General features: G+C 53.6%; 112 protein-coding genes (1 of these 112 cut by a window edge). 34 read left to right on the top strand and 78 right to left on the bottom strand.

Annotated features, from left to right (window positions below):
- The 6 genes from rpsA to ansB form a co-directional block, all read right to left on the bottom strand.
- Window positions 1-112, bottom strand: partial view of a 30S ribosomal protein S1 gene (gene rpsA, locus IMQ33_RS02155; RefSeq protein WP_021804919.1) — the 5' end (the start) only. The gene continues 1,565 nt to the left of window position 1, outside the view; only the first 112 of its 1,677 coding nucleotides appear in the window; its start codon is at window positions 110-112; the stop codon falls past the left edge of the window.
- 191 nt (window positions 113-303) lie between these two features.
- Window positions 304-993: a (d)CMP kinase gene (gene cmk, locus IMQ33_RS02150; RefSeq protein WP_021804920.1), complete on the bottom strand. Its 690-nt coding sequence runs from the start codon at window positions 991-993 to the stop codon at window positions 304-306.
- Window positions 994-1,185: 192 nt separating this feature from the next.
- Entirely contained in the window at window positions 1,186-2,472 is a 1,287-nt protein-coding gene (gene aroA / locus IMQ33_RS02145) for a 3-phosphoshikimate 1-carboxyvinyltransferase (protein WP_065685426.1), read from the bottom strand.
- Between the two features lie 116 nt (window positions 2,473-2,588).
- Complete coding sequence (gene serC / locus IMQ33_RS02140) at window positions 2,589-3,674, bottom strand: 3-phosphoserine/phosphohydroxythreonine transaminase (RefSeq protein WP_024529855.1); 1,086 nt, start codon at window positions 3,672-3,674, stop codon at window positions 2,589-2,591.
- Window positions 3,675-3,922: 248 nt separating this feature from the next.
- Window positions 3,923-4,615, bottom strand: coding sequence for a DUF421 domain-containing protein (locus IMQ33_RS02135; protein ID WP_196061438.1), 693 nt, complete (start codon window positions 4,613-4,615; stop codon window positions 3,923-3,925).
- A gap of 85 nt (window positions 4,616-4,700) precedes the next feature.
- On the bottom strand, window positions 4,701-5,747 hold the full coding sequence (ansB, locus tag IMQ33_RS02130; RefSeq protein ID WP_024529856.1) for an L-asparaginase 2: 1,047 nt from the start codon (window positions 5,745-5,747) through the stop codon (window positions 4,701-4,703).
- 148 nt (window positions 5,748-5,895) lie between these two features.
- Here ansB and ycaO point away from each other — a divergent pair, with 148 nt between their 5' ends.
- The 4 genes from ycaO to pflA all read left to right on the top strand — a co-directional run bounded on the left by ycaO (window position 5,896) and on the right by pflA (window position 12,363).
- Window positions 5,896-7,659 (top strand): 30S ribosomal protein S12 methylthiotransferase accessory factor YcaO, encoded by a 1,764-nt coding sequence (ycaO, locus tag IMQ33_RS02125; RefSeq protein ID WP_161712277.1) that lies wholly within the window; start codon window positions 5,896-5,898, stop codon window positions 7,657-7,659.
- A 449-nt stretch (window positions 7,660-8,108) separates the two neighbouring features.
- On the top strand, window positions 8,109-8,969 hold the full coding sequence (focA, locus tag IMQ33_RS02120; protein WP_024484609.1) for a formate transporter FocA: 861 nt from the start codon (window positions 8,109-8,111) through the stop codon (window positions 8,967-8,969).
- Window positions 8,970-9,029: 60 nt separating this feature from the next.
- The gene (gene pflB / locus IMQ33_RS02115) at window positions 9,030-11,312 is read left to right on the top strand and encodes a formate C-acetyltransferase (RefSeq protein WP_065685327.1); all 2,283 of its coding nucleotides are present in this window, start codon (window positions 9,030-9,032) and stop codon (window positions 11,310-11,312) included.
- A 310-nt stretch (window positions 11,313-11,622) separates the two neighbouring features.
- Complete coding sequence (gene pflA, locus IMQ33_RS02110; protein ID WP_024484611.1) at window positions 11,623-12,363, top strand: pyruvate formate lyase 1-activating protein; 741 nt, start codon at window positions 11,623-11,625, stop codon at window positions 12,361-12,363.
- A 52-nt stretch (window positions 12,364-12,415) separates the two neighbouring features.
- Here pflA and IMQ33_RS02105 read toward each other — a convergent pair whose 3' ends face one another.
- The 12 genes from IMQ33_RS02105 to lrp form a co-directional block, all read right to left on the bottom strand.
- Window positions 12,416-13,561: an MFS transporter gene (locus IMQ33_RS02105; protein ID WP_065685328.1), complete on the bottom strand. Its 1,146-nt coding sequence runs from the start codon at window positions 13,559-13,561 to the stop codon at window positions 12,416-12,418.
- 121 nt (window positions 13,562-13,682) lie between these two features.
- On the bottom strand, window positions 13,683-14,249 hold the full coding sequence (gene napF, locus IMQ33_RS02100; protein ID WP_071680747.1) for a ferredoxin-type protein NapF: 567 nt from the start codon (window positions 14,247-14,249) through the stop codon (window positions 13,683-13,685).
- The gene (gene dmsD / locus IMQ33_RS02095; protein ID WP_037412102.1) at window positions 14,249-14,857 is read right to left on the bottom strand and encodes a Tat proofreading chaperone DmsD; all 609 of its coding nucleotides are present in this window, start codon (window positions 14,855-14,857) and stop codon (window positions 14,249-14,251) included. The genes napF and dmsD overlap by 1 nt, the downstream gene beginning before the upstream one ends.
- Before the next feature lie 48 nt (window positions 14,858-14,905).
- Window positions 14,906-15,766: a dimethyl sulfoxide reductase anchor subunit family protein gene (locus tag IMQ33_RS02090; RefSeq protein ID WP_024529861.1), complete on the bottom strand. Its 861-nt coding sequence runs from the start codon at window positions 15,764-15,766 to the stop codon at window positions 14,906-14,908.
- Window position 15,767: 1 nt separating this feature from the next.
- Complete coding sequence (locus IMQ33_RS02085) at window positions 15,768-16,385, bottom strand: DMSO/selenate family reductase complex B subunit (RefSeq protein WP_024529862.1); 618 nt, start codon at window positions 16,383-16,385, stop codon at window positions 15,768-15,770.
- A gap of 10 nt (window positions 16,386-16,395) precedes the next feature.
- Window positions 16,396-18,846 (bottom strand): dimethylsulfoxide reductase subunit A, encoded by a 2,451-nt coding sequence (gene dmsA, locus IMQ33_RS02080; protein WP_161712279.1) that lies wholly within the window; start codon window positions 18,844-18,846, stop codon window positions 16,396-16,398.
- A gap of 226 nt (window positions 18,847-19,072) precedes the next feature.
- A complete protein-coding gene (ynfE, locus tag IMQ33_RS02075) occupies window positions 19,073-21,526 on the bottom strand; it encodes a selenate/tellurate reductase subunit YnfE (RefSeq protein WP_196062895.1) in 2,454 nt (817 codons plus the stop codon).
- Window positions 21,527-21,788: 262 nt separating this feature from the next.
- Window positions 21,789-23,081: a serine--tRNA ligase gene (gene serS, locus IMQ33_RS02070; protein ID WP_196062894.1), complete on the bottom strand. Its 1,293-nt coding sequence runs from the start codon at window positions 23,079-23,081 to the stop codon at window positions 21,789-21,791.
- Window positions 23,082-23,189: 108 nt separating this feature from the next.
- Complete coding sequence (locus tag IMQ33_RS02065) at window positions 23,190-24,533, bottom strand: replication-associated recombination protein A (protein WP_196062893.1); 1,344 nt, start codon at window positions 24,531-24,533, stop codon at window positions 23,190-23,192.
- A gap of 7 nt (window positions 24,534-24,540) precedes the next feature.
- A complete protein-coding gene (lolA, locus tag IMQ33_RS02060) occupies window positions 24,541-25,152 on the bottom strand; it encodes an outer membrane lipoprotein chaperone LolA (protein ID WP_024529867.1) in 612 nt (203 codons plus the stop codon).
- A gap of 185 nt (window positions 25,153-25,337) precedes the next feature.
- The gene (locus IMQ33_RS02055; protein ID WP_196062892.1) at window positions 25,338-28,811 is read right to left on the bottom strand and encodes a DNA translocase FtsK 4TM domain-containing protein; all 3,474 of its coding nucleotides are present in this window, start codon (window positions 28,809-28,811) and stop codon (window positions 25,338-25,340) included.
- Window positions 28,812-28,931: 120 nt separating this feature from the next.
- Entirely contained in the window at window positions 28,932-29,426 is a 495-nt protein-coding gene (lrp, locus tag IMQ33_RS02050) for a leucine-responsive transcriptional regulator Lrp (protein WP_021804943.1), read from the bottom strand.
- 224 nt (window positions 29,427-29,650) lie between these two features.
- On the opposite strand from lrp, the gene IMQ33_RS26260 reads away from it, so the two are divergent.
- The 6 genes from IMQ33_RS26260 (at window position 29,651) to infA (ending at window position 35,941) form a co-directional block, all read left to right on the top strand.
- Entirely contained in the window at window positions 29,651-29,773 is a 123-nt protein-coding gene (locus IMQ33_RS26260) for a hypothetical protein (protein ID WP_255518594.1), read from the top strand.
- A 351-nt stretch (window positions 29,774-30,124) separates the two neighbouring features.
- Entirely contained in the window at window positions 30,125-31,096 is a 972-nt protein-coding gene (gene trxB, locus IMQ33_RS02045; protein ID WP_196062891.1) for a thioredoxin-disulfide reductase, read from the top strand.
- A gap of 258 nt (window positions 31,097-31,354) precedes the next feature.
- The gene (cydD, locus tag IMQ33_RS02040) at window positions 31,355-33,121 is read left to right on the top strand and encodes a cysteine/glutathione ABC transporter permease/ATP-binding protein CydD (RefSeq protein ID WP_065685334.1); all 1,767 of its coding nucleotides are present in this window, start codon (window positions 31,355-31,357) and stop codon (window positions 33,119-33,121) included.
- Between the two features lie 2 nt (window positions 33,122-33,123).
- Window positions 33,124-34,860: a cysteine/glutathione ABC transporter ATP-binding protein/permease CydC gene (gene cydC / locus IMQ33_RS02035; protein WP_098927847.1), complete on the top strand. Its 1,737-nt coding sequence runs from the start codon at window positions 33,124-33,126 to the stop codon at window positions 34,858-34,860.
- A gap of 30 nt (window positions 34,861-34,890) precedes the next feature.
- The gene (gene aat, locus IMQ33_RS02030) at window positions 34,891-35,616 is read left to right on the top strand and encodes a leucyl/phenylalanyl-tRNA--protein transferase (RefSeq protein ID WP_098927849.1); all 726 of its coding nucleotides are present in this window, start codon (window positions 34,891-34,893) and stop codon (window positions 35,614-35,616) included.
- A 106-nt stretch (window positions 35,617-35,722) separates the two neighbouring features.
- Entirely contained in the window at window positions 35,723-35,941 is a 219-nt protein-coding gene (gene infA / locus IMQ33_RS02025; RefSeq protein WP_002211347.1) for a translation initiation factor IF-1, read from the top strand.
- A gap of 244 nt (window positions 35,942-36,185) precedes the next feature.
- Here the strand turns inward: infA and clpA are convergent, their stop codons facing one another.
- Complete coding sequence (gene clpA / locus IMQ33_RS02020) at window positions 36,186-38,465, bottom strand: ATP-dependent Clp protease ATP-binding subunit ClpA (RefSeq protein ID WP_024529873.1); 2,280 nt, start codon at window positions 38,463-38,465, stop codon at window positions 36,186-36,188.
- A 26-nt stretch (window positions 38,466-38,491) separates the two neighbouring features.
- On the bottom strand, window positions 38,492-38,812 hold the full coding sequence (gene clpS, locus IMQ33_RS02015) for an ATP-dependent Clp protease adapter ClpS (protein WP_021804950.1): 321 nt from the start codon (window positions 38,810-38,812) through the stop codon (window positions 38,492-38,494).
- A 344-nt stretch (window positions 38,813-39,156) separates the two neighbouring features.
- On the opposite strand from clpS, the gene cspD reads away from it, so the two are divergent.
- Window positions 39,157-39,378 carry a cold shock-like protein CspD gene (gene cspD, locus IMQ33_RS02010; RefSeq protein ID WP_021804952.1) on the top strand — a complete coding sequence of 74 codons (222 nt, stop codon included), beginning with the start codon at window positions 39,157-39,159 and terminating at the stop codon, window positions 39,376-39,378.
- A 76-nt stretch (window positions 39,379-39,454) separates the two neighbouring features.
- Here the strand turns inward: cspD and macB are convergent, their stop codons facing one another.
- Together macB and macA are read right to left on the bottom strand one after the other, a co-directional pair.
- On the bottom strand, window positions 39,455-41,401 hold the full coding sequence (gene macB, locus IMQ33_RS02005; RefSeq protein ID WP_065685337.1) for a macrolide ABC transporter ATP-binding protein/permease MacB: 1,947 nt from the start codon (window positions 41,399-41,401) through the stop codon (window positions 39,455-39,457).
- A complete protein-coding gene (gene macA / locus IMQ33_RS02000; RefSeq protein ID WP_065685338.1) occupies window positions 41,401-42,516 on the bottom strand; it encodes a macrolide transporter subunit MacA in 1,116 nt (371 codons plus the stop codon). The genes macB and macA overlap by 1 nt, the downstream gene beginning before the upstream one ends.
- Window positions 42,517-42,712: 196 nt before the next feature.
- On the opposite strand from macA, the gene IMQ33_RS01995 reads away from it, so the two are divergent.
- Window positions 42,713-43,654: a VirK/YbjX family protein gene (locus tag IMQ33_RS01995; protein WP_196062890.1), complete on the top strand. Its 942-nt coding sequence runs from the start codon at window positions 42,713-42,715 to the stop codon at window positions 43,652-43,654.
- Here the strand turns inward: IMQ33_RS01995 and IMQ33_RS01990 are convergent.
- Window positions 43,651-45,309: an ATP-dependent endonuclease gene (locus tag IMQ33_RS01990; RefSeq protein WP_098927855.1), complete on the bottom strand. Its 1,659-nt coding sequence runs from the start codon at window positions 45,307-45,309 to the stop codon at window positions 43,651-43,653. The two genes, IMQ33_RS01995 and IMQ33_RS01990, sit on opposite strands and share 4 nt — an antisense overlap.
- Before the next feature lie 179 nt (window positions 45,310-45,488).
- Here IMQ33_RS01990 and IMQ33_RS01985 point away from each other — a divergent pair, with 179 nt between their 5' ends.
- The 6 genes from IMQ33_RS01985 to IMQ33_RS01960 all read left to right on the top strand — a co-directional run bounded on the left by IMQ33_RS01985 (window position 45,489) and on the right by IMQ33_RS01960 (window position 53,331).
- On the top strand, window positions 45,489-46,385 hold the full coding sequence (locus IMQ33_RS01985; RefSeq protein ID WP_059200376.1) for a lysine exporter LysO family protein: 897 nt from the start codon (window positions 45,489-45,491) through the stop codon (window positions 46,383-46,385).
- A gap of 180 nt (window positions 46,386-46,565) precedes the next feature.
- Window positions 46,566-48,215, top strand: coding sequence for a hydroxylamine reductase (gene hcp, locus IMQ33_RS01980; RefSeq protein ID WP_196062889.1), 1,650 nt, complete (start codon window positions 46,566-46,568; stop codon window positions 48,213-48,215).
- Between the two features lie 55 nt (window positions 48,216-48,270).
- The gene (hcr, locus tag IMQ33_RS01975) at window positions 48,271-49,275 is read left to right on the top strand and encodes an NADH oxidoreductase (protein ID WP_196062888.1); all 1,005 of its coding nucleotides are present in this window, start codon (window positions 48,271-48,273) and stop codon (window positions 49,273-49,275) included.
- Between the two features lie 124 nt (window positions 49,276-49,399).
- Window positions 49,400-51,121, top strand: a complete 1,722-nt coding sequence (gene poxB, locus IMQ33_RS01970; RefSeq protein ID WP_065685343.1) for a ubiquinone-dependent pyruvate dehydrogenase — start codon at window positions 49,400-49,402, stop codon at window positions 51,119-51,121.
- Window positions 51,122-51,229: 108 nt separating this feature from the next.
- Window positions 51,230-52,246 (top strand): low-specificity L-threonine aldolase, encoded by a 1,017-nt coding sequence (ltaE, locus tag IMQ33_RS01965; RefSeq protein WP_098927863.1) that lies wholly within the window; start codon window positions 51,230-51,232, stop codon window positions 52,244-52,246.
- A gap of 92 nt (window positions 52,247-52,338) precedes the next feature.
- Window positions 52,339-53,331, top strand: coding sequence for an MBL fold metallo-hydrolase (locus IMQ33_RS01960; RefSeq protein WP_196062887.1), 993 nt, complete (start codon window positions 52,339-52,341; stop codon window positions 53,329-53,331).
- Window positions 53,332-53,393: 62 nt separating this feature from the next.
- Here the strand turns inward: IMQ33_RS01960 and IMQ33_RS01955 are convergent, their stop codons facing one another.
- Complete coding sequence (locus IMQ33_RS01955; protein ID WP_065685346.1) at window positions 53,394-53,741, bottom strand: DUF1294 domain-containing protein; 348 nt, start codon at window positions 53,739-53,741, stop codon at window positions 53,394-53,396.
- Between the two features lie 194 nt (window positions 53,742-53,935).
- Between IMQ33_RS01955 and IMQ33_RS01950 the strand changes: the two genes are divergently transcribed.
- Both IMQ33_RS01950 and IMQ33_RS01945 read left to right on the top strand, forming a co-directional pair.
- Window positions 53,936-55,378 carry a DUF2867 domain-containing protein gene (locus tag IMQ33_RS01950; protein ID WP_065685347.1) on the top strand — a complete coding sequence of 481 codons (1,443 nt, stop codon included), beginning with the start codon at window positions 53,936-53,938 and terminating at the stop codon, window positions 55,376-55,378.
- Between the two features lie 151 nt (window positions 55,379-55,529).
- Entirely contained in the window at window positions 55,530-56,540 is a 1,011-nt protein-coding gene (locus IMQ33_RS01945) for an NAD(P)-dependent oxidoreductase (protein WP_196062886.1), read from the top strand.
- Between the two features lie 309 nt (window positions 56,541-56,849).
- On the opposite strand, the gene IMQ33_RS01940 is transcribed toward IMQ33_RS01945, so the two are convergent.
- The 8 genes from IMQ33_RS01940 to tssI form a co-directional block, all read right to left on the bottom strand.
- A complete protein-coding gene (locus IMQ33_RS01940; RefSeq protein WP_230326849.1) occupies window positions 56,850-57,686 on the bottom strand; it encodes an N-acetylmuramoyl-L-alanine amidase in 837 nt (278 codons plus the stop codon).
- Between the two features lie 32 nt (window positions 57,687-57,718).
- Entirely contained in the window at window positions 57,719-57,991 is a 273-nt protein-coding gene (locus tag IMQ33_RS01935) for a hypothetical protein (protein WP_161739054.1), read from the bottom strand.
- Between the two features lie 146 nt (window positions 57,992-58,137).
- Window positions 58,138-58,461, bottom strand: coding sequence for a heavy metal-binding domain-containing protein (locus tag IMQ33_RS01930; RefSeq protein ID WP_024486192.1), 324 nt, complete (start codon window positions 58,459-58,461; stop codon window positions 58,138-58,140).
- 211 nt (window positions 58,462-58,672) lie between these two features.
- Window positions 58,673-58,939: a type VI secretion system PAAR protein gene (locus IMQ33_RS01925; protein WP_065685351.1), complete on the bottom strand. Its 267-nt coding sequence runs from the start codon at window positions 58,937-58,939 to the stop codon at window positions 58,673-58,675.
- Window positions 58,940-59,016: 77 nt separating this feature from the next.
- Complete coding sequence (locus tag IMQ33_RS01920) at window positions 59,017-59,964, bottom strand: hypothetical protein (RefSeq protein WP_230326848.1); 948 nt, start codon at window positions 59,962-59,964, stop codon at window positions 59,017-59,019.
- A complete protein-coding gene (locus IMQ33_RS01915; protein WP_196062884.1) occupies window positions 59,915-61,534 on the bottom strand; it encodes a hypothetical protein in 1,620 nt (539 codons plus the stop codon). The genes IMQ33_RS01920 and IMQ33_RS01915 overlap by 50 nt, the downstream gene beginning before the upstream one ends.
- A 15-nt stretch (window positions 61,535-61,549) precedes the next feature.
- Window positions 61,550-62,362 (bottom strand): DUF4123 domain-containing protein, encoded by an 813-nt coding sequence (locus tag IMQ33_RS01910; RefSeq protein WP_196062883.1) that lies wholly within the window; start codon window positions 62,360-62,362, stop codon window positions 61,550-61,552.
- Window positions 62,359-64,335 carry a type VI secretion system tip protein VgrG gene (gene tssI / locus IMQ33_RS01905; protein WP_196062882.1) on the bottom strand — a complete coding sequence of 659 codons (1,977 nt, stop codon included), beginning with the start codon at window positions 64,333-64,335 and terminating at the stop codon, window positions 62,359-62,361. The genes IMQ33_RS01910 and tssI overlap by 4 nt, the downstream gene beginning before the upstream one ends.
- A gap of 563 nt (window positions 64,336-64,898) precedes the next feature.
- Between tssI and IMQ33_RS01900 the strand changes: the two genes are divergently transcribed.
- The 6 genes from IMQ33_RS01900 to artJ (IMQ33_RS01875) all read left to right on the top strand — a co-directional run bounded on the left by IMQ33_RS01900 (window position 64,899) and on the right by artJ (IMQ33_RS01875) (window position 69,527).
- Complete coding sequence (locus tag IMQ33_RS01900; protein ID WP_074028920.1) at window positions 64,899-65,447, top strand: lipoprotein; 549 nt, start codon at window positions 64,899-64,901, stop codon at window positions 65,445-65,447.
- Between the two features lie 264 nt (window positions 65,448-65,711).
- The gene (gene artP / locus IMQ33_RS01895) at window positions 65,712-66,440 is read left to right on the top strand and encodes an arginine ABC transporter ATP-binding protein ArtP (protein ID WP_098931676.1); all 729 of its coding nucleotides are present in this window, start codon (window positions 65,712-65,714) and stop codon (window positions 66,438-66,440) included.
- 32 nt (window positions 66,441-66,472) lie between these two features.
- Entirely contained in the window at window positions 66,473-67,204 is a 732-nt protein-coding gene (gene artJ, locus IMQ33_RS01890) for an arginine ABC transporter substrate-binding protein (RefSeq protein WP_021804969.1), read from the top strand.
- A gap of 9 nt (window positions 67,205-67,213) precedes the next feature.
- Window positions 67,214-67,930 (top strand): arginine ABC transporter permease ArtQ, encoded by a 717-nt coding sequence (gene artQ, locus IMQ33_RS01885; protein ID WP_021804970.1) that lies wholly within the window; start codon window positions 67,214-67,216, stop codon window positions 67,928-67,930.
- Complete coding sequence (gene artM / locus IMQ33_RS01880; protein ID WP_024529840.1) at window positions 67,930-68,598, top strand: arginine ABC transporter permease ArtM; 669 nt, start codon at window positions 67,930-67,932, stop codon at window positions 68,596-68,598. Before artQ ends, artM begins: the two co-directional genes overlap by 1 nt.
- Before the next feature lie 194 nt (window positions 68,599-68,792).
- A complete protein-coding gene (gene artJ / locus IMQ33_RS01875; protein WP_196062881.1) occupies window positions 68,793-69,527 on the top strand; it encodes an arginine ABC transporter substrate-binding protein in 735 nt (244 codons plus the stop codon).
- Window positions 69,528-69,791: 264 nt separating this feature from the next.
- Here artJ (IMQ33_RS01875) and rlmC read toward each other — a convergent pair whose 3' ends face one another.
- From rlmC to IMQ33_RS01835, 8 genes are all read right to left on the bottom strand, one after another.
- Entirely contained in the window at window positions 69,792-70,919 is a 1,128-nt protein-coding gene (rlmC, locus tag IMQ33_RS01870) for a 23S rRNA (uracil(747)-C(5))-methyltransferase RlmC (protein ID WP_196062880.1), read from the bottom strand.
- 144 nt (window positions 70,920-71,063) lie between these two features.
- Window positions 71,064-71,909 (bottom strand): putrescine ABC transporter permease PotI, encoded by an 846-nt coding sequence (gene potI, locus IMQ33_RS01865; protein WP_021804974.1) that lies wholly within the window; start codon window positions 71,907-71,909, stop codon window positions 71,064-71,066.
- Window positions 71,906-72,868 carry a putrescine ABC transporter permease PotH gene (gene potH, locus IMQ33_RS01860; RefSeq protein WP_021804975.1) on the bottom strand — a complete coding sequence of 321 codons (963 nt, stop codon included), beginning with the start codon at window positions 72,866-72,868 and terminating at the stop codon, window positions 71,906-71,908. The genes potI and potH overlap by 4 nt, the downstream gene beginning before the upstream one ends.
- A 24-nt stretch (window positions 72,869-72,892) precedes the next feature.
- Window positions 72,893-74,026, bottom strand: coding sequence for a putrescine ABC transporter ATP-binding subunit PotG (potG, locus tag IMQ33_RS01855; RefSeq protein ID WP_065685359.1), 1,134 nt, complete (start codon window positions 74,024-74,026; stop codon window positions 72,893-72,895).
- Between the two features lie 188 nt (window positions 74,027-74,214).
- Complete coding sequence (gene potF, locus IMQ33_RS01850; protein ID WP_098927872.1) at window positions 74,215-75,324, bottom strand: spermidine/putrescine ABC transporter substrate-binding protein PotF; 1,110 nt, start codon at window positions 75,322-75,324, stop codon at window positions 74,215-74,217.
- 395 nt (window positions 75,325-75,719) lie between these two features.
- Window positions 75,720-76,199, bottom strand: coding sequence for a YbjN domain-containing protein (locus tag IMQ33_RS01845; protein WP_065685361.1), 480 nt, complete (start codon window positions 76,197-76,199; stop codon window positions 75,720-75,722).
- Between the two features lie 174 nt (window positions 76,200-76,373).
- The gene (gene rimK, locus IMQ33_RS01840) at window positions 76,374-77,276 is read right to left on the bottom strand and encodes a 30S ribosomal protein S6--L-glutamate ligase (protein WP_065685362.1); all 903 of its coding nucleotides are present in this window, start codon (window positions 77,274-77,276) and stop codon (window positions 76,374-76,376) included.
- A 57-nt stretch (window positions 77,277-77,333) separates the two neighbouring features.
- Window positions 77,334-77,633: a YbjC family protein gene (locus IMQ33_RS01835; protein WP_161713540.1), complete on the bottom strand. Its 300-nt coding sequence runs from the start codon at window positions 77,631-77,633 to the stop codon at window positions 77,334-77,336.
- A 238-nt stretch (window positions 77,634-77,871) separates the two neighbouring features.
- On the opposite strand from IMQ33_RS01835, the gene IMQ33_RS01830 reads away from it, so the two are divergent.
- Window positions 77,872-78,135, top strand: a complete 264-nt coding sequence (locus IMQ33_RS01830; RefSeq protein WP_021804981.1) for a GrxA family glutaredoxin — start codon at window positions 77,872-77,874, stop codon at window positions 78,133-78,135.
- A 52-nt stretch (window positions 78,136-78,187) separates the two neighbouring features.
- Here the strand turns inward: IMQ33_RS01830 and IMQ33_RS01825 are convergent, their stop codons facing one another.
- The gene (locus tag IMQ33_RS01825) at window positions 78,188-78,577 is read right to left on the bottom strand and encodes an inner membrane protein YbjM (protein WP_065685365.1); all 390 of its coding nucleotides are present in this window, start codon (window positions 78,575-78,577) and stop codon (window positions 78,188-78,190) included.
- Window positions 78,578-78,921: 344 nt separating this feature from the next.
- Here IMQ33_RS01825 and IMQ33_RS01820 point away from each other — a divergent pair, with 344 nt between their 5' ends.
- A complete protein-coding gene (locus IMQ33_RS01820; RefSeq protein WP_065685428.1) occupies window positions 78,922-80,613 on the top strand; it encodes an aspartate:alanine antiporter in 1,692 nt (563 codons plus the stop codon).
- 295 nt (window positions 80,614-80,908) lie between these two features.
- On the opposite strand, the gene IMQ33_RS01815 is transcribed toward IMQ33_RS01820, so the two are convergent.
- The 15 genes from IMQ33_RS01815 to IMQ33_RS01745 all read right to left on the bottom strand — a co-directional run bounded on the left by IMQ33_RS01815 (window position 80,909) and on the right by IMQ33_RS01745 (window position 94,803).
- The gene (locus tag IMQ33_RS01815; RefSeq protein ID WP_179248945.1) at window positions 80,909-81,127 is read right to left on the bottom strand and encodes a DNA-binding transcriptional regulator; all 219 of its coding nucleotides are present in this window, start codon (window positions 81,125-81,127) and stop codon (window positions 80,909-80,911) included.
- Between the two features lie 96 nt (window positions 81,128-81,223).
- Window positions 81,224-82,369 carry a phage late control D family protein gene (locus tag IMQ33_RS01810; RefSeq protein ID WP_196062879.1) on the bottom strand — a complete coding sequence of 382 codons (1,146 nt, stop codon included), beginning with the start codon at window positions 82,367-82,369 and terminating at the stop codon, window positions 81,224-81,226.
- The gene (locus IMQ33_RS01805) at window positions 82,366-82,839 is read right to left on the bottom strand and encodes a phage tail protein (protein ID WP_186578681.1); all 474 of its coding nucleotides are present in this window, start codon (window positions 82,837-82,839) and stop codon (window positions 82,366-82,368) included. The genes IMQ33_RS01810 and IMQ33_RS01805 overlap by 4 nt, the downstream gene beginning before the upstream one ends.
- A gap of 12 nt (window positions 82,840-82,851) precedes the next feature.
- Window positions 82,852-85,536 carry a phage tail tape measure protein gene (locus IMQ33_RS01800; protein WP_196062878.1) on the bottom strand — a complete coding sequence of 895 codons (2,685 nt, stop codon included), beginning with the start codon at window positions 85,534-85,536 and terminating at the stop codon, window positions 82,852-82,854.
- Window positions 85,529-85,678 carry a GpE family phage tail protein gene (locus tag IMQ33_RS01795; RefSeq protein ID WP_115159967.1) on the bottom strand — a complete coding sequence of 50 codons (150 nt, stop codon included), beginning with the start codon at window positions 85,676-85,678 and terminating at the stop codon, window positions 85,529-85,531. The genes IMQ33_RS01800 and IMQ33_RS01795 overlap by 8 nt, the downstream gene beginning before the upstream one ends.
- Window positions 85,679-85,680: 2 nt before the next feature.
- A complete protein-coding gene (locus tag IMQ33_RS01790) occupies window positions 85,681-85,965 on the bottom strand; it encodes a phage tail assembly protein (protein ID WP_115159968.1) in 285 nt (94 codons plus the stop codon).
- Window positions 85,966-86,019: 54 nt separating this feature from the next.
- Complete coding sequence (locus tag IMQ33_RS01785) at window positions 86,020-86,529, bottom strand: phage major tail tube protein (protein ID WP_166733426.1); 510 nt, start codon at window positions 86,527-86,529, stop codon at window positions 86,020-86,022.
- 14 nt (window positions 86,530-86,543) lie between these two features.
- The gene (locus tag IMQ33_RS01780; protein ID WP_024528258.1) at window positions 86,544-87,713 is read right to left on the bottom strand and encodes a phage tail sheath protein; all 1,170 of its coding nucleotides are present in this window, start codon (window positions 87,711-87,713) and stop codon (window positions 86,544-86,546) included.
- A gap of 559 nt (window positions 87,714-88,272) precedes the next feature.
- A complete protein-coding gene (locus IMQ33_RS01775; protein ID WP_179250529.1) occupies window positions 88,273-88,929 on the bottom strand; it encodes a hypothetical protein in 657 nt (218 codons plus the stop codon).
- A 318-nt stretch (window positions 88,930-89,247) separates the two neighbouring features.
- On the bottom strand, window positions 89,248-89,673 hold the full coding sequence (locus tag IMQ33_RS01770; protein WP_196062877.1) for a tail fiber assembly protein: 426 nt from the start codon (window positions 89,671-89,673) through the stop codon (window positions 89,248-89,250).
- Between the two features lies 1 nt (window position 89,674).
- Window positions 89,675-92,422 (bottom strand): phage tail protein, encoded by a 2,748-nt coding sequence (locus tag IMQ33_RS01765; RefSeq protein WP_196067749.1) that lies wholly within the window; start codon window positions 92,420-92,422, stop codon window positions 89,675-89,677.
- Window positions 92,391-92,918, bottom strand: coding sequence for a phage tail protein I (locus IMQ33_RS01760; RefSeq protein WP_115159973.1), 528 nt, complete (start codon window positions 92,916-92,918; stop codon window positions 92,391-92,393). The genes IMQ33_RS01765 and IMQ33_RS01760 overlap by 32 nt, the downstream gene beginning before the upstream one ends.
- Complete coding sequence (locus tag IMQ33_RS01755; protein ID WP_196062875.1) at window positions 92,911-93,819, bottom strand: baseplate assembly protein; 909 nt, start codon at window positions 93,817-93,819, stop codon at window positions 92,911-92,913. The genes IMQ33_RS01760 and IMQ33_RS01755 overlap by 8 nt, the downstream gene beginning before the upstream one ends.
- Window positions 93,820-93,823: 4 nt before the next feature.
- Entirely contained in the window at window positions 93,824-94,174 is a 351-nt protein-coding gene (locus IMQ33_RS01750; protein ID WP_196062874.1) for a GPW/gp25 family protein, read from the bottom strand.
- Entirely contained in the window at window positions 94,171-94,803 is a 633-nt protein-coding gene (locus IMQ33_RS01745) for a phage baseplate assembly protein V (protein ID WP_196062873.1), read from the bottom strand. Before IMQ33_RS01745 ends, IMQ33_RS01750 begins: the two co-directional genes overlap by 4 nt.
- A 137-nt stretch (window positions 94,804-94,940) precedes the next feature.
- Between IMQ33_RS01745 and IMQ33_RS01740 the strand changes: the two genes are divergently transcribed.
- Entirely contained in the window at window positions 94,941-95,723 is a 783-nt protein-coding gene (locus tag IMQ33_RS01740) for a hypothetical protein (RefSeq protein WP_196062872.1), read from the top strand.
- On the opposite strand, the gene IMQ33_RS01735 is transcribed toward IMQ33_RS01740, so the two are convergent.
- The 11 genes from IMQ33_RS01735 to IMQ33_RS01690 all read right to left on the bottom strand — a co-directional run bounded on the left by IMQ33_RS01735 (window position 95,686) and on the right by IMQ33_RS01690 (window position 101,256).
- Window positions 95,686-96,147: a phage virion morphogenesis protein gene (locus IMQ33_RS01735; RefSeq protein ID WP_196062871.1), complete on the bottom strand. Its 462-nt coding sequence runs from the start codon at window positions 96,145-96,147 to the stop codon at window positions 95,686-95,688. The two genes, IMQ33_RS01740 and IMQ33_RS01735, sit on opposite strands and share 38 nt — an antisense overlap.
- Entirely contained in the window at window positions 96,140-96,607 is a 468-nt protein-coding gene (locus IMQ33_RS01730) for a phage tail protein (RefSeq protein WP_196062870.1), read from the bottom strand. The genes IMQ33_RS01735 and IMQ33_RS01730 overlap by 8 nt, the downstream gene beginning before the upstream one ends.
- Entirely contained in the window at window positions 96,570-96,812 is a 243-nt protein-coding gene (gene lysC / locus IMQ33_RS26035; protein ID WP_230326847.1) for an Rz1-like lysis system protein LysC, read from the bottom strand. Before lysC ends, IMQ33_RS01730 begins: the two co-directional genes overlap by 38 nt.
- Complete coding sequence (gene lysB / locus IMQ33_RS01725; protein WP_196062869.1) at window positions 96,703-97,134, bottom strand: Rz-like lysis system protein LysB; 432 nt, start codon at window positions 97,132-97,134, stop codon at window positions 96,703-96,705. The genes lysC and lysB overlap by 110 nt, the downstream gene beginning before the upstream one ends.
- Entirely contained in the window at window positions 97,131-97,640 is a 510-nt protein-coding gene (locus IMQ33_RS01720) for a lysozyme (protein WP_196062868.1), read from the bottom strand. Before IMQ33_RS01720 ends, lysB begins: the two co-directional genes overlap by 4 nt.
- Complete coding sequence (locus IMQ33_RS01715; RefSeq protein ID WP_024528243.1) at window positions 97,624-97,833, bottom strand: holin; 210 nt, start codon at window positions 97,831-97,833, stop codon at window positions 97,624-97,626. Before IMQ33_RS01715 ends, IMQ33_RS01720 begins: the two co-directional genes overlap by 17 nt.
- 4 nt (window positions 97,834-97,837) lie before the next feature.
- The gene (locus IMQ33_RS01710) at window positions 97,838-98,041 is read right to left on the bottom strand and encodes a tail protein X (RefSeq protein WP_196062867.1); all 204 of its coding nucleotides are present in this window, start codon (window positions 98,039-98,041) and stop codon (window positions 97,838-97,840) included.
- A complete protein-coding gene (locus IMQ33_RS01705) occupies window positions 98,041-98,535 on the bottom strand; it encodes a head completion/stabilization protein (RefSeq protein ID WP_196062866.1) in 495 nt (164 codons plus the stop codon). The genes IMQ33_RS01710 and IMQ33_RS01705 overlap by 1 nt, the downstream gene beginning before the upstream one ends.
- A 91-nt stretch (window positions 98,536-98,626) precedes the next feature.
- On the bottom strand, window positions 98,627-99,286 hold the full coding sequence (locus tag IMQ33_RS01700) for a terminase endonuclease subunit (protein WP_196062865.1): 660 nt from the start codon (window positions 99,284-99,286) through the stop codon (window positions 98,627-98,629).
- Between the two features lie 3 nt (window positions 99,287-99,289).
- Window positions 99,290-100,378, bottom strand: coding sequence for a phage major capsid protein, P2 family (locus IMQ33_RS01695; RefSeq protein WP_196062864.1), 1,089 nt, complete (start codon window positions 100,376-100,378; stop codon window positions 99,290-99,292).
- Window positions 100,379-100,413: 35 nt separating this feature from the next.
- Window positions 100,414-101,256, bottom strand: a complete 843-nt coding sequence (locus IMQ33_RS01690; RefSeq protein WP_179248924.1) for a GPO family capsid scaffolding protein — start codon at window positions 101,254-101,256, stop codon at window positions 100,414-100,416.
- A gap of 138 nt (window positions 101,257-101,394) precedes the next feature.
- On the opposite strand from IMQ33_RS01690, the gene IMQ33_RS01685 reads away from it, so the two are divergent.
- The gene (locus IMQ33_RS01685) at window positions 101,395-103,167 is read left to right on the top strand and encodes a terminase ATPase subunit family protein (protein ID WP_196062863.1); all 1,773 of its coding nucleotides are present in this window, start codon (window positions 101,395-101,397) and stop codon (window positions 103,165-103,167) included.
- The gene (locus IMQ33_RS01680) at window positions 103,167-104,189 is read left to right on the top strand and encodes a phage portal protein (protein ID WP_196062862.1); all 1,023 of its coding nucleotides are present in this window, start codon (window positions 103,167-103,169) and stop codon (window positions 104,187-104,189) included. The genes IMQ33_RS01685 and IMQ33_RS01680 overlap by 1 nt, the downstream gene beginning before the upstream one ends.
- A 59-nt stretch (window positions 104,190-104,248) precedes the next feature.
- On the opposite strand, the gene IMQ33_RS01675 is transcribed toward IMQ33_RS01680, so the two are convergent.
- The 10 genes from IMQ33_RS01675 to IMQ33_RS01630 form a co-directional block, all read right to left on the bottom strand.
- Window positions 104,249-106,246 (bottom strand): hypothetical protein, encoded by a 1,998-nt coding sequence (locus IMQ33_RS01675; RefSeq protein WP_196067748.1) that lies wholly within the window; start codon window positions 106,244-106,246, stop codon window positions 104,249-104,251.
- 215 nt (window positions 106,247-106,461) lie between these two features.
- Window positions 106,462-106,686: a hypothetical protein gene (locus IMQ33_RS01670; protein WP_024528234.1), complete on the bottom strand. Its 225-nt coding sequence runs from the start codon at window positions 106,684-106,686 to the stop codon at window positions 106,462-106,464.
- A gap of 21 nt (window positions 106,687-106,707) precedes the next feature.
- Complete coding sequence (locus IMQ33_RS01665) at window positions 106,708-106,902, bottom strand: hypothetical protein (RefSeq protein WP_179248920.1); 195 nt, start codon at window positions 106,900-106,902, stop codon at window positions 106,708-106,710.
- A gap of 75 nt (window positions 106,903-106,977) precedes the next feature.
- Window positions 106,978-109,191: a replication endonuclease gene (locus tag IMQ33_RS01660; RefSeq protein WP_196062769.1), complete on the bottom strand. Its 2,214-nt coding sequence runs from the start codon at window positions 109,189-109,191 to the stop codon at window positions 106,978-106,980.
- Window positions 109,192-109,296: 105 nt separating this feature from the next.
- Window positions 109,297-109,521: a TraR/DksA family transcriptional regulator gene (locus IMQ33_RS01655; protein WP_024528231.1), complete on the bottom strand. Its 225-nt coding sequence runs from the start codon at window positions 109,519-109,521 to the stop codon at window positions 109,297-109,299.
- Window positions 109,521-109,757 (bottom strand): DUF2732 family protein, encoded by a 237-nt coding sequence (locus IMQ33_RS01650; RefSeq protein ID WP_196062770.1) that lies wholly within the window; start codon window positions 109,755-109,757, stop codon window positions 109,521-109,523. The genes IMQ33_RS01655 and IMQ33_RS01650 overlap by 1 nt, the downstream gene beginning before the upstream one ends.
- A 67-nt stretch (window positions 109,758-109,824) precedes the next feature.
- Window positions 109,825-110,127 (bottom strand): hypothetical protein, encoded by a 303-nt coding sequence (locus tag IMQ33_RS01645; RefSeq protein ID WP_196062771.1) that lies wholly within the window; start codon window positions 110,125-110,127, stop codon window positions 109,825-109,827.
- 11 nt (window positions 110,128-110,138) lie between these two features.
- A complete protein-coding gene (locus IMQ33_RS01640; protein ID WP_196062772.1) occupies window positions 110,139-110,318 on the bottom strand; it encodes a phage filamentation protein Fil family protein in 180 nt (59 codons plus the stop codon).
- A 10-nt stretch (window positions 110,319-110,328) separates the two neighbouring features.
- A complete protein-coding gene (locus tag IMQ33_RS01635; protein WP_196062773.1) occupies window positions 110,329-110,838 on the bottom strand; it encodes a phage regulatory CII family protein in 510 nt (169 codons plus the stop codon).
- Window positions 110,839-110,867: 29 nt separating this feature from the next.
- Window positions 110,868-111,098: a regulator gene (locus tag IMQ33_RS01630; RefSeq protein WP_196062774.1), complete on the bottom strand. Its 231-nt coding sequence runs from the start codon at window positions 111,096-111,098 to the stop codon at window positions 110,868-110,870.
- A 103-nt stretch (window positions 111,099-111,201) separates the two neighbouring features.
- On the opposite strand from IMQ33_RS01630, the gene IMQ33_RS01625 reads away from it, so the two are divergent.
- The 3 genes from IMQ33_RS01625 to IMQ33_RS01615 all read left to right on the top strand — a co-directional run bounded on the left by IMQ33_RS01625 (window position 111,202) and on the right by IMQ33_RS01615 (window position 113,969).
- On the top strand, window positions 111,202-111,801 hold the full coding sequence (locus IMQ33_RS01625) for a phage repressor protein CI (RefSeq protein ID WP_230326832.1): 600 nt from the start codon (window positions 111,202-111,204) through the stop codon (window positions 111,799-111,801).
- 54 nt (window positions 111,802-111,855) lie between these two features.
- Window positions 111,856-112,842 (top strand): hypothetical protein, encoded by a 987-nt coding sequence (locus IMQ33_RS01620; RefSeq protein WP_196062775.1) that lies wholly within the window; start codon window positions 111,856-111,858, stop codon window positions 112,840-112,842.
- A gap of 92 nt (window positions 112,843-112,934) precedes the next feature.
- On the top strand, window positions 112,935-113,969 hold the full coding sequence (locus IMQ33_RS01615; RefSeq protein ID WP_196062776.1) for a tyrosine-type recombinase/integrase: 1,035 nt from the start codon (window positions 112,935-112,937) through the stop codon (window positions 113,967-113,969).
- Between the two features lie 463 nt (window positions 113,970-114,432).
- Here the strand turns inward: IMQ33_RS01615 and IMQ33_RS01610 are convergent, their stop codons facing one another.
- A complete protein-coding gene (locus IMQ33_RS01610) occupies window positions 114,433-114,798 on the bottom strand; it encodes an SH3 domain-containing protein (RefSeq protein WP_098931678.1) in 366 nt (121 codons plus the stop codon).
- Window positions 114,799-115,343 lie beyond the last annotated feature (545 nt).

Genomic DNA, 115,343 nt, shown 5'->3' with positions numbered 1-115,343 from the left:
CCAGTACGACATCTTTATCGATAGCAACAACAACACCACGAACGATGGAACCCGGACGGGTTTCGATTGTTTTCAGGGATTCTTCAAAGAGTTGAGCGAAAGATTCAGTCATGTTTAATCTTCAGGGTTCTATAGTTTAACGTCCATTTAGCGTCCCGCCGAATGGGGTTGTTTCACATACCTTGCCATTGGCTTCCTGCCGACAAGGTTTAGGTTACAGGGGTAAAATTTTACCCGATATATTCAGTTACTGCTATGCAGTACGATGACAAATATAACAAAAAGCTAAAAACGCCGCCGCGCTTATTGCTGCGGCAACGCCAAAACTTCATGTGCATATGCCAACGCCCGCTGGATCACTTCCTCGATCGACATGCTGGTAGAATCCAACACGAGAGCATCGAGAGCCGGTACCAGTGGCGCAATAGCCCGATTACGGTCACGGTCATCCCGTTCCTTTATCTCGGCTAAAAGACGTTCAAAGTTAACATTAAAGCCCTTTTCCTGCAACTGTAGCATGCGACGATGCGCACGCTCTTCGGAACTGGCGTCAAGGAAAATTTTAACCGGCGCATCCGGGAACACTACCGTACCCATGTCACGGCCATCGGCGATCAGGCCCGGGGCCTCGCGAAATGCGCGTTGGCGGCGCAGCAGCGCCTCACGAACCCGTGGGAATGCGGCCGTTTGCGAAGCCGTATTGCCAACGGTTTCGGTGCGGATCTCATTACTGACGTCCTCACCTTCCAAAATAACCTGCAGCTTGCCGTCCTGAGCAACAAAGCGGACGTCGAGATGGGCGGCCAAGGGGACTAACGCCTCTTCAGAGGTGATATCCACCTGATGGTGCAACGCTGCCAGGGCCAGTACGCGATAAATCGCGCCGGAATCCAGCAAACGCCAACCAAGGGATTCTGCCAGCGCCTTGCACAACGTGCCTTTGCCTGCACCACTTGGTCCATCAACGGTTATCACCGGAACTGTAGCCGTCATTTCTCTCTCCTTCAGGTAGAAACCTCACAGGAACACGCCTGCTCTCTGCCCAAGTAGGAGCAGATTCGGGGGCGTATTATACGCGCCTGCGGAGTTTACTGTTACCGCGAACTGTCTGATTGCCGAAAAGATGGCCACCAATGCGTAAAAAAGGCCTCAAACGAGGCCCATCGATAACGGATATGGAGAATATTAGGCCAACTGGCTGATACGCGCCAACTGCTCAAAATAGTCTGGGAAGGTCTTGGCGGTACACTTCGGATCCAGAATGGTCACCGGTGTATCGGAGAGCGCCACCAGCGAGAAGCACATCGCCATGCGGTGATCGTTGTAGGTACCAATCTCGGCAAACTGCAGCTTGCTTGGCGGCACGACGTGAATGTAATCCTCACCTTCATCAACCTCTGCGCCAACTTTACGCAGTTCTGCAGCCATCGCAGCCAGACGGTCGGTTTCTTTTACCCGCCAGTTGTAGATATTGCGGATGGTGGTCGGCCCGGTCGCGAACAGCGCGGTGGTGGCAATGGTCATCGCCGCATCTGGAATGTGGTTCATGTCCATATCGATGCCTTTGAGCTCGCCGCGGCTACACTCGATAAAATCATCGCCCCAGGTGATGCGCGCGCCCATTTTTTCCAGCACGTCGGCAAATTTGGTATCGCCTTGAACGCTTTTCTTACCAATACCGGTAACACGCACGGTGCCGCCCTTAATCGCCGCAGCGGCCAGGAAATAGGATGCCGAAGAGGCATCGCCCTCCACCAGATAGTCGCCTGGCGAACGGTAAGTCTGCTGCCCACGGATATGGAACACGCGATAGTTGTCGTGCGTGACTTCCACGCCGAAAGTACTCATCAGGTGCAGAGTAATATCGATATAAGGCTTGGAAACCAGCTCACCCAAAATATGGATAGCGGTGTCTTGGGCCGCCAACGGTGCCATCATCAGCAAGGCGGTCAGGAACTGGCTGGATACGCTGCCGTCAACGCTGACGTCGCCGCCACGGAAACCACCACGCAGGCGCACAGGTGGATAATCGGTTTGTTCAAGGTAATCAATTTGCGCGCCGCCCTGGCGTAAAGCATCGACCAGATGGCCAATCGGGCGCTCTTTCATGCGCGGTTCACCGGTCAACACCACGTCGCCCTCACCCAGGCACAGTGCCGCCGCTAATGGACGCATTGCCGTACCGGCATTACCGAGGAACAGCTCCAACGGCTGCGCGGCAACCAACGGACCCGCGTTGCCCTCAACGGAACAGGTGGTGCGATCGTCGGAGAGTTGGTAACTCACCCCCAGCGCTTGCAAGGCATTCAGCATATGACGCACGTCGTCGCTATCCAGCAGGTTGGTCAGCCGGGTCGTTCCCCGCGCCAGCGCAGCCAGTAGCAAAGCCCGATTGGATACGCTCTTGGAGCCAGGTAAGTTGACGGTGCCATCGACCAAAGCAACCGGTTGTAACGTCAGGGAATCCACCATGTGAACAAAACTCTCCAGAATCTGATAAACGAAACGGCCCCGGGATAATGCCGGAGCCGCTTTAATGCAAAAGGACAACAGCGGTACGACCGCCCGTTCAATGCGGGCGGTGGCAATCAACCATGGCGACGTTCAAAATCGACCATAAAGTCGGTCAGGGTCTTCACGCCGGCCAGCGGCATCGCATTATAGATGGAAGCACGCATGCCGCCTACTACGCGGTGCCCCTTCAGTGCCTGCAGGCCAATGGCTTCTGCTTCACTCAGGAACACTTTATCCAGCGCAGGATCGGCCAGTTGGAACGGCACGTTCATCCAGGAGCGGTTGGCAATGGCCACGCGGCTACGGTAGAAGTCCGACTGATCGATAGTGCTATACAGCAACTCGGCCTTGGCCTGGTTGCGTTTTTGCATTTCCACCAGGCCGCCCTGCTCTTTCAGCCATTTGAAGACCAGGCCAGACAGATACCAGGCGAAGGTTGGCGGCGTGTTAAACATCGAGTCATTTTCTGCCAACACGGTGTAATCCAGGATCGACGGGACTTCACGGCGTGCTTTACCCAGCAGATCATCACGCACGATCACCAACGTCAGGCCTGCCGGACCAATGTTCTTCTGTGCGCCCGCATAGATTACGCCGAAACGGCTGACGTCCAATGGACGGGAAAGGATGGTCGAAGAGTAATCGCCAATCACCACTTTATCGCCAAAGTCTGGCGTTTCATCAATGGCCACGCCGTCGATGGTTTCGTTCGGGCAATAGTGGACGTAAGCCGCGTTATCGCTCAGTTGCCACTCTTTCATCGGCTTGATGCCGCTTAAGCCGTCAACGGTAGTTTTAACGTCGATCACCTTTGGCTGGCAGTATTTTTCCGCTTCGGTGATCGCGCTGTGCGCCCAGTAACCGCCATCGATATAGTCGGCAGTGGTGTTATCGCCCAACAGGTTCAGTGGCAACGCGGCGAATTGCGCGCGGGCACCACCGTGGCAGAACAGCACTTTATAGTTGGCGGGGACTTTCAGCAGATCGCGCAGATCCTGTTCGGACTGTTCGGCGACGGCGATGAATTCTTTACTGCGATGGCTGATTTCCATCACCGAAGTGCCAAGACCGTGCCAGTTGCACAGCTCTTGTTCCGCACGACGCAACACTTCAACCGGCAGCATCGCCGGGCCTGAGCTAAAATTATAAACCTGAGTCATTTCCCCTCACCACATTCACTGTGCGCCGTAAAAACCGGCTTTCGACATATGCCCGAAGTTAACGCTGATGTTAACCAACTCTATCGGTTTTATCACTCACGTAACCCGGCTGCAATGCTTATTGTTCCAAGGGTGGGAAACTGGCAAGACCGCAAATAACAGGCTCTGCGGCCTCAGGGTTTATTTGTGCCATAAAACGCTGTGACACTGGCGTATTCAGCGGGTTAACGCGGTTTTTTGTGCTGTATTCAGCTTACCCGGCTATGGGACAAGGCTGCGATCCATTTACGGTTGCCACAGCGTGGGCAGTCGTGTTCGAGCGATGGCGTCAAAGTGGAGATCAGGCTACACATCCCACAGGCATAATCACCCTCCACATCAATCTCAACCACGCTTTTGACGCATTGTGCCGGTAACACCGGTAACCCGGGCCGTACCTCCTCGTCCGGGTAGAAATACACCGATATGGTGCCGTTTACCTCCAGGATGGCCAGTCTCACCTGGCCGAGATGCTCGACACCGGCCTGACGGAGTTCCATAAAGAACTCATCATGGGTGATATTTTCCCGGCACAGAATGTCCCAATCGAACAGCCCCTCGCTGACCAGAATCAGCGGTTCGCCTTCCATCCACACCTGTATTTTTTGATGGCGATCCATCAACCAGGTGGAAAAGCGGTACATTACCATCATACAAACGAAAACCATCAGCACCGGCAACAGGGGAACATTATGATAAAACGCGACATCTCCGGCTGCCGATCCCAGCGTCAGGATGATCAGCACTTCAAACAGCGACATTTGGCGTACGCCACGCCGCCCGGTCATTTTTAAAAAGATAAACACCAGCAAAAAAGTGAACAGACAGCGTAGTGCCACCTCGGCCAGGAACTCTGGCGTGGTCTCGTCAAATGCCATTCTTTGGATATCAAATGCCTGCATGAAATCGTTCCTGAAAAAAGAGATTTCCTACAGCATAGTCGGGGCGGGGAAAATGGGGGCATTACGCCCCCACTTGAGTCAGGAATCAATACTGATTAAACATCGCCTGGATCTGTTTAGCATCTTTGGTTTGAGTTAATGCCAACTGCAGCAAGATTCTCGCTTTTTGCGGATTCAGCGTTCCGGCTGCCACAAAACCGAGTTTAGTATCATCCACTTCTGCATCTTCGGTGGTGGAACCGGTAGGCACGCGGGAAGAACGCACCACCGCTACGCCGTTATGGGCCGCCGTGGCCAACGTATCAAACACGGTTTTATACAGGTTACCGTTACCCACCCCGGCGCTGACAATCCCTTGATAACCTTCGGCGATCAGCGCCTTGGCAGGGGCATCGGACGCGTTGGCATAGTTATAGATAATACCGACCGTCGGCAGCGTACTCATCTGGTCGACGTTAAACGGCGTTTCGCTGGTGTGCTTGCGCTGCGGTGAACGTTGGTAGTCGATTTTGCCGTTGTGGATGTAACCCAGCGGGCCAAAGTTAGGCGACTGGAAAGTCTGTACGCCGGTGGTATTGGTTTTGGTCACGTCGCGGCCATCGAGCACCGTATCATTCATCACCACCAGCACGCCACGCTTGGCCGATTGAGGGTCAGCGGCTGTGACAACGGCGTTATACAAGTTAAATGGGCCATCGGCACTCATGGCCGTTGCCGGGCGCATCGCCCCCACGATCACGACCGGCTTATCGCACTTGACGGTGAGATCCAGGAAATAGGCGGTCTCCTCCAGCGTGTCGGTACCGTGGGTGATCACGAAGCCATCGGTTTTGGCACAGTCCGCATTAATCTTCTTGACCAGCTTGAGCCAGACTTCGTCATTCATATCCTGTGAACCGATGTTGACCACCTGCTCGCCCTGGACGTTGGCAACCTTTTTCAGCTCCGGCACGGCATCAACCAATGCTTCAACGCCCAATTTACCTGCGGTGTAGTTGGACTTGGTGGCCGAGTCGCCGCCGCCAGCGATAGTACCGCCGGTGGCCAGCAAGGTGATATTAGGTAACGCCAGTGCCGAGCCGCAAACCCCGGCCAACAGTAGTGCCAACACGCTGAGTTTCACTGATTTCATTACGTTTCTCCGTTATTGATAACCCGCTGAATTATCGTCTTTATCCACATAATTACTGTGACATCTGATTGGCTTTAGGAATACGTGGAGCTTGGGAACAAAACCCCGTATCATTGCGCGTTTTTAGTACGCCACATAAGTGAAGACAATGACGCAAACTTTTATTCCTGGCAAAGACGCTGCGCTGGAAGACTCCATCGCCCGTTTTCAGCAGAAATTAACCGATCTGGGTTTCAATATCGAAGAAGCCTCCTGGCTGAATCCGGTGCCACACGTCTGGTCAGTGCATATCCGCGATCGCGATTGCCCACTGTGCTTCACCAACGGTAAGGGTGCCAGCAAAAAGGCCGCGCTGGCTTCCGCGCTGGGCGAGTATTTCGAGCGCTTGTCGACCAACTATTTCTTCGCCGATTTCTATTTGGGCCAACAGATTGCCGAAGGCGATTTCGTTCACTATCCCAATGAGAAATGGTTCCCGATCCCGGCTGACAACTCACTGCCACAAGGTATTCTGGATGAGCGTACCCACGCCTTCTACGATCCAGAGCAGGAATTGACTGCCGGCGATCTGATCGATCTGCAGTCTGGCAATAGCGATCGTGGCATCTGCGCCCTGCCATTCACCCGCCAGTCGGATCAGCAGACCGTTTATATTCCAATGAACATCATCGGCAACCTGTATGTGTCCAACGGCATGTCCGCTGGCAATACCGCCAACGAAGCGCGGGTTCAGGGTCTCTCCGAGGTGTTCGAGCGTTATGTGAAAAACCGCATCATCGCCGAGTCCATCAGCCTGCCGGAAATCCCGAGCGAAGTGCTGAACCGCTATCCTGATGTGGTTGAGGCGATCGCCAAGCTGGAGGCCGAAGGCTTCCCGATCCTCTCTTATGATGCCTCGTTAGGTGGCAACTATCCGGTGATCTGCGTGGTGTTGTTCAACCCCGCCAACGGCACCTGCTTTGCTTCCTTTGGCGCTCACCCTGATTTCGGGGTCGCGCTGGAGCGTACCGTTACCGAACTGCTGCAAGGCCGCGGCTTGAAAGATCTGGATGTGTTTACCGCCCCAACCTTCGACGACGAAGAAGTGGCCGAGCATGCCAACCTTGAAACTCACTTCATCGATTCCAGCGGTCTGATCTCCTGGGATATGTTCAAACAGGATGCCGACTATCCGTTTGTCGACTGGAGTTTCAGCGGTAGCACGCAGGAAGAGTTCGCCACCCTGATGAGCATCTTTAATAAAGAAGATGCCGAAGTGTACATCGCCGATTACGAGCACCTGGACGTGTACGCCTGCCGCATCATCGTACCGGGGATGTCCGACATCTATCCGGCAGAGGATCTGCTACTGGCAAACAACAGCATGGGCGCGCACCTGCGTGAAACCCTGCTGCAACTGCCGGGCAGCGAATGGGAGCCAGAAGAGTACCTGGCTCTGATCCAACAGTTGGATGATGAAGGGTTGGACGATTTCACCCGCGTACGTGAATTGCTGGGCATTGCCTCTGGTAAAGACAACGCCTGGTACACCCTGCGCGTTGGCGAACTGAAATCCATGCTGGCATTGGCCGGTGGCGATCTCGAGCAGGCACTGATCTGGGCCGAGTGGACGCAGGAGTTCAACGCCTCGCTGTTTACCCCGGAGCGCAGCAACTACTATCGTTGCCTGCAGACACTGCTGCTGTTGGCGTTGGAGCCAGAACGCGACCCAGCCCAATATCACACGGCCTTCGTGAAGATGTATGGTCAGGATGCGGTTGACGCGGCCTCTGCGGCTATGAGCGGCGAAGAGCGCTTCAACGGCCTGTTTGCCATCGACAGTGAATTGAAAGCTCTGCCAGCCCATCAAGCGCTGTTGGCGGCTTACGAAAAGCTGCAAACGGCCAAACGCCGTCACTGGGCGCAGGCATAAGCCTGATTGATACGCCGGTAGAACCTTACCGGCGTTACTCCCAAAGAAGCAGCCTTGATTCGGTTGCCGATCAAAAAACAGGCAAACCTTGGCGTTGAATGTTTTTATCAAAAGCGCACTTATCAGCCAACAGGATAATTAAATCGCCAATTGTTACGTCAGCGTGAAATATTAATTAACCATCAATTAATGCTTATTCATCAAAAAGCGACAATAAGTACAAAAATTTAACTCTCCCCACCCCAAAACGGCGTTAACTTCAAAATTTTTTGCAAACATTAAAAAAAATTTTTTACATAAAAATCAATAATATAACTCAATAGACCCTACTGATTTTGCGGTTTTAAGCCGTTTTACTTCCGCGCGTTATGATCCAAGTCAATTTTTACCCTATACTGCTTTGCTAGTATCTCAGTGTGTTGTAATAACCCTTAAGAGCGAGAGTTAGTGTGAGAGCTGACAACCCCTTCGATATGCTGTTACCTGCCGCGATGGCGAAAGTTGCCGAGGATGCGGGGGTTTATAAAGCCACCAAGCATCCGCTGACGACTTTTTATTTAGCGATCACCGCAGGTGTGTTCATTTCTATCGCCTTTGTTTTTTATATCACAGCGACCACCGGCACCGCCGCCATTCCTTTCGGCCTCGCCAAGCTGGTGGGTGGTATCTGCTTCTCCATGGGGTTAATGCTGGTCGTCGTCTGCGGAGCGGACCTGTTTACCTCCACCGTACTGACCGTGATTGCCAAAGCCAGCGGGCGCATTACCTGGGGGCAACTGGCTCTTAACTGGTTAAACGTCTATATTGGCAACCTGATTGGTGCCTTGTTCTTCGTAGCGCTGATCTGGTTCTCAGGCGAGTATATGGCAGCCAATGGCCTGTGGGGTTTGAACGTATTGCAAACCGCCGACCATAAACTGCACCACACCTTTATAGAAGCCGTCTGTCTGGGTATCCTGGCTAACCTGATGGTTTGCCTGGCCGTCTGGATGAGCTACTCCGGCCGCAGCCTGATGGACAAGATGTTCGCCATGATCCTGCCGGTAGCCATGTTCGTCGCCAGCGGCTTTGAGCACAGTATCGCCAACATGTTTATGATCCCTATGGGTATAGTGGTTAAGCACTTTGCCACGCCAGAGTTTTGGCAAGCCGTGGGGGCAGCACCCGAGCAATTCGCTCATCTGACCGTAAGCAACTTTATCATCGACAACCTGATCCCCGTCACCATCGGTAACATCATTGGCGGTGGTCTTCTGGTTGGGTTGACTTACTGGGTAATTTATCTGCGTGGCGGCAAACAGAATCACTAATCTGTTGGCTGGCACGGCGCCGGGTTTACAAAGAAATCCACATTAGAAGGTAGGTGTATAATGACCGAACTTAACGAGAAGTTAGCGACCGCTTGGCAAGGTTTCAGCGAAGGTGACTGGCAGAAAGAAGTCAACGTACGTGACTTCATCCAGAAAAACTACACTCCTTACGAGGGTGATGAATCCTTCCTGGCTGGCGCAAGTCAAGCCACTACCACTCTGTGGGACAAGGTTATGGAAGGGATCAAACTGGAAAACCGCACCCATGCGCCAGTTGATTTCGATACCAACGTCGTCTCCACCGTGACTTCTCATGATGCGGGCTATATCAACAAAGATCTGGAAACCATCGTTGGTTTGCAGACCGATGCTCCTCTGAAACGCGCGCTGATCCCATTCGGCGGCATCAAGATGGTTGAAGGTTCATGCAAGGTTTATGGCCGTGAACTGGATCCACAAGTGAAGAAAGTGTTCACCGAATACCGCAAAACCCACAATCAGGGCGTATTCGATGTTTACACCAAAGACATCCTGAACTGCCGTAAGTCTGGCGTGCTGACCGGTCTGCCAGATGCGTATGGCCGTGGCCGTATCATCGGTGACTACCGTCGCGTTGCTTTGTACGGTATCGACTTCCTGATGGCCGACAAGCTGAACCAGTTCAAGTCTCTGCAGACCCGTCTGGAAAATGGCGAAGACCTGGAAATGACCATCCAGCTGCGCGAAGAAATTGCTGAACAGCACCGTGCCCTGGCTCAGATTAAAGAAATGGCCGCCAAATACGGCTACGACATTTCTGGCCCAGCCAGCACCGCTCAAGAAGCCGTACAGTGGACCTACTTCGGCTACCTGGCCGCGGTGAAATCCCAGAACGGTGCAGCCATGTCCTTCGGCCGCGTATCTACCTTCCTGGACGTGTTCATTGAGCGCGATATCAAGGCCGGTAAACTGACCGAACTGCAAGCGCAAGAACTGATCGACCACCTGGTCATGAAACTGCGTATGGTTCGCTTCCTGCGTACTCCTGAGTATGATGAGCTGTTCTCTGGTGACCCAATCTGGGCAACAGAATCCCTGGCTGGTATGGGTGTTGATGGTCGTACGCTGGTAACCAAAAACAGCTTCCGCTTCCTGAATACGCTGTACACCATGGGGCCATCTCCAGAGCCAAACATGACCATCCTGTGGTCTGAAAAACTGCCGTTGAACTTCAAAAAATACGCCGCGAAAGTGTCTATCGACACCTCCTCCGTACAGTATGAAAACGACGACCTGATGCGCCCAGACTTCAACAACGATGACTATGCCATCGCCTGTTGCGTCAGCCCGATGATTGTCGGTAAGCAAATGCAGTTCTTCGGTGCGCGTGCCAACCTGGCGAAAACCATGTTGTACGCAATCAACGGCGGCGTTGATGAAAAACTGAAAATGCAGGTTGGCCCGAAAGAAGCCCCAATGATGGACACCGTGCTGGACTATGACAAAGTCATGGAGCGTATGGACCACTTTATGGACTGGCTGGCCAAGCAGTATGTGACCTCGTTGAACATCATTCACTACATGCACGACAAGTACAGCTACGAAGCTGCGCTGATGGCTCTGCATGACCGTGATGTTTATCGCACCATGGCTTGTGGTATCGCGGGTCTGTCCGTAGCAGCCGACTCCCTGTCTGCCATCAAGTACGCCAAAGTATCCACCATCCGTGACGAAGACGGCCTGGCTGTCGACTTCAAAATCGAAGGTGAATATCCGCAGTTCGGTAACAACGATTCTCGCGTAGATGACATTGCTTGTGACCTGGTAGAACGTTTCATGAAGAAAATTCAGAAACTGCGTACCTACCGTAATGCGGTACCAACTCAGTCCGTGCTGACCATCACCTCTAACGTGGTTTATGGTAAGAAAACCGGTAACACCCCAGATGGTCGTCGTGCAGGCGCTCCATTTGGTCCAGGTGCCAACCCAATGCACGGCCGCGATCAGAAAGGTGCTGTAGCTTCTCTGACCTCCGTAGCCAAACTGCCGTTTGCCTATGCAAAAGATGGTATCTCGTACACCTTCTCCATCGTGCCTAACGCGTTGGGTAAAGATGACGACGTGCGTAAAGCCAACCTGGCGGGTCTGATGGATGGTTACTTCCACCACGAAGCGTCCATCGAAGGCGGTCAGCACCTGAACGTGAACGTGATGAACCGTGAAATGCTGCTGGACGCGATGGAAAACCCTGAGAAATATCCTCAGCTGACCATCCGTGTATCGGGTTACGCAGTGCGTTTCAACGCGTTGACCAAAGAACAGCAACAAGACGTGATTACTCGTACTTTCACCCAGTCGATCTAATCGCTGTTTCTCCGGGGCGGATCGCTCTGCCCCGCTGAACAAATCTTACCAAGGCCGGATATTCCGGCCTTTTTACTAACTACCCCCTGACTCTGGTCTTGAGTCTGTTTTGCCAGGTATCTACGCTGCTGCTTAGCCAGTGATGGGTATATACTGCATGGATATCTGGCAAAACAGTGAACCGGTACGTAACCGGCCAACAGGAATCGTTTTACCTGGCGACTTTTTTTCGCCACATCGTTGATCCCTGCCTGGCGGTTACCAGCCTATTTTAGACTGCGTTTGACAGTCAATTTTGGAGAAACCCGCAATGTCCTTGAAAGGCCGCATCCACTCTTTCGAATCCTGTGGCACCGTTGATGGCCCTGGTATCCGCTTTATCGTGTTCTTCCAGGGTTGCCTGATGCGCTGCCTGTACTGCCATAACCGCGATACCTGGGACACCCACGGTGGCAAAGAGGTCACGGTTGAAGAGCTGATGACCGATACCGTGGCCTACCGTCACTTTATGAACGCTTCCGGCGGCGGCGTAACGGCATCCGGCGGCGAAGCGATCCTGCAGGCCGAATTTGTTCGCGACTGGTTCCGCGCCTGTCACAAGGAAGGGATCAGCACCTGTCTGGACACCAACGGTTTTGTCCGCCGTTACGACCCGGTGATCGATGAGCTGCTGGATACTACCGACCTGGTGATGCTAGACCTGAAACAGATGAATGACGATATTCACCAGAACCTGGTGGGAGTTTCCAACCATCGCACGCTGGAGTTTGCCCGTTATCTGGCCAAACGTAATCAACGCACCTGGATCCGCTACGTGGTGGTGCCGGGCTGGTCTGATGATGATAAATCGACGCATCTGCTCGGTGAGTTCACCAAGGATATGACCAATATCGAGAAGATCGAGCTGTTGCCTTACCACGAGCTAGGCAAGCACAAATGGATCGCGATGGGTGAAGAGTACAAACTGGACGGCGTTCATCCGCCGAAGGCCGACACCATGGATCGCGTGAAGGGGATCCTGGAAAGCTACGGCCATAAAGTGATCTATTAAGCCTCTCCCTGCTCGAACAAAAAACCCGGCGCATCTGCCGGGTTTTTTTAATTCATGCCGCAGCTAACGGGGTGTGGTGATGGTCCGGCTTCTTCAGCAGCATCACCAGATAAACCAGCGCCACTACCGCAATCATCACAAACAGCAGCCGATCGGAGTAGCTCTGCATCAGCATCGACGTCATCGATGGGCCGAGCAAGCTGCCGACGGTATAGCTCATCAACAATGTCTGGTTCATCGCCACTAACTGATGCGGCAGCACCTTTTCGCAGGCCCAGGACATCGCCACCGGATATAAGGTAAAGCCAGCACAGCCCAGAATAAACAGCGCCGGAGCCATCGCATAGTTACCCAGCATCGCGATGCTGGCAAGGATCACCACAAACACCTGAATGCGCAGCACCAACAGGCGACCATAGCGATCGGCCAGGCGCCCTATCGGCCACTGCCCCACGATGCCGGAACTGACCAGCAGCGCCATCCAGTAACCCACGTTGGCATCACTCATCCCCTGATGGTTTAAATACAGCGGCATCAGGCCGTACAGCGAGCCCAGCACAATTCCCGAGATAATACAGCCGTTGATGCCCAACCGGGCGTCACGACGTTTAAACATCTGCCAGATAGAGGCCTGCTGCGGTTCGTCATCCTGGTTATTGACCCGCGCAAACAGCATCGGCAGCATGGCGGCCATCACAACGGCGGTCACCCACGGCACCACATCCAGCAGTTGGGTTGAAACACTGCTTAGCAGCAACTGCCCCGCAACCGTACCGAGATAGTAAACTATCATATACGCCGCCAGCAGTTGACCACGGTTACTCAGATTGCCGCTGCGCAACAGTGCGCTTTCAACGATCACCCAAATCCAGGCACACCCTACCCCGGCAAAGAAGCGCCAGCCGATCCAACTCCAGAAGTCCAGCGACAGCACCATACCCACGGTAGCGAAGGCAAAGACCAGACAGGCAAGATGATAGCTGCGGGTAAAGCCAATCCGCTTGATCAGTTTGCCCGCCACCAGCGTTCCCAGCAGGTTACCGGTAAAATAAGACGAACTCACCACCCCCACTTGCCAGGTTGGCAATTGAGCATGCGTTAACCAGAGGGGAACCAAAGTGTTCAAAACGGCGATGGAAACCGTAAGCAGCAATAGGCCGCAGAGCAACATAAGCACTGGGCGAGAATATGCGGACATAGTGAAATTGAAACCGAACAGACAGAGTAGAGTGCGCGCATCATGCCACTGGCGATAAAAAAGTCAATCGGCGGTTAACGGGCGATCGCACAATATGTTTAACAACGGGTTAAAAGTGGCTTTATAGCTGTTCCGGCAACGATTTTTCACCCGAGGCGGCCAGGGAAATATGCCCATGAAAGCAGGATAGCTTGCACAGTCCGCAACCATTACACAGCGTATCGTCACACTGCAATTGGCGGGCACCGTTTTCAGAAAGCTGGAAGGATAAAGCCTGTTGCGGGCAGTTGATGGTACACATCCGGCAGCTGTCTTGCCGCCCCAGGCAGCTATGGCTGATTTGCGGGCGCAGCAGCGTGTCGCAGGGCATTTTGTCACGCAGCGCCCCGGTTTGGCAGGCGGTGGTGCATTTGCGGCAGACATCACACTCGGTGAAATCGATGCTCAATACCGGCTTGCTTTGCTCGAGGCTCAATAATCCGTACGGGCAGCTGCTCACGCAGCCGCCACAACCGTTGCATAACGAGCTGAACAACGCCTCCGGCAAAGCCTGAGGTGGACGAGCCACCGCAGGCAATGTTACAGAGGGCGTATCCTGTTCCGGCAAGGCTTTATTACGATCCAGCCAACCAGTCAGCAACCGGCGGCGGCTATTGCCTTGCGCAGATAGCTGTTGGTTGTTGTTCATTAGAAATACAGCTCCAGGCTCGGCACCGGTGACGGGCACTCTTCCGCCCAGGCTGCCAGCGTGATTTGTGCCAACTGAGCCACACCTTGATAGAACGGATGTCCGGCATGTTGCTGCAGCAGCTCCAGATATCGCGGTGCCCACGGAAGAATGTGCAACGCAATCAGCCCGGAAATCATTTTGTGCTGCTTCTCTTCGGCCAACCAGGCCGCCATCATCAGCAAAGTGCCAATATGGTCTTCCGGCTCATTCTGGTTGCGCTGGGCTTCGATACCGTTCACCCGCAGCCATTGGCGCAGGCGCAGCGTCGAATCACCAAACAGCACGCTCTCTCTATCCAGGTAGACCGATCCCCAAGGAGGAGCAACCAGCGTATGTGGGCCAACGAACAGGCGTTGATAAGCCTCTGACAGCGTCTCTGGTTGGTTTCCAGTCAAACCTTCGGCGATCAGGGCTGCGGCCTCTTGTGCACCTTCATAAGGCCATTCGGTCAACCACTGCGGGTCGGCCAGAGAATCCAGTAAAGGCTGGCACTCTTTGCTCTCCGGTGGGGCATACAATAAAACACCTAGCACACGGCCAGTCAGGGCAATTTTTTCAAGCATCATAACTTGGGGCTTCTCCAGGGGCGCAGCCAGGCCGCGCCCAGATTAACGTTAGCCAGCCACGGCCATGCCAACGGTCATATGCAGGCCGTAGAACACGCCACGGCCAATCAACTCACCGGCAAAGACTAACACAAAGCCCAAGGTCAACCCCATCACACTGGCGTTACCACGGCGCAACTGCGGGCAAATCCAGCAACCCAGGCCGAGAACCAGCAAGACCAGCCGCCATACCATCAGTTGGCCATATTCCGGGATCAGCGCCGACGCCTGCTGTACCGAGCTGCTGATGGTAGCCAACTCACTGCCTTGCAGCAGTGCCGAGCACAGGCTAAGCAACAGCGCCAGCACGCTGATCATCATCAGTTGACCACGGCCAGCCACTTGCAGACCAGCCGCCCGCAGCAGCAACACGCCCAGCAGCGGCCCGCCGATAAACACCGACAGGAAGAAGTTCAGCGTGGTGTAACCGTTATGCCAGGTCGGTACGGTATCGATCTGGTAGACACGCGTCATGGCGTAGACAAACAGCAGCCCCAGCACCATGGTGACTACCAGCCAGGCTTTACCCAGCGCCTGCGGCATTTTTTTCAACATGGCCAGCAGCCAATAAAGGCCGCCTACCGCAAAGAATACCGAACCGCTGGCGATTTCATTACTCAACGCCGACTCACCGATGCGATTGAGCGAGTTAAAGGCCCTGATCGGCGTCCCCAGGTGCATCACGGAGGCGATAAAGGCGATCCCCATCAGCAACCACAGGAAAAACATAGAACCGTGTACCGCCTTGCTCTGGCGATCGGTCAGATTACCGGCGATCAACGCCAGCCCCATTACGATAACGCCGCCCACCACAAACTGCCCTAATACGGTGAACACCATCAGCGGCCATTCATGCCATCCCGTTCCCATTTTAAACCTCCTTCGGATTAGCCAGATGGCCGGTAGTGTCACCACTCGGGCGGCTGTTGGCGTTAGGTTTCAGTACGATGCACGGTTTGGTGAAATGCGCGGCCGGTAACGGTGCCACTTGCGCCAGGGTGCCATGTTGTTTACGCAGTTCGTCGATCGGGCCAAAGTCCAGGGCACGCAGCGGGCAGGACTCGACACAAATCGGCTTTTGGCCAACGGCAACGCGCTCATAGCAGCCATCGCACTTGGTCATGTGCCCTTTCGCTTCGTTGTACTGCGGTGCACCGTACGGGCATGCCATATGGCAGTAGCGGCAACCGATGCACACCTCTTCGTTCACCACCACAAAACCGTCTTCCCGCTTGTGCATGGCACCACTTGGGCACACTTTGGTACAGGCCGGGTCTTCGCAGTGGTTACAGGCGATCGACAGGTAATAGGCAAACACGTTTTGGTGCCAGCTATCGCCGTCTTGCTGCCAGTCGCCCCCGGCATACTCATAGATGCGGCGGAAGCTGACGTCCGGGGTCAGGTTTTTATAGTCTTTGCAGGCCAGCTCGCAGGTTTTGCAGCCGGTGCAACGACTCGAATCAATGTAGAATCCATATTGCGTAGTCATCAGCTACTCCTTAAAGTTTGGCGACCTGGACCAGATTGGTGTGAGAAGGATTGCCCTTGGCCAACGGCGACGGGCGCTGGGTGGTCAGCACGTTGATACTGCCAGCATGATCGATACGGCTACCATCTGGCGCATACCAGGCTCCTTCGCCCATAGCGACCACGCCCGGCAACATGCGTGGCGTCACCTTGGCATTAATGCGTACCTCACCCCGATCATTGTAAATACGGATCAGGTCCCCGTTGGCTATGCCGCGGGATTGCGCATCAATCGGGTTGATCCACATCTCCTGGCGGCAAGCGGCCTTCAGCACGTCGACGTTACCGTAGGTAGAGTGGGTTCTGGCCTTGTAGTGGAAACCGGTCATCTGCAATGGATACTTGCTGCTTAACGGATCGTCGAGGCTTTCGAAACCGGCCGCATACACCGGCAGCGGATCGATAACGTCGTCCTTGGATAATTCCCAAGTCGCTGCCAGCTCCGCCAGTTGGGCAGAATAGATCTCGATCTTGCCTGAAGGCGTTTTCAGTGGATTAGCCTGCGGATCGGCCCGGAATGCTTTGTAAGCCACATGGTGACCATCGGGATCGCGCTGCTTGAAGATCCCTTGCTTGAGGAACTGTTCAAAGTCCGGTAGCGCCGGAATGGCTTCACGGGACTGCTGATAAAGGTGACGCAGCCACTCTTCCTGAGTCCGCCCCTCGGTGAAGGCCTGCTCAACCCCCATACGTCGGGCGATCTCGCTGGTCATTTCATAAATGTTCTTACATTCAAACTGCGGCTTGATCGCCTGATCGGCGAAGATGACGTAACCCATATTGCCGCTTGAGGCATCCAGACAGAAATCCATCTGCTCAGAGGCGGTGCAATCTGGCAGCACCAGATCGGCATATTTCGCCGACGAGGTCATGTGGTTATCGATTACCACGATCATCTCGCACTTCTTCTCGTCTTGCAGAATGTCATGGGTACGGTTGATTTCTGAGTGCTGGTTGATCAGACAGTTACTGGCATAGTTCCAGATAAATTTGATCGGCACGTCCAGCTTGTCCTTGCCCTGCACACCGTCACGCTTGGCGGTCATTTCCGGCCCGCGCAGAATGGCATCGGTCCACATGAACATGGAGATGCTGGTTTTAACCGGATTCTCCAAGGTCGGCATCCGAACAAACGGCAGGCCGTAGGAGCCTTCGCGTGCCCCCGTGTTACCGCCATGGATCCCGACGTTACCGGTGAGGATCGGCAACATGGCGATGGCACGTGAGGTCAACTCACCGTTGGCATGGCGTTGCGGCCCCCAACCTTGGGAAATAAACGCCGGTTTGGTACTGCCAATTTCGCGCGCCAGTTTGACAATGCGGTCGGCCGGGATACCGGTAATTTTTGAGGCCCAGGCCGGCGTCTTCTCAATGCCGTCATCACCTTGGCCCAGAATATAGGCCTTATAGTGCCCATTAGCTGGAGCCCCCGCAGGTAAGGTTTTTTCGTCGTAACCCACGCAGTATTTATCCAGAAACGGCTGATCGACCAAATTCTCGCTGATTAACACATGCGCCAACCCGGCAACCAGTGCCGCATCGGTACCAGGGCGAATTGGGATCCACTCGTCTTCCCGACCGGCAGCGGTATCGGTGTAGCGCGGATCGATCACAATCATGCGCGCATTCGAACGCTCACGCGCCTGCTCCAGCAAGTAGGTTACCCCACCGCCACTCATGCGGGTTTCGCCTGGGTTGTTGCCGAACAGCACTACCAGCTTGCTGTTTTCGATGTCCGTTGGGCTGTTACCATCAGCCCAACCGCCGTAGGTGTAATTCAGCCCCATGGCGATCTGCGCGGTGCTGTAGTCACCATAGTGGTTCAGATAGCCGCCGCAGCAGTTCATCAGGCGAGCGATCAACGTAGAACCCGGTGGCCAGGAACGGGTGACTGTGCCGCCCAAGGTGCCGGTACCGTAGTTCAAATAGATGGCTTCGTTGCCATAGTCTTTGATGATGCGCTTCATGTTGTCAGCGATCAGCGTGTAGGCTTCATCCCAGCTTATCTGCTTGAATTTTCCTTCGCCCCGCTTGCCCACGCGGAGCATGGGGTACTTCAGGCGGTCTGGGTTATACACGCGGCGGCGCATTGAACGCCCACGCAGGCAGGCACGAACCTGATGCAACTCTTGGTACTCGTCGTTGCCAGTATTATCCGTTTCGACATACTTGATCATACCGTCGACCACATGCATCCGCAGCGGGCAACGGCTACCGCAGTTTACCGTACAAGCGCTCCACACCACTTTTTCTTCGGGTTTGGCAAGGGCGGATGTCGGGGAGGTCTCAGCGCTGGCACGGCGGCTGAAAGGCAGAGAAACGCCACCAACGGCAAGGGCAAGCCCGCCAATGGCACTATTTTTGACCAGCTTTCGCCTGGAGCACTGAAGGCCGGACAGAGGTTTTTTTTCGGATTCATTCATAATGATTTCGCTCTGGGTTGCATAAAATAACCAGTAAAACTGGCAATAAAACCTGCAATCAACGTGTTACGCCGCTCCCAATGCAGGTAGATTTCAAAAAAGCAGGTAAAAATGTTTTAATTGTGGCCTGCTCTAAACGGCACTATGCTCCAAAAGAGGTAGTTACACTTTGCTCACAATCAATAAAGTGTTGATATAACAGGCTTTATTGATAATGATTTTCATTTCATATTTTTTCTATCTGGATCAAATTGGTATGCTGTGGGTTACCTTTCGCCAACGGTGATGGCCGGTGGGTGGTGAGCGTATTCATGCAGGCACCGTGATCGATACGGTCACCGTTCATGTTGGCCTGATGCCAGGCTCCTTGCCCCATCGCTACCACGCCAGGCATGATGCGCGGTGTGACTTTGGCGGCCACGCGAACTTCGCCACGGCCATTGAATACCCGCACCGTTTCACCGCTGACAATGCCGCGCTGGCTGGCATCAAGCGGGTTGATCCAGACTTCCTGCGGGCAAGCCGCCTGCAGCACATCGATATTGCCGTAGCTGGAGTGGGTCCGGGCCTTATAGTGGAAACCGAACATTTGCAGCGGGTAGGTGTTACGCAACGGGTCATCCCAACCTTCAAAGGTTGACGCGTAGACCGGCAACGGGCTGATGGTTTCGTCCTTATCCAACTCCCAACTGCTGGCGATCTCTGCCAACTTGGCCGAATAGATCTCGATCTTGCCTGAAGGCGTCTTCAACGGGTTGGCTGCGGGATCGTCACGGAATTTTTTATAGGCCACAAAGTGGCCATTCGGGTCTTTACGTTTGTAAATCCCCATGCTGCGCAAAGCTTCATACGACGGCAACTGCGGGTCCTTCTCCAGCATCTTGGCGTAAAGGTATTGCAGCCATTGCTCCTGAGTGCGCCCTTCGGTGAATTTTTGGTGTACCTCAGGCCCAAGACGGCGCGCTACCTCACTCATCACTTCATAAATAGGTTTACGCTCAAACTTGGCAGAGGTGGCTGGCTGGATAAAGATCAGGTAACCCATATTGCCAGCGTAGTCGTTCGGGATAATGTCCTCCTGCTCGACCGTCATCAAGTCCGGCAGCAGAATATCGGCGTATTTCGCCGAGGAGGTCATAAAGTTTTCCAGCACCACGATCATTTCACACTGGGAGTCATCCTGAAGAATGTCGTGGGTTTTGTTGATATCGGAGTGCTGGTTGGTGATGGTGTTCCCGGCATAGTTCCAGATGAACTTGATCGGCACGTCCAACTTGTCTTTGCCGCGTACCCCATCACGTTTGGCGGTCATTTCCGGGCCGCGGGCGATGGCATCGGTCCAGCTGAAGCAGGAAATCTGCGTTTTTACCGGATTTTCCAGCACCGGCATCCGTTCAATGGTGATGGTGTAGGTTGATTCACGCGCGCCGCTGTTGCCGCCGTTGATCCCCACGTTGCCGGTCAGGATCGGCAGCATGGCAATGGCCCGTGAGGTGAGCTCACCATTTGCCTGGCGCTGTGGCCCCCAACCTTGCGAGATATAGGCCGGTTTGGCACTGCCAATCTCACGTGCCAGCTTGATGATACGGTCGGCCGGAATGCCGGTGATTTGGGATGCCCATTGTGGGGTCTTCGCAACACCGTCTTGCCCCTGCCCCAGGATATAAGCCTTATAGTGACCGTTGGCAGGCGCCCCCGCGGGTAAGGTTTTCTCATCGTAACCCACGCAGTAGTTATCCAGGAACGGTTGGTCGACCAAATCCTCGCTGATCAATACGTGCGCCAATCCGGCGACCAATGCGGCATCAGTGCCTGGCCGGATCGGGATCCACTCATCTTCCCGCCCAGCGGCCGTATCCGTATAACGCGGATCGATGACGATCATGCGCGCGTTAGAACGTTCCCGTGCCTGCTCCAGGAAATAGGTGATACCACCGCCGCTCATGCGGGTTTCCGCCGGATTGTTACCGAACAGCACTACCAGCTTGCTGTTTTCAATATCAGAGGTGCTGTTACCCTCATTGCTGCCGTAGGTATAAGGCATGGCGCAGGCGATCTGGGCGGTACTGTAGGTGCCATAGTGGCTGAGAAAACCGCCGTAGCAGTTCATCAGGCGAGCAACCAGCGAGGCATAAGGCGAAGAACGGGTGATATTGCCGCCGACAATGCCAGAGGTATAGTTGATGTAAACCGCTTCATTGCCGTATTTGGCGACGATACGCTGCAGGCTGGTGGCGATTTCGCTGTAAGCCTCTTCCCAACTGATGCGTTTGAATTTACCTTCACCACGTTGACCGACGCGTTTCATCGGGTAATTCAGACGTTCCGGATGGTTCATGCGCCGACGCATGGAGCGGCCACGCAAACAGGCGCGCACCTGATGGTTGCCATAAACATCGTCGCCCGTGTTGTCGGTTTCCACCCAGTAAACTTCGTCATCGCGTACGTGTAACCGCAAGGCGCAGCGGCTGCCACAGTTAACCGAGCAGGCTCCCCACACCACTTTATCCTGCGATGCGGATTGCACCGCCGTATCGACAGTTTCTGCCACTGCATGGCGGCTAAAAGGCAACGAAAAACCGCCAGCGGCCAGGGTCAAGCCCGCTACCGTGCCGGATTTCATTAGCGTACGGCGGCTGATACCGTTGGATGATGATGCTGCAGATTTTTGCTTCGACATAGCTCACTCCTGGTCTTGCCCGAACAACGGGAAACGTCATGCCTTGGTTGGCAGAGACAGGAGGAAGCTGAATTAGCGCTGGGTGGTTTGATGTGGAAAAACGATCCCCCCTCCATAAGTAAGGATATTACTCATTAGGGGGTAGTAAACTTTGTCTGCTATCAATAAATGTAGCTTTCATTCGTAAATAAAAACCATTCAAACGAAAAAAGCGCCCGTAGGCGCTTTCGATACACTATTTTCGCTAACACCGTGAGGTGGATTAACCGATATATTCCAGGCCGCCCATGTAAGGACGCAATGCTTCTGGCACCTGAATACGGCCATCGGCCTGCTGATAGTTTTCCAGCACGGCAACCAGAGTACGGCCTACGGCCAAACCAGAACCGTTCAGCGTGTGCACCAGGCGTGGTTTTTTCTCGGTTTTGCTGCGGCAACGAGCCTGCATACGACGCGCCTGGAAATCTCCCATGTTGGAGCAGGAAGAGATCTCACGATAGGTGTTCTGCGCAGGTAGCCACACTTCCAGATCGTAGGTTTTGCAGGAACCAAAACCGATATCACCGGTGCACAGCAGCACTTTACGATATGGCAGGTTCAGCAATTGCAGCACTTTCTCCGCATGGCCGGTCAACTCTTCCAGCGCATTCATCGAGTCTTCTGGGCGCACGATCTGAACCATTTCGACCTTGTCGAACTGGTGCATACGGATCAGGCCACGGGTGTCACGCCCGTAAGAACCGGCTTCTGAACGGAAGCATGGCGTATGCGCGGTCATCTTCAGCGGCAGATCTTCTTCATCGAGGATCTCGTCACGCACCAGGTTGGTAACTGGCACTTCCGCAGTTGGGATAAGCGCATAGTTGCTGCTTTCCGATTCTTCTTCCAGCGGTTTGGTATGGAACAGATCTTCACCAAACTTCGGCAACTGACCAGTACCGTACAGCGTGGCATGGTTCACCAGATACGGCACGTAGGTTTCCATATAGCCGTGCTGTTCCGTGTGCAGGTCCAGCATGAACTGGGCCAACGCACGGTGCATACGAGCCATTTGGCCTTTCATCACCACAAAACGTGCACCGGTCAGTTTCACCGCAGCGGCAAAGTCCAGCCCACCGGCCATTTCGCCCAGTTCAACGTGATCGCGTATCGGGAAATCGTACTGACGCGGTTCGCCCCAGCGGCAGATTTCCAGGTTTTCGCTATCGTCTTTGCCATCCGGCACCGCGTCGTCCGGCACGTTCGGCATCACCAGCGCGTAATCACGGATCTCGTTCTGCAGCTTATCCAGTGCGGCCTTGGCAGCATCCAGCTTGTCACCCAGTTCGTTCACTTCGCGACGCAGTGGCTCGATATCTTCACCGCGCGCTTTGGCCGCGCCGATGGATTTCGATCGGGAGTTACGTTCTGCCTGCAGTGTTTCAGTTTCTACCTGCAGAACCTTACGGCGCTCTTCTTGCGAACGCAGCAGATCCAGATCGAGTTTAAAGCCTCTGCGAGCCAGTTTTACGGCGACTGCGTCTAGCTCATTACGCAGCAGATTGGGATCGAGCATGCTAATCCTGTGCTTGTTGTTATTGAAAGAGAAATTGTGTTTTATGCCGCAACGGTATAGCCGCATAAAAGAAGTGTGATACCCGCTAACCTTACCGCAACGGCAACGCTAGCGGTAGCGTTTTGTCTGGCTATTTTGATCCTGCTCAGCCAGCCATGCCAACTTTTCACCGATTTTACCTTCCAGCCCGCGCGAGGTTGGATGATAGTAGCGTGTGGTGGCCATTTCCGCCGGGAAATAGCTCTCTCCGGCCGCGTAGGCGTTGGGTTCGTCATGGGCATAGCGGTATTCTGCGCCCAGCCCCATTTCTTTCATCAGCTTGGTCGGTGCGTTACGCAGATGCTCCGGCACGTCATAGTCCGCCATCTCTTTGGCATCACGCATGGCGGCTTTAAAAGCGGTATACACGGCGTTGCTTTTGGGTGCACAGGCCAGATAAACGATCGCCTGTGCGATAGCGCGTTCCCCCTCTGCAGGGCCAACGCGGGTGAAGCAATCCCAGGCGGCAATAGCCACCTGCATTCCGCGCGGATCGGCGTTGCCAACGTCTTCAGAGGCAATGGCCAGCAGGCGGCGCGCCACATACAGCGGATCGCCACCGGCGGTAATAATTCGCGCATACCAGTACAAGGCGGCATCCGGTGCGGAACCACGCACGGATTTATGCAGTGCAGAAATCAGATCGTAATAGCGATCGCCTTTGTTATCGAAGCGCGCGCTGCGTTCACCAGAGACCTCTTTGAGCAGCTCCGGGGTTAATACCCGCATGCCTTTGCCGTCGATTTCCGCCATATCGGCCATCATCTCCAGGCTGTTCAAGGCGCGGCGGGCATCGCCACCCACCAGTTCAGACAGCATGCGCTTGGTTTCCGGCAGCAGCTCGATATTCTGATCGCCAAAACCACGCGCCTTGTCTTCCATGGCCTGATCCAGCACCTGGCCGATGTCGTCCGCTGTCAGCGCTTTGAGCAGATACACCCGCGCACGGGACAGCAACGCCGAGTTCAGTTCAAAGGAGGGGTTTTCCGTAGTAGCACCGATAAAGGTAATGGTGCCGTCTTCGATATGTGGCAGGAAGGCATCCTGCTGGCTTTTATTGAAGCGGTGGACCTCGTCAACAAATAGGATGGTGCGGCGGCCTGCATCCCGGTTTTGCCGGGCGCGCTCGATGGCTTCGCGGATCTCTTTGATGCCGGAGGTCACCGCTGAGATGCGCTCAACATCGGCCCGACCATAGCGGCCAATCAACTCTGCCAGCGTCGTTTTCCCGGTTCCCGGCGGCCCCCACAGGATCATCGAGTGCAACTGCCCAGCTTCGATGGCGCGTGGCAACGGCTTGCCCGGAGCCAGCAAATGCTGCTGGCCAATGTATTGCGTCAGCGTGGTTGGCCGCATACGCGCGGCCAGTGGCTGGAACTCATTGTGGGAAAAATCGAGTGACATGTTGCTCACGTAGACCTCACTGGCGCTGGTCGTCCAGCGTCACCCCCTTCGGTGGGGTAAATTTGAATTTGGCAGCATCAACGCTGCTGCTCTGCTGGCTCTTCAACTGATAAGCGCTGCGTTGACCATCTTGCTCAACCGCTGCAAAGCTTTTGATGGTGCCGCTATTGGTCACGGTGATGGCAAACTGCTTCAGATTACCGCTGCTGGCCTTTGGCGTCAGTTCGAAATCATCGCCTTTCTGCTTCACGTTGTACTTTTTCCAGTCGTTAGCATCGTTACGGGTGATCAGCATAAAGGGCGTATTACCGGTGGCGTTTTTCAGCCAGGTGGCCGTCACCTGCTCGACGAACGGGTTGTAGAACCACAGGGTCTCACCGTCCGAAACCAGCACGCTCTCATCCGGCGAGGTCATGTGCCAGTTAAACAGATTGGGGCGTTTTACCCATAATTCACCTTCCCCTTGCTGCACCGCAGCGCCGTCACTACTGGTGACCGATTGGGAGAAGCTGGCATGGAAACTGTTTACTTTCGCCAGACGACTTTGCAAATCTTGCGCAGCATCCGCTAACACGGAAGTAGACGCGAATCCCGAAAGCAGACAACAGGCCATCAACAGTTTTTTCATTATTCCAGATACCTTATGAAATGCGTTTACCGCAAACTGGGTCAATATAACCCTGAACACCTCCACTCTACCCGAAGCGCTTGACTGACAGCCAGAGCACTATTCCGATAAAGCGGGGGTTTACGCTTCTTTGCACAAGGGCCGCAAAGCGGCCCTTTTATTATGGTTACAGCGCCTGATGGCAATCAGTCATGCCGTGGCGGGGCCAGCACCTCACGGTTACCGTTATGCCCCTGCTCGCTGACAATGCCCTGCGCTTCCATCTGTTCGATGATACGCGCGGCGCGGTTGTAGCCGATGCGGAACTGACGCTGTACACCGGAAATCGAGGCACGGCGTTTATCCACCACAAACTCAACCGCCTGATCGAACAGCGGATCCAGCTCTTCGTCACCGTCCAGACCACCGCCTGCGCCACCCTCACCGTCTTCACCGGCGCTGAGAATGCCCTCTTTATACTGCGGCCGCTCACGCGCTTTCCAGTCTTTAACCACGGCATGAACTTCCTGATCGCGGACAAACGCCCCGTGCACACGCACCGGTATCGAAGAGTTCGGTGCCAGATACAGCATATCGCCCATCCCCAGCAAGGATTCCGCTCCTCCCTGATCGAGAATGGTGCGGGAGTCGATCTTGCTCGATACGGTAAAGGCGATACGCGTCGGGATGTTGGCCTTGATCAAACCGGTGATCACGTCCACCGAAGGACGCTGGGTTGCCAGCACCAGGTGGATCCCCGCAGCACGCGCTTTCTGTGCCAGGCGAGCGATCAACTCTTCCACCTTTTTGCCCACCGTCATGATCAGATCGGCAAATTCATCCACCATCACCACGATGTACGGCTCTTTTTCCAACACCGGCGGCGTGATATCCATGCTGTCGCTTGGCTTCCAGAACGGATCCGGGATTGGCCGCCCCATCGCCTCGGCCTGATCGACGCGCTCGTTATAGCCCGCCAGGTTACGAACCCCCAGGGCAGACATCAACTTATAGCGGCGCTCCATCTCGGCTACGCACCAACGCAACGCATTGGCGGCGTCTTTCATATCGGTAACCACATCGGTCAGCAGGTGTGGAATGCCTTCGTAGACCGACAGTTCCAGCATTTTCGGGTCGATCATGATAAAGCGCACTTCTTTCGGCGTGGCTTTATACAAGATGCTGAGGATCATGGCGTTGACCCCGACCGACTTACCAGAACCGGTGGTGCCGGCTACCAGCAGATGCGGCATTTTAGCCAGATCGGCAACCACTGGCTGACCCGCGATATCTTTACCCAATACGATCGCCAGAGGCGATGGATTATCGCGGAAGGCTGGGCAATCCAGCACTTCGCGCAGATACACGGTTTGCCGTTTGACGTTCGGCAACTCTAGGCCGACGTAAGGCTTACCTGGGATCACCTCCACCACACGCACGGCGGAAGTTGACAATGAACGGGCCAGATCGCGCGACAGGTTGGAGATACGCGCGGCCTTGACGCCGGGAGCCAAATCCAGTTCGAAGCGGGTAATGACCGGGCCAGGCAGAATATCGACCACGTCGGCCTTGACGCGGTAATCCGCCAGGCTGGCTTCCACCAGCCGCGCTTTCTGTTCCAGCGCGAAGGTATCGACCGGCTCGACCTCTTTCGGGGCCTCGGTCAACAGATCCAGCGTTGGCAGTGGCGTAGTCGGTTTCTGCAGCGGCATATCATTACGCATCAGGAATGGATGGATCAGGCTGTCCATCGCTGGTGCTGGCGGTTGCTGCTGAACGGGTGGCTGATAAGTCTGCTGCGGCTGGTAACCAGGCGCAGGGTTAGTTTGTGGACGCGGTGCCTGATAAGCGGGCACCTCAGGCTCAAACTGCCCGAACGGCACATCGTCTTCCAACTCGCTTTCCTGCTCGATGCTATCCTCAAGCTGTGGCGACAGAGTAAACAGCGGCTCGGTTGGGCCGTCATCCACCAGATCTGCCATCGGTGAGAAACTGTAGGCCTGGCGAGTATCCACCGGACGAGTCACCGGAGCCGTTTCTCGATCAGGCTGCGGCTCTTCTACGCCATAGCGTGCCTGTTGCTGCGCGGCAAATGCCTGACCGAGTTCGGCCTCACGCTGCGCATCTTCGTCATCTTGTTGATACTCTTCTTGCTGATACTCTTCGCCATAGCGCTGGCTTTGCTGTTCGGCAAAGGCCTGACGCAATGCGGCCTCTTGCAAGGCTTCATCTTCTTCCTGCGGATTGCTGACCGGTTCTGGCTGAAGTTCATCCCCACGGTTGCGCTGCTCCTGCTCCGCGATCCGCTGCGAAGGCAGCTTGATGCCGTAGGAGGCCAGCTCACGCCGGGTTGGAATACGCACCGGATTTGGCCGTGGCAGTTCCGGGCCGATGCCCTGTTTGATCTGCGAGCTCGCATCGCTGGTGGCAGTAAACGCAGGCATAAAGGTGTTGTTCACCACGCCGGCGGTTGCTGCGGCTGCGGCAGTCGCCGCTGGCCTCACTACCTCTCTGGCGCTGAAACCCGTCGAGCCAATGACATCGTCGCTATCCCGCTGGGCCGCAGAGAAATCAAACGGTGACGGCTCTGGTTTTGGCGTAACGGGGGTCTGCCAGTCACCCAGGCGCGGCTCATGTTCCTCACGATAAGGCTCCGTTACGCGCGTCGTTCTCGGTGCCGGAGTCTCTTCTGGCAGTTCAAACGAATACAGCGGCGGCGTGTCTTGTGGCGGCGCAGGGGTTAATGGATGCTGATTGATGGAGGCAGGCGCTGTCGGGGCCACGGTGACCGGAGCCTGAACGGCCGCTTTCGGCATTACCGGGATATCGGTAACGACCGGCGCTGGCTCGGCAAGCGGGAAGTCATCATCGCTGGCACGCAACCCACTCAATAAAGGATCGGCGGCATCTTGCGCTTCTTCTTCGGCGGTTTCGGTCACGGAAGAGGCAGAGAACAACGCGTCGTCCTCATCAACTTCCATAGTAGCAGGTGCCACAGGTTGGCCGCTTTCCTCGTGCTCATCGAACACGACATCGTCATCGTCGTGATAGCGGTCTTCACGGCGTGAACGGTTAGTCATAAAGGTAGCGGCGCCCAGCACTACACCACCAATTTTTTCCGCAATCACCAGCCATGACCAGCCGGTGAACAGAGTCAGCCCCACAGCCCAAATGCCGAGCAGCGCCAAGGTGGCGCCAATGCCGTTAAACCACGGCAACATGGCATTGCTTAGCAGGCTGCCAATCACCCCGCCGGAAGCGAAGTAATAGAGATCGTCGACGTTCAACGCCGCCAGGCCACACGAAGTAAGCACCAGCGCCAATGTGCCGATCAAACGTAACGAGAGCCCAAAGAAATCGACATAATCGCCGTCATCGCGCCGACGGTAACCGGACAGGCACAACACCAGCATAATCGGTGGGATCGCGTAGGCAAGGACCCCAAAGGTGAAGAACAACGTGTCGGCCAACCATGCGCCTACTCCGCCGCCCAGATTGTGGATAGGCTCATGCCAGGCAGTTTGCGACCAACTAGGATCGGAAGGATTGAAACTGACCAACGCAGCCATAAGGTAAACGGCAAATATTGCCACCACGATCAACACAGCCTCGAGCAAACGCCGCCCACTGCTGAGTTTTTTCAGGGTAACTTCTTTATCTTCTGTGTATTCCTGGCTCAAGAAAGGCACTCCAGGTTCCTGTTGACGGATAGAGTAACGGCGCCGGGAAGTTTCCCCGGCGCCAAAACTGTATGAATAAACAGGAGTGTAACGAATTTAATCAGGTTTTGCACCTGCACCTTACCGTGTTTTGATAACCAGACGGTTACTCTGTTTGACTTCTTCCATCACGACGTAAGTACGGGTGTCATTAACCCCCGGTAAACGCAACAGAGTTTCGCCCAACAGCTTACGGTAAGCTGACATATCTGGCACACGGGTTTTCAACAGATAGTCGAAATCACCGGAAACCAGATGACACTCCTGAATTTCTTCAAGTTTTTGCACCGCAGAGTTGAATTGCTCAAACACATCCGGCGCGCCGCGGTTCAACGTGATTTCCACGAAGACCAGCAGGGAAGCATCCAGATAATGCGGGTTAAGCAATGCGGTATACCCATGAATAAAGCCTTGACGCTCAAGACGGCGCACACGCTCCAAACAAGGGGTTGGGGATAACCCCACGCGCTTTGAAAGTTCGACGTTCGAAATGCGCCCATCCTTCTGCAACTCATTGAGGATGTTGCGATCGATACGGTCGAGATCTTTCCCCGGGCGTTTTTTAGTATCTACCATTATTATTGTCTCTCTTATGTTCTTCCCTGCACTTGCCACACCCTAGCCAACGTCAATGTGCAAGGATTTGTTCCAAGCGAAGACCCGATGCCAGTGTTAAGCGGTTCATCCCCCTGAGGGAACAGGATACGTAATACCAACCGCCCTTGTGCTTCGTCACTATTCGTCACTACCATCTTCCGCCGTTGCCCAGCCTGTCTGTCACCTCTGGGCAACGAATTCAAATGATTTACGTTCAGAAATCCATCAACTCCCGCCAGGGCAAACCCTCCCTCACCCATCGCAACCCGGCAATGTTCTGCCTGGGTGGCGAAAATGCCTACGATTTGCTGCTGGCACGGGGTTAATTTCTTCTTCCTATGATGTTTTCGCAAATGCGCAGCGGATTGTCAAAGTAAAAGAAGTAAAATCAGTAGAACGTACCGCCAGCAAAACTGAGCACCTGATTTTTTGTTAAGAATTTCCCTCATTCAAAACCCGGCAGTTACCGCCATAAACCCGGCAATAACCGCGTTTTTAGCCTATTGCTGTACAAAATTATCGCGTTCAGTTCCCCGCCCTGCCGAGGGATAAAAACTCGGCTAATAGACGCTGGTTATCAAACAAATCGGTAACAACATCCCCTGGCGCTTTTTTTACTGCCGCATTTTCCCTACAATCGGTTCCATTGTCCGCCATTGTGGGAAACGAGGTTATTCATGGGCACGGCTAAACATAGCAAATTATTGATCCTGGGCTCTGGCCCAGCTGGCTACACCGCAGCGGTTTATGCTGCGCGCGCGAACCTGAACCCGGTATTGATCACCGGTATGGAGCAAGGCGGTCAGTTGACCACCACTACCGAAGTGGAGAACTGGCCAGGCGATGCCGAAGGTTTGACCGGCCCGGCGCTGATGGAGCGGATGCGTGAGCACGCAGAAAAGTTCGACACCCAGATCGTGTTTGATCATATCAACAGTGTCGATCTGCAGAACCGTCCTTTCCGCCTGTTGGGTGATAGCGGTGAATATACCTGCGATGCCTTGATTATCGCTACTGGCGCATCGGCCCGTTATTTAGGCCTGCCATCGGAAGAAGCTTTCAAGGGCAAAGGGGTCTCCGCCTGCGCTACCTGCGATGGTTTCTTCTATCGCAACCAGAAGGTCGCCGTAGTCGGTGGTGGCAACACCGCCGTGGAAGAAGCGCTGTATCTGTCGAACATCGCCTCTGAAGTTCACCTGGTGCACCGCCGTGACACTTTCCGCAGCGAAAAGATCCTGATCAATCGCCTGATGGAAAAAGTGAAGAACGGCAACATCATCCTGCATACGGACAGCACGCTAGACGAAGTGTTGGGCGATCAGATGGGCGTCACCGGAATGCGCTTACGCAGCACCAAAGACACTGAGCAGACCAAAGACTTAGAGCTTGCTGGCGTATTTATCGCGATCGGTCACAGCCCGAACACCTCGATTTTTGGCGGGCAGCTTGAGCTGGAAAACGGCTATATCAAGGTGCAGTCCGGCATTCACGGTAACGCGACCCAGACTTCCATCCCAGGCGTATTTGCCGCAGGTGACGTCATGGATCACATTTACCGCCAGGCAATCACTTCAGCCGGAACGGGCTGTATGGCCGCACTGGATGCCGAACGCTATCTCGACGGTATCGCGCAGGCCGAAGTTAAGTAAGCCCTCATCAGCAATGATACCGAGGCGGCCTGTGGGCCGCCTTATTTTTATCCACCACCCCTGAAAGTTCAAAACAACCCCATCCGCGCTAAAAACGTGACTGTTGCCCAAGTTATGAAAGGGATATTTATTTCACGTCTACCGAGTGACGAGGTAACATTAGCGTTCACTTGTCTTATTTCCCGCTGAGACAAACACTTTTTTAACAGTACGTTAACCAAGCCTGCTACAACAGGCATCGGCGACGCAGACTACCTGATGAAAAAAACCAGACAGCACCAGTTAACCCGTTGGCTCAAAACACAGAGTACGTTGGCGCAGCGTTGGCTGCGTTTATCCATGCTGTTAGGCCTGGCAAGCGGCATTTTGATCGTCGCCCAGGCCTGGCTGTTGGCCTCACTGCTCCATGCACTGATTATTGAGCATCAGCCCCGTGGCGAACTGGTTTCGTCATTTATCTGGTTGGCCGCCACCTTTGCCTTGCGCGCCTTCTTGAGCTGGCTACGCGAACGGGTCGGCTTCATCTGCGGGCAGGTCATTCGCCAGCGTATGCGTGCGCAGGTGCTGGATAAGTTGCAACAGCTTGGCCCCGCCTGGATCCAGGGCAAGCCCGCCGGGAGCTGGGCCAGCATCATCGTTGAGCAAATTGAGGATATGCAGGATTACTATTCCCGCTATCTGCCGCAAATGTATCTGGCCGTGTTTATCCCGGTGCTGATCCTGATCACCGTCTTCCCGATCAACTGGGCGGCCGGGTTTATCCTGCTGGCTACCGCCCCGCTGATCCCGCTGTTTATGGCGCTGGTCGGTATGGGGGCAGCCGATGCCAACCGCCGTAACTTTGTCGCGCTGGCAAGGCTCAGCGGCAATTTCCTCGATCGCCTGCGCGGCCTGGATACTCTGCGTCTGTTTAATCGCGGCCAGGCTGAAACCGATCACATTGCCAAATCCTCAGAAGATTTCCGCCAGCGCACTATGGAAGTGCTGCGTCTGGCCTTCCTCTCCTCCGCCGTGCTTGAGTTCTTCGCCTCGATTTCCATCGCCGTGGTGGCGGTCTATTTTGGCTTCTCCTACCTCGGTGAACTGAACTTTGGCAGCTATGGCATGGGCGTAACGCTATTTGCCGGTTTTCTGGTGCTGATCCTGGCACCGGAGTTTTTCCAACCGCTGCGCGATCTGGGCGCCTTTTACCATGCCAAAGCTCAGGCTGTGGGCGCTGCTGAAGCGCTGGAAACCTTCCTGGCCGCCGAGGGTGAGCAGGTTGGCAATGGCTCTCAAACGCTAAATAGCGAAGAAGCACTGACCATACGGGCACAGCAGTTGGAAATCCTCTCGCCAAATGGGGTAGTGCTTGCAGGGCCGCTTGATTTTACCTTGCCAGCCAACCAGCGCATTGCTTTGGTCGGGCTTAGCGGTGCCGGGAAGAGTTCGTTGTTGAATCTGCTACTGGGCTTCCTGCCCTATCGTGGCTCGTTGCTGATCAACGGCATCGAACTGCGCGAGCTGGCTGCGGTTAACTGGCGTCAGCAACTGGGTTGGGTGGGGCAAAACCCCCATCTGCCAGCCCAAACGTTACGGGACAATATTCTGCTCGGCTACCCGCAGGCCAGCGAGGCCCAATTGCAGCAGGCCGTCGAACAGGCTTACGTCAGCGAATTCCTGCCCCACCTGCCAAAAGGGTTGGCAACCGATCTGGGCGACGGTGCTGCCCGCCTTTCCGTTGGGCAAGCTCAGCGTGTGGCCGTAGCGCGAGCGCTGCTCAGCCCGCGCCGCTTGCTGTTACTGGATGAGCCTGCGGCCAGCCTGGACGCCCACAGCGAACGTTTGGTGATGCAGGCGCTGAATGCAGCCTCTCATCAGCAGACCACGCTGTTGGTCACGCACCAGTTGGAAGATACCGAAGATTATGACCAGATTTGGGTGATGGACAGCGGCAAAATCGTGCAGCAGGGCAACTACGCCACGCTCAGCACCCAGCCCGGTCTGTTTGCCAAACTGATTGCACACCGCAGCGGGGAGCTATAATCATGCGCGTTTTGCTGCCATTCCTGGCGTTGTATCGTCGTCACACGTTTCTGATTTTACTGGGTATCGTGCTGGCTATCGTCACCCTGCTGGCCAGTATCGGCCTGCTAGCGCTGTCCGGCTGGTTCCTGGCCGCCTCTTCTCTGGCCGGGCTGGCGGGATTGTATACCTTCAACTACATGCTACCGGCCGCTGGCGTACGGGGTGCGGCAATCTTCCGTACCGCCGGACGTTATGCAGAACGGGTCGTCAGCCATGACGCCACTTTCCGTGTGTTGTCCCATCTGCGGGTCTTTACCTTCCGCAAGATCCTGCCGCTGTCACCGGGTGGTATTGCCCGCTTCCGTCAGGCTGAGCTTCTCAACCGCCTGGTTGCCGACGTCGATACGCTCGATCACCTCTACCTACGCGTTATTTCGCCGATGGTCAGCGCTGCGGTGGTGATTGTGGTGGTTACCTTCGGCCTCAGTTGGCTGGATGTTCCACTAGCCCTGACGCTGGGCGGAATTTTGTTATTGCTGTTGCTGGCCGTTCCGCCGATCTTCTATCGCGCAGGTAAGCCTATTGGGGAAGAGTTGACCCTGTTACGCAGCCAGTACCGCACCGACCTGACCGCATGGCTCCAGGGGCAGGCCGAACTGGTGGTGTTTGGCGCGCTGGACGGTTTCCGGCATAAGCTCAACGCGACCGAACAGCGTTGGCAAAGCCGTCAGTGGCAACAGGCTTCGCTAGGGGGGATTGCTCAGGCGCTGATGATCCTGGCAAGTGGCCTCACCGTGACGCTATTGATGTGGCTTGCCGCTGCGGGGATCGGTGGCGATACCCAACCCGGGGCCCTGATTGCCTTGTTTGCCTTTGCCGCCCTGGCCTCTTTTGAAGCCATGATGCCCGTCGCCGCCGCGTTCCAACATCTGGGCCAAGTGATCGCTTCGGCGACCCGGGTCAAGCAGATCATCGATCAGCAACCGGAAGTCACCTTCCCTGCCAGCGGTCCAGCCTCACAGCCAGGCGCAGAGCTGCAACTGAGCAAGGTGTCCTTCACCTATCCCGACCAGCCGCTGCCGGTGTTGAACAACGTGACGCTGAACATCGCCGCTGGTGAGCACATCGCGCTGTTGGGCCGTACCGGCTGTGGTAAATCGACCCTATTGCAATTACTGACCCGCGCCTGGAATGCTGACAGCGGCCAAATCCTGCTCAACGACCAACCATTGGCTAGCTATGATGAAGCTACGCTGCGCGCCATGACTACGGTAGTGAGCCAACGGGTACATATCTTCAGCAGTACCCTGCGTGAAAACTTGCGTATCGCCGCACCTGCGGCCAGCGATGAGGACTTAAACCTCGCACTGCAACAAGTCGGTCTGGATAAGCTGCTGGAAAATGAGGGGTTGAACGCCTGGCTGGGTGAAGGTGGCCGCCAGCTTTCCGGTGGTGAGCAACGCCGTCTGGGCATTGCCCGCGCCCTGCTGCATCAAGCCCCGCTATTACTGCTGGATGAACCAACTGAAGGGCTGGATGCAGAAACCGAACAGCAGATCCTGGCCCTGTTGCGCCAGCATTGCCGCGGCAAGACGTTAATTCTGGTGACTCACAGACTCTATGGGCTGGAGCATTTCGATCGCATCTGCGTGATGGACGGTGGCAGTATTGTGGAACAAGGTAGCCACGCAGCGCTGATGCGCCAGCCTGGCCGTTACGCCCAATTCCGCCAACGTATCAGTAATGTATCGCTGTAAAACCGCCTGTGGGCGACGCTAAGAGGTTTTATGCGCATTGTTAAGCTGTCATCGCAGTCTGTAGCGTTTCCCTCACCAGAGGCCGCCCTGCACGATCCTAACGGACTGCTGGCCATCGGTGGCGATTTGGCACCTGCGCGGCTGCTGGCAGCCTATGAGCGCGGGATCTTCCCCTGGTATTCGCCTGGGGAAGCCATCCTCTGGTGGTCACCGGACCCTCGGGCGGTGCTGTTCCCAGCGCAATTCCATGTCAGCCGCAGCTTCAAGCGATTCCTGCGCAACCCGCCGTTCCGCATTACTCTCAATCATGATTTTGCCGCCGTGATCGCCGCATGCTCATACCGGCCCGATGAAGGCACCTGGATCGGCGAGGAGGTACAGCAAGCCTATTTACAATTGCATCACCTCGGGCACGCCCATTCCATTGAGGTGTGGCAGGGGGAAGAGCTGGTCGGCGGCCTGTACGGTGTCGCTCAGGGAGCGCTGTTCTGCGGTGAATCAATGTTTAGCCGCACCACCAACGCATCAAAGTGTGCTTTATGGGCGTTTTGCCGCCATTTTGCCGGTTATGGAGGAGAATTGGTTGACTGTCAGGTGCTTAACGCTCACACTGCCCGGCTTGGAGCGAGAGAAATTCCCCGCCGCCAATTTTTGCAGCAGTTGAGCAACCTTCAGCGCAGGGTGTTAGCGCCGGAATGCTGGACAGCGCAAGTCATACCCCCACAGCTGGTTGAACTGCCCTCCCAAACTGACTAATTTTGTGGAATCGGTGCATTGTTCACCGACACTCCTTTACATAATGTGGGTTTTTCGGCATTATCTTGCCGGTTAAAAACTAAGGTAGTTACACCTAGAGGATTCGATGGCCAAAGAAGACAATATTGAAATGCAGGGCACCGTTCTTGATACGCTGCCGAACACCATGTTCCGTGTTGAATTGGAAAACGGGCACGTGGTTACCGCTCATATCTCCGGTAAAATGCGCAAAAACTATATCCGCATCCTGACGGGTGACAAAGTCACTGTAGAGCTGACCCCGTACGACCTGAGCAAAGGCCGCATTGTCTTCCGTAGCCGTTAATCGGCTCACCCGTCGCCAGCCACTGGCGACACCGAGGATGTGATCCCTCAAAAGAGCCCTTTCCGTTTACCCCCGCAGCAACGTTCTCCACCGAGTTGTGTTGGCGCAGGTAAACTGAGAGGGCTCACTCATTTTGTTGGAGGCGAACATGTTCGCCCCGACCTGGTCCAATTTCGTAGTCCGTGAAATTCACGTATAAAAAAAGCGATGCCAAGGCATCGCTTTTTCGTTACCTGCCTACCGCTTAGTGCACCGCACCTTCATCCGCTTTACGCTTCTGGGCACTGAGGAAGTGGTAAGTCAGCTGTTTCTTGTCTGCGTCCAGCTCGACTTTCACCGAGCCGCCGTCAACCAGAGAACCAAACAGCAGTTCGTTGGCCAGCGGTTTTTTCAGGCTTTCCTGCATCACACGCGCCATTGGACGAGCGCCCATCGCACGGTCATAGCCTTTCACCGACAGCCAGTCACGCGCTTCGTCGCTCACTTCCATCGACACGCCCTTCGCATCCAGCTGTGCCTGCAGTTCGACGATAAACTTGTCGACCACCTGCTGGATCACCGCAGGAGACAGATGGTTGAACCAGATGACGTTGTCCAGACGGTTACGGAATTCTGGCGTAAACACCTTCTTGATCTCGTCCATCGCATCGATGCTGTTGTCCTGTTCGATCAGGCCAATCGATTTGCGTTCGGTTTCACGTACCCCGGCGTTGGTGGTCATCACCAGGATCACGTTACGGAAGTCTGCTTTACGGCCGTTGTTATCGGTCAGCGTCCCGTTGTCCATCACCTGCAACAGCAGGTTGAACACGTCCGGGTGCGCTTTCTCGATTTCATCCAGCAGTACCACCGCGTGCGGATGTTTGATCACCGCATCGGTCAGCAGGCCGCCCTGATCGTAACCGACGTAGCCCGGAGGAGCACCAATCAGACGGCTGACGGTATGACGTTCCATATATTCGGACATATCAAACCGCAGCAATTCGATATCCAGCGCCTTCGCCAGCTGCACGGTAACCTCGGTTTTCCCTACCCCGGTCGGCCCGGCGAACAGGAAGGAACCCACCGGCTTGCGATCCTGGCCCAGACCGGCACGGCTCATCTTGATCGCTTCGGTCAGCGCCTCAATGGCCGGATCCTGGCCAAACACCAGCATTTTCAGGCGGTCGCTCAGGCTTCTCAGCACGTCGCGATCGCTGGCGGAGACGGTTTTTTCCGGGATACGCGCAATACGTGCAACCACGGATTCGATATCCGCCACGTTGACCGTTTTCTTACGCTTGTTCACCGGCAGCAACCGGCTACGCGCACCAGCCTCATCGATCACATCGATCGCCTTGTCCGGCAGATGACGGTCGTTGATGTATTTCACCGACAGTTCTACCGCAGCACGTACCGCTTTAGCGGTGTAACGCACGTCATGGTGCGCTTCGTACTTGGTTTTCAGACCGTTGATGATCTGAATGGTCTCTTCCGGCGTCGGCTCGGTAATGTCTATTTTCTGGAAGCGACGCGCCAGCGCACGGTCCTTTTCGAAAATATTGCTGAACTCCTGATAGGTGGTGGAGCCAATCACCCGGATCTTGCCGCTCGACAGCAGCGGTTTGATCAGGTTGGCGGCATCCACTTGCCCACCGGAAGCCGCACCGGCACCGATGATGGTGTGAATTTCGTCGATAAACAGAATGCTGTTCTTATCCTGCTCCAGCTGTTTGAGCAGCGCCTTGAAGCGCTTCTCAAAGTCGCCACGGTATTTGGTGCCTGCCAGCAATGAGCCGATGTCCAGCGAGTAGAGCGTGCAGTCTGCCATCACCTCTGGCACGTCGCCCTGCACGATCCTCCACGCCAGCCCTTCGGCAATGGCGGTTTTACCTACGCCGGATTCCCCCACCAGCAGCGGGTTGTTTTTACGGCGGCGGCACAGCACCTGAATGGCGCGCTCCAGTTCACGGTCACGGCCAATCAGCGGATCGATACCGCCGACGCGGGCCAGTTGGTTGAGGTTGGTGGTGAAGTTTTCCATACGGTCTTCCCCTCCAGGCTGCTCTTCGTTTACCGGGTTTTCCGCATTAGGTGCCTGGCCCGGCTCATCTTTACGTGTACCATGTGAAATGAAGTTCACCACGTCCAGACGGCTGACGTCGTGTTTACGCAGCAGGTATGCCGCCTGGGACTCCTGTTCGCTGAAGATCGCCACCAACACGTTGGCACCGCTCACTTCGCTCCGGCCGGAGGACTGCACGTGGAATACCGCACGCTGCAGTACACGCTGGAAGCTGAGCGTCGGCTGGGTGTCGCGCTCCTCTTCGCTGGTGGGCAGCGTTGGTGTGGTTTGTTCGATAAAGGCTTCCAGCTCCTGGCGTAACGCGGCCAGATCCACCGTACAAGCCTCGAGCGCTTCGCGCGCGGCAGGGTTGCTGAGTAACGCCAGCAACAGGTGCTCCACGGTCATAAACTCATGTCTGTGCTCGCGCGCTCTGGCGAAAGCCATGTTGAGACTGAGTTCCAATTCTTGATTGAGCATAGGCACCTCCCCAATAGATTGCCTTTTCAGGCTTTTTCCAGCGTACAGAGCAACGGATGCTCATTCTCCCTTGCGTAACGGTTCACATGGACCACCTTGGTTTCCGCAACCTCAGCGGTGAAAACACCGCAGATCGCCTTGCCTTGATAGTGGACCGTGAGCATCAGTTGCGTTGCACGTTCAATATCATAAGAAAAGAACTTTTGCAGAACGTCAATCACAAATTCCATCGGTGTGTAATCGTCGTTGTTAAGTATAACTTTATACATTGACGGCGGTTTTACCGCATCGATTTGTTTTTCTTCGGCCAAGTGTTCAATATTTAGCCAATCGTTGCTATTGCCCATTGCTGCTCATCTTCTCTGCCATGCCTCAGTATATGGGGCCATGTTCGGGTTATTCAAACGGGAGTATCAAGACTATTTTACCATCTTCGCGGTTAACGTGCCGCAGCACAACGCGATTAATCGCCCCTATCGCAGCCACAATTTGTTACCAAACCATATCAATAGCGTTAACTACTTCAAACTTTAGTGAACTGCCCGGCACGGGCATTGGCCGATCCCTTGACGTGTTGATCATTTGCTCTAGAGTGTAATTTTGTGAGTTGTTGGTCTTTTGACCAGTTGGAACTCACCTGGATCAGTTATTCATCTCATTTTAAAAATAGCATTGCGAGGGATGTAGCAGCATGGAGACGGGTACTGTTAAATGGTTCAATAACGCCAAAGGGTTCGGCTTTATCTGCCCGGAAGGCGGCGGTGAAGATATCTTCGCGCATTATTCAACAATTAAAATGGATGGCTACCGAACGTTGAAAGCGGGCCAGCAGGTCAGGTTCGACGTACATCAAGGGCCGAAAGGGAACCACGCGAGCCTGATTATGCCGCTGGAAAGCGAGGCAATGGCCTAAACGCGCCCCTTCAGCCACTTCTGCACTACCAACTCAAAATGCCAGCCGCCGTACGACTGGCATTTTATTTTTGCTGTTACTCACGCGCCAAGGCGTCAATCGGATTCAACCGCGCAGCGCTACGTGCTGGCAGATAGCCGAACACCACGCCAATACCGGTGGAACACAAGAACGCACTCAGCAAGGCCACCGGCGGGAAGCTGATCTGCCAGCCCGGCATCGCCAATTGCACCAACAGGCCAATCGCGAACGACAGCGCTATCCCCAACGCGCCCCCCACCAGGCAGACCAGCACCGCCTCGATCAGGAACTGTTGCAGGACATCGCCAGAGCGCGCCCCCACCGCCATGCGAATGCCGATTTCACGCGTTCTTTCCGTTACCGAGACCAGCATGATATTCATCACCCCAATCCCGCCAACCACCAGCGAAATCACCGCCACCAGGGTCAGGAACAGTTGCAGCGTACGGGTGGTTTTCTCCGCGGTTTGCACCAGGCTGTCCATGTTGTAGGTGAAGAAGTCTTTCTTGCCGTGGCGCAACGTCAGCAACCGCGTCAACTGCTGTTCCGCTTCCTGGCTGTTATAGCCTTCACGGATACGCACGGTGATCGAGTCAAAATAGTCGTTGCCCATCAGGCGATTGGCCATCGTGCTATAGGGCACCCACACGCTCAGCGCCTTGCTGCTGCCGAACATCGACTGCTTTTCCTTGGCCACACCGACCACCGTGGCTGGCATATTGCCAATCAGGATCACCTCTCCCACCACGTTTTTTTTATGCGGGAACAGCCGCCGCTGGGTATTGGCGTCGATCACCACCACCTGCGCCTGGGATTGCACCTGTAGGGCATCGATACCTACCCCCTGAGAAAGCGCCATGCCGTAAACTCGAAAATATTGTTCACCGACGCCCGCGACGTTGGCGGCCACATCAATATTACCAAACCGCAGCCGCATGCTGCTGCTGATATTCGGCGAAAGCGCACTGACATAAGGCTGCTCACGCAACGCGCTTAGATCGCCATACTTCAACGCCTGGCGGAAGTTGGGATCGTCATCACCAAAGTCTTTGCCGGGATAGATGTCCACGGTGTTGGTGCCGATGGATTTGATGTCTGCCAGGATCATCTGCTTGGCCGCGTCGCCGATCACCAGAATCGAGACCACCGAGGCAATGCCGATGATGATCCCCAACATGGTTAACGCCGTGCGCATCTTGTTGGCTGCCATAGCACGCCAAGCCATCACCAACGCCTCACGGAAACGACCCGCTACCTGCTGCCAGGAAGGCGCTGGCGTAGCCATATCCAGCATTTTGGCCTGCGGGTTACCCTGCGCCTGTGGCCGAGAGTCGGCGATGATTTCACCGTCCCGGATTTCGATAATCCGCTCTGCCTGTTGTGCTACCGCCGGATCGTGCGTGACGATAATCACGGTGTGCCCCTGCTCGCGCAGTTGCTTGAGGATCGTCATCACCTCTTCACCGGAATGGCTGTCGAGCGCACCGGTCGGTTCATCCGCCAGGATCACCTGGCCACCGTTCATCAAAGCCCGCGCAATACTGACACGCTGCTGCTGCCCCCCCGAAAGCTGGCTTGGCCGGTAGGTGATACGTTCCCCCAGCCCCAGACGTTGCAACAAAGCCGCCGCCCTCTCGCGCCGTGCTGCCTTGCCCAGCCCGGCATAAACCGCAGGCACCTCCACGTTATGCGCCGCACTCAGATGGGGTAGCAGATGATAGCGCTGGAAGATAAAGCCAAAATGCTCGCGCCGCAGTTGGGCCAGCGCATCACCATCAAGCGTTGCCACATCCTGCCCGGCCACGCGGTAAGTCCCGGCGCTGGGCTTGTCCAGGCAGCCGAGAATGTTCATCAGCGTCGATTTACCGGAGCCGGAAGCCCCCATAATCGCCACCATCTCACCGGCATCAATGCGCAGACTGACATTTTTCAGCACGTCTATGGTCTGATCGCCGGAGAGGTAGCTGCGCCGGATATCACTCAGTTCTAACAGTGCCGTCATCAGCTGGCCTCCGCGCCGCCGCGGCTGACAATCACTTCTTCACCGGCCTGCAACCCGCTGACAATCTGCACATCCACATTGTTGCGAATGCCGATCGTGACTTCACGCTTCTCTTCCTTGCCCTGTTTCAGCACCGAAATGTGGTAACGGTTATCGGCGATCTGATCCCCCAATGCCGCCAGCGGGACCACCAGCGCATCGCTGACGCCAGCCAGCTGAATATGCACCTGCGCGGTCATTTGCAGACGCAGCAAGCCCTGTGGGTTTGGCACTTCGAAACGCGCATAATAGAAAATGGCGTTGTTAACCTTCTCTGGCGTGGGCTGAATGTCTTTCAGCGCGCCGTCAAAACGTTTGCTCGGATCCCCCAGCACGGTAAACCAGGCTTTCAACCCCGGCTTGAGGTGGATCACGTCCGCCTCGGAAACCTGGGCCTTCACCAGCATGGTACTCATGTCTGCCAACGTCAGAATGTTGGGCGCTTGCTGCGCGGCGATCACCGTCTGGCCCTGCAAGGTGGTGATCTGTACCACATCGCCGTCCATCGGCGCTTCGATACGGGTGTAGGCAAGGTTGATCTTGGCGGTATCCAGGCTGGCCTGATTTTTGGCGATCTCCGCCCGAGTGGTCGCAACCTGCGCCTTTTTCACCGCCAGATTGGTGGCGAATTGGTCCAGATCCTGGCGCGATACTGCCTGCACCTTGGCCAGTTCGCGGTTACGCTGCAAGGTGACCTCCGCCAGTTGCTGCTCCGCCAAAGCCTGTTGCAGCTGGGCTTGCAGTTGCTGCAGCGTGGCTTCGCCTTCCCGAATGCTGTTTTGTGCCTGCTGAGGATCGATAATGCCGAGCAGTTGGCCTTTTTGCACTTTATCGCCAATCTCGACCTTCAGGCTCTCCAACTGTCCGCTGACCTGAGCCCCCACATCAACCTTACGCACCGCGTCCAGTTGGCCGGTTGCCAATACGCTTTGCTCAAGATCGCGTTTAACGACCTTGACGGTTTTAAACTCCACCGGGGCCGGATGGCTAAAGTGCCAATAAGCCACAGCGGCAAGCACCACCAGAACGGCGCACACCAGCAACCCGCGTTTCTTACTTTTGAATAACCACGTCAATGTTTGTTCCTACCTATTTCCTGTCATTCTCAGGCTGCCAACCATGGCAACCCAAGTAAATTAGCATGTTGCGTTTCCGATAACTAAACCCAGGCTCAACGTATTTCGAGCAATGCAATTTTGCCATGCCGTATTGAACTCCTGTTTAGTGAAGCCTTGATGAAATAGTCATTTAGACACAAACCAGGATTTCATCATGTCTCAGCTCAGCTATCCACTCATATCGGCCGAACCGGCCAGCCAACTGATGACGGCACTGATCAACGGCGAGAAAGTGCCCAGCAATGCCTGGAAAAAAACGTCATTCCGCCTTAAGTTTCTTGGCCGTTCGCTACTCTGCTGGCCCACGACTCGTAGCCTGCTCAATACGCTGGCCGCCAACCCGCTGCTGGATGAGATTTTAAGCGCGCAGCCCAATCTGCCCTGCAAGCTGCATCGCCCCTATCTGGCGAATAACATGAGCCGCATCGACCGTCTGTTTGCCCTGCGCGATCACTACGATCTGCTCGCCCAACGCATGCCGCTGAAGATGCACCTCGGCCAACTGGGGAGCCATCCCTTTACCTTGAGCTGCGCACAGGACAAAAATGGTGAGCACATCTGCCTGCAACTGGCCTCTCTGGACCATTTGAATAAAGAGGGTGAAACGACCCTACTGTTGCGTAATAGCCAAGGGATCATGCTGGCTGAAATGACCTTCACCTTGATGATTTACCAGCAACAACCCACGTTATTTATCGGCGGTATGCAAGGCGCCAATTCCACGGTGCCGCACGCTGAGATCCAGAATACGACCAAAGCCTGCCACGGCCTGTTTCCAAAACGCCTGGTGTTGGAAGGCATTTGCCACCTGGCCCAACAGTTGGGTATCCGGCAGTTGATCGCGGTAGGCAACACCACCCATATTTACCAAAACTGGCGCTACCACCACAAAAAGAAAAGTCAGCTGCATGCTGATTACGATCAGTTCTGGCTTTCCATGGGCGGCAAGCAACTCGATAACGGCTATTTCCTGTTACCCGAGCACATTGGCCGCAAGCCGATGGAAACCATCGCCAGCAAAAAACGCGCGGAATATCGCCGCCGTTACCAGTTACTGGATGAGCTCCAACAGGGGATCAGCAAACACTTTTCTTAATCCGCCCGGCCCCGCGCCAGCCATATCACGCGGGAGAACATTTTCTTCAACAACGGTGGCACCGAGTCGGTGCCCCACGCCCCGGCCTGCATGGCCACCTCAATCGCCAGATCGGGTTTTGAAGTGTGATGCACCGCTTTGATGATCACCTTACGCACCGGCATCTGTACCTTTAGCGGTACCGAAGCCACCCGGTGATAGACCGAGCTGAATCCCTCCCGATACATGAAATGCTCCATATCCGGCGCAGGAAGCACGGTCAAACGATCGCGCTCGTTATCTTCGTGATTATCCAGCATGCTGCGTACGGCATTGGCATATTTCTTCCCCGCTTCGTCACCATCTACCAGGGCGTGCCATTGAATGCCCATGCGCCGGGCAAACTTCAGCAAGGGTTTCAGCCCACATTGGGCAAACTCGATCACCCTCACGCCTTCGGACTCGAAACGATAGCCACACTGGCGCGCCAGTTCGTTAAGCAGCCAGACCTCGGTTTCCCCCTCCACCAGCAGCCAGCAACGGGCAAACAGCGAGGCGGGCCGGTTAAAGCGGATATGGAACGCAATGCGCCGCCCATCCTCCGCACTTAGCCCCTTTGGCCCAAGGCGATAGGTGGCAACCCGGGCCGATTCGCGCACCAGGCGGCAAATATGCTCCACTGGCACCAGCGACACCAGTTCGCTGGAGTTGGTGGTGGTAATACGCTGCAACGGCATCTGGTTGAGCAACCCCCAGGCTACCGACAGCATGATGGGATGCAGGCGCGTTTCCGGGTCTTCTACCAGCAATAATGGCCGGGCATGGGGATCGAGTTTTACGTTGCCCTTGGCCTGCAGCAGCGTAGAGAACATCCCCAGCAGGATCAGTCGCATGCTGCGGCTGTTAGGCTCGGCAATCATGCGGTTGATGCTGTCCAACGAACGCCACGCCTGTTGTTCCGGCGGCTGACGATGGCGGCGTGGCCCGGCAATCTGCGAACCTTGCTCGGCAAAATAGTGTTCCAGCAACTGCTGCATCGCCGCCAGCCCCTGCCGTAGTTCGGCATTGGTCAGCTTTTGCGGGTTGCGCACCAGTTCACGCGTCAGTTGATCCAACTGCTGTGCCAAGGCTTCGTTATCGGCAGGGAGGCGATCGCTGAGTGAACTGGGCCGCAGGCGGCGGATAAAGCGCGCATCACGCAGCCGCAGCACCGGATGAATACGGATCAGGGCGTGTACCAGTTGATCGATATGGTGCAGGTGCAAGGCGTTGCCATCGGCATCAAGAAAACGCCGCCAGGTGCATACCGTGCCATCATCGTCTAATTCCCCTTCGCAGCAGTAGTGAATGCGGCTCAGGCTATCTTCCCCCTTCGACCACAGAGGTGAAAGATGGCGATAGCGCGGCAGATGCGCATGGCCGGTATCCTTTTCACAAAAGGTAAAGATAATCTGCAAATGACGATCTTTGGCCGCTTCGTCGCCAGGTGGGAAGTAGAAATCTTTGGCTTCAAAGCGGTACAGCGTCTGTTCGGGGGCCAGCAAAAAGGTCATGGCGTCCAGCAGGCTGGACTTGCCCCAGGCATTTTCCCCCAGTAGCACGGTATTATCATCCAGCGTCAATGAAAGCCGGTTGATACCGCGAAATCCTACAATCTCAACACGCTCCAGGTACATCTGCTGACTCCTTTATTCGCCTGATACCTTGAGGATGAGCAATAAAGCCATTACAGGTCAAGCAGACATTGCCACAGCGTGCTGCAAACCACGTAAATACGCCACTTTACTCCTTAGGCCATTTTGGTTAGCGTGTTAGGTTTGCCGTATTATTCCAACTTAAAGGACGCTAGTTTCACATGTATTCAGGACTGCTGATTATACTGATACCGCTGATCGTCGGTTATCTTGTCCCCTTGCGTAGCGTCACCCTGATCCGGGCCATTAACCGCCTGCTGAGCTGGATGGTGTATGTGATCCTGTTCATTATGGGGATCAGCCTGGCATTCCTGGAAAACCTCAGCAGCAACCTGATGCTGATCTTTCAGTACACCCTGGTATTTTTTCTGTGCATTTTCTGCGCCAATCTCCTGTGGTTATCTTTGTTTGAACGCCGCCGCCCCTGGCACAGTACTCACAAGCAAGAAACGTTGCCCTCGCGCCTGCATATGGCATTGGAGTCCCTGAAGCTCTGTGGAGTGGTTGTGGGTGGTTTTGCCTTGGGCCTCACCCAGTGGCACTGGCTGCAATTTGCTGGCCAAGGCAGTGAATACGCCCTGCTGTTTCTGCTGCTTCTGGTAGGCGCACAGCTACGCAACAGTGGGATGACGCTGCGCCAGATTGCCCTCAATCGCCGTGGCATGATGGTCGCCGTGGTGGTGGCACTCAGTTCGCTGGCGGGTGGTGCAGTGGCAGCGCTGCTACTGGGGTTGCCGCTGAAAGCCGGTTTGGCGATGGCTTCGGGGTTTGGCTGGTACTCCCTTTCCGGCATCCTGATCACCGACGCCTATGGCCCAGTGATGGGCAGCGCCGCCTTCTTCAACGATCTGGCTCGCGAGCTGGTGGCAATAATGCTGCTCCCTACGCTGGTGCGTCGTAGCCGCTCCTCTGCATTGGGTTTATGTGGTGCCACTTCGATGGATTTCACACTACCGGTTTTGCAACGCAGCGGCGGGATAGAAATGGTGCCTCCCGCCATCGTGCACGGATTCTTGCTGAGCCTGTTGGCTCCGGTATTAATCGCCCTGTTCTCCTGACGCCCACGGGCGCGGCTCGCCGCGCCTGCTGATCAAAGCGTAATAATTCCCATCCGCACGCCAACTTGTTCTAAATCAAACTTTGTTAAAGTTCTATCACAAAAGCCTTTTTAAGGTTGCGTCATCGATCTATGCTTCAAAACAAGCATTATAAATGCAACTTTAAAAAAGGAAGCGATTATGTTCTGTGTGCAATGTGAACAAACCATCCGGACACCGGCAGGTAACGGCTGCTCTTACGCTCAAGGGATGTGCGGCAAAACGGCAGAAACCTCCGACCTGCAGGATCTGTTGATAGCGGCGCTGCAAGGGCTCTCTGCCTGGGCCTTGCAGGCGCGCGCGTTGGGCATTATCGATCATGATGTCGACAGTTTCTCCCCACGCGCCTTCTTCTCTACGCTGACCAACGTTAACTTCGATTCCGAACGCATTATCGGCTATGCACGTGACACCATTGCCCTGCGTGACTCGCTGGCGGTTCGCTGCCGCCTGCTCGACGCCAGTGTGCGGGTCGATCACCCACTGGCCCAGCTGCAACTGGCTGGCAACGATATGCCTGCGCTGTTGCAACAGGCTGCGCAGTTTGCCCTCAATAAAGATAAAGCCGAGGTAGGCGACGATATCCACGGCCTGCGGATGCTGTGCCTGTATGGCCTGAAAGGGGCCGCCGCCTATATGGAACATGCCCATGTGCTGGGCCAGTTCGACAACCAGATCTATGCTGATTACCACGCCTTTATGGCCTGGCTGGGCACCCAACCGAGCGATTTGGAGACCCTGCTGAACAACTCGATGGCCATCGGTAAAATGAACTTCAGCGTGATGGCTATTCTGGATCGCGGCGAAACCAGTGCCTTTGGCGACCCACAGCCGACCACGGTCAACGTGCGCCCGGTGGCGGGCAAGGCGATCCTGATCTCCGGACACGACCTGAAAGATCTGCGCTTGCTGCTGGAACAAACAGCAGGCACCGGCATCAACGTGTATACCCACGGCGAAATGTTACCGGCCCATGGCTATCCAGAGCTGAAAAAATTCCCACACCTGGTGGGTAACTACGGTAGCGGCTGGCAAAATCAGCAGACCGAATTTGCCAAATTCCCGGGTTCGATCGTCATGACCTCCAACTGCATTATCGATCCGAACGTCGGCAACTATGGCGATCGCATCTGGACGCGCAGCATCGTTGGCTGGCCTGGTGTCAACCATCTGGAAGGGGATGATTTCAGCACCGTGATCGCTCAAGCCCAGCAGTTGGCTGGCTTCCCTTACAGCGAAATCGAACAACTGATCACCGTCGGTTTTGGCCGCCAGGTACTGCTCAGCGCTGCCGATACCGTGGTTGATCTGGTAGTACAGAAAAAACTGCGCCACGTATTTCTGGTAGGTGGTTGTGACGGCAGCCGTGACGAACGCAGCTACTTCACCGATTTTGCCCGCAGCGTGCCGCAAGATTGCCTGATCATGACGCTGGGGTGCGGTAAATACCGCTTCAACAAGCTGGACTTCGGCACGCTGGAAGGGCTACCGCGCCTGCTGGACGTCGGCCAATGTAACGATGCCTATTCCGCCGTAATGCTGGCAGTCAAACTCGCCGAGAAAGTCGGTGGCACGGTCAACGATCTGCCGCTCAGCCTGGTGCTGTCTTGGTTCGAGCAGAAAGCGATCGTCATTCTGCTGACGCTGCTGTCGCTAGGGGTGAAAAATATCGTCACCGGCCCAAGCGCCCCGGCGTTCCTGACCGACAATCTGTTGGCGGTGCTGAATGAAAAATTCGGCCTGCGTTCGGTCACCACCGTAGAGCAGGATATGCAAACCCTTCTCGGCTAAGGCCGTTGTTCCGGGGCTGCCCATCGCGGCGGCCCCGTTTGTTTTGAGGTGCCCTATGAGCCAACCCAGCCCACTTTGCCCCAACCCGATGCAGGTGCACTCCCTGCAACAGGAAACCGCCGACGTCTGGACGCTGAACCTGATCAATAACGACTTTTATCCTTATCAGCCCGGTCAGTTTGCATTGGTCAGCATTCGCGACAGTGAAGATACGCTGCGCGCCTATACCCTCTCCTCTTCACCCGGCCTGAGTCCTTTTATCAGCATCAGCGTGCGTTGCCTGGCGGATGGCCTCGGCTCACGCTGGCTGACGCAAGAGGTCAAACCTGGCCAAACACTTTGGTTATCAGACGCCCAGGGAGAATTCAGCTGCGTGCAACACCCCAGCGATAGCTACCTGATGCTGGCTGCCGGCTGTGGCGTCACACCGATCATGTCTATGTGCCGCTGGTTGGTGGTGAACAAACCGCAATGCGATATCCGAGTGATCTTTAACGTCCGCACCCCTGCCGATGTCATTTTTGCCGAACAGTGGCAACGGTTATGCTCCGGCCATCCACAATTGCAACTGACCTTGATGGCAGAGCAGGATGCGCAGCCCGGTTTCCTGTCTGGCCGCATCAATGAGCAAGTGTTGCAACAGGCCGCGCCGGATATCGCCTCACGTACCGTGATGACCTGCGGCCCGGCCCCTTACATGCAACAGGTTGAGCAGCTTTGCCTGGGGCTCGGCGTACCCGCTGCCAAATTCCATCAGGAACAGTTCCACACCTCGGCAGAGTTGGATGATGGGAAAAGCGAACAGTTAACATTGCGCATCGGTCAGCCACTGCGTGAATTCCGCGTGCCGGTCGGCAGCACCTTGCTCGCCGCTTTAGAAGCCCATAAGTTACCGGTCAATGCCGCCTGCCGTGCTGGCGTTTGCGGCTCGTGTAAAACCCGTATTATCGATGGCCAATACACCACCACCAGCACCATGACGTTAACCCCTGCGGAAATCGAACAGGGTTACGTGCTGGCCTGTAGTTGCCAGCTACAAAGTGACGTCACCCTCGCCTGAAGCTTTGCCCCATCTTCCCGATGGGGCACATATCGATAAGCGTATCCCCTAATGCCCTTCTACACTTTCTGTTTGCCTCTAACCGGGCGAGTACCCCTCATTTTGGATAATGACTGGAGGAACGATGAAGCAAACAGTAGCCACGCTGATCGCCAAAACGCTGGAACAGGCAGGTGTAAAACGGATCTGGGGCGTTACCGGCGATTCGCTCAACGGCCTGAGTGACAGCCTGCATCGGATGGGAACCATCGCCTGGATGGGCACCCGCCACGAGGAAGTCGCCGCCTTTGCTGCCGGTGCCGAAGCGCAGCTCACCGGCCAATTGGCGGTCTGCGCAGGCTCCTGCGGCCCCGGCAACCTGCACCTGATCAACGGCCTGTTCGATTGCCACCGCAATCACGTCCCAGTGCTGGCTATCGCCGCCCATATTCCTTCCAGCGAGATCGGCAGCGGCTACTTCCAGGAGACGCACCCGCAAGAGCTGTTCCGCGAATGCAGCCATTACTGCGAGCTGGTGTCCAATCCTGAGCAGTTGCCGCGAGTACTCGAGATTGCCATGCGTAAAGCGATCCTCAACCGTGGCGTCTCGGTGATTGTGCTGCCAGGGGATGTCGCACTGCAAATGGCCCCAGAAGATGCCAGCATGGTGTGGCATACGCCTGCGCACCCATTGATGCAGCCACCGATGAGCGAGCTGCAGAAACTGGCAGAAACGCTGAACAGCGCCAAAAACATCACCCTGATGTGCGGCAGCGGCTGCGCCGGATCGCATGACGAAGTCGTCAAACTGGCCGAACTGCTGCAAGCCCCGATTGTGCACGCCCTACGCGGTAAAGAGCATATCGAATGGGATAACCCTTACAGCGTCGGCATGACCGGGCTGATCGGTTTCTCCTCCGGCTACCACGCCATGATGAACGCGGATACCCTGGTGCTGCTAGGCACTCAGTTCCCTTATCGGGCGTTTTATCCTACCCATGCCAATATCATTCAGATCGATATCAACCCCGGCAGCATCGGTGCCCATTGCCCGGTCAATATGGCGCTAATGGGCGATATCAAAACGACGCTCAGCGCCTTGCTGCCACAGCTGCAAGCCAAGAGCGACCGCAAGTTCCTGGATAAGGCGCTGGAGCATTACCGGGAAGCGCGTAAAGATCTCGACGGGTTGGCTACTGCGAACGATGACCAGCCGATCCACCCACAATATCTGGCACAGCAAATCAGCAACTCAGCCACGGATGACGCCATCTTCACCTGCGATGTCGGCACGCCGACGGTGTGGGCAGCTCGGTATTTGAAAATGAACGGCAAACGCCGCCTGCTCGGTTCGTTCAACCATGGCTCAATGGCCAACGCCATGCCGCAGGCGATTGGTGCCCAGGCCACCGAACCGGATAAACAGGTGATCGCCATGTGCGGTGACGGTGGCTTTACCATGCTGATGGGGGATTTTCTGTCACTGGCCCAGTTGAAGCTGCCGGTCAAGGTGGTGGTTTTCAATAACAGCGTGCTGGGCTTTGTGGCGATGGAGATGAAGGCCGGTGGCTACCTTACCGATGGCACCGATCTGCACAACCCAGACTTTGCCGCCATCGCCAATGCGGCAGGTATCAAAGGCATTCGGGTAGAAAAGGCCTCCGAGCTGGACGCGGCATTACAGGAAATGCTTGCTCATCCCGGCCCGGCCCTGCTCGACGTGGTCACGGCCAAACAAGAGTTGGCGATGCCGCCGCAGATCAAATTCGAACAGGCTAAAGGGTTCAGCCTGTATATGCTGCGCGCCATCATCAATGGCCGGGGTGATGAGGTTGTCGAACTGGCCAAAACCAACTGGCTACGTTAATCGCTTCTGGGGACAATGAAGTTGGTTGTCCCCTGCATTTTCCGCTTTTGCCCCGCGCTAATCCGGTTATGATGAAAGCCACTTCCTCATCGGCTACCAAGGACCCGTATGCTTATCGATTTACGCAGTGACACCGTTACCCAACCTAGCGCAGAGATGCGCACCGCCATGGCGCAGGCTGACGTCGGCGACGACGTGTATGGCGACGATCCCACCGTCAACGCCCTCCAGGCCGAAGCGGTCAGGCTCTCAGGCAAAGAGGCGGCATTATTCCTGCCTACCGGCACCCAGGCCAACCTGGTAGCCCTGCTGAGCCATTGCCAGCGTGGTGAGGAATATATCGTTGGCCAGCAGGCGCATAATTACAAATATGAAGCCGGTGGTGCCGCCGTGCTAGGCAGCATCCAGCCCCAGCCGATCGAAGCCAATCCCGATGGCACGCTGCCGTTAGATAAAGTCGCCGCCGCCATCAAGCCTGATGATATTCACTTCGCCAAGACTCGTCTGCTGAGCCTGGAAAACACCATCAGCGGCCGCGTGCTGCCGCTGGAATATCTGCAACAGGCCTGGCAGTTCACTCGTGAGCACCAACTGGCTCTGCACATTGACGGCGCGCGCATTTTCAACGCAGCGGTGGCACTTAACGTGCCGCTGAAAACCCTTGCCCAGTATTGCGACACCTTCACCATTTGCCTGTCGAAAGGCCTGGGTGCACCGGTTGGCTCGCTGTTATGCGGTAGCGAAGCGTTTATTCAACGTGCCAACCGCTGGCGCAAGATGACCGGTGGTGGTATGCGCCAGGCCGGCATTCTGGCGGCGGCGGGGCTCTATGCGCTGGAGCACAACGTCGAGCGGTTGAAAGAAGATCATGACAACGCCAAATGGCTCGAACAGCAGTTGCGTGACATTGGCGTGGATATTGCCGAACCGGGCGCACAAACCAACGTGCTGTACCTGCGCCAATCCCCTGAGCTGGCGGCTAAACTCGGCCCCTGGATGCGTGAACGTGGCGTGTTGATCAGTGCCGGGCCGTTGACCCGTATCCTGACGCATCTCAACGTTAGCCGCCAGGATCTGCAAAAAGTAGTCGATCTGTGGCGGGAATTCTTGCAGCAGCACGCCTAACTTTTTTGCAATAACACCGGGAGGCACCGCTTCCCGGTTCTCGCCAAACCCGCTATATCAGCCTAGTTCCAATACCTGAAGGGATATCATCTATGAGTCATAAATTTCGCCAGACGTTATTAGCTCTCACCCTCGTTAGCAGTGGAATGATGTTTACCTTGCCAGCTAGCGCCGCCCCGGCGCCGGCCCAACAGCAAACGCAGGCTCCCGGCTATTACCGCATGATGTTGGGGAATCTGGAAGTGACGGCGCTATACGACGGTTACGTCAAACTGGACGCCAAGCTGTTCCATGGGGTCAGCGAGCCGGATATGCAAAAGTTGTTCGCCCGCATGTTTACCGACAGCAAGTCAGGCATACAGACGGCAGTTAACGCGTTTCTGGTGAATACCGGTACGCATCTGGTTCTGGTTGATGCCGGTACCTCGCAGTGTTTTGGGCCGACGTTGGGTGCTATCAAGAACAACCTGCGCGCGGCAGGTTATCAGCCAGAGCAGGTGGATATGATATTGCTGACGCATCTGCACCCCGATCACGCTTGTGGCATCACCGATCAGGGCAAGGCCGCCTTCCCTAACGCTACCGTCTATGCCTCCAAGGCCGATGGGGATTATTGGCTGAGTAAAGAGATGGCGTCCAAAGCCCCGAAGGACGCGCAGCCGATGTTCAAGATGGCCCAAGACGCCGTGGCCCCTTATGCCGAACAGGGCAAGCTGAAATTGTACAGCCCTGGGGAGCAGTTACTTCCTGGGCTGGAAGTGATAGTGACACCGGGCCATACGCCTGGGCATGCCTCTTACCTGTTCAGCTCCGGCGGCCAGAAACTGCTGTTGTGGGGGGATATCGTCCACAGCCACTCTTTGCAGTTTGCCAAACCTGAAGTCGCAGTGGACTTTGACACGGACTCCAAACAGGCGATCGCTACCCGGCAGAAAGTGTTTGCCGATGCGGCTGAAAACAAACTGTGGGTTGGCGGAGCGCACTTACCTTTCCCTGGCCTGGGCCACGTGCGCGTCGAAGGTAAAGGCTATGCGTGGGTGCCGGTTGAATATGCTCCAGTGGAAGTCGGCGAGAAGAAACCTTAACGCAGATTGAGGACAACGGGCGGCGCATGCGGCGCCCGTTTAATTGTGCACATTACGATAACTCAAACCACCATCCGGCCATAGAGCCAGTAACCCACAGCCAGTATCAGCAGCAGGTTCAGCACTACGCTGAGAATAAAATAGGTTTTGAACGGTTGTTTCTGCGTTTTATGGCGGAACAGTCGTTGCCCGATAATGGCCCCTATCCAACCGCCCAGCACGCCGAACAGCAGCAGGGTGATTTCCGGAACCCGTTGCCAACTTTTACAGGCGGCCAGCTTATCGGCACCGTAGATCAGTAAGGTCAGCAAGTTTACCAACAGCAACCACGTCCACAGCGGAGCGGGAAAACACAGGCTGCCAGCCAGGGCAATTAGCAGCAGCAAATAACACAGGGAATTGATTTTCATCGGGCATGGGCTCGTTGCTTGATCGCCGCGTAGTGTGAACCGCCCTCCGTGCAGATGCAACTACTGATACCCATACAAAAAGTGCATTTAGCCCGCTAATTTGTCATTCTATGCCCTATGGATTTCAAGCCACAGCTTGAAAGACGACGGGTAAAGCTACGCTCACATTAACATCAATAAACTAAGGCAGCGCAATGACCTCCCAACGTATTCTGGTTCTTGGAGCCAGCGGTTATATTGGCCAACACCTGATCCCCCGGTTGACCGAACAGGGCCACGAAATCACCGCCGCAGCACGCCGTATAGAATGGTTGGAAGAGCAAAACTGGCCACATGTAAGCTGCCGCTACGTGGATGTCTACCGTCCAGAAACGCTAACGGCGGCGCTATGGCAGATCGATGCCGTTTACTACCTGATCCACGGCATGGGCGATGGCGATGATTTTATCGAAAAGGAACGCCAGGCGGCGGAGAACCTGCGCGATGCCTTGCGAGGATCCAACGTTAAACAGGTTATCTTCCTTGGCGCACTGCAACCAGAGGGCAATAGCTCCCCTCACCTCATCGCCCGTAAACTGACCGGCGAAATCCTGCGCCAAAGCGGCATTCCCGTCACCGAATTGCGCGCCAGTATCGTGGTTGGCCCAGGGTCAGCCGCGTTCGAGATCATGCGTGATATGGTCTATAACCTGCCAATCCTGACGCCGCCGCGTTGGGTGCGCTCAAAATCGTCCCCGGTCGCACTGGATAACCTGCTCACTTACCTGACCGGGCTTCTGCAACACCCGGCGCAGGAAAACCGGATTTTTGACGTGGCCGGGCCGGAGTACATCAGTTACCAAACCATGTTCGAGCGCTTTATCAAGATCAGCGGTAAAAAGCGCTGGCTGATCCCGGTGCCGCTGCCGACACGCTTTATCTCGGTATGGTTTATCAGCATGATCACCTCTGTGCCAACCTCGATTGCCAGCGCGCTTATCCAGGGGCTGAACCATGACTTACCTGCCGATGGCAAACCGCTGCAAGCCTTGATCCCACAGCCACTACAAACCTTTGATGAGGCGGTTAAGGAAACGCTACGCCGCGAAGACGAGGTGGTCGACTCTGCTGACTGGGGTTACGATCCTGAAGCCCGCGCTCGCTGGCGCCCTGGTTATGGCTTCTATCCCAAACATGCGGGCTGTGAGCTGGATACGCAGGCCTCGAGTGAAGCGCTATGGCATGTCGTGCAGCAGTTGGGCGGCAAAGAGGGATACTTCTACGCCAACATCCTGTGGCAAATCCGCGCCCGCATGGACGATATGATCGGCAACGGCGTCGTCTATGGCAGACCGCAGCGTGACACACTGGAAGTCGGCGATCTCGTCGATGGCTGGAAAGTGATCACCAAGAAACCATTACGGCAGTTGGCATTGATGTTCGGGATGAAAGCCCCGGGGCTTGGTCGCCTGACCTTCAGCATCAAAGACCTGGGCGATCGTCGCCAGCTCGATGTCCGCGCCTGGTGGCATCCTGCCGGTTTCAGCGGGCTGTTATACTGGTTTGTCATGATGCCTGCCCACCTGTTTATTTTCCGTGGCATGGCCAAACGGATTGCCCAATTGGCCGAGGAGTACGATAACCAGCGCCCTCATTAGTCTAATTGTCGATCAACCGCACAGTTTGCTGTCTCGGTTAGGTCCTTTCTCATTGCATAGCGCACAAAATCACGAAAGAATGGCACCTTATTTGCTGGGGCGCGCTAAAACGCCCTCAGCATCCTGATTTTTGGTGAGAACAGAGTGAGTTATGAAGGTATTGGTCACCGGTGCAACCAGTGGGTTAGGCCGTAACGCCGTTGAATATCTCCGCCGTAAAGGTATAAAAGTACGTGCCACCGGGCGCAATCAGGCCATGGGCTGCCTGCTGGAAAAAATGGGTGCCGAATTCATCCATGCCGATCTCACCAACCTGATTTCTTCACAGGCCAAAGCCATGCTGGCGGATGTGGACGTGCTGTGGCACTGCTCCGGTTTCACTTCTCCATGGGGCACGGAAGAAGCCTTCGAACTGGCCAACGTCCGCGCTACCCGCCGCTTGGGGGAATGGGCTGCGGCCTACGGTGTGGAACGATTCATTCATATTTCGTCGCCAGCGATTTACTTTGATTATCACCATCACCGCAATGTGGATGAAGACTTCCGCCCGGTTCGATATGCCAACGAGTTTGCCCGCAGCAAGGCCGCCGGGGAACAGGTGGTGCAACAGTTGGCGCTGTCCAATCCGCAAACCCATTTCACTATCCTGCGCCCACAGGGGCTATTTGGCCCACACGATAAAATCATGCTGCCGCGCCTGCTGCATATGATCAAACACTACGGTAGCCTGCTGTTACCGCGTGGCGGGGATGCACTGGTCGATATGACCTATCTGGATAATGCGGTACACGCCATGTGGCTGGCCACCGTGAAGGAAGAGACTCCTTCTGGCCGGGCCTACAACATCTCCAATCAGCAAGCCTGCACGCTACGCACCGTACTGCAACAGTTGATCGATGAGTTGGGCATGAAGTGCCGTATCCGCTCGGTGCCCTACCCGATGCTGGATATGATGGCACGTGGCATGGAAAAGCTAGGCAGTAAAAGTGATAAAGAACCTGTGTTGACCCATTACAGCGTCGCCAAGCTCAATTTCGATCTGACGCTGAACACCACTCGCGCACAGCAGGAACTGGATTATCAACCCGTGGTTTCGCTAGAAGAAGGTATTAGCCGTACTGCTCGCTGGTTAAAAGAGCACGGTAATCTGCACGGGCTATAACTCCCCCTCACCCCAACCCTCTCCCACAGGGAGAGGGAGCTGAAAGTCCCTGCACATTTGGCGGTAAAGTGATAATCTCAGCAAATTTGATCGCCCACTCATCCAAAGTGCAGCACCGAATTTTCAAACCCACTTCGATCGGTCCCCTCTACCATACGGAGAGGGAGCTGATAGTCCCTGCACATTTGTCGGTAAAGCGATAATCTCAGCAAACTTGATCGCCCACTCATCCAAAGTGCAGCACCGAATTTTCAAACCCACTTCGATCGGTCCCCTGTGGGAGGGTTATGGTGAGGGCATTTTTTGGCGTTAGCGCATAGCTCCGTATTTACTTAGCAACGCCTCAATAATCGCCTCACTTTCTGCATCTGGCTCACCGCGATAATCGCTGGGCCGGAAATGCATCTGAAACGCCGCGACCAGATTGCGCTGCTGCTTGGCATCCCATGAGGGATCAACACCATAGCCGTATCGTGCCAGCTTTTCCAACAGTGACGCCATCGCCACCGGCGCATGCTTATCACGACCGGCCAGATAACGTTCCACCTCCCGCTCATCCGGCCAGGCACCAATGCCTGCCTGCGCCAGCTGTTGCCATGGGAAGAGTGGGCCAGGATCCTGCTTGCGCTGCGGGGCGATGTCACTGTGCCCTACCACGTCCGTCGGTTGCAGCGCGTAACGTTGCACAATATCGCGGCTAAGTTGGATCAGTAACGCAATTTGCTCGGGCGTATAAGGCTGCCAGTCTGTCTCCAACAAGTTACGGGTAAAGCCCCGGTTGACGATCTCAATGCCGATCGAGGTATCGTTCAAATTGGTACGTCCACGCCAGTTGCTGGCCCCTGCATGCCAGGCTCGCAAAGCTTCGGGCACCAGTTGATACGCCACCGGTTTACCGCCCTGCTGTGGCGAATGGGCGGGCAGCAAGTAATGGGCGCTGACGTGTTCTTCGGTAAGCGTTTTCAGTGAAGAGTGAAAGTCTTCTGCAGTGTAGTGCATCACCAGGAAGCGGATACGCTGATCGGCCCCTGGTGCCTGATGCAGCGTTTCCAACTGATAGCTACCGTGATCCACCAGCGTGCTGGTGGATTGCTGTTGGCACCCCGTCAAAACTGCAATGGCAGCGATCCACAACCACTTAACCAAAATACGCTCCTTCCTGCTGTGAAATTCCGTCATCAGGATCTGGCGGAATCTGACGCAGTCTCAGCCGCACGCAATTGCTGCAACAGCTTTTGTCTGCCGTAATAGCTCTTGACCCACGTTGCCAGACAATAAAGCCCAAGCGCGGCCTCGATCGAATGATATATGGGGTCAAACTCACCGGTAAAGAACTTAAGCAGAGCCATTCCAAGCGTGACAACGCCCCCGATCAACAACCAAGTCATCAACTTGGTCAGTTGGCTAATTTTCTGTTGCAGTTCATTGCTGACCTGTGTGGTATTTTCCATTTAACTTCCTTGTTGTCTCACGGCACTGCCGCTCAGATTACTGACAAAGTGGCAATTTTGCTGAATTGGTGGGGTTGCACATATTTGACCATAGGGGCGCCGCATGCCGCGCCCGCTTAACAACGTTATGCGCCTGTCGGTGAATGTCAGCGGCTGACTTTTACCGCGGTGCCACTGACGCTGACCATCAGCATGGTGCTGTCTTTACCCACGGTTTGATAATCGATATCGATGCCGACTACCGCGTTAGCCCCCAGTTCTTTGGCCTGTTCCTGCACCTCCTGAAAGGCCAACTGACGCGCCTTGCGCAGTTCTTTCTCATAGGCTCCGGAACGGCCGCCAACGATATCACGCACGCCAGCAAAGAAATCACGGAAAATATTGGCACCCAAAATCGCCTCACCGGTGACTACGCCGCAATATTCGGTGATGGTAAACCCTTCCAGGGTGTGGGTAGTGGACAACTGCATCAAGAACTCCTTATAAAATCAAATCATTGCTGCATTATGACAGCTAATTTAAGCGGATGTTCTGTGGCACTTATCTCTAAGTAAAAACGGACAGATTACGATAGTGGGGGTACCATTGCCGTAAACAATTGAAACTGGTGTAATCAGGCAGGCCGAACGATGCTGAACTTTCGGCCCGTGTAACGAAGGCAACCCCTTGGTCATATGAAAACTAGCCAATATTTACCGAACCACCGCCAATTAGTACACCGCCACAGCTGACTGCATCACCCGTTCTCGCTGCGGGTTGCCCATCGATAAAAACGCTGGATGACCCCCCGCTGATATTTCGGTCATGCCCATGAGCAGCCAAAACGTCGCCTTTCCGAGCTAACGGCAGGCCATCAACCTTCACCGTTGTGGATCCAGTGATAACGGGTGTCGGCGGATGACTACCGTGGCCGGTATCTTTATCACCAATTTTAACGGTATTGCCCATAGTTTGGGTTCCCTCTAAACTAGTTTTATGGCTACATTGTAGCAATCCAATGAATTGCCACAATCACTTATTCATGACTATCTGACGATAACAACTTTCCCATCAATGATAGAAAAGTATGGGTTATATGAATAAGGGTAATCCCCATCAGAATCTTGGAATTTTAACGGTGATATCTGATAGATACCTCGCCCAAATCTGAAGACCCGCCCATTACAATAAGTAATTAGCTTATATGGTTCTAATTCAAGATCGATAAGAGATAGGTTTTTATCAAGAACTTTTTCTGGTAAATTATATGATTCAAATATAGTATCTGCAGAAACTCCCTCAGCCACTCCCATTTCTTTACTGGATATGACCGTTAGCTTTTTTAACATATTGATATCTCTACTTTTCATTGCACTCCAAACTTCCTTGTAAGCACTTCTTATTTTTGGAAGATCGTTTTCAGAAACAGGAGTAGCATGCACCCACGCCCATGTAGGCAACCCACTCAGCGTTATTTTTCGGCCAACTCGATACAAGTCTTGCTCTTTACTTTCTGCGGATTGGCTTTCATCTACACGCCCTTCATTCAACAAACCATCGTAATTTGAAGAAGAGGAGGCTTTTATATTACCTTTTTTATCAACCGATAAGATAAGAGATGTAACCTCTTGGCTAGAGTTCGCAGTATCTTTAGTAATAGTTAACTGGCACATTGAGTCTAGGTAAAGTGTGTTCTTATCGTTAGGATCTATAGAACCCATCCTAATTTCGATACTATTCTCTCCATTCTCAATAAATGAAGTGATATTAAATCCTGTTGATATCGTTCCACTTGCATAAGTGAGATTATCAATAACAGGGAAATCATTTACTTTGGCCATACACGCACTACGTTTTGTGTTGAATGAGACTAAATATTTCATATCACTCATCGTTTCAGCCCTTAAAAAAGAAATGCCAAACAAAAAATTAAAAAGCACACAATTACAACAAAACACAACGATAAGTTGAGTTTTTCTTTTCCAATTCATCATGAATTATCCACTCCTTATTTACACCTTGGGATTTTTTAGCCTGAATATCTTTGGAAACAGAAGATGGGGCTGAACGCCCACTTCCATTAGCTCCATTTTTATCTTTGTTATCGACGGCTACTCCAACCGAATAACTCGCCCCCACCTCAACTTTAATACCCTTATGATAAAATATCATTTCAATTCTATCCTGCGGCGTACGATCAAATGCAATTATCCCCACTGCGGTTCCTGTTCCTTCAACTACAAAGGCACCTTCAAAGCAGTAAAACTTGACGCCAGCCCTAGCATTAGCCTTTAATGAAAGCTCTAACTCAACCTCATTTGTTCCATCTACACGCCAATTCCATGTCTTATGAACGTTGCTTTCAAATGCCAACGTTATAAAAGCCTTCACGTAGGCAATCAGATTAAATTCCAGCCCTGCATAAGCCCCATTTTTCCCTGACATAACAGAGTTTTCACGAGCAGCAAGTTGCTGTCTGATAATATCAGTAACAGATGCTACTCCATACCAGGCGGCAAAGGCCTGTAGTAAATCCAATTTGATCTGCAACCCAACTAATGGTTTAAGGCTTACAGAAACTTTACCTTTCATATAAACCTGATGGGTTTTATCATCCTCAGTTAGCTCCCCACCTCCGCTAATAACTAGTTTTGGAAACATAATTTCCGCATCAAGAATTTTATACTTGGTTCCTGTACCCTCACCAGTCGACAATGCTTTCCCAACCACATCCATGGCTTTCATCGTATCTTGAAGTATTGTTAATTCCTTTGCTCTTTTTGTAAAATTCGCTTTCAAATTTTGGCTAAAACTATATTCATCTTCTTGTCCCAACTTATATGAGAGTTTCCCTTCGGCTTCTAACGTATCAGTAATCGAGTATTTGGATAGTGTAGTCCACCCTCTGGTACCTCTTTGTGACATTCCGGCTTCACTATTTTGCCTGCGCCGTTCAGCCTTTAGCTCTGTTTCGCTGTACTCTATCACTTTCTCGCTTGCCGCTATTGTGAGGTTTATCACCCAAGTATAATTAGGATAGACACTAATCACAGTCCACAAGCGATCGCTAGGAGCGATATTATACAACTGCTTAAACCCATCGGCAAAGTTAAGCTTCTTCTCGACAAAAGGCTGACCTTGGCATTGCCCAACACGGAGGATATACTGACTTTTTGGTAACCAATCTACTGCACCTTGATTCAGTATATAACGACTAATGAATTCGACGGAGTCTATTTTGGCAAGATTATGGGTTTGCTCGGTGTCATAATTAACATCATAACTGGTACTTCCCCGAGTAAAGGTTTTCAGTGTACGCCCTTGCTCAGGTGAATAAATCAATCCCTTAGGACACTCTGGATTATGAGAAACACAACTCTTGCCTACCAGTGATAATTTCAATGGTAAAGGGTTCGCGGTTTTATTGATCACTGATACTAATGATATAAAGTCACCCTGCTTGTATTCATACACCCGCTTATCGATTGTCAATGTCAATGAGTGAATACAAGTATCCGGATTTTTACAATTACATTTTGGTGAGCCTGCTGGCAAACTGGTCATACAATATCCTTATTATTATAGGGGAACGTCACCCAATTCCTGGATCAGCAGCGTTTCGGCTTTATATCCGCCTTCTTCGCCTGCGGCGCAGAGAACATATCTGAAATTGCTGGGAATAGTTTCCAACGCCAGACAGCCCCGCTGGTAGAACAAAGAAAACAACCCACGGATACTCCGATCGTCCACAATCCCTTGCTGTTTCAGCCAGCGGAAGGTTTCCGCTATCGTTGCGGCTTCTATTTTCCTATCGTGCCCACTCCAGGCTTCGATCTTCTCAACCAACCCGTCGATATACCTTTTCTCAAACACCAAACTCAACTCATCTAGCTGTTCACGGGATATCCGCATCATTTTACGATGGGAGCTACTCCCTGATGGAAACTGTTCCCTCAGGGCGGTAAAACGCTCATCACGCAGCTCTCCTTTCCAGTGAGTTGCTATCGCATCTACCGGCCCCAGAAATGTATGTTGCTCCCAAGGAGAAAGTACCTTCAGTAACGCCCAGATATTGCGCGGATCGTAAAAACGGAAAAATACCGGTTTTTCCTCATCCGGAATTTGTACATGGAGATATTTACGCAAATGTTGACGCAACGCTTTCATCTCGGCTTTGCTTTCCAGCCAGATCCCCCAGGGGGTGGACCGATGCATCAACCACTGACGGCTACCTTCATTTATTTGCACCAGGTAAGGGGCTAAACACCCAATATCTTCTGCAATGGGCTCCGCATACAAACTGGCATTAGGCGGGTCATAGAGCTCCAGCATGGTAAATAATTCTGGTTCTGCTGCGGCATCAACAATCGCCCAGTTCATTGCCTCGTTCATCCTTGTTTATCCTCCTGCGGGCAATGCGCAACAAATAACGTCCCCTGAGCAGCTGCCGCTTTTAAAATTGCCGGGTCCGCCGGTATCGCCAACTCCCCGGGGCTAGCACCGGAGTTGAGATTAATGGATGGCCCTTTAATATCAACTCCCCCAGCATGCACTACCACCAAACTGCCGCCAACCCGCAGCGTCAGTTTGCTACTGCTCTGCAACGTCAGATCGCCATTGCTGTCTACGCTGAATACACCACTGATTTTCTGCGCCAGATCGCCCTTTACTTGTACACCTAGATCGCCTTCCGTCATCGCCAGGCTGTTGCCGGTGATTTTCTGATGCTGATTACCTTCTACCGTAACTTTACGATCGTTGGCAACGGCCAGTTCTTCATCATGCCCGATGCTACTGCTTCGGTTGTATTCCACCCGCTCATCTTTAGAATTGAGCACCCGTACAGCCATATTCTTCTGTGCATGGATGAAAACTTCTTCTTTATCTTTCTCATCCTCAAAACGCAGTTCGTTAAAACCCTCACCCTTATGAGTTTGTGAACGGATCGACATCTGGGTCTTGGTTGCCGGTAAATTACCCGGAGGCAGATTGTTAGCGTGATAGGTACGCCCGATAATCACAGGTTGGTCCGGATCGCCGTTCAGAAACTCGACTATCACCTCATGGCCGATACGAGGAATGGCTGACATTCCCCACCTAGGCCCCGCCCAAGGATGTGATACCCGAACCCAACAAGAGCTTGTGTCATCGGTTCTTCCTGAAAGATCCCAGAGAAAACGAACCTTGACCCGACCATAAGGATCGCAAAAAATCTCCTCACTCTCGGGCCCAGTGACAACCGCGATCTGCGCGCCATCAATGCGCGGTTTCGGCAGTGAAAGTGGACGCCAGGTCTGATTATTGGGGATAAACGCAAACTGGCTCGTCACGGTTGTGCCCTGTCCCCCAGATGGTGTTTCCAATGCTTGAGGTTGTTGCCCAATATGGGTGGCCTGGGTGATTTGCCAACGTGTATTCAGGGCGTCTAACGGATGGTTTTCCAAGATAAAACGCACTCCGGGCTGAAGTGCAGTGCAATTACTCGCCCCCTCCCCCTGATGCGCATCGTTTCGCAGCGCATGTAAACGCCAACGTGCAAAGGACTCCCCTGGGTCTGCCTTATATCGACCAGGATAGTCATAATGAAAATATCGGCCTGGCTGATGCTCATCATCTCGAGCCCGATCACGATATTCTGCCGACCAAAGGGGATTTTTAAAGGTGTAGTCTTTTAACAATACATCAGAAGGTCGCAGACTCTCCCGGCGCTTAAACGTGGTAACACAGAGCTCATCGAATGAGCTTTGTTGTTGATTCGGGTAATAGGGTAATATCGGCCCATCATTCAGCGCGGCACAATCATCGGAAAAGACTAGCGTGTGCGCACCATCGTTATGCTCAAAGAAATAGTAAATGCCTTCTTCAGCAGCCAGGCGATTGATAAATTCCAGATCGCTTTCATTATATTGGACGCAAAACTCCCGCACGGCATGAGGGAAGCGCAAAGCATGGGCATAGTCGTTAATTCTATTTTTCTTTAACAAGGTTTCCAGAATTTGCAGAAAATCTTGTTGCTGGAAGATACGTGAATGTCGCCCTAAACCAGCTCGCCAGAGTGCGGGACGAATGCTGAGCCGGTAACGTGTTTGATGCAGCCCCGCATCCCCTTGTTCAATAGAGGTGACAATCCCATTGACTATGCGCTGTACTTCGGTGTCACGCCAAATAGTCAGGGTAGCGACATTATCCAGAACTGAGCGAAACTCCACACTGGGTTTGGCACTGGCGGCGTCAAGTTCGAGAGTAAAAAGGCTGGAGAATTGCTCATGTAGAGTAAATCCCGATACGACGAATGTTTCAGCTGGCAGATCACCGATATTCAGGGTAAACCGCAGACCTGTTGCATCCTTGCTTGTACTCAACATATGATTTCCCTTTATAGAAAACGCGACAGCATCAAACGCGAAATGGCCTGGCATTTCCCACAGGCAGAAGATAATACTCTAACCAAAACATAAGGATAACGAGGAGAAAACAACAGGTCAATGACTTACCTCCTCCCTATTACGTACGAGAAAAGCTGTATATATTATAATTTTCGCTAAACTATATTTTTACACTAATAGGAAGGAGGAAAAACGAATTTTATTCTGGTTTTACGACGTAGCAAAATTCCACTTTCTTTAAATAACAGCACGTTAATTTATGATCATTAAAAAATATCTATTGTGCGACGCCGATCTACGCATTTTGCACATTTTTCAACCAACTTAACATTGCTGTCTCTACTCACCCGCAGTTGACAACTGCATCAAGAACTCCCCATAAAATCAATCCATTGCGATGCTATGAAAAACCATTTAAGCGGATGTTCTGTGGCACAATGGCACACAGCACCAATGCAAGGACCAAAAACGCCTTTATACTGTAGGCTAGTCCCGTGGTTTTCGGTCTTCATGGTTGAGAGACTTTTACATAAGGTTATGAGATGAAAACAAAAACGCTTGCTGTTGTTTTACCCTTGGCCCTGTTCTTAAGCGCCTGTACCACCGTCGAGCCGGCCTTTAAGGATGTTGGCGTCCGTACTGGCGCCTGCGTAGAGGGTGGCCCGGATACGGTGGCCCAGAAATTCTATGACCTGCGCATTCAGCAAGGCCCAAGCACCGCACTGCCGGACAGCAGCCGCCTGGCACAGTTGCAACCTTACCTGAGCCAGGTGCTGTATCAGGATCTGGTCAGTGCCAGCCAGCACCCTGGCAAACACACCATCACCGGCGATCTTTTCTCTGGCAATGCCCAGGGGCCAACCAGCGCAACGGTTGCCAGCGCTTCCACCATTCCTAACACCGATGCCAAAAACATCCCGCTGCGTGTACAGCTCACTCACCAAAAAGAAGGTGCCAGTGCAATCAGCTGGCAGGACGAAGTGCTGATGGTCCGTGAAGGTACCTGCTGGGTGGTTGACGACATCCGCTTCCTCAACATCCCGCCGCATGCCGCCAGCGGTACGCTGCGTCAGGTCCTTGAGAACCAGTAACACCAAAATGGCAACCGGGTGTATCACCTTCCCGGTTGCCAATTATCTCCCATCAGAAATGCTCAAAACTCCATCACCTTGAGAAAAATAGCTAGCTATCTCACAGTGTGCGCGACAAATCCGCCATTCAGCCAGCGCTCACGGTATCTTCTGCTATTATTTAGTCATTCTGCGACGTACTAATAAATTTTAACTCACAAAGATTGCATAAGTATTCTGTGGAAGTTACCATTCCCGGCATCAATGTCTATTCAATTTCAGCGCATGAGTATTCAACTAAAAGATATCAACTGCTTTTACGGCGCACATCAGGCGCTGTTTAACATTACACTGGATTGCCCTGCCGGCGAGACTCTGGTGCTGCTTGGTCCAAGCGGCGCGGGTAAGAGTTCGCTGCTGCGGGTGCTTAACCTGCTGGAAATGCCACGCTCTGGCCACCTGCAAATCGCGGGCAATCAGTTCGACTTTAAACAGTCACCGGGGGAGAAATCCATCCGCGAACTGCGCCAAAACGTGGGCATGGTGTTCCAGCAGTACAATCTCTGGCCACATCTGACCGTGGTGCAAAACCTGATCGAAGCGCCCTGCCGCGTACTTGGCCTGAGCAAGGCACAAGCGATGGCGCGTGCCGACAAGTTGCTGACCCGGTTACGCCTGACTGATTTTGCCGATCGTTTCCCGCTGCATCTCTCCGGTGGCCAACAACAGCGCGTAGCCATTGCCCGTGCGCTGATGATGGAGCCTCAGGTTCTGCTGTTCGATGAGCCTACGGCCGCACTGGATCCGGAAATTACCGCGCAGATCGTCAGCATTATTCGCGAGTTGGCGGGCACCGGTATTACTCAGGTGATCGTCACCCATGAGGTTGAAGTCGCGCGTAAAACCGCCAGCCGCGTGGTGTATATGGAAAATGGCCATATCGTCGAACAGGGCGATGCCAGCCACTTTGCACAACCGCAAACCGTAGAGTTTGCCAATTACTTATCACACTAATAGCGATATTTGCTGTTCTCAGGGAGTTTGCGATGAAAAAACTACTAATCGCCGCCGTTCTGGCTGGCATCAGCGTTTCTGCCTCAGCAGCCGAAACTATTCGTTTCGCTACCGAAGCTTCCTACCCTCCGTTCGAATTTGTCGCGGCGGATAACAAGATCCAGGGCTTCGACGTCGATCTGGCCAACGCTCTGTGTAAAGAGATGCAGGCTGAGTGTACCTTTACCAACCAGGGCTTCGACAGCCTGATCCCAAGCCTGAAGTTCAAGCGTTTCGATGCCGTGATGGCCGGTATGGATATCACCCCTGAGCGCGAAAAGCAGGTGCTGTTCAGCAAGCCTTACTACGATAACTCGGCCCTGTTTATTGCCGAGAAAGGTAAAGTGGCCGACGTGGCCGCGCTGAAAGGCAAACGCGTTGGCGTGCAAAACGGCACCACGCACCAGAAATTCCTGACCGATAAACACCCGGAAATCACCACCGTGGGTTACGACAGCTATCAGAACGCCATTCTGGATCTGAAAAATGGCCGTGTTGATGCGGTGTTCGGCGATACCGCCGTGGTTAACGAGTGGCTGAAAGAAAATGCTGCGCTGACCGCAGTGGGCGATAAAGTGACGGATAAAGACTACTTCGGTAGCGGTCTGGGCATTGCCATGCGCCTGCAAAATACCGAACTGCAGGGCAAATTCAACGCCGCCCTGGATAAAATCAAGCAGGATGGGACTTACGAAACCATCTACAAAAAATGGTTCCAGCAGTAATCATTATCCATGAATGAAATCCAACCTTTAGCTAGCGCCGCCGGGATGACCGTCGGCCTTGCCGTTTGTGCCCTGGTCCTCGGCCTGATCCTGGCGATGCTGTTTGCCGTCTGGGAGTCATCCCGCTGGAAAGCGGTCAGTTGGCTCGGCACCGCCTGGGTGACCCTGCTGCGCGGCTTGCCAGAAATTCTGGTGGTGCTGTTTATCTACTTCGGCTCCTCACAGCTGCTGATGATGCTGTCCGACGGCTTCGTCCTGAACTTCGGCCTGTTCCAGTTACCGGTGCAGCTGTCCATCGACAATTTCGAAGTCAGCCCGTTCCTGTGCGGCGTTATCGCCCTGGCCCTGCTCTATTCTGCCTACGCATCGCAAACGCTGCGTGGGGCGCTGAAAGCGGTGCCACTGGGTCAGTGGGAATCCGGCCAGGCTCTCGGGCTAAGCAAGACAGCTATCTTCTTCCGCTTGATCATGCCGCAAATGTGGCGTCACGCGCTGCCGGGGCTGGGCAACCAGTGGCTGGTGCTGCTGAAAGATACCGCGCTGGTGTCGTTGATTAGCGTTAACGATTTGATGTTGCAGACCAAGAGTATTGCCACACGCACCCAGGAGCCGTTTACTTGGTATGTGATTGCGGCGGCAATCTATCTGGTGATCACCCTGCTGAGCCAGTACATCCTTAAGCGGATCGAGCTGCGTACCACGCGTTTTGAGCGGGGGCCTGCCTGATGCTTGAATTCATCCCCGAAATCATCAAAGGCTTGCATACCAGCCTGTCGTTGACGATCGTCGCACTGATTGTTGCCTTGCTGATGTCGCTGGTGCTGACGGTGATCCTGACGTTAAAAACCCCGGTGCTGACGCAGTTGGTGAAGGTCTACATTACGTTGTTCACCGGTACGCCGTTGCTGGTGCAGATCTTCCTGATTTACTACGGCCCTGGCCAGTTCCCGGCGATCCGTGAGTATCCCTGGTTGTGGAACCTGCTTTCGCAACCCTGGCTCTGCGCGATGATTGCGTTGGCACTGAACAGTGCGGCCTACACCACCCTGCTGTTCCATGGGGCGGTACGCGCTATCCCGGCAGGCCAGTGGCAATCCTGTGAAGCACTGGGCATGTCACGCAAGCAAACTCTACGTATTCTGCTGCCATATGCCTTCAAACGTGCCTTGTCATCCTACTCCAACGAAGTGGTTTTGGTGTTCAAGAGTACCTCGCTTGCCTATACCATTACCCTGATGGAAGTGATGGGCTACAGCCAACTGATGTATGGCCGGACTTATGACGTGATGGTCTTCGGTGCCGCTGGCATTGTGTACCTGTGCGTCAATGGCCTGCTGACGTTACTGATGCGTATGGTTGAACGCCGCGCATTGGCGTTTGAACGGCGTAACTGAGCCAAGCCTCGCTGAACTAGCCCTGCCATGCGCAGGGCTTTTTTATGGCCAAAAATAATTTTCTAGTCATTTATATTGAATAATAATTCACTAAATGGCATTGTTATCGGCATAGCCACTCACAATACCCTTGGGGCGTTGTCAGAAAAAAAGGTGGCGAGACAACAATCAAATTTACGACAGGAGCCGTACCGATGAAAAAGCTGTTACTTGCTGCCACCATTCTCGCCGGGATCACCTTTAACGCTGCCGCCGCAGACACTATCCGTTTCGCCTCTTCAGCGACCTACCCGCCGTTTGAATCTCTGGATGCCAATAACCAGATCGTCGGTTTCGATATCGATTTGGCCAAGGCCTTGTGCAAACAGATGCAGGCTGACTGCACCTTTACCAACCAGGCCTTTGACAGCCTGATCGCCGCGCTGAAATTCAAAAAATATGATGCGGTGATTTCCGGTATGGACATCACGCCAGAGCGTAGCAAGCAGGTTACCTTTACCCAGCCTTATTATGCCAACTCGGCCATCGTCATTGCTCAGAAAGGCAAGTTCGCTACGCTGGCGGATTTGAAAGGCAAAAAGCTGGGGATGGAAAACGGCACCACGCATCAAAAATACATGCAGGACAAGCACCCGGAAATTAATACCGTATCTTATGACAGCTACCAAAATGCCGTGCTAGAGCTGAAGAATGGCCGTATTGATGGCGTGTTCGGTGACACGGCGGTAGTTAATGAGTGGCTGAAGAATAACCCGGAACTGGCTGCCGTAGGTGAACACGTAACCGATGCGCAGTACTTTGGTACCGGCCTGGGCATTGCCGTACGCCCGGACAATCAGGCACTACTGGCCAAGCTGAATGCTGCGCTGGATGCGATCAAGGCGGATGGGACCTACAAGGTGATCAACGATAAGTGGTTCCCACAGTAATCCCCTCACCCCAACCCTCTCCCACAGGGAGAGGGAGCTTATAGCCCCTGCTCTTTTGCAAGTAAAGAGCTCATCTCAGCAAACTTGATCGCCCCTCATTCAAGGCAAGTCACTACTATTGAAACACACTGGATCAGCTCTTTTGCAAGTAAAGAGCTCATCTCAGCAAGCTCGATCGCCCCTCATTCAAGGCAAGTCACTACTATTTGAAACACACTCGATCGGTTCCCTCTCCCTGCGGGAGAGGGTTAGGGTGAGGGGCCGTTATTTCCGGATCAGCAGCGTCAACACTTCGTAATGCGCAGTATGCGGGAACATATCAAATAGCTGCACACGTTCAACGCGGTAATCCGGCAACATCGCCAAATCCTTCGCCATACTTAACGCATTACAGCTGGAATAAAGAATATATCTCGGCGCCATGCGGTTGAGATAATCACACAGCTCATTGCCAATCCCCCGGCGCGGCGGGTTCACCAAGACCAATTCAGGAACCTCTCCCTCGGCGGTGGCAAATCGGGTCGAATCCAACGCCTGAAAATCCACCTGCTGTAAGCCGAGAGTTTGTGCCGACTGTTTGGCACAGGCAATCGCCTCTGCGCTGATTTCAATGCCAGTCAGCCTGGTTTGCGGCTGTGCACAATGCAACCCGAAACCGCCAACGCCACAGAACAGATCCCACATGCTGGCGATACCCAGCGCCCGTACCCAATCCCGTGCGGTGGCATACAGTTGGCTAGCCACCTGCGGATTAGTTTGAAAAAAGCTCTGTGGGCGAATATATAACGGCACTTGGTTGAACCGCTCTTCCAGTGCCTGCTGTTCGGTCAGCGGGACTTCATGCTCGCCTTCCATGATCGCCATGTGTACTGGCTGAATATTGGCGGAGATCACCTTCAACTGCGGCAACTGTTCTTGTAACCAAGGCAAGGCCGCACGCAGTTGCGCCAGTTTGCTGTCAGAACGCAGTACAAAGCGCAGCATCAGGCCGCCGCTGAAGGTGCTTTCCGTCAGTAGTAAATATTTCAGTTCGCCACGTTTGCGTGCCACGTTATAAGGCGTTAAACCGGCGCGAGGGATAAAGTCTTTTAATACCGCGAAAATCGGGGCAAAGCTGGCCGGATACAACGGGCAATCACACAGGTCTACCGGCGTGCCATCACGGTGCAACATGCCAAGCAAAGGTCGCTCAACGCTACCGCTGACCACCATTTTCGCCTTGTTGCGAAATGCACTCTGTTCACCCGTCACCGGTTCCAACCACTGCGCGACATCGCGATCCGCCAGCAAGGATTGCAGATGATGTTGTTTTTCTTCCAGTTGCTGGGGATAAGGCTTTTCCAGCCACTGACAGGAACGGCAGGTACCCGCCGAGTACAAAGCGCAATGCATGAATAGTAACCGTTAACTCAGGATGACCAATGAGGGCGCAGATTGTATCACCCAACGCGGACAAAAACTTATTTACGAGGTCAGAACAAGATAAAACGCCGCCCGGTCAGGCGGCGTTTGAGGCTCGATTAATCGTCAACAGCATCAGCCACGAGCGGCCCTTTGCAGTTCACGCGCGCGCTGTTTTTCCGCCCGCGCCATAAACCACCAGGCGATAAACCCGATGATCCCCACCACCAGCAGGATCAGCGTCGCCAAGGCGTTGATCTCCGGGTTAACCCCCATACGCACGCTGGAGAATACCAGCATTGGCAAGGTGGTGGCCCCTGGCCCGGCCACGAAGCTGGCAATGACCAGATCGTCCAACGAGAGAGTAAACGCCAGCATCCAGCCCGAGATCAGCGCAGGGGCAATCATCGGTAAGGTGATCACAGAAAACACTTTCAGCGGCGTCGCGCCCAGATCCATCGCGGCCTCTTCGATCGAACGATCCAACTCTCGCAGACGCGAACTGATAACGACCGACACATAGGCAGTACAGAAAGTGACGTGCGCCAGCCAGATGGTGAACATCCCGCGCTCAGAAGGCCACCCAAAGGTGTGCCCCATAGCCACAAACAGCAGCAGCAGCGACAAACCGGTGATCACATCTGGCATAACCAGCGGTGCGGTGAGCATAAAGGCAAACCCGGTCGAACCCCGGAAACGCCCAAAGCGCACCATCACCATCGCGGCAATGGTGCCGAGGATCACCGCCGCCGTGGCGGAAGCCGCCGCAATGGTCAAACTCAGGCCAACCGCGCTGATCATCGCCGAATCGTGGAACAGTTCGATATACCAGCGGAAAGACCACCCCGCCCAAACGGTAACCAGCTTGGAACTGTTGAACGAGTAGATCACCAGCATCAGCATCGGTGCGTACAGGAAGGTGAAACCGACCACCAGAATCGCTATGCGCCACGGTGAGCGCACTACCGGCAAGTTATTCATCCCTGCCCTCCCATTTCCTTGTTCTGGTGCTTGTGGAACCAGAGAATAGGTACAATCAGCAACAGCAGCATCACGGTCGCAACCGCCGAGGCGACCGGCCAGTCACGGTTATTGAAGAACTCCTGCCATAGCACGCGGCCAATCATGATGCTGTCTGGCCCGCCGAGCAGTTCCGGGATCACAAACTCCCCCACCGCCGGGATAAACACCAGCATCGAGCCGGCAATGATACCGCCACGCGTTAACGGCATGATCACGCTGAAGAAGGTTTTCAACGGCTTGGCCCCCAGATCCAGCGAGGCTTCAACCAGTGAGTAATCAAGGCGCGTCAGCGCGGTATAAATTGGCAACACCATAAACGGCAGATAGGAATAAACGATGCCGATATATACCGCCAGATTGGTATGCAAGATCACCAGCGGCTGATCGATTACCCCCAACCACATCAGGAAGTTGTTCAACACCCCGTTGTTCTTCAGTATCCCCATCCAGGCATACACACGGATCAGGAATGACGTCCAGGAAGGCAGGATCACCAACAGCAGCAGTATGTTGCGGGTCGATGGTTTACTGTGTGCCACCGCCCATGCCAGCGGATAGCCGATCACCAGGCAGCACAGCGTTGAAACCGCCGCGATCTGCAAGGATTGCAGATAGGCATCGATGTATAGCGGGTCATCGGTCAGTTGCAGGTAGTTGGCAAAGTTCAACGCAATATCGAGTTTGCCATCTGCCCAACTCATCAGATCGGTATAAGGCGGTACCGCCAAGGCCAGTTCAGACAGACTGATCTTGAACACGATCAGGAACGGCAGCATAAACAGTAGCAGCAGCCACAGCAGCGGCAGCGCAATCACCAGCTTGCGACCATGGGCCATCTGCAAACGTTGGATAAACGCCTTAATCGGGCCGGGTACTCTTGCCGGAGGCTCCGGCGAACGTTCAGAAAGCAATGTCATGGTGGTTACTCCTCACTTTCTCAACTACACCGTCAGAACCACACAGCTGTCGGTTTCCCAACACAGGCGCACTTCATCACCCCAGGTCGGCATGCCTTTGCGGAAGCGATGACCATTCTGCAGCTGCGCACTGATCATCTGCCCGCTGAGCAACTTCACGTGGTAGATCGACAGATCGCCAAGATAGGCGATGTTCACCACCTCTCCCACCGCAAAGTTGCAGCCGTCTTCCGGCACTTCCTCACACAGCATGATCTTTTCCGGGCGGAGCGCGACCTGAATAGGCACACCGTCCACCACCGATGAATCAGGATCGACCTTAAGCGCATGGCGTAAACCCGGGCTTTGCAGGATCAATGCATCGTCCCGCCGCTCCTGCAACACGCAATCGAACACGTTGACCGAACCGATAAACTCGGCGCTGAAACGGCTGTTCGGGTGCTCGTAGATCTCTTCCGGCTCACCGATTTGCACAAACTTGCCGCGATTCATGATAGCGATACGGCCAGCCATGGTCATCGCTTCTTCCTGATCGTGGGTGACCATGACGCAGGTCGCGCCCACGCGCTCCAGGATATCGACCACTTCCAGCTGCATGCGATCGCGCAGTTTTTTATCCAGCGCGCCCATCGGTTCATCCAGCAGTAACAGCTTCGGCCGTTTGGCCAGGCTACGCGCCAGTGCCACACGCTGGCGTTGCCCGCCGGAAAGCTGGTGCGGCTTACGCTTGGCGTATTCCTGCATATGCACCAACGTAAGCATTTCGGTGACGCGCTCGTTAATTTCCGCGCGCGGCATTTTGTCCTGCTTGAGGCCAAACGCGATGTTCTGCTCCACCGTCATATGGGGGAACAGCGCATAGGACTGGAACATCATATTGACCGGGCGCTGATATGGTGGCACATGGGACATGTCCTGGCCATCAAGGACAATTTGCCCTTCCGTCGGCTGTTCAAAACCGGCCAACATGCGCAGCAACGTCGATTTTCCGCAGCCAGAAGGCCCCAACAACGCAAAGATTTCGCCCTTGTAGATCGTCAGGCTAACGTCTTCTACCGCGTTCTGGCCGTCAAAGGTTTTGGTGAGGTTACGGATTTCCAGCAGAGGGGTGAAAACCTTCTGCGATTTGGCTAGCGGACGAGGGATAACATCGTTCAATCGGGGTGCTCTCCGGCTAAAGCAGTACGACCAACCACAGCAATTGCCATGGCCCAAAATGGCAATGCAGGCGGGTTAAACCCACCTGCTTATCAATACCGGGCTCAGCATACTGAGCCCCTACACTTATCAATACCCTATGAATTTCGAGCTGTAGCTAGGCGACAAGCTTGAAACACGACGGGTCTTTACTTCCCGCTTTTAACTTTAGTCCAAGCCCGGGTAATGACACGGTCAAGTTTCGGCGACTGTACGTTCAGCGTGTACAGTTTGGCGCGAATATCTGCCGGTGGATAAACGTTCGGGTTATCACGCACCTCGGCATTCACCAGCGGCGTGGCATCTTTTACCGCGTTGGCATAAAACACGTGGTTGCTGATATCCGCGATCACTTCTGGCTTGAGCAAGAAGTTCAGGAACTGGTAGGCCGCATCTTTGTTTTTGGCATCGGCTGGCATCGCAAACATGTCAAAGTAGGTCAGCGCCCCTTCTTTTGGAATGGAGTAAGCCACGTTGACGCCATTTTTGGCTTCTTTGGCACGGTTGGCGGCCTGCATGATGTCGCCAGACCAGCCAATGGCCACGCAAATATCCCCGTTAGCCAGATCGTTAATGTACTGGGAAGAGTGGAAGTAGCGGATATTCGGCCGCAGCTTCATCAGCAGATCGTTGGCCGCACCGGTGTAATCTTCCGCACTGGTGCTGTTAGGATCTTTGCCCAGATAGTGCAAAACGGTGGCATACACTTCGCTTGGTGCATCCAGGAAGGAGACACCACAGCTTTTCAGCTTCTCCAGGTTTTCCGGCTTGAGGATCAGATCCCAGCTATCGACCGGGGCATCTTTACCCAGCACCGCTTTGACCTTATCGACGTTATAGCCAATGCCGGTGGTCACCATCATGTAAGGGATACCGTACTTATTCTCCTTGTCGTTATGCGCAACCAGTTGCAGCATCTCGGGATCAAGGTTTTTGTAATTAGGTATCTTGCTCTTGTCCAGAGCTTCAAAAATACCGGCTTTGGACTGGCGCTCAAGGAAGTTGGAGGAAGGAACCACCAAGTCATAACCGGTGCTGCCCGCCATCAGTTTGCCTTCCAGAACCTCGTTGGAATCAAAGACGTCATACACCACTTTGATGCCGGTTTCTTTCTGGAATTTGGCCAGGGTATCCGGCGCAATGTAGTCGGACCAATTGTAGATGTGCAGCGTATTGTCTGCGGCCGACGCGGTAAGGCAAGCCGTCATCAGCAAGCCGCCAACCACACCCGATAACCACTTTTTACGTTGGGTGACCATCCGTAACTTCCTCCAAAACAAGGGGTAAATTTGTATCCTGAAAGGATACAACGCCTTTGATTAGCCGAGCGCAATCGTTGCGATCGCGAGTGAATAGCTATGCAGTTGATTGCATGCAATTTTCTCACCTGCCAGCCCACGAGGTCACAAACAGGAGCGTGAGCTTTTAGCAAGATCAGCAGCATAACCGGAGTTGCCAGACGGTGCCAGCCTCCAGGGTAAAAAACGCCGTTTATCGATTAATTATGCACGGGGTCTGTATGTGATGCGGCAATAACGCCCTAAAAGACGATAAATATCTGGCAATAAGGGGAGAAACGCAGAATATTTGTTTGTGGGGGAAAGTCCGGGCTGCGTGCCGCCAGATCTGCGGCACACATAATGTACAGCGAAGATTAATGCAGCATAGGTTGGCTGGCTACGGTAGCCGGGTTCTCTTCTTCATCACCCATAAACAGCAGATCGTTCGCCCTGGCTTCCAGGATCACCATCGAGATCTGTTCTTCGCCCTGTTGCATAAAGTGGGCAAACTGCTCATAGGCCACGCCAACAGCGATGCCCAAAGACTGGCAAACGATCAGCTTTGGCAAGTTATCGTCTTGAATATCAACAAAGGCCTTGATGGTCAGCGAGCTGGCATTGATTTGACTGAGATCGGCCACCAGCGGGATCAGTGCGGTTGGCTTCACTTCGGCCAGCGCGGAAAACAGGATCACATTGTCCACCAGATCGAGCTTGGCATCGAATACGCCGTCAAAGTTTTGCATGTGCGGCAGGTGTAACGCCTGGCAAGAGTCACATTCAAAAAACGAGATCCCCAACTGATCCAACCAACGTCGTAATAACGCTAAATCGGGGACGATGAGTGAATCCATAAATTACCAGCCTCACAGGGTTCAATGACATGAAAAGGCGCATAGCTTACGGAATATTCAATCGAGATGCCACGATCAAAGCCGCTTAATTCACTAATACGGCAACATCGCACGGCATACCCGCACCTGCGATCCCCCGTATACGCTTGGCGCAACAGCGGAAAGCGCAATTTATCACCCGCCAGATTTCAGACGAAAGCCAGGCCGGGCTCGTTGCTCAATGTACTCGATCATCATGCCTGCAATATCCAACCCGGTGGTGGTTTCAACGCCTTCCAACCCCGGCGATGCATTCACTTCCATCACCAGTGGGCCACGATCGGCACGTAGGATATCAACCCCGGCAACATCCAGCCCCAATGTCTCCACGGCCTTGATCGCCGTAGCGCGCTCCTTGCCGGTGATATGCACTTTACGGGCCGTGCCACCCCGGTGCAGGTTCGAACGAAACTCTCCAGGCTTTGCCTGACGTTCAATCGCGGCAACTACCCTGCCGCCAACGACCAGGCAGCGAATGTCACAGCCCTTGGCTTCACGGATATACTCCTGCACCAGGATATGGGCGTTCAGACCACGGAAGGCGTCGATCACGCTCTCCGCCGCCTGGCGAGTTTCGGCCAATACCACGCCGATCCCCTGTGTCCCTTCAACCAGCTTCACCACCAGCGGTGCGCCGCCCACCAGTTCAATCAAATCACCGGTATCATCCGGCGAATGCGCAAAGCCGGTAATGGGCAGATCAATCCCCTGGCGCGCCAGCAGTTGCAGTGAACGCAGCTTGTCACGCGCCCGGGTAATGGCTACTGACTCATTGAGTGGATAGCTGCCCAGCAGTTCAAACTGACGCAGCACGGCGGTGCCATAAAAGGTAATAGCGGAACCAATACGCGGGATCACGGCATCGTAATGTTCCAACCGGCGGCCACGATAATGAATGCTCGGTGCCGCCGGGTTGATATTCATATAGCAAGACTGCGGATCGATAACATCGATACGGTGCCCACGCTGCTCTGCAGCCTCACGCAGTCTTTTACATGAGTACAGCGAACCATCGCGTGAAAGAATGGCAATTTTCACTCGTCACCCCTAAAGGCGTTGATCACCTGCATTGGCAGGCATTCCCCATAGCCGCGTTTAGTCTTGCGGTCCCTGGTCTTGTTTATCTTTCGGCGGGGTACGCCGATCGTTCTGCGGCGGCTGGCCACCGCGCACTAGCGGGCTGAGCCCTTGCACTACGCGCCAGACCAAAAATGCGGCTGCAGGAACCATCATGAAAACGCCGAGAAAGATCATGCCAACCGCCGCCGGTTGCGAAGCCAGCATTCCCGGCAAACGGACGTAGTCATGAATACTCAGATAAGAGAGTATCAACAGCACCATGCCCAATCCTTCAAGCACCAGCACAGAACGCGGTAAGTCACCGAATGAACGCATATTTTTTTCTCCAGACTCGCTGTGTCCAGTGTAGTAAATTCGCCATCGCTGCAACAGCTCTAGTTGATTAATCGGTTCTATAAATCAGACCAAGAGGCAGATCCTGCTTTTTTTTAGCCCAGCCAACGGGCATAGTAAGCGCCATGACGTGAGTGATTGCGCAACTGAAGTCTTTTTATGACGGAAGGAATGTCGTTACAATAACGGTTAATTATTAATAACAGACTAGGAGTGTTACATGTTTGCTGTAATCTTCGGGCGTCCGGGCTGTCCTTACTGTGTCCGTGCTAAAGAGCTGGCAGAGAAATTGACTGAAGAGCGTGACGATTTCAACTTCCGTTATGTTGATATCCACGCAGAAGGCATCACCAAGGCCGATTTGGAAAAAACCGTGGGCAAACCGGTAGAAACCGTGCCACAGATCTTTATCGATCAGACCCACATTGGCGGCTGCACTGATTTTGAAGCCTACGCCAAAGAAAACCTGAACCTGTTCCAGTAAGCTTCAAGCTCGAACAAAAAAGGCCACCGAACTCAGGTGGCCTTTCTTACGATTAGTGTTTTTGCCGCCGATAGAACTGTTGCAACGCATGCAACACCATGCGCATTAATAAATACAACATCCCACCCAACACACACCAGAATACGGCGCTGACCGCATAAGCCAATTCCTGCCAAAACGAATGGCCGGGCGTTAACCAAAAATGGCGAATGAGCAAACACAGCGGTACTGCACACAGTGCGCCAAGCAAGGGACACAGGATACGCTGCTTGCTCGACAAATAGCTGGCGATAAAACCGGGAATAATAAACAACAGCAGGCCGGTTTCACCATGATGCTCGGATTCTGTCACGCCGACGGCACCGCTCTTCTGGCCCAGAAAAACCAGGCTAAACAGCAGAAAACAGCTAAAAATGCCCACCCAGTATCGATAACTTACCATCCACCTCTTCCCTCCATACCCGAAAAACGACGGATATCGCGATGTGACCGCTGACTACATCGTAAAACACAGCCTATCGCACAGACCTTGCGACACACAGCCGAAATCGACAGCGCTGGCTGAACTTTTTCCTTGGTCAAAAAGGGTTAAATACGTATACCGACACAGCTTTATGCTGGCTGTCATACGTGATAGCGACTAGAATAAGCGCCGCCATTCGATGGTTCGGATCGCCTTCCGATGGTTGGTTGTTATCTAAGCTTTATCCATATACTCTATGGCTGAATCTAACTCTTATAGTGTTCTTTATCAAGAACTTACTGGTAAACAATAAGTTATCCCCCGTGAACATAAACGTCGCAAGTTTGTTAAACGGTAACTACATCCTGTTACTGTTTGTGGTACTCGCCCTGGGGCTCTGCCTCGGAAAGGTTCGTCTTGGCTCCGTTCAACTCGGTAATTCCATTGGCGTTTTAGTGGTCTCGCTGTTGCTTGGCCAGCAACACTTTGCCATTAACACCGAAGCGTTAAGCCTCGGCTTCATGCTGTTTATTTTTTGCGTCGGCGTTGAAGCTGGCCCCAATTTCTTCTCGATTTTTTTCCGCGACGGCAAAAACTACTTCATGCTGGCGCTGGTGATGGTCGGTTCAGCCATGGTGATCGCCATCGGTCTGGGTAAGCTGTTCCGCTGGGATATCGGCCTTACCGCTGGCATGCTCGCCGGTTCGATGACCTCCACACCGGTGTTAGTGGGTGCAGGCGACACGCTGCGTAATACCATCACCAGCGGCCCGGCACTGCTTGCTGCCCAAGACCATCTGAGCCTGGGCTACGCCCTGACCTACCTGATTGGCCTGGTCAGCCTGATTTTCGGCGCTCGTTATCTGCCGAAACTGCAGCATCAGGACCTCTCTACCTCTGCCCAACAAATCGCCCGGGAGCGCGGCCTGGATACCGATAGCCAGCGCAAGGTCTATTTGCCGGTGATCCGCGCCTATCGCGTTGGCCAGGAACTGGTTGCCTGGGCAGACGGCAAGAACCTGCGCGAGCTCGGCATTTACCGCCAAACCGGTTGTTACATCGAACGAATTCGCCGCAACGGCATTCTAGCCAACCCAGACGGAGATGCGGTGTTACAGGTCGGGGATGAAATCTCACTGGTCGGCTACCCTGATGCCCACGCACGCCTGGACCCAAGCTTCCGTAACGGTAAGGAAGTGTTCGACCGGGATCTGCTGGATATGCGCATCGTGACCGAAGAGATCGTGGTCAAAAACAGCAATGCGGTAGGCAAACGCCTGAGCCAGTTGAAGCTGACCGATCATGGCTGCTTCCTCAACCGCGTGATCCGCAGCCAGATTGAAATGCCGATCGATGACAGTATCGTGTTGAACAAAGGCGATGTGCTGCAGGTTAGCGGCGATGCCCGCCGGGTAAAAAGCGTGGCAGAGAAGATCGGCTTTATTTCCATTCATAGCCAGGTCACCGATCTGCTGGCGTTCTGCGCCTTCTTTATCATCGGCCTGCTGATTGGCCAAATCACCATTCAGTTCACCAGCAGCTTCTCCTTTGGCATCGGCAACGCCGCAGGGCTATTGATGTCCGGCATCATGCTGGGCTTCCTGCGTGCCAACCACCCGACCTTTGGTTATATCCCTCAGGGCGCGTTGAACATGGTGAAAGAGTTCGGCCTGATGGTGTTTATGGCCGGTGTGGGCCTGAGCGCAGGAGCCGGTATCGGCAATACCCTTGGCGCAGTAGGTGGCCAGATGCTGATCGCAGGCTTGATCGTCAGCCTGGTACCGGTAGTGATCTGCTTCCTGTTCGGTGCCTACATTCTGCGCATGAACCGTGCCCTGCTGTTTGGTGCCATTATGGGAGCACGTACCTGCGCCCCGGCGATGGAAATCATTAGTGACACTGCACGTAGTAATATTCCTGCGTTGGGATATGCAGGCACCTACGCCATCGCTAACGTGTTGTTAACCTTGGCAGGCTCGCTCATCGTGGTGATCTGGCCAGGTATAATGGGGTAGCAAGGCGGTTTGAGAAGGGGTGCCTCGGCGAAATATTTTTTAATTTTTCTGGCAACAGGTAGAACTTTTCGATCGGGACATAGTCTGAATTAGTGCCACTGCTTTTCTTTGATGTCCCCATTTTGTGGAGCCCGTTAGTCCCGCCTTTTTAGGTTCAAGATTAGCGGGTTTTTTGTTGCCTGAATTTTACACCCATTAAAAACAGTCACTTAGCTAACATCATTTTACTGAGTGGCGACAAAATGGCGGCAGACTTTTTGCGGCCACAAAAAAACCTGCTTTCGCAGGCTTCATGTCAGATCCAAAGTGCCCCTTGATTTCCCCTGGTTGGGTGCGGCGGCACGATATCAATCTTCCCCGGTGTCACGATTTGGCGTTGGATAGACTCCAGGGTCACAAACGTACAACTACAGTTTATGTTCTGGCACTGGTGATAACGCTCTTTGGTGTTCTCACTCAGATAACGACTGGTACGGGCATGTGCTGCGGTTCGGCAAATCGGGCAATGCATCATTAGGTATCCCCTCCTCTATCCCTTAATGCTGGCGATAATACCTCTCAAGATCGGGAACGAAACTACCTTTAAGTGAATTTACAAATTAAATTCACATTACGATACTGAATAAGTAATTTCAGACAGCAAAACCTCTAACTCTACCGCCGTCGTAAAACCGCTGTTACTCAGGTTATGCACCACCTTGCTCACGATCCAGGGTTGTGCGTCGATCACCTGTTTAAACCCGCTCACCTGTACCGGCGTTTCCGGCACCAGATCCGCACGGCCCATGGCAAGGGATAACGAGAATTCCGCCACACCGCGCTGTAGCTTCTCCCACTTGGCCTGCGCGGCACGCATGGCAGCAGCTTGCGTGGCATACACCGTTGGGAGGGTAAACACGTTATCTTCCGCACCGACCAGGTATTCCCCTTTCTGCGGTTCAGCCGGTTTAGCTGCCTTCTGTGTGGCCGGTTTGGCCTTCGGGTGTTGCAGGGCACGCAAGTGCTGCGTTTTGGGTTTGCGCTGCAGTTTCACCTTCTGCGGCTTGGGCTGTCGGGTGTTAAGCCAGCTTGCGGTCACGCCCGTGTAGGCATCCCGATCGGCCAGGCTGAAGTTGTGTCGATCGCCATCACGGCGGGTAATGGTCATCACCGGCAGCGGTTTGCCGTTCACCGTGCTGCCGTTCCCTGGGCGGATAAACAGCAGGTACCCATTTTTAACGGCGGCTACCGCGCCATTGAGTGACGCCAGCCGGGTAGCAAACGCCGCGTCCGTTTCCTGTGTCTGGTCAATATGGCTGATTTTTATCGCGTCCAACCCGGCGGCCAACTTGGCGGTAAGTGTATTGCGTGCAGCAATCTGCTGCACGATGTCACCCAGGGTGGTGTCGTGATAAGAGGCTTCCCGGCGGGTATTGAGCGAGCCCCTAAAATCGGCACTGCGGGCGCGAATGGTGAGCGTATCTGGTGCGCCCCGATGTTCCACCTCATCCACCGTAAACCGCCCTTTGTGCGTCAGTTGCGAGCCCTGCCAACCTAGCGCCAGTGACAGCACCGCATTACGCTGCGGCATCACCATCAGGCCGTCGCTGTCGTCCAGTTCGATATCGAGCTGATCAGCCTCAAAGCCGCGGTTATCCGTCAGCGTAAGCGACAGCAGCCGGGCGCGGATGTTATGGGTGATATCGTTTCCCTGTAGGGTCAGGGAGAAGTCCGGGGCAATGCGCGCCCCGGCGGGTAATGATACGCCGGTGATCATGACAAGAACCCGCCCACCTTTCCGGCCAGTTCCCCGGCTTGCCCATACAACTCACCCGCCTGCTGTCGCAGGTCGCCAAACATCGCCGCCAGCGATTCATCAACCCGCTTTAAGGTCAGGGTAAACTCGGTGCGGCGCGGGCTGCCGTCAGCAAAGAACTGGCTGTGTGTCTCGCTCACCGACTCGATCACGAACATGCCGTAAATGGTGCCGGTGCCTTCAATCAGCGGCCAGGCTCGCCCCTGCTCCGCCATCAACTGCACGGTCAGCAGTGACCAGCGCCCGCCGGTGATTTCTGGCAACAACACCCCGGATAACGTGATTTTCTCCTCATCCAGCCCCAGGAACTGCGCGGCAGGCCGCTGCCCCACCCGGCCATTGGTCGGCCAACGGTAATCCGCCGTGCGCTGCATTGACTGGTAAGGCAGCGTTTGCAGCATGAAAACAAAGAACCCTAGCGTTAGCATCATGGTGATTTTCCTCTAGCTGGTCATGGCACTGCGCGCACGGGCGCGGCGTTCGCGATCTTGTCGAGCCTGCGCCTCGTTCAACAACCCGATGACCTCTTCCTGGCTCATCCCTGGGGGAACGACAACATCAAACTGGTTATGCGTCACGCTGTTGTCGGTGTAGGCGCTGGACGCCCCCGGCACCACCGGTGCGTAACGCTGCGGTGCTAACGGCTTGGCAGCCTGGACATTCACCGACGGCGCGAGCTGCTCTGGGGCGATGACGGATGTCGTGGGCTGGTCGGGTGCCTCAACCTCCGGTGACAAAACAATGGCTGCCGGGGAAACCTGCACCACCGGTGGCGGTAAAGCGGTGTTGGAGGTCACATTGACCACCGGGGCCGGTAACACGCCAGGCGCGCCCACTGGCGGAGCCGTTTTCACTACCGGTGCCGGGTTGGCCGCCAGCAAGCCACCGCTGGGCGAATAACCCAACCCGTCGACACCGGTAGCAGTCGGGGCATTGATTACCGTCTGCTTATCCAGCTCGGCGGTTTCGTCCTTCATCAGTCCGAGCTTTTTCGCCAGCCAACCGACCTTGCTGCCGAGCTTCTCCAGTACCTGCATCGGCAGGTTCAATGCGCCCGCAATGGCGGATCCAAACTTACGCCCCATCTCGGCGGCGCTTTGCAGTTCGGCCTGGGTAGACTTCACCGGGGCCAGCAGCGCCATAAACCAGTCATAGACGGCTTTAATCTTCTCGCCAAACCAGTCGAAAATCGGCTTGAGCGGTGAGAAAGCCGTAGCCACCGGGGCCATAGCTGCCTTAAAGCCCTCGGCAACGCCACCGATAAAGGCGCTAATCGGCTCCCAGTATTTGCGGATAAGCAACGCACCGGCGGCAACTGTGGCAATCAATGCCAGAACCGGCCAGGTAATGGTGGTAAACGCTGCCGCAACCGCACCGCCCACCACTGTAAACACCGTACCCAGCAACCCGGCACCGGCCACCAACATATTGACCCCGGCCATTACCGGCCAGGCAATCAGACCGAGTGCGGCCAGCCCGCCAATAAGCGCGGTGACTCCGGCGGTCACTTTCACCAGGGTGCCGACCAGTTCAGGATTGGCCCTTACCCAGGTGCCAGCGGTTGCTAACCAATTCGTTGCCGTGGTGGTCAGTTGACGCAGCGCACCATTCTGCCCGTCGAACACCTCAATACGCACATCTTCCCAGGCGGAGAACAGGTTTTTCAGGTCGCCGTCCAGGTTGTCTACCTTGACCTTGGCGATCTGCGCGGTCGCCCCTTTGGAACGGCTCACCGTGTCATGCTTGGTCGCCAGCTTGCCGTTACCGGCGGCACCGATCAGCTTGATCGCGCCTTTCATCGCTTCTTCGCCAAAAATCACCTTCAGGTATTCCGCCTGCTGCGCGGTACCCAGTTTGTGTTTTTTAAACGACGAATCGATTTTCTGCAAAATACCGGCAATCGGCAGCATGTTGCCTTTGTCGTCTTGGGTTTTTACCCCCAACTCTGACAGCGCATTCCCCGCTTGCCCAACTGGGGACTGTAGGCGGGTAAACATCGCGCTGGTCGCCGTTCCGGCCATACTGCCCTTGATGCCGTTATCCGCCAACACGCCGAGCATTGCGGTGGTGTCTTCAATGCTGGCCCCGGCGGCTTCGGCAATCGGCGCGACATACTTCATCGCCTCGCCAAAATCCATCAGGTTGCTGTTGGAGCTGGTGAATCCCTTGGTCATCACATCGGCAACGCGCTGCACCTCATCGATCGGCAGGTTAAACGCCGATTGCATGTTGGTGATGATGTCTGCCGCGTCGGCAATGTCCAAATCAGACGCCAACGCCAGATTGACGGTGGACTCGGTCGATTTGAGGATGGCGTTACCGTCAAAACCAGATTTAGCCAACACCGATTGGGTACGGGCGACATCGGTCGGAGAAAACGCCGTGGTCGCGCCAATGTCCCTCGCCTGTTGGCGTATCGCCGCCAGTTGCTGGTCATTCTTTGCCAGTCCCAGGGTGGCCTGGGTATCCGACATCTGCCGGTCAAACTCGACGCCCGGTGCAATAAACCGGCTTTCGGCGTACAGCCCGGCAGTGGCAACCCCGACCCCGGCGGCACTGGCATTGCGTACTGATCCGGCCAGCGCTTTACCACTCTGGTAACGTGCATTGACGCGGTTCACTGCACTCTGTTTTTGGCTCAGGCGTTCCAGCTCTTGCCGCTGACGTGCCAGGCTAGCGCTGGCCTCGGTCACGCTGGCTTTTAACCGGCGCTGTTCGGCGCTCAGGTTACGGGTGGCGATACCGTCGGCGTTGAGTGCCTCCCGCTGGCGCTGCACCGATTGGCGCAGGCCGTTGTATTTGGTTTGCAACTCACTGGCGGCCCGTTTGGACGCGGCCAGTAGCCGCGCCTGTTGCGCCGTAGGGTTTGCCGTGGCCCTGAATTGCACCGCCAGGGCGGCGGCTTCCGCCTTGGCCTTTTTCAGTGCCTCGCCGGTGACCGCCAATTGCCCGTTGGTTTTGCGAAAGCCCTCAATCCGGCGCGCCTGTGCATCCAGGGATTTGAGGGTGCCCTGAGTCACGTTGATATCCGCTGCCAGCTTTTTACTGGCCTGCTGGATACTCTTTAACGGGCGAGTGGCCTGGTCGACGGCCTTCAACAACACCTGAAGCTGTAGCCGATTACTCATGGTTCACTCCACTGCGTTGCACCGCTTTATCCCGCCAGTTCAGCAGCTCGGTGAGCGACATTCCGGCCATTTCCGACGGCGGCCAGTGGAATATCACTGCGATATCCGCCATCAGATCATCCACGCCCAATCGGGCGTCCATTGCTACGCTGCCGAGTTCGGCGACAAAAAACCGACAACCTTACCGGCCAGCGCCACCAGGTCGGGTAATTCCAGGCGGTGGCACTCGTCTTTGGTCAGGTTCGGGTAGGTCATGCGCGGCAGTACAATCAGCAGCGCGTCAACGTCGGCATTGGCAACAGCCGCCAACCCGACACCACGCAAGGTGCCTGCATTGGGCTTAGTGATGCGGATTTCTGTAATGGTGGTGTCACCGCGTTGGATCGGGTTTTCCAGCGTCACCAGGTTGTCGTCTTTTTCGTCTTTCATGATGTTCTCTCAATAAACAGGGATAACGGCCAGCCGGGTAGACTGGCGCAAAAATTACATACCGATGGCTTTGCGGTGCTCGGCCAGGCGGTCAACGCCGTTGACCTTCTCCACCATATGCACGGTGTCGATTTCAATCAGCTCTTTGCCGTCAATGGTCAGCTTGAAGTAGGTGCATTCGGTCGCCACCTTGGTTTCGGTGTCTTCCCCTTGCTTGTACTCGCCAAAGTCGATTTCCTTATGGCGCCCACGCAACACCACTTCCACGGCGGAGACCTCACCAGTATCGTCACGCTGGAAGGAACCGGCAAAGCGCAGCGGCACCGCATCGACGCTGCCCCACTGTTGCAACACCAATTCATCCAGACCGCCCATCGACCACTCCAGGGCCAGGGCGTCATCGTCCAGCCCCATATCGGTAGACGCGGCACCGTTCATGCCGCCGCCGCGATACTTCTCCAGCTTGCGGGTAAGCTTGGGCAAGGTGAGCGAGGACACCACGCCCATATAGCTGTAACCGTCGTTGAACAGGTTCAGGTACTTCAGTTTTTTCGGCAGTGCCATAACGCAACGACTCCTTAGCGGTTCACGGACGCGGCGAACGTCACCAGATACTTGTCGGTGATACGTTGGCGCAGGGTTAAATCTTCCAGCGGTGGCACTGGGGTATAGTCGTAATCGATAAACAGCTTGCCGGCCTTGAGGGTTTCTTTATCGTTGGCGCTGTCGTCATACCAGCAATCCCCGTCGATAATCAGCCCGGCGGATTTCAGTTCGCGGAATTTGGCCTTGATGCCGTCGATCATGTCGCGGATCAGCGTGGGTGTGACCGGGCGGTCAACGGCCCACAGGTGCGCCTCGGCCATGGTGTCGGCAATCACCTGCGCGGTGCGGGTGTAGTTCTCAAACAGGAACAGCGGATCATCCGAGCAGGTGCGGGAGCCCCAGAACTTGAAACCGTCTTTGCGGATCAGCGTGGTGACACAGGCTTCATTGAGCAGGTCAGCATCGGTGCCCGGTGACTGCAAATCCCAGAACACCGAGGCACTGATACCGGTCACGCCATTAACACCGACGTTGGACAGGGTTTTGTGCCAGCCGGTTTCCGTGTCGATTTTGGCGCGCAAGCCGAGCGCACGGGCGGTGGCCGTGGCAATGTCGCTGCTGTTGGCGGTGGTGTTCCAGGTGATGAACTCCGGCCAAATCAGCATCAGCTCGCGCTGGCTGAAGTTGTCGCGGTACTTGATGGCCTCAGACACGGTTTTACAACCGAACGCACTGATATACCCAAAGGCGCGCAACTGCTGGCAGACGCTGGCAAGCGCAGTCGCCACCGCTTGGTTATCTAATCCAGGTACGCCGAGGATACGCGGTTTAACCCCGCATTCTGCTTGCGCGGCCAGCAACGCTTTCATGCCGGTGTAGCGGCCATTCTCATCCGCACCGCCGATGATGTTGGACGTAGTTTCGGCTTCATCTTTGCCTTCGGCTACACGCACCACCACCGTAACCGGTTTGGCCTGTTCGGCAATGGCGCGTAGTGACGCGGCCAGGGTGCCTTTTTTACCGGCCTTACCACTGGCGGCCAGCACGTCGGTGATTAATACCGGGGTGTTGAGGGGAAACAGTGTGGCATCGGCATCTTCCCCGGTGCAGACCATGCCGACGATGGCCGTCGAAACGGTTGAGATTACGCGGGTGCCGTCGTTGATTTCGATGACACGCACGCCGTGATGATAGTCAGCCATAAGCGGCTTGCTCCGTTGTGAGTTGGTGCAAACAGCATGCCGCCAGGCAGACAAGGCTGCACGTGGTGACAGATGGAAGGCCGACCAGACAACAGGCGGTAGAAGGGAAGCAAGTCAATGCAGGGGCTACGATCGTTTTCACCGATCAATATCGTGTTATTGATCTAGCGAATCGATTGGACGAGTTTTAGCCATTCCTCTAGGGTTAATGGGCTTCTTGTGGCAACATCAGGGAAACGCCACAACCCCAAGAGCCCGCATTTTATGCGGGCTTTATTTATGGGCGCTTGGGTAACATTTGGTGGGTTTACTTAATGATTTAACCGTTAGGGAAACGTTAGCTACCAGATAAAACATTTTTTACTCTGGCCTATCAGGCAATACCTTACAAATCAAATACACAACCACTATAGATAAAGTGATATAAATAAATCGCTCATGCCATGTATCAAAATGGAAAAACCAATATGCACATATAAGAACCAATGCACCGCCTAAAATTGACGCCATAGTTTCTAAAGCAGTATGCATCAACCGCCTAAAAAGGCTCTGCTTTATCTCATGGCCTTTTTGATTTTTTGAGTTCATCTTCTACCATATCCAAAATTTTATCAAACTCAGGCTGCCCTTGAGTTCTTTTTACCCTCAGAGCTTCCACAAAGGGTTCCAGTAAAGGCTCCACCAAAAAATATAGAAGATCGTAATTCTTACGATGTAATGCATAGTATATTTCAGGGTCGCTTTGCTGTAATGCTCTGGATGTATAAATGCTACGTTCAGCCATCCCGCCCATCAGAAGGATATTGCCCATAATCCCACCCCGAACCGCCACCAAAAGAGAGCTACTTTGAGAAACAGCAATGGCTAACCTACCCGCTATCACAGAGTTTGTAACTGTTCTACCGACCATTGAGAAAGCCACCTGGCTGTAAATACTATCCTTTTTTTTCTCAGGAACGTTGTCGCTAAACTTATCTAATACAGTCTCAATAGTTTCAGCAAAATTTTTGTTTTCTAAGATGCCATGTTTAATGGCACCTACCATTCTAATTCGTTCTGACTCACGCATGAATCGGGTATCAGTATCCATATAGCCATAGGCCAAATACCCTAGATCTTTAGGGACTGATAGCACACCATGAAAAAACCCTATCACTGAGTCCGGTGATAAAATGGCTTTCACTATACGTTTGGCTATCTCCATATTGCTGCTCATATCACACTCCCTTTTCGAGCTTGCAATTATTAAAAATACAAACAACGTTTAGAGAAAAAAGCAACAAATAGTGACTATCATCCCTATAAGAATGACCTTCAACAATACTTGACTCATCTATTAGCATTTCATTTGACAATCGTTCCATGAAAAAAGTCACTCCCTAATCTATCGTTTTATCCCTAACCGTCTATTTTGTATAATTGATAAGCATATCTTACGCAAGGCATTTCTTTTGTCAGCCTGATCACAGAGTGCGCATTAGGCTATCTACCAGGACGATTAAAGTGAGGCTACCTTGTACAGCGGGCCCTGTTTTTACGCCTCCGGCTCCGGCGGCCAATCCATATCCGGCGCGGCTTCAGCATCTACCCGGTTAATCAGCACCCGGTAACGCTTCCAGGCCAGTAACTGCGCTTGCTCATCGGCTGACGCTATCCCCAGCTCTTGCGCATCCTGCAACGGGGCGATCTTCTTTGTCGCCAGTGCCAGCCGTTGTGATTTATCTACCTTGGCTGCCTGCACCGCCTGCGCTTTTGACGGCGGCGGGATATCGACCCAGCAGGGTAAACCCTGGCTATCAGCACCCCGCATTTTCCCTTCTGGCCCTTGTGCGCAATACGTCGTCCACTCTGCATCAGTAATGGGTTTCACATCCTCCGGCCAATTACCGTTGGCGTCATAGGCCGGTTTATCTTCCAATACATAGAGAATATTGGTGGTTGCACTGTATCCGTAACTCATTTTATACCCCTACTGCCCACCAGAAGACCACGCGTTCGTTATCCCCCAGCGCTGCATTAAACCCGCCTGCCGACAGGCTTTGTGCTTCCATATTCATGTTTGAATCTCCCCAATGCCCGGCCAGTGTGAGCTGGACGCCGAAACAGTCCTGTGTGTAGCCACGCGGAAAACCCACCCAGGTCAGATAGCCTTCGCCCCGGTTGACCACGCCACCCTGGAAAATGAAGCCGGTCAGTTCGTCCTTGTACCACCATGCCTGCCGGTTGCCCGCCACATGCGAGCGGTTGTTAAAAGATCCCCAGTCAACACGGCCATTAACCTGCTCTACAATCGCGTCCCATAACCATTTATTGCCCCAGCGACTGCCCATAATGTTACCGTCAGCGCTGTGGGTGGCCTGCCCAACCTTGAGGTTGCCACTCACAATGGCGTTATGCCCTAAAACCACGTCGCCATTTTTTACATTGACAGAGAAAGGACGTAACCCGTTATAGGAACCGTAAGGAGCTTTGGCATTGGTCATCAGCAAATACAGACTGTTGCCATCATTGCGCCAGAATGTCCCGTAATCGCCACCCACCAATCGGTAGTTATCCGAGGTGGTCGATTGAATTTCTGCGCTGGTCTTTAACGTGCCGGTCAGTTGGCCGCCACTTTTCATCAGATAGCGGCCATCTGCTTCGGTTTTGGTGTAGGCGTTGATATCCCCTGCCACCAGGTTGACATCCCCACTCAACGGCTTGCCGTTCACCTTGATGGAGCGCAGTGCATATTTCTGCGCCGCTTGTGCGTCGGTCAGTGCCCCCACGTCCGCCGCTGTCGGTTTGTTGTTGGGGGAATAGACTCGCTTACCGGCCTCAATCACCTGAGTATCGGCTAACACCCGCCCTTTCATCTGCAGGTCACCGCTGCGGGTGTTGATATAGCCTGTCACGCCTTTCAAACCCGACGTGGTGCAGGTATTAAAGAAACCAATGCCGTACCAGCTTTTCAGCATCAGGTTGTTAGAAGTAAACCCGGCCGCATCGCTGCCGCCTTCAACCGAGGTGTTTTCATTACCGAAGTTAACTCCGGCAGCAAAGCGGGTTTTCCCCGTGACGATCCCGCCGGTCTTCAGCAGGTAGCGGTTATCTGCCTCGGTCTTGTTCCAGGCGTTCACATCCCCGGCTTGCAGGTTAACATCGGCTGAAATAGGTTTTCCGTTCACCTTGATAGAACGCAATGCATACTTCTGCACCGCTTGTGCGTCCGTCAGAGCACCGACATCCGCCGCCGTGGGCTTGTTTTTGGTGTGGTAAATCGTGGCATTGCTGGCCTGGTTGGCATCGGTGCCCCAGGACAGATTATTTTTGTCATTAATGCCTAGCCGATACAGCGGCGCACTACCGCCGAGCTGAAAACCGATCGACAGATTGGCGGTGGCACTGCTGCGCTTTAACACCAAGGGCGTGTGTTCAACGCCATCTATCAGCAGAGACGTATTCTCCGTGCCAGTAGAACCGGTTTTGACCGTCAGGTTTTTGACTGTCCCGCCTGACAGCATCAGGTAACGGGTATCCGCTTCGGTCTTGTTCCAGGCGTTCACGTCCCCGGCCTGCAAGTTAACATCGGCTGAAATGGGTTTGCCGTTCACCTTGATGGAACGCAGGGCATACTTCTGCAAGGCTTGCGCATCCGTCAGCGCACCAACCTCTGCCGCCGTAGGTTTGTTCTCGGTGCTGTAATAAGACTGGAAAGGCCCCCAGACGCCACCGGGTGAGCTGCGATAGCGAATATGAGTTTTAGTCGTGGATGCCCCCGCTTGCATGAAAATCTGCTTGCGACTGCCGCCGTCATAGCAAATCGACAGCACTTCCCAGGAAGCATTGAGGTTAGGGCTGTTCTTGTGTTTCCCGGTAGTCAGTCCGAAAAAACCACTACGGCCTATCTCATTAGGATCAGACACCACCGCACAGGTGGCCCCTAAGCCGAAAGCACCGACCTCCATCAGTTGGCCGGTTGAACCTCCCACCTCTCGCAATGCCGCCGCCTTCAGCCCCAGGCTCACGCGGGCCTTGGCTTTATCCGGTAGGTCAGCCAGGTTCTGCGCCAACTTCACCGCTGCATCATTCACAGCCTTAACCGCTTTGGGTGTGGCCGCCAGGGCTTCACTGGTGCTGTTGGTTACGCTGCTCAGTTGCACAAACCCCTTGGCCGCCGTGGTGGCGTCCGGATGGTTGCGGGATTTGGCATGGTCATTAATTGCCGCCGCCACAAAATCACGGGTCGCCATCACCATGTCTCCACTGACAATCAGCGTGATAGCCTCGGTGTGGCTGACAATCACCACCATCCGCAAGGTTTGCGTGCGCCCGCTGCCCTCTTCCAGCTTCGGCTTGTAGGACTCCGCCATGTTGCTGACCGCAATCAGCGTGCCGTCTGCATCATACAGGCCCATTTCACGCAGCCAGAAGCCACCAACATTGGCAGGAATGACTAACTCGGCAATAAGCCGATCTGGCGCAGCCTTATCAACCGTCAGTGAATTGAGGGCCGCCCGGTGACGCTCGTTAACCAGTTTGGTCTGGGCGGGGTTGGGCGTGGGTAATTTGCCGTTACCGTCTCCGACGGCCATCCGGTCAATCTTCAACGGTTTGCCGCCCGCACTGGCGGCCGAAATTTTTGCCGCCCCGGCGGTGGTCAGAATGGCTTTATATTTGCTCATGTTGTCTCGCTTGTTATCCGGGGTAAACGGTAAGTGTGTCGCCATCAAACGTGCCGACGCCGGTGTGGATCTGGCCCTGAACGTCCTGCACGATATTGAGGCCGATAAGATGACGGCTGACCGGTTTGGCATCAGCGATCATCCGCTCCATCTCCTGGTACATGGCTTCGGTGATACCGGTTTCCAACACACCGATATCCAGTCTAAAGGTGCCGGGTGGATCATTGTTTTGCCACCACTCCAGTACCTTGATGAGATAGCCGAGTGGCTCAACCACACGGCGCACGGCCCCCAGGGTGCCCTTGTGACGGTGCAGGTAAAACGCTGACGTCACCACGTTGCGCTTGACGGTATCCGGCCAACGTTCATCCCAGTGATCAACCGAGAACGCCCAGGCCAGGTATGGCAACAAGGCGATCGGGCAGGTGTCCGGGTTCCACAGGTCACGCACGGGCACCGGGATGCGTGCCAGTTCGGCGCAGGCACGGGCGGCGGCCACCTCCAGCGCAGAAGAACCGACCGGCAACAGACGGTTATTCATCGGATCCCCCGACGGTGATGCGGTACTGTTCGCAGTAGGACGCCTGGGTATTGTTCAGCACGATATCGGCCAGCGGCTTTTTCAGTTCCACACGCTGCACACCTTCGGCATGGAGTGCGGCATAAAGGGCTGACAGGCGGATATCACGCCCTAACCGGTGTTGTGCGGTGATGTAATGCTTAAGCTTGGCCTCAGCGGCGGCCTGAATGGGAGCTGACTCCGGCCCCGGATAGAGATAGAGCACCGCCTCAACGGTGTATGGGACGATAGCGGCGGATTGCACCGTCACGCGATCCCCCACCGGGCGTACATCCTCATCATTCAGCGCACGGGTAACGACAGCCAACAGGTCGGCGCTAGCGGTGCCGTTACCTTCCCGAGACAATACCGAGATGGTCACACAGGCCGGGCTGGGGCTGGTTGCCTTCACATCAGCCACCCGACCATCGGCAGAGCGTCCATGATATTCATAGGCACCGGACGGCCCGGCCACGCTCATGCCTTCAAACGCCTGCGGGATACGCACCCGATAATCACTGTCGGACTCCATCACCGCCGGTGTTAGCGGCAAGGTGGAGCTATCGGCTGGCGTGATGGTCAGCCGTGGGGTATTGACGTTTGCCCCCAACTGGTCGAGGTCGCTACCGGTGGCAAAAGCCACCATCACGGCACGGGCAGCATCGTTAACACGCTGGCGCAAAATCACTTCCCGATAGGCATTCTCCTGTAGGAGCTTCACCAGCGGTTCGGACTCCAGCGCCAGGGTGCGGGCTACAGCTTCGCGCTGTTCCTCAGGGTAGAGCGAAATCAACGTGGCTTTGCGTTCGGCCAGCAGGCTTTCATAGTCAAGCACCTCAACAAGGGCGGGCGCAGGGAGTTGGCTCAGGTCAATGGTTGGCATGGGTTTAGCTCACAGGAATGGACAGCGACAACGCGCTAGGGATATCGGTACGGGTGCCGGTGAGGTCGATCACCATCTTGCCGTCATAGGCAGTATTGAAGGTGATGCCGGTCAGTTTCACACGAGGCTCCCAGGCCAGGATCGCGCTGTAGCAAGCGGCCATGATATGCAGACGCAATGCGTCATTCTGCGGCTGGTCGAGTAGTTCGGACAGTAACGAACCATACGCCCGGCGCATCGGGCGAGAGCCCACTGGCGTGATAAGAATGTCAGCCACTGACTGGCGGATATGGTCGATATCAGTTAGCCCCCGTCCGGTGGCGCGATCCATCCCTACGTATTTTGCGTTGTTCATGCCGGTTTATCCGTGTTGCCACCGCCGCGCTGAATGCCGCCGTGGGTGTGGGTATGGATCACCACGCCGTTAGACGTGATATTGCCGCCGGTGTGGGTGAGATTGCCGGTCATACTGCCGCCCTGTTTAATCTGGATAGTGCCAGTCACAAGCTGGTTGGTGCATTCCACCACGGGGGCATCGAGCGTGATTTTTTGGCTGGCATTCACCATCACCACCTTGGTGCTGGCGGTGATGGACTCGGACGCCTCTACCGTGGCAGTTTTAATGCCGGTGACGATCAGCGCGCCGGTGGCGGGTTCGTACTCCAGTACCGCCCCATCCGGGAAGCTGATATGCAGCGCCTCTGCCGAGGCCGACGGGGCTGGGAAGTCATCTGAGAATATGCCCGGCAACACAAAGGCGGTATCCAGTTCACCACCGAGCGCCAGAATCAACACCTGTTCGCCTTCGGACGGTGCCCACCAGGAACGGGAACGGCCCGCCCGGCAAGTGAGCCAATGCAGCCAGTCGGTGAGGTTGTCGCCGGTTTCTACTCGGCAAAGGCCGTGTTCTAGATCAACAGCATTCACGGTGCCAATGCGGATCAGATTGCGCAGTAGGCGCAGGATATCGGTTTGAGTGTTCATATGGTAAGCATGCCGAGAGGTATTCAAGAAGACCAGTCGAGACCGTTGGAGGAAACGAGATACAACAAGAAATTATGTGTATAATATTTTCACACATAAATTACCTAGGTGTTTCAACACTCAAAAGTAAGGAAGAAATGAACAGAGAAGAAAAAGCTAGAGTACTTGAGAAATTTAATGAGTACATTAAGTTTTCGGGAACCCCTGCGCATCAGTCCCAAGAGGATTTACATGCAATTCATTTTAGCGGTATTATTTTCATGGAGAATTACAACCACCTAATTAAGTTACTAAACAAGTATTCCAACATTGAAGAGTGCGCGATTTTATTTGACGACGATGAAAAGCTTAAGCGCGCCCATCTTGATGTAACTCGTTATTTTTTGAATTTTATTTTTTCAGCCATATCCCTCCGAGATCTATCCAGAAACGCAATAAGAAGATCAGAATACTTAGAGAAAAGCTTCCGATCTGAAAATGACCGCAAGATAAATCAATACTTTAAGAGTGAGCCTGTCACGAAATTCATTGAAGATATCAGAAATGTAATGACCCATCAGAGAATGATATTACCTATCTTAAACCAAAGCAGCCAGACTAATATGGATGGAGTTCACGTAGTATTAACTGGCGGCTTTGCATTCTCAACGCTAGACTTAATAAACCTTGAACGAATGACTGATGTCAGCAGGGAATACATAGCATCACATCAAAGCTGCATCTATTTTCATGATTTCGTCAATAAATACAAAGAACTTATCAGCGGATATCAGTCTTGGCTTATTGAAAGCCTCTACAAAAATCACAGAGAAAAATACTCTGATTTTTGGATAGCATTTGAGGGATATGTAGGTAAGTGGAACGGTATATCACTCCAGCATTTTAATGATCAGGATTTAAACCAAGAATTGATTGGATGATTATCTGTTCTATATCTTTAACATCACTGGCATGAACACCAAGTAACTGGCGTTTTTCGTATCTCACATACGAACTATGTACCGAAGGCCGATCCCGTAACCCATAATGATGCACCTCCGCCATGCGTTTAACCCGCCCCACAAACTCCACCACGGCGGCATTACTGCTGCCGTTGGCTTTTAAATAGCGTGCCGTGCGCAGCTTGGTAAACATCGCCCGTTTAATTCTCCCTTGCTTACTCCGTAACTGGGTTTTGCGTGGAGTATAGGGCGTGCCGTCGGGTGCCTGTTGCCGCTGGATATTCTGCTGCTGACTTGCGCGCAGCCGCTTGGCAATGGTAACAGCCAACGCCTTACGCGATTGCGGCGACAGGTTACCAATCAGCCCGGCGAGCTTGGTCTCAAAGGGTTCAAGTTCATTCATGCCATTCACTCACTAATTCACCGTGAACATACAACTGCATCGGACGGATCACGTCTTCCGGCAACGGCGGTTCCGGCAGATGATCCACATGCAGTGCACCGCCCTGCTCTTTCACAACCACTCGCTCGGTCAGTTGCAGGTTGATGCTGATATCAAACGAGCCATCATTGTTGATATCGGCCTCAAAGGTATAGCCGGTGCGCCGCTTCTCCTCGGTCGCCATGATGTCCGGTTGGTTCTCTCGCAACCAGGCCAAGATCGGCACGATGATAAGATCCATATCCCCACTGTAGTCGGTGATCAGCAGGTTTAGCCGAAACTGATATTCAAACGACAACGAGCTGGCGAGCGTAGAAGCAATGCGCCCGCTGTCGGTAAACAGGCGCAGATTCTCCGGGTTGCGTTGCAGCCAGGGCAACGAGTCAGTCAGCGCGGCGCGCAGTTGTTGGGGCTTTATCATGATGGCGTTCCTGACACTGTTTAATCATATCGACCTGGATTGCGCAGGTCGCCAGGGCGTGTTCAAGCTGGCGAATATCCGCGCTTAAATCCCCGTTAGTGCTCGGCTGGCTGGCCGGGATCTGACACGGACTGACCATCGGACAGCCAACGTAAATAATCGCCGGTGCCGGTGAAGGCGGGCCGCTGGTGCAGCCGGATAACATCAGCAGGCAAAGCCCGGCTAAACCACTCACGTAGTGCCTGGTTTTCATTGAGTGCCCTCTGTAATTGTTGTTCACGCCGAAGGGCCAGACGTTGCGCCCCGGCTAATGTGTCTCTCAATTGCTGTTCGGCCTCAGTCTGTTGACCGGTTTCACGCTGCAACGCGGTGATCACCGTGTCGCGGCTGTTGACGGCAGCAGTTAACGTGCTGTTTTGCTGTTGCGCCTCCGCCAGGGATTTATCCAAGGAAACCACCTGCCATTTCAGCCAGCCGATGATGGCCAACAGCGTTAGCGCCGATAACAACGCCGTGCGTTTGCTCATCGCGCCCCCTGTAAGCACAACGCCTGCTCCGCTGCCCGGCGGCGCTCCAGCCCTTTCGACTTCACCCCGTTGACGTATACCCAGCGCGGCAACTGCTGGCAGGCACTGTGCCAATCCTGCCGACGGATAAACCCGGCCAGGGTGGAGCCACATGCCGCCGTGGTGCCCACGTTAAAGGCAAAGGCCACCACCGCGTCATACACCGGCGGCGGCATAGTCACCGGCATACAACGCCCGATGGCTCGTTCAGTGCGGGAGACATCCGCCACCAGGTTGACGGCGGCTTGCCGTTCACTGATAACCTTGCCCGGCACCACGCCTGCGGTGTGGCCGATGCCGGATGTCCACACCCCGGCACTGCACTGGTAGGGGTAAAGCTGGCAACCTTCAAAATCGGCAATTAAGCGCAGCCCAGCGGGTGAGGTTTGCAGGGTACTGAATTGCGGTAACAGCATCGCCAGGGCCAGCACGACAGCGGCGGTGCAACGTTTAGCGATTGAGCTCATCCGCTACCCTCCGAGAAAGTCCGAGCCGGTTGAGCAACCGATAGGTTTTGCGGCGGTAGTACCAGTTGACCAGGAAGGTGCCGACACCCACCGCCGCCCCGACCATAAAGGCAATATCCTGCGGGGAATACTTGCCCACCCAGGCGAGAAATACTGCCATGGCGTAAGCGAAAAACGAGGTAATACGCTCCATAGGATCAGTCCCATAAATTAACGGTTTCACGCTGCGGCGAGACAGTCACATCCGGCAGCGTCACCAGCTGGCCGTGGGGCAGGATGGCCCCGGCATCGGCCAATCCGGCATTGAGTGAATACACCTGCTCGACCACACCCTGAGTAAGGCCAAAGTAACGCCAGCACAGGGCATCGACCGTGTCACCTTGCTGCGCGATAACCTGCATCACAGCAACCCGATAATGCAGTGGCTACGCTCGGCCACGTTGCTGATGGCGTTGCGGGCGGTTCGCCACAGCTCATCAATGGAAGACTCGATCACCTCCGCTTTACGGCTGCCGGTGGCTGTGGTGTCCAGGCTGCGGTATTGCTCCGACAGCAACGCGGTGGTCATAGCGCTCACCGCGTTCTGGTACTCACTCACCCGCACGCTTTCACCGTCGAGCACTTCTGCGGGCACATCCGCCAGCCGGTGATAGCCATCCGCCATCTGGTCGCGGCGGAAAATAAACAGTTCGGCATTCACTTCGGCGATGGCGGATTTAATCGCCCGGCGCAGACGCGGTGCGGTAATGGTGCCTTCAATACGCATCACATCACGCACCTCCAGCGGGTTGACATCCGGCCAGAAAAAACTGTTTTTCACGATCGGCTCATCCTCCGCCGGGGGACGCAGTGCGGGCGCATCCGGGCGGGGCTTTTGAATAACGACGGTACTCATATGACCTCGATAATAGGGGGCGGTGGACGAGGGCTTTGATACGGATTAACCGATCGCCGCTCTCGTGCCGCCCGGCGCGGGGCGCGTTCTGTCAGCGGCTGGCAGCGTTGCGAATGGCACGCTCCAGCCGTTCAATGTCCTTTTTGACGCCGCAGCCGTTATGCAACTGCAACGCCCGTTTCAGGTGGTTTAACGCCAGTTCAGCCCGGCCCGCGTTACGCAGCACATAGCCGGTGATTTTGTGCAGCTTGGCGCGTACCTGGTCGGGCATGTCTTCGGCGTCGGTGAGTTCCATGGTCTGCATCAGGTGATCGATGTTGACCGCCTGCCCGGCCTCATGGGCACGGGTAGCCGACTCGGCGACATCTTCGGCAATCAGGTACGGCGTGGAGCGGTTGAACCCATTGGGCGGCACCAGTTTGTAGCGCAGCGCGTAGCGAGCAATCGCCAGCGCGCCGGAGATATCCCCCGCATCCAGACTCCAGATCATCACCGTCATCAGAATGACGTCCTGCGCGCCGCGCCCTTCCGCCAGAACACCGGCCACCCACGGGGCATACTCCGGCAGCAACTGGCGCTTAAGGTCGGCTTTGCGTTCCTGGGAACGCACCTGCTTGAGCCTGCGCTTATCCTCATAAAGCTTGAGCAACATCAGCTCATAGCCGTTGGCATGGGCCGTAGGGCCCGTCTCCTGACGGGCGGCCTCAATGGCGGATTGGCGCAAGAAGTGGCGGCGTGCCGGGCTGGTCATGGCTTACTCTCCGCTTTTTTCTGGGGTGTCTTCCGGCGGAGTTGGCGCTTTCGGTGTGAAGTCACCCAACTCGATGTTTTCTACCACGCAGCCGCAGGCGTAATCTTCCACCACATAATCCTCGTTGATGGATTCGTAGTTCTCGATACGATCGCGCTTGGGGTTCTCTTCCAGGTGACGGCGGTGTGTGTCTTCCTGCCAGTAGATAGACAGGTTATCCAGACGGGTGATCATCAGCGCATTGGCCGGGAAATACGGCACACGTACCGCTGGCAGGTTACCGATGCGTTTCTGACTGATGATCATGTCAGCCGCCATGCTTTCACTGTTAGGCTGTGCCTGGTTGACCAACGGGAAATATTTATCCGCCAGCAGTTTACGACCGCAGATCACCACCAGTCCCGGATCTTCCTGATACCATTCGGCGAGCAATTCCGCATGGGCATTCATCACCAATGCATCGAGGTTGGCATAATCGCCACCGGCCCCCACGCGGATCATTTCGGAAATGATATTGCCTTTATCATCAACCACCTTGCTCATCACGCGGGACGCGGCTTCATTACGGTATTTTTGCAACCAGCCTACGGCGATATCCTGCAACATCGGATTTTTAAGGCGGTTAGAGGTCTTGGCGCGATGAGTGCCGTTAAAACCGATGGTGATACGATCAAGCGCTTGGCGCTTGACGATGGCATCACGTAGGCGAGTTTGGAAATCCTGGTAACGCGCCCACAGGTCGAGGGTGTTATAGCGGATGTGGAAATCGTAGTTCACCTGCTGGCAGAAATAGCCGTCTTTATCCAGGGAAGCAAAGTCGGCGGTTTCACGTTCGTCACCGCCGCTGGTATCGGTGGTGCTGGCAATGGTGCCATTAACGCCCAGGCCCACCTTTTCTGCCTTCATCTCGGCGACCGGCACAATGTTGATGCTGCTCAGGAACGCCGAGGACTCTTGCACGCGGGTCATGATGGTTTGCGTAACGGACGGTTCAACGCTGAATTTCTTATCCAGATCACCGGTATCGACGCCGTTCAGCTCGGCGATACGGCTTAGAAACTTGTTAAATTGAAAGCGGGTTTTCTGACGCATGGTTTTATCCTGTTGGTTATCTTGTTCGGTGCGGTTTAGCAGTCGGTCAGCACGTCGTTTTGACCACTGCCACCCGTTGCTGCCGGGCGCTGGCTGAAACTTTCGGTAGTAGAAAGCTGCTGTTTGAGGGCGGTAAATGCCGTTGCGCCAGTGTCCACCTGTTGCTTGAGATCGGCGACCTGTTGGGTCAACGTGGTTTCAAGCTGGCTAAAGCGCTGCTCGGTGCCTTGCACCTGCTCGGCGACGGTCATCACCGCGCCTTCCATTTCGCTAAAGCGCGCATCATCCGTCACCTGCTTGCGGCTAAACATCGCTTTAACACGGGCGGCAAAGGTCTGTTCCGGATCGGCGACCTCTTCAAACTCAATCAGCGCTTCAATGGCGGCGGTGAAGACATTGGCCGGGTCGGCCTTGCGGGCAGCCAGCGGGTTATGTTGGGCGGTACGGCTGAAAGCCAGCATTTCAGTGCCCAAGCTGGCCGGGTCATCGGTCACGGCCAACCCGATCAGGTAGCTGCTGCCGGTCTTGGCAAAGTTGCGGCCGATTTCCATTGAGGTGTAGACCTTTTGGCTCTTGCCAATCATCGCCACCAGTTCAGCGGTCGGCGACAACTTGGCATAAAGCGCCCATTTGCCGTGCAAACGTGGTTCGTCCGGATCGTCAATCTGTTCGGCCTTCAGCTCGATCACGTCGCCATAACGGCGGAAATCACTGTCCGGCAAAATCCCCTTGATGTGCTCCAGGTTGATACGGGCCCCGTACACCTTCGGGTTATAGCTGCTACCCATCTGCTGAATATCGTTGGCGTCAATTTCGCGACCGTCGCAGGTGTCACCCTCCATGCCGATGCGAAACCACTTTGAAACTTTCTTTGCCATGTGAACGGCTCTCCGATTGTTAAGTTCGGGGCCAGTGTGCGGACAACGGCGAGCAGGCTCAACGCGTTGCAGTTGGAAGATCGTAGACACAACAGGGACTTAAGGCGGGCTGCAACGGGCTTACGTAGCCTTGGAAGCATGAATACAACACCGACAACAACCATCATCAGCGATCCACGCCGCCAAGCGGCCTTGCTTTACTGGCAGGGCTTCTCCGTGCGCCAGATTGCCGAAACGCTACACGCCAAGGCACCGACCGTGCAGAGCTGGAAGCTACGCGACAAGTGGGACGCCATCGCGCCCATTTCCCGCGTAGAGCAAAGCATGGAAGCGCGTTTGATACAGCTCATCATGAAGACCCACAAGGAGGGGATCGACTTTAAAGAGATTGACCTGTTGGGCCGCCAGATTGAACGGCTGGCAAGGGTCAACCGCTACGCCCAAAGCGGTAATGAGGCAGATTTAAACCCTAACGTTGCCAACCGTAACAAGGGGGAACGCAAGCCCGTAGAACGTAACCTGTTCAGCGAGTCGGCCATTGAGAAACTCAGCAGCATCTTTATGGAGACCACCTTCGATTACCAGATGGGGTGGTATCGCGCCGGGCTGCAACACCGCATCCGTAACATCCTCAAGTCACGCCAAATCGGGGCGACGTTCTTCTTTGCTCGTGAAGCGCTGCTGGATGCGTTGACCACCGGGCGCAATCAAATCTTCCTGTCGGCCAGCAAGGCCCAGGCGCATGTCTTCCGCAATTACATCATTGATTTTGCGCGCCTGGTCGAGGTTGACCTGAAAGGCGATCCGATGGTGTTACCCAACGGCGCACGGCTGATGTTCCTCGGCACCAACGTGCGCACCGCGCAGAGTTACACCGGTAATCTGTACCTGGATGAATACTTTTGGATCCCCAAGTTCCAGGAACTTCGCAAGGTCGCCAGCGGCATGTCGCTGCACAAGAAATGGCGCACCACCTATTTTTCTACGCCGTCCAGTCTGGCGCACTCCGCTTATCCGTTCTGGTCGGGGGAACTGTTCAACAAAGGCCGCCGCTGCAAGAACGATCACATTCAGCTCGACCTCAGTCACAGCCATCTATCGAAAGGCGTGCTGTGTGAGGATGGGCAGTGGCGACAAATTGTCACGGTCGAAGATGCGCTGACCGGCGGTTGTAACCTGTTCGACCTCAATCAACTCACGCTCGAATACAGCCCATCCGAGTATCAGAACCTGTTGATGTGCGAATTCGTGGACGATAGCGCCTCGGTGTTCCCGTTCGTCGAGTTGCAGAGCTGCATGGTGGATACGCTGGAAGAATGGGAAGACGTCAACCCGTATGCGGTGCGGCCTTTTGGCTATCGTCCGGTGTGGATTGGTTATGACCCGTCGGAAGCCAATGGCGGCGACAGTGCCGGGTGTGCGGTCATCGCGCCACCGATGGTGGCCGGGGGCAAGTTCCGCATATTGGAGCGCCACCAATGGCAGGGTATGAACTTTGCCGACCAGGCGCAGAAAATCAAAGACCTCACCGACAAATACTGCGTGGAATACATCGGTATCGATGCGACCACCGTCGGGCAAGGGGTGTTCCAGTTGGTGCGGGAGTTCTTCCCCGCCGCCCGAGAAATCAAATACACCCCGGAAATCAAGACCGCCATGGTGCTGAAGGCCAAAGACACCATCGGGCGCGGTTGCCTGGAATACGACACCAGCCACACCGATATCACCGCCTCGTTTATGGCGATCCGCAAAACCATGACCGCCAGCGGCGCGCGTTCGACGTACACCGCCAGCCGCAGTGAAGAAGCCAGCCATGCCGATCTGGCCTGGGCAATCATGCACGCCCTGTTAAACGAACCGCTGACCGCCGGTAGCGGCCACAGCAGCCCGAACATTTTGGAGTTTTACTGATGAGCAAGCGCAAAGGCCGTAAGGCATTCACCACCACCACCACGCACCCCACCGCCCCGCAGAACGTGGAGGCGTTTACCTTTGGGGAGCCATCACCGGTGATGGATAAGCGGGAAATCCTGGATCACCTGGAATGTTGCGGTAACGGCAAATGGTACGAGCCTCCGATCAGCTTTGACGGACTGGCGCGCAGTATGCGGGCCGCTGTACACCACAGCTCACCGATGTTTGTGAAGCGCAATATTCTGGCCTCCACCTTTATTCCGCACCCGCTGTTAAGCCAGCAGGAGTTTAGCCGCTATGCGCTAGATTATCTGGTGTTTGGCAATGCCTTCCTGGAACTGCGCAAGAACCAACTTGGTGAACCATTGCGCCTACAGTGTTCACCGGCCAAATACACCCGACGTGGTGTGGAACCGGATACCTACTGGTTTGTGCAGGATTGGAAGGAGGCGCATCAATTTGAACCAGGTAGCGTGTTTCATCTGATTGAACCGGATGTTAACCAGGAGCTGTATGGACTGCCGGAATACCTGAGCGCGCTCAACTCTGCCTGGTTGAATGAAGCTGCCACCCTGTTCCGCCGCAAGTATTACCAGAACGGCGCGCACGCCGGTTACATCCTGTATATGACCGATGCAGCACAAAGTACAAGTGACGTTGACCGAATGCGCCAGGCAATGCGAGATACCAAAGGGCTAGGCAACTTCCGTAACCTGTTTATGTATGCGCCGAACGGTAAGCCCGATGGCATCAAGATTTTGCCGTTGAGTGAGGTCGCCACCAAGGATGACTTTTTCAATATCAAGAACTCTAGCCGGGATGACTTGTTGAGCGCGCACCGCGTGCCGCCGCAGATGATGGGGATCATCCCGAATAATACCGGGGGGTTTGGGGATATTGAAAAGGCTGCTCAGGTTTTTGTCAGGAATGAACTTTTACCACTGCAAGAAAGGATTAAAGAGACAAATTATTTTTTTGGAATCGACATAATTAATTTTAAAAAATATAAAATGACTTAGCACTGGTCTTATTAAAAACAAGACCAGTACTTTACCGTTAAAGATTGCTGGTCTTTATTTTAATTAGTACGATTTCGTAAGGCAAACTCTTTATAAAAATCTCGCGTTGAGAAAGTAATTGATTCAGCAGAGCGATAGTGATTATAAAACTCGTCAGCTGTGTTACTATCTTCCAAGATTGTTAATATTTGAGGGACACTCATAAAGGCAGAGTCTTGAAACAGGTGGGACTTGGCGGGGGGGATAGATTCCATTAAGATAAGGTAGTTATTTATATCTTTGACATAATTTCTCCATGAATCGAGTTTTGGATCAATTAAAGGATCACAGGCATGCATTATCGATGATATGCTTGCGTTTAGTATTGTTTTTAACGTTATATTATCTTGCAAGCTTCCAAAGTCATGCAAACTAACAGAAACCCTTCGAATTTCCCTATTATTCAAATGTATTTTTGTCTCCCCACCATTACTGACAAGTGTTATTTCACCATTCAATCGAAGTAAATATTCCATTTTAAATGCCTGACATTGCGATCTTAAAACACTAGCGGCCAAATCAATTAGCAAATCAACACCCTCCCCTGACATGGCCTTTCTTGTTAGCGACTTCTTTTTTATTTCAAAAAGAAATATACAGTTACTAGATTCAATTATTATGTCGCTTTCACCTACTATATTACCTTTACCAGCAAAAACTTCCCCTGTATAAGTGATTATTCCTTTTTGATTAAACGCATTTCTTATGTAATCTTCTACTTTATCGCCCAACTTACCATCTATTGGATTATCAAATTTACCGTTCGGTCTACTTATCTGCCCTAGCACTGAGTTAAGAACTGATAAAGAGGTAATACTTTTAGGTAGTAAATAATAATTATTTTTGTTTTTAAAAAGAGGCTTTAAATTATGGTCTATATTGACGCTTGATGGAGGAAAACCGAGAGAGCGATTGCCACTCTGAGCATGTAGAATATTATCTATTATTCCATGCACTTTCCTTATCGGTAACTTTGCCTTATTGGCTATTTCATTTGCACTTATTCTTTTCACTTCATGCCGGTGGGACATATCTATTAATGTGTTAGCTAACTTCACAATATCTTTTAGCGAGAAATTGAAACTCTGATGATTAGATTGTATAAAATCATATGTTAGATACCTAATCATGCTTTTACTGTATCGACTGTTGATCTGAAAAAAAGAAACAAGGTTATCATATACGACACAGTCCTGAAGAAATTCAATAAGTTTATTGGAACTTAGGTACACAGCCTCCCATACACTATAAGGTTGAACCTCAAACACAGATATTATGTGCATTGTGAGGTCTAAAAGCTCAAGGAAACTACTCTTGCATTTTTCATCACTTCCTGCATGATTAATATTCTTAACCCCAAGAGCTATAATATAGCCCCATGGGATGGCGTAATCTACGGCTGTAACTCCTTGTGTAACAACTCGAGTAATATGGAACCGAGAAAGACCTTCATCATACGCTCCATTTATATTATTAAAAGCGAGTTGAAGGATTTTGAATCCGCCAATTTCCTGACAAAGACTATTAATTTTTAAGTTAATTCCATCATATGAAGATGAATCTATTAAAATACGATCCTCATCAACTACAACACCAAAACCATGTTCTTTAAGAAACTTGCAGGAGTGTGCTAAATTGACATCTTTTTTTCTGTATAATAACGCATCGTAATCACTTCTAAAAAAATGAGAGTTATCTTTTGACTGATAAGCAACTATCATTAATTCTTCCCAAGGAATATTACTAGCATCTTTATAATTCTCCACTATTTCAGGATTCCTTGCCCCATCAAGTAAAATGTTTAAAAGGTTTATATAAAAAAGTAAATCTCTATCTTCGCAGACATGCATTATAATTAACTGCTTAAGTAAAGAATTCGCCTTTTGTCTAATAATATAAACTTGCTTATCGCATAATTGCTTTATTTTTTCGTATGCATGGTCAATATTGATTTTTGTATCAGAAACTTGTTGCTGTACTATCCCATCACAAATTAATATAAATCTATTGAGTTCCATTCTCGCGCCTTATTGTTTAGTAAAAAACTTTTATTAACAATACTATCCCAACCACTTGCGCGCAATGCTATCCCCGCCTCGCCTGCCCGCTTCATATGTCGCTTTTCATGCAGTTGCGTGATCCGGCGCGATCCGCGCCAGGGCTGGAGCTGCGGGGGCAAAAATCGCACCGGATCATCATGCAAATTCATGCACTCAGTGCATGCATAGCCAATCTAGGGAGCCATGAGGTAGGTATTCTGCTGATAACGCCCCTCCTCAATCACCCTGAAACGGTGCCCAGACCAGTGCAAAATGTAGTAGTTCGCCTCTGCCGGTGTCATATGGATACCGAGCTGTGCGGCCGCATGGATGAAATCCACCGTTTTAATCCGGCGACCTTTGTCGGTAAATTTCAGCGCTTCATGCAGTGCCGAAGCCAGGTTCATCTCTCTTTTCATGCTGCTACCTGCTATGGATTACTAAACTGTTGTGAGCTGCTTGATCACTGCAACTTTCTCCGGGCTGATGCTACTTTTCATCTCACCCGCCAATTCTGAAATCCATATCAGTGCTATCTCTTTATCTCTTGCCTGGCTCTCATAACAAACCCCAAGGCGGGCGATGAGCTCAATACGTTCCAAAATGACCACGTCTTCCACTGCTGGTAAATGCACCCTACTTTCCTCCGATGCTTACAATTAACTGTATGCATATACAGTATTAACTATTGATTCTCATTGCGCAACTGATTATTCGAAGCTTGACCAATCCTTAACCGGCTCATACTGCATTGATATATCACCGAATTTGACTTTAGTACCTCGCGCCAACACTTCCAGTTCCCAGCGTTCTGCATGGATACCTTGTTGCACCAATTCTGAGTTAATCCGAGGGATGCGGGCACGCTCATCGGGGGTTAAACGGGCCGATGGGGCTACCGTTCGCCCTCGATACGCGTTGTTGCTGCGCTGTGCTCTGTTTACCTGTGGTGCATTAGCCCTAATTCGCGCCATAACAGACCGTGTAACGGTCGTATTATTCCAGTCAATTGGGGTTTCCGGTGGGTGTTCCAGCACCGCCACGGCCTCTACAGGCTCCTTATCCTGCTGATCTGTCAACTCATTGCTACCGACCAACCCACAGTTATTGACAGGACTCCGAGGCGCGCCAGAGGCGCTTTTTAAGGTCAAGCCCTCAAGGTCAACGGCTTTGGCGACAATGCGCCATTGGGTGGTGCGGGTCTCATGAATGTGTGAGCTACCCAGGTGCGGGGCGAAAATGCCGATCACCTTCTGCACTTCTTCATCGTAAGCATTGAGCTCGTCAGCGACACGGCGAGCAACACGCACGGTCTGTTCCTTACGGGGGACATTAGCCCCGCCCTGCGCCAGAATGTAAGCGGCAAAATCTCCAGCATCCGCAGCAGCGCGGACAGCCTCAACGCTGGCGTCAAAGTAATCTGCCAGGCTGATTGAGCGGATGCGGCGGCATTCGCGGTAAGCGCCCATGGAAGGCAAGCCGATGGAGTGGAATTGAGGAATGCGCCAGGTTGACGCCCAGGCGGTAACAGCGGCGGCGGTCTCGGTCAGCAGCTCACCGGTTTCATGATCGCGCTCACCGTCTAGGGCATAGCCATCGATATTTTTTGCGATGTACTTCGCAATATAGCCCGCAGCGCCGCCCTTATTCAGGTGCTTGCAGTCAAAACGGTTCTTCGCTGCGCCGCGTTCGTCGCCATCTTCGGCCATGGCATAACGTCGCATGATATCGATCACCCGTTGGCGCTGTTCTTTGGTGGTGAACAGCATCATGTGCCAGTGCGGGGTTGCATCGTGATGGGGTTCAACGACCCGCACACCATAAACCTGCAGATCATTATCTTTAAACGCGGTGCGGATCTTACTCCACAGCTTGACCAGATAACGCTGGCCGTCTTTGGGTGTGTAAGCTTCGGCATCCCAATTGTGGTTAAACTGCACCTTGGGATTGGTTTTGCCAAGGGTGCGCGTCGGATGGTATTTTGACGGCGTAGTGATGGTGATAAACAAGCCCTTATGGCCATACTCGGCAGCCGCTTTTTCGACACCGGCGATCATCGCCATTAACTCCATCCGACGGATCTCCGGGTTGGAGATACTCGCCATCACCTTGTCGATAAGGCTGATACGTTCGCCGGTGTCGGCGTTCTCCAGCTCCCGGCTGTTCAGGTAATCTAGATTGGACTGGCGGCGGGCTTTCACTTCGCGGATCGCCTGCTTACTGGCATAGGCGGAAACTCCCCGGTTCACATTACCCACCGCGATCAGCAAGGCTTCACGCCAGCGGGTGCGCAGGGCTTTCAGTTGGCGTTCCCACCACTCGGCATTCACCAACCGTGACAGACTGGCAACTGCTGACTGAGTATCCAGTTTGCCTTTACGGTATTTACGCCAGTGCATCGGGGTAACATTGAAAGCGCGGGCCATGCCCGCAACCTGGGAATAAAACGTTGCCTGGATACCATCATCTAACAGGCCTGTATTATCACCGCCGTTCTCAGCCAGAAACGCTTCGCAAAAACGCTCATAGTTCTGCATCAACTGCCCTGCGATCCGGTCAGCAAAACGCTTCAACGCCTTATCATCCATCCCCGGCAAGCTGGCGTAGTTATCCAGCTCCGACATAAAACAGGGTGATGCATGGAGATCCATCGCATTTTTATCGTTAACGGTTTGGATGCGGGGCCAGATACGGCGATCAAATTGCAGCACCAGCCACTTGTTGGCATCGTGCAGCCCTTTGCTTTTCAGCAGGTAGTCATGGCGAGACAAAAAGCCCGCACTGAGAAATTGCGGCAGGGAATGGATATTGCGCAAAACAGCTTGCCCCTGAGCGTGCTCCTCACGGGTAAGCGGTCTTACTGGCCCGGCAATCGCCGGGCGCGGTAGGTTCCAGGAATAAGCCCACGGACTGCCTTCAGTCATAAGGTTGCACTTCAGGTCTGCGAGCGTATTCCGCATCACTTAAATCAGCGGCCCCAAAAAAAACCACTGCAAGCAGCAGCAGGCCGAAAACGATAAGGAAGCTGGTCATGCCTGCACCGCATAATGGCGGCGCTTGGCTTCACGCAGGTGCTGACAGGCAACACAGGTTTCTACGCCCAACAGAGCAATGCGGCGGGCTTCGGGGATCGGTGCATCGCAGTCTTCACATTTAAAAGCCGAGGGCATAACCGAGGACTTACGGGCATTGGCGATCTGTGCGTCCAGGATCAGCGCTTGACGCTCTTGTGCGATATCCATGAGGTCAGCCATCAGTGCAGCTCCTGCGCTTTGTGTTCGATGGCTTCAGCCTCTTGGCGCAGTAACTCCACGGCCTCGATAGCGTTCAAGCCGTTTTGTGCAATATGCGACGCCAGACGCACCAGGCGAGCGGCGGCCACTTCCGCCTGATTTTTACGTTCATCAAGGCGAGCGGTATTGAGCAGAACGATCACCCTGTCGTGATCCGACTCATTGCTTTTATCAATACTGATAATTTGTGTATTCATTGGGTTAATTCCTTAATTCAAGCAAAGCGATGCCCGGCGGGTTTACGCCAGAATGTCGCCATGGGGGTTAATTACTGTTTAATTCGCAATCATCATCACTGATGAAACGCGGTAAGGTTTTTGATAAATCAATCAGGTCATTCAGCGCCCAGATGATTTTCTGGCGCTCGGTGTAGCTCATTTCGGCAAACGTCATGAGTACATGGCGGGCTTTCAGCTCGGCATGGAAGCAGATTGTCTTGCGGAGATGCGGTGGCGATTTATCAAAAGCCTCTTGTGCCACGTTTTTCCTGTAGGCAAACAGTTCCCGCTTAATCTGGGAAATGCGCTTAATGCCGATAGCTTTTTGTGTCTCTGTTGCCAATAACATGTCGTTCCCCATCAACGGCCGAAAATGCGACTTAGCAGTGGGTTGTCTTTCTTCGCGGATAAGCCACGCAACAAAGAAGACTGATTGTGCGTTGGTCGCCAGCGTTGGCCACCCGGCAGTTCAATGAAACCATGCTCAAAATGGCGTGATGGGCTTTGGCGCTTTAGCAATGGGGCAATAGAAATAGGCATTAAAATCATCTCAACTTAAACCGGCAACAACACCCAGGCCGCTGATCACATCAACGGTAGAGGCCAGTGCTGGGTTTGATTGGATACGGTTTTGAACGGTCAGACCGATTAGCGATAGGTGGCGGATCGCGGTGTTAACGCTTTCCAGCAAAGCAGACTTGCGGGACTCTGACTTGTGATCACCATCTACAGCAGCAGCAGCGACAGAACCCACAGCGGCGGTTGCTTTCAGTGCATAGGTTGGAATGTTGGTCACACACGCTTCATTCACTGGCACTGAAGGCAAACAGTTCAACTGCGCCAACAGCGCATCGATCAGGCTGGAATCCTCTGTGGCGTCAGTAATCGCCAGTAACTCGGCACAACTCAGTTGATGTGGTTGCTCCGGGTTTAGCTTGTTACGCAGCATTTGCGGCTTCATCTTGATCTGTTCTGCAACGCGGACAAGATTTTGGCGGACAGCAAACTGGCGACACGCCATCTCAAAATGTGGATGTTTTGAAACTTCAAAATCAAACATTTCTCTCCCCTTTTGCGTCTGGCAACATCTCAAACAGCCACAGAAAATTCACATTCCGAGAGTGCATTCAAAGTTAGCTTCACCATGTTGATCAGCACTTTCTCTCGTTTACCACCGGTTCCCAGACGGTGGCGGTATGAAGATAGGCGACCATCGGCCAACATATCGTCAACAGTATTTCTCGATAACCCTGTGAGTTCACAGTATTTTTCTATGGTTACGTGGGGTGTTGGCACCGTGATTGAAATGTTATTACGCATAGTGCAAGATCCTCTGATGACCTGTGGCGGGTCGTGGTAAGTAGTGTTTAACGTCAAAAACTCCGTTTCGAAGCAAATTTAGTACCTTGAATCGGATTAGTCAATGAAATTTACTTCGTTTTGGTGGTGTATGGAATTTAATCAGGGTGCGAAAGCAGCTATCGAGAGGATGGTTGAGGCTTACGGAGTTAAGACAAAACTCGCCTTATGCGATGCATTAGGTGTGACAGCTAGCGCATTATCTAACCGCCAAGTGCGAGACTCTTTCCCTGCCGAGTATGTGCTGAAATGTGCTTTAGATACTGGGGCATCATTGCGGTGGCTTACCTACGGCCAGGGTGAAATGTTTGAGCAGAATGTTGTTACTGCACCATCAGCATTGGCAGTGCCGAGTAAGATATTGCTTGGTAGAAAACTTCATGATGGCGAAACACTGTTGTTGGACAAAGCATTTCTTCCTACAGGAATCAAGAGTCCGTTAATTGTGGTCGATGGTGAAATTCAATTCATAGCTACTCAGTCTTATGATGAGATCTATGATGGAACTTGGCTTGTCGATATTGACGGTAATGTCAGCGTTCGAGATGTTATTCGTATACCTGGTAACAAAGTAAATGTCTCTGATAAACGGAATTCTTTTGATTGCCCTATCAACGACTTAGTCGTCATAGCCAAAATTATAATTTCCTGCTCGCCTACTTAATAACTAAAAATATAGATAAGGCAATAAGAAATTTTAGATGGAATGGAGCTAACTATGAAAAAATCACTAACGTTAAAATTTCTTCAACTAGATGACAGGAAATTATCGGAACAATGGCTATTCCGATTGTCAATATTGATACCATTAATCATATCGATTATGTTATGTATACCACTTTGGTTAAAAACTGAATGGGATTTATCAGCTCAAGGATATGATTTATTCTTAAACTTATACAAGCTTCCGATAGGAGTTCTGTCTCTATCAATACCCTTTGTAGCTATTGTTGCTCATATACACAGGACGATACAAACCTCGGAACAGATAAATACAACTCGAAGAAAAAATGCAGCAGATAGTTTTTTTTCACATCATAAATTTATGATTGAAGCGATAAATAAAATTTCAGAAAAAGACATGACGATACTAAATAATTACAAATATAAAATAGATGATCCATATCATTTGTACGCGAATTTTTTCAAAAACTCCTCCTATGAAAATGGAATTGACACTAGAAACATTCCTTTTTTAGTTAGTGAGATAGAAAAAGAGGTTGATGAAATCAAAAAATCAATCACTAACGCAAGGGAAGAATTTAACAATAAACATCTAAAGATAATATTACTATCGGAGTTATTGATATCAATTAGAACACTGGAAGGGATTATGACAATATATATTCCAGAGTCTAAGCATAATTATGTTGTGATGGATAGAAATGATACAAGTACTGTTATGTTAGTTATGGCCGCAAGGAGTGAGATTGACATAAAAGAAAGATTAGACAACCTGTTATATTGCATAAGGAAGGTATTTCAATTGCTAAATATAAAATTTAACGACGGTGATGATATACATTTTTACTCTAAAATAAAAACTCCAAATTACCAATTTTTTAACGAAGTCTTTGAAAATATCACTCCGGCGATAACTAAGGAACAATATGCTCTAGCTTTAAAAAGCTCAACAAAACTTGATAGCTATTATTTTGAATACAATAAAAAATTAAAAAAACAGAAAAATTCAATTCCCCACTAAGGCAAAGTCAGATTGTTTAAAAAGAAACAACCAAACATTGACCACTGTTATTATATACAGTTAAATACACCCCACTTCAAAGAGGGGTTACAATGGCAGTTCGGAAACAGACATCCGGTAAGTGGTTATGTGAGTGCTACCCTGCTGGCCGTACAGGCCGCAGGGTGCGTAAACAGTTTGCAACAAAGGGCGAGGCGATAGCCTTCGAGCGCTTCACCATGGAACAGGTAGACAACAAACCATGGCTTGGTGAAGCAGTCGATCGCCGTAGCCTGAGTGATGTTGCTAAACTCTGGTTCAACCTGCACGGCCAATCGCTCACGGCTGGTGAACGTACCTATAAAAAGCTCTGCCTAATCATAGAGGCGCTTGGCGACCCCCCTGCTACCACCTTCAACGCAAAAGACTTTGCCCACTATCGCGATAAGCGCCTATCTGGTGAAATCTACTTCTCGGACAAGTGGAAGAGTGGCGCAGAACCGGTAACCGTTAACCTGGAACAAAGCTATCTAAGCGGTATGTTCAGCGAACTGGTTAGGCTTGGTGAGTGGAACCAGCCCAACCCGTTAGAGAACATGCGCAAGTTCACCGTTGCCGAAAAGGAAATGGCTTGGCTGACACATGCGCAAATCACGGAACTGCTTACCGCATGTAAAAGGAACAGCATTGACCTAGCGATGATCGTTGAGGTGTGTCTGAGTACCGGGGCAAGATGGCGGGAAGCAGAAAATCTCACCCGCTCTCAGGTAACGCCGCATAAAATCACGTTTGTCAGAACCAAGGGGAAGAAGAACCGCAGCGTCCCGATCAGCAAGGAACTTTATAAGAAGCTGATCAAGATTGGAGATGGCCGACTTTTCGGCGAGTGCTATTTTAAGTTTATGTCGGTTATCGAGGGCACTAGCATCGTGTTACCGAAAGGGCAGCTTACCCACGTATTGCGCCACACCTTTGCAGCTCACTTTATGATGTCTGGTGGTAACATACTGGTACTGCAACGCATCCTCGGCCACCACGACATTAAGATGACCATGCGCTACGCTCATCTGGCCCCCGAACACCTCGAGACAGCGCTACAGTTTAACCCGCTGGCGACGATGCCAAGTGGCGACAAAGTGGCGGCATAGATAGGCAAACCCCGTATTTCCTCACCCTTTGCCACCTTAACAACCAGTTATGAAATCAATAACTTATTGATTTTATTATTGTAGTGAGAAATGCGGGTTTTTTGTTGCCTGAAATTTACGCCCCTTAAAAACCGTCACTTAGGGAACGTCATTTTACTGAGTGGCGACAAAGTGGCAGCTCACGTTTTACTGCCATAAAAAAACCTGCTTCGCAGGCTTCTTGTCAGTTTGACTTACACCCCATTGATTAACACACCGTGATGTTAGTAATGCCTTCATTATCAACGTGGGAGCCGCTGGAGGCCATTTGGACGCTAGTTGGGACCACATTAGCGGGGAGATCGTTCAAAAGGCCCAGCGCGCGCCAAAGCCCTTACTCGGTGTTGCCGGGCTTGGGCGTAGACTCATCCGTATTGATTACGGCTTTGGGGCTGCGACGGCGCCACTAAAACTCTGATGCAAGCTAGCGGCCTGATTTGATGTCCTGAAGAATGCTTTTCGGTACCCAACCAATATCTTGATCTGAGAGTCGCTGGCACCATACCCAGCCATTCAAGAATTTTATCGCCAGCAATTCATCGCCCTCATTAACATCAAGTTCTTTGGCCGTATAGTCATCTTTAGCTATACCATGACCGGGTTTGTTGCTTCGTTCTATGAGTTGTTCTGGAACCCATCCACCGGCATGATTAGGTATTGTACAGAAATACCAATTATCCCAACCTTCATCGCCCTCATACCTATCCCCTATAATAAGCGGAGTTCCACTTTTGAACGTTATAGGATCTGGATATTCACTTCGATGTTGCCCTATTGCGATAAATTTCATGTTAGTCCTCATAAATTCCATCTACCTTCCTCTGACGCTTAGGACAATCTGTATGCATACACAGTATGCAACTATTAATTCTCATCGCGCAACTGATCATCTGAAGCCTACCCAATCCATAGCTTGCTCATACTTCATTGATAGATAGAAAAGTTTTCTTTATAACCACGTGCTACAGCTCAACCCGCGGGCGACAAAGTGACGGCCCGATATCAATCTTCCCCCAGTACAGGTCATGCCGACGATGGCCGTCGATACGACACATAAATGCCGAATGCAGCAGTGTATAAAAGCTGGAGGAAACCTCTATCACAAATAACGCCAACCGCAATATCATATTTTAAACTGCCAGAATTTAACCTATCGAGGTTATTGACAACACTATTCTTTTAATGACAACGTAGTGAAACGCCGAGGTATTGCCGCTCAACGAAGGAAGTCTGACATTGATTCCAAATATCATTTATACCAGGGAGGTAAGCATGTAAAACCAACACAATAACAGCACCAGAAATAAAACACCGAATTTTGGCAGTTTAATGATT

Origin of the sequence: Serratia sp. Res13-Sevr-LER1-36-b, assembly GCF_015673035.1 — a bacterium.
Classification (GTDB): Bacteria; Pseudomonadota; Gammaproteobacteria; order Enterobacterales; family Enterobacteriaceae; genus Chania; species Chania fonticola_C.
This window is presented reverse-complemented; position numbering and strand designations above follow the sequence as displayed.

Bases quoted from the DNA above. Each gene is read 5' to 3' on its own strand.
- cmk (WP_021804920.1), bottom strand. From the start codon at position 993: ATGACGGCTACAGTTCCGGTGATAACCGTTGATGGACCAAGTGGTGCA.
- aroA (WP_065685426.1), bottom strand. From the start codon at position 2,472: ATGGTGGATTCCCTGACGTTACAACCGGTTGCTTTGGTCGATGGCACC.
- serC (WP_024529855.1), bottom strand. From the start codon at position 3,674: ATGACTCAGGTTTATAATTTTAGCTCAGGCCCGGCGATGCTGCCGGTT.
- IMQ33_RS02135 (WP_196061438.1), bottom strand. From the start codon at position 4,615: ATGCAGGCATTTGATATCCAAAGAATGGCATTTGACGAGACCACGCCA.
- ansB (WP_024529856.1), bottom strand. From the start codon at position 5,747: ATGAAATCAGTGAAACTCAGCGTGTTGGCACTACTGTTGGCCGGGGTT.
- ycaO (WP_161712277.1), top strand. From the start codon at position 5,896: ATGACGCAAACTTTTATTCCTGGCAAAGACGCTGCGCTGGAAGACTCC.
- pflB (WP_065685327.1), top strand. From the start codon at position 9,030: ATGACCGAACTTAACGAGAAGTTAGCGACCGCTTGGCAAGGTTTCAGC.
- pflA (WP_024484611.1), top strand. From the start codon at position 11,623: ATGTCCTTGAAAGGCCGCATCCACTCTTTCGAATCCTGTGGCACCGTT.
- IMQ33_RS02105 (WP_065685328.1), bottom strand. From the start codon at position 13,561: ATGTCCGCATATTCTCGCCCAGTGCTTATGTTGCTCTGCGGCCTATTG.
- napF (WP_071680747.1), bottom strand. From the start codon at position 14,249: ATGAACAACAACCAACAGCTATCTGCGCAAGGCAATAGCCGCCGCCGG.
- dmsD (WP_037412102.1), bottom strand. From the start codon at position 14,857: ATGATGCTTGAAAAAATTGCCCTGACTGGCCGTGTGCTAGGTGTTTTA.
- IMQ33_RS02090 (WP_024529861.1), bottom strand. From the start codon at position 15,766: ATGGGAACGGGATGGCATGAATGGCCGCTGATGGTGTTCACCGTATTA.
- IMQ33_RS02085 (WP_024529862.1), bottom strand. From the start codon at position 16,385: ATGACTACGCAATATGGATTCTACATTGATTCGAGTCGTTGCACCGGC.
- dmsA (WP_161712279.1), bottom strand. From the start codon at position 18,846: ATGAATGAATCCGAAAAAAAACCTCTGTCCGGCCTTCAGTGCTCCAGG.
- ynfE (WP_196062895.1), bottom strand. From the start codon at position 21,526: ATGTCGAAGCAAAAATCTGCAGCATCATCATCCAACGGTATCAGCCGC.
- serS (WP_196062894.1), bottom strand. From the start codon at position 23,081: ATGCTCGATCCCAATCTGCTGCGTAATGAGCTAGACGCAGTCGCCGTA.
- lolA (WP_024529867.1), bottom strand. From the start codon at position 25,152: ATGAAAAAACTGTTGATGGCCTGTTGTCTGCTTTCGGGATTCGCGTCT.
- lrp (WP_021804943.1), bottom strand. From the start codon at position 29,426: ATGGTAGATACTAAAAAACGCCCGGGGAAAGATCTCGACCGTATCGAT.
- IMQ33_RS26260 (WP_255518594.1), top strand. From the start codon at position 29,651: ATGATTTACGTTCAGAAATCCATCAACTCCCGCCAGGGCAAACCCTCC.
- trxB (WP_196062891.1), top strand. From the start codon at position 30,125: ATGGGCACGGCTAAACATAGCAAATTATTGATCCTGGGCTCTGGCCCA.
- cydD (WP_065685334.1), top strand. From the start codon at position 31,355: ATGAAAAAAACCAGACAGCACCAGTTAACCCGTTGGCTCAAAACACAG.
- cydC (WP_098927847.1), top strand. From the start codon at position 33,124: ATGCGCGTTTTGCTGCCATTCCTGGCGTTGTATCGTCGTCACACGTTT.
- aat (WP_098927849.1), top strand. From the start codon at position 34,891: ATGCGCATTGTTAAGCTGTCATCGCAGTCTGTAGCGTTTCCCTCACCA.
- infA (WP_002211347.1), top strand. From the start codon at position 35,723: ATGGCCAAAGAAGACAATATTGAAATGCAGGGCACCGTTCTTGATACG.
- clpA (WP_024529873.1), bottom strand. From the start codon at position 38,465: ATGCTCAATCAAGAATTGGAACTCAGTCTCAACATGGCTTTCGCCAGA.
- clpS (WP_021804950.1), bottom strand. From the start codon at position 38,812: ATGGGCAATAGCAACGATTGGCTAAATATTGAACACTTGGCCGAAGAA.
- cspD (WP_021804952.1), top strand. From the start codon at position 39,157: ATGGAGACGGGTACTGTTAAATGGTTCAATAACGCCAAAGGGTTCGGC.
- macB (WP_065685337.1), bottom strand. From the start codon at position 41,401: ATGACGGCACTGTTAGAACTGAGTGATATCCGGCGCAGCTACCTCTCC.
- IMQ33_RS01995 (WP_196062890.1), top strand. From the start codon at position 42,713: ATGTCTCAGCTCAGCTATCCACTCATATCGGCCGAACCGGCCAGCCAA.
- IMQ33_RS01990 (WP_098927855.1), bottom strand. From the start codon at position 45,309: ATGTACCTGGAGCGTGTTGAGATTGTAGGATTTCGCGGTATCAACCGG.
- IMQ33_RS01985 (WP_059200376.1), top strand. From the start codon at position 45,489: ATGTATTCAGGACTGCTGATTATACTGATACCGCTGATCGTCGGTTAT.
- hcp (WP_196062889.1), top strand. From the start codon at position 46,566: ATGTTCTGTGTGCAATGTGAACAAACCATCCGGACACCGGCAGGTAAC.
- hcr (WP_196062888.1), top strand. From the start codon at position 48,271: ATGAGCCAACCCAGCCCACTTTGCCCCAACCCGATGCAGGTGCACTCC.
- poxB (WP_065685343.1), top strand. From the start codon at position 49,400: ATGAAGCAAACAGTAGCCACGCTGATCGCCAAAACGCTGGAACAGGCA.
- ltaE (WP_098927863.1), top strand. From the start codon at position 51,230: ATGCTTATCGATTTACGCAGTGACACCGTTACCCAACCTAGCGCAGAG.
- IMQ33_RS01960 (WP_196062887.1), top strand. From the start codon at position 52,339: ATGAGTCATAAATTTCGCCAGACGTTATTAGCTCTCACCCTCGTTAGC.
- IMQ33_RS01955 (WP_065685346.1), bottom strand. From the start codon at position 53,741: ATGAAAATCAATTCCCTGTGTTATTTGCTGCTGCTAATTGCCCTGGCT.
- IMQ33_RS01950 (WP_065685347.1), top strand. From the start codon at position 53,936: ATGACCTCCCAACGTATTCTGGTTCTTGGAGCCAGCGGTTATATTGGC.
- IMQ33_RS01945 (WP_196062886.1), top strand. From the start codon at position 55,530: ATGAAGGTATTGGTCACCGGTGCAACCAGTGGGTTAGGCCGTAACGCC.
- IMQ33_RS01935 (WP_161739054.1), bottom strand. From the start codon at position 57,991: ATGGAAAATACCACACAGGTCAGCAATGAACTGCAACAGAAAATTAGC.
- IMQ33_RS01930 (WP_024486192.1), bottom strand. From the start codon at position 58,461: ATGCAGTTGTCCACTACCCACACCCTGGAAGGGTTTACCATCACCGAA.
- IMQ33_RS01925 (WP_065685351.1), bottom strand. From the start codon at position 58,939: ATGGGCAATACCGTTAAAATTGGTGATAAAGATACCGGCCACGGTAGT.
- IMQ33_RS01920 (WP_230326848.1), bottom strand. From the start codon at position 59,964: ATGATGAATTGGAAAAGAAAAACTCAACTTATCGTTGTGTTTTGTTGT.
- IMQ33_RS01915 (WP_196062884.1), bottom strand. From the start codon at position 61,534: ATGACCAGTTTGCCAGCAGGCTCACCAAAATGTAATTGTAAAAATCCG.
- IMQ33_RS01910 (WP_196062883.1), bottom strand. From the start codon at position 62,362: ATGAACGAGGCAATGAACTGGGCGATTGTTGATGCCGCAGCAGAACCA.
- tssI (WP_196062882.1), bottom strand. From the start codon at position 64,335: ATGTTGAGTACAAGCAAGGATGCAACAGGTCTGCGGTTTACCCTGAAT.
- IMQ33_RS01900 (WP_074028920.1), top strand. From the start codon at position 64,899: ATGAAAACAAAAACGCTTGCTGTTGTTTTACCCTTGGCCCTGTTCTTA.
- artP (WP_098931676.1), top strand. From the start codon at position 65,712: ATGAGTATTCAACTAAAAGATATCAACTGCTTTTACGGCGCACATCAG.
- artJ (WP_021804969.1), top strand. From the start codon at position 66,473: ATGAAAAAACTACTAATCGCCGCCGTTCTGGCTGGCATCAGCGTTTCT.
- artQ (WP_021804970.1), top strand. From the start codon at position 67,214: ATGAATGAAATCCAACCTTTAGCTAGCGCCGCCGGGATGACCGTCGGC.
- artM (WP_024529840.1), top strand. From the start codon at position 67,930: ATGCTTGAATTCATCCCCGAAATCATCAAAGGCTTGCATACCAGCCTG.
- artJ (WP_196062881.1), top strand. From the start codon at position 68,793: ATGAAAAAGCTGTTACTTGCTGCCACCATTCTCGCCGGGATCACCTTT.
- rlmC (WP_196062880.1), bottom strand. From the start codon at position 70,919: ATGCATTGCGCTTTGTACTCGGCGGGTACCTGCCGTTCCTGTCAGTGG.
- potI (WP_021804974.1), bottom strand. From the start codon at position 71,909: ATGAATAACTTGCCGGTAGTGCGCTCACCGTGGCGCATAGCGATTCTG.
- potH (WP_021804975.1), bottom strand. From the start codon at position 72,868: ATGACATTGCTTTCTGAACGTTCGCCGGAGCCTCCGGCAAGAGTACCC.
- potF (WP_098927872.1), bottom strand. From the start codon at position 75,324: ATGGTCACCCAACGTAAAAAGTGGTTATCGGGTGTGGTTGGCGGCTTG.
- IMQ33_RS01845 (WP_065685361.1), bottom strand. From the start codon at position 76,199: ATGGATTCACTCATCGTCCCCGATTTAGCGTTATTACGACGTTGGTTG.
- IMQ33_RS01835 (WP_161713540.1), bottom strand. From the start codon at position 77,633: ATGCGTTCATTCGGTGACTTACCGCGTTCTGTGCTGGTGCTTGAAGGA.
- IMQ33_RS01830 (WP_021804981.1), top strand. From the start codon at position 77,872: ATGTTTGCTGTAATCTTCGGGCGTCCGGGCTGTCCTTACTGTGTCCGT.
- IMQ33_RS01825 (WP_065685365.1), bottom strand. From the start codon at position 78,577: ATGGTAAGTTATCGATACTGGGTGGGCATTTTTAGCTGTTTTCTGCTG.
- IMQ33_RS01815 (WP_179248945.1), bottom strand. From the start codon at position 81,127: ATGATGCATTGCCCGATTTGCCGAACCGCAGCACATGCCCGTACCAGT.
- IMQ33_RS01810 (WP_196062879.1), bottom strand. From the start codon at position 82,369: ATGATCACCGGCGTATCATTACCCGCCGGGGCGCGCATTGCCCCGGAC.
- IMQ33_RS01805 (WP_186578681.1), bottom strand. From the start codon at position 82,839: ATGATGCTAACGCTAGGGTTCTTTGTTTTCATGCTGCAAACGCTGCCT.
- IMQ33_RS01800 (WP_196062878.1), bottom strand. From the start codon at position 85,536: ATGAGTAATCGGCTACAGCTTCAGGTGTTGTTGAAGGCCGTCGACCAG.
- IMQ33_RS01795 (WP_115159967.1), bottom strand. From the start codon at position 85,678: ATGGACGCCCGATTGGGCGTGGATGATCTGATGGCGGATATCGCAGTG.
- IMQ33_RS01790 (WP_115159968.1), bottom strand. From the start codon at position 85,965: ATGAAAGACGAAAAAGACGACAACCTGGTGACGCTGGAAAACCCGATC.
- IMQ33_RS01785 (WP_166733426.1), bottom strand. From the start codon at position 86,529: ATGGCACTGCCGAAAAAACTGAAGTACCTGAACCTGTTCAACGACGGT.
- IMQ33_RS01780 (WP_024528258.1), bottom strand. From the start codon at position 87,713: ATGGCTGACTATCATCACGGCGTGCGTGTCATCGAAATCAACGACGGC.
- IMQ33_RS01775 (WP_179250529.1), bottom strand. From the start codon at position 88,929: ATGAGCAGCAATATGGAGATAGCCAAACGTATAGTGAAAGCCATTTTA.
- IMQ33_RS01770 (WP_196062877.1), bottom strand. From the start codon at position 89,673: ATGAGTTACGGATACAGTGCAACCACCAATATTCTCTATGTATTGGAA.
- IMQ33_RS01765 (WP_196067749.1), bottom strand. From the start codon at position 92,422: ATGGCGACACACTTACCGTTTACCCCGGATAACAAGCGAGACAACATG.
- IMQ33_RS01760 (WP_115159973.1), bottom strand. From the start codon at position 92,918: ATGAATAACCGTCTGTTGCCGGTCGGTTCTTCTGCGCTGGAGGTGGCC.
- IMQ33_RS01755 (WP_196062875.1), bottom strand. From the start codon at position 93,819: ATGCCAACCATTGACCTGAGCCAACTCCCTGCGCCCGCCCTTGTTGAG.
- IMQ33_RS01750 (WP_196062874.1), bottom strand. From the start codon at position 94,174: ATGAACAACGCAAAATACGTAGGGATGGATCGCGCCACCGGACGGGGG.
- IMQ33_RS01745 (WP_196062873.1), bottom strand. From the start codon at position 94,803: ATGAACACTCAAACCGATATCCTGCGCCTACTGCGCAATCTGATCCGC.
- IMQ33_RS01740 (WP_196062872.1), top strand. From the start codon at position 94,941: ATGAACAGAGAAGAAAAAGCTAGAGTACTTGAGAAATTTAATGAGTAC.
- IMQ33_RS01735 (WP_196062871.1), bottom strand. From the start codon at position 96,147: ATGAATGAACTTGAACCCTTTGAGACCAAGCTCGCCGGGCTGATTGGT.
- IMQ33_RS01730 (WP_196062870.1), bottom strand. From the start codon at position 96,607: ATGATAAAGCCCCAACAACTGCGCGCCGCGCTGACTGACTCGTTGCCC.
- lysC (WP_230326847.1), bottom strand. From the start codon at position 96,812: ATGTTATCCGGCTGCACCAGCGGCCCGCCTTCACCGGCACCGGCGATT.
- lysB (WP_196062869.1), bottom strand. From the start codon at position 97,134: ATGAGCAAACGCACGGCGTTGTTATCGGCGCTAACGCTGTTGGCCATC.
- IMQ33_RS01720 (WP_196062868.1), bottom strand. From the start codon at position 97,640: ATGAGCTCAATCGCTAAACGTTGCACCGCCGCTGTCGTGCTGGCCCTG.
- IMQ33_RS01715 (WP_024528243.1), bottom strand. From the start codon at position 97,833: ATGGAGCGTATTACCTCGTTTTTCGCTTACGCCATGGCAGTATTTCTC.
- IMQ33_RS01710 (WP_196062867.1), bottom strand. From the start codon at position 98,041: ATGCAGGTTATCGCGCAGCAAGGTGACACGGTCGATGCCCTGTGCTGG.
- IMQ33_RS01705 (WP_196062866.1), bottom strand. From the start codon at position 98,535: ATGAGTACCGTCGTTATTCAAAAGCCCCGCCCGGATGCGCCCGCACTG.
- IMQ33_RS01700 (WP_196062865.1), bottom strand. From the start codon at position 99,286: ATGACCAGCCCGGCACGCCGCCACTTCTTGCGCCAATCCGCCATTGAG.
- IMQ33_RS01695 (WP_196062864.1), bottom strand. From the start codon at position 100,378: ATGCGTCAGAAAACCCGCTTTCAATTTAACAAGTTTCTAAGCCGTATC.
- IMQ33_RS01690 (WP_179248924.1), bottom strand. From the start codon at position 101,256: ATGGCAAAGAAAGTTTCAAAGTGGTTTCGCATCGGCATGGAGGGTGAC.
- IMQ33_RS01685 (WP_196062863.1), top strand. From the start codon at position 101,395: ATGAATACAACACCGACAACAACCATCATCAGCGATCCACGCCGCCAA.
- IMQ33_RS01680 (WP_196062862.1), top strand. From the start codon at position 103,167: ATGAGCAAGCGCAAAGGCCGTAAGGCATTCACCACCACCACCACGCAC.
- IMQ33_RS01675 (WP_196067748.1), bottom strand. From the start codon at position 106,246: ATGGAACTCAATAGATTTATATTAATTTGTGATGGGATAGTACAGCAA.
- IMQ33_RS01670 (WP_024528234.1), bottom strand. From the start codon at position 106,686: ATGAAAAGAGAGATGAACCTGGCTTCGGCACTGCATGAAGCGCTGAAA.
- IMQ33_RS01660 (WP_196062769.1), bottom strand. From the start codon at position 109,191: ATGACTGAAGGCAGTCCGTGGGCTTATTCCTGGAACCTACCGCGCCCG.
- IMQ33_RS01655 (WP_024528231.1), bottom strand. From the start codon at position 109,521: ATGGCTGACCTCATGGATATCGCACAAGAGCGTCAAGCGCTGATCCTG.
- IMQ33_RS01650 (WP_196062770.1), bottom strand. From the start codon at position 109,757: ATGAATACACAAATTATCAGTATTGATAAAAGCAATGAGTCGGATCAC.
- IMQ33_RS01645 (WP_196062771.1), bottom strand. From the start codon at position 110,127: ATGTTATTGGCAACAGAGACACAAAAAGCTATCGGCATTAAGCGCATT.
- IMQ33_RS01640 (WP_196062772.1), bottom strand. From the start codon at position 110,318: ATGCCTATTTCTATTGCCCCATTGCTAAAGCGCCAAAGCCCATCACGC.
- IMQ33_RS01635 (WP_196062773.1), bottom strand. From the start codon at position 110,838: ATGTTTGATTTTGAAGTTTCAAAACATCCACATTTTGAGATGGCGTGT.
- IMQ33_RS01630 (WP_196062774.1), bottom strand. From the start codon at position 111,098: ATGCGTAATAACATTTCAATCACGGTGCCAACACCCCACGTAACCATA.
- IMQ33_RS01625 (WP_230326832.1), top strand. From the start codon at position 111,202: ATGAAATTTACTTCGTTTTGGTGGTGTATGGAATTTAATCAGGGTGCG.
- IMQ33_RS01620 (WP_196062775.1), top strand. From the start codon at position 111,856: ATGAAAAAATCACTAACGTTAAAATTTCTTCAACTAGATGACAGGAAA.
- IMQ33_RS01615 (WP_196062776.1), top strand. From the start codon at position 112,935: ATGGCAGTTCGGAAACAGACATCCGGTAAGTGGTTATGTGAGTGCTAC.
- IMQ33_RS01610 (WP_098931678.1), bottom strand. From the start codon at position 114,798: ATGAAATTTATCGCAATAGGGCAACATCGAAGTGAATATCCAGATCCT.